Here is an 89,566-nt window from a genome sequence, read left to right on the forward strand (position 1 = left end):
GGCGGCGTGGAGCTGCACCCGCGGCTGGACCGCGGGCCGATCGAGGCGGTGTTCGACAAGGGCGAGTACGCCGCCGCCTACTCCGGCTTCGAGGCCCGCTCCGACGGGACGCCGCTGGCGGAGTGGCTGCGCTCCCGCGGGGTGGACGCCGTCGACGTCGTCGGCATCGCCACCGACCACTGCGTGCGCGCGACCGCGCTGGACGCCGTCGCGGAGGGCTTCGCCACCCGGGTGCTCCTCCCCCTCACCGCCGGTGTCTCCGAGGCGACCACAGAGGCCGCGCTCGACCAGCTCCGCACCGCGGGCGTGGAGCTCGAGGGCGCCGTCCACCGCGCCGGCTGACCCCTACAGCGCGTCGAGGACCTCGTCCCTGGTGAAGCCGAGGACCTGCAGGACGGCGTCCAGGTAGGGCTGGTTCAGGGCCGCGTGCGCCTGCTCGCGGACCACGGGCTTGGCGTTGAACGCGATGCCCAGGCCGGCGGCGTTGAGCATGTCCAGGTCGTTGGCGCCGTCACCGACCGCGACGGTCTGCTCGAGCGGGATGCCGTACTGCCCGGCGAACCGGGCCAGCGCGCGGGCCTTGCCGGCGCGGTCGACGATCTCCCCGACCAGTCCCCCGGTCAGCCGGCCCTCGGCGACCTCCAGGGTGTTGGCCGCCGCGAAGTCCAGGCCCAGGCTCTCGGCCAGCGGGTCGGTGATCTGCGTGAACCCGCCGCTCACGATGCCGCAGCGGAAGCCGAGGCGCTGCAGGGTGCGGATGAGCGTGCGCGCCCCCGGGGTGAGCACCAGCGCCTCGCGGACCTCGTCGAGCACCTCGACGGGCAGCCCGGCCAGCGCCCCGACGCGGGCACGCAGCGACTCGGCGAAGTCCAGCTCCCCGTTCATCGCGGCCGCGGTGATCCGCGCGACCTCGGCGGCGCGGCCGGCGCGGGCGGCCAGCTCGTCGATCACCTCGCCGCGGACCAGCGTGGAGTCCACGTCGAGGACGATCAGCCGCTTGCTGCGCCGCGCCAGGCCGACCTGCTCGACGGCGATGTCGGTGCCGGTCTGGGCGGCCACCTCGGCCAGCACGGTCCGCAGCTCGGTGGCCTCGGCGCCGGAGACGGTGAGCTCGAAGCTAGTGACGGGGACGTCGGAGAGCCGGCGGACGGCGTCGATGTTGGCCCCCGCGCCGGCGATCGCCGCGGCCGCGCCGGCCACGGCGCCCGGGGTGACCGGCCGGCCCAGCAGGATGACGTGGTGCGGCCGGTCCCCGCCCGGGGCCGCGACGTCCGGCCCGGCCGGCTCGACGCCCACCTGCATGCCGGTCTCCTCGGCGACGCGCCCGGCCAGTCCGGCCAGCCGGGACACCAGGGCCGGCTCGTCGCCCTCGCCGTCCGGCGCCGCCACGACGACGCCCAGCACCAGCTGCCCGTGGACCACGACCTGCTCGACGTCGACGACCTCGACCGACGGCAGCCCGTCCCCGGGGGCCGCGAGGGCCGCGAACAGCCGGGCCGTCACGCCGGGGCGGTCGGGGCCGCTGACGGTGAGGACGGCGCCGGGCCGGCGGGCGGTCTTCCGGGCGAGCGTGCGGGGGGCGGGGTCCAGCGACACGCCGTCATCGTGCCGCACCGCCGTCGGCACCCCCGGCACCGGCCCGAGGGCGCCGCCGCAGCATCCGGACACGGCGACGCCCCGCCGGCCGGGGCCGACGGGGCGTCGTCGCAGGAGGGTGCGGGGAGAGCTCCCGGCTAGGTGAAGTCGGGGTCGTTCTCGCCCTGGCGCCGACCGGCCGTTCCGCCGATCTCGCTGACGCCGGCGTAGGGCTCGTGCCGCTTGCCGACGTGCGCCTCGCGGTGCAGGCGCTCGATCAGGTGCGGGTAGTGCGCCTCGAACGCCGGGCGCTCGGAGCGGATCCGCGGGATCGACAGGAAGTTGTGCCGCGGCGGCGGGGAGGACGTCGCCCACTCCAGCGAGTTCCCGTGGCCCCACGGGTCGTCGCGCAGCGCGAGCTTCCCGTACTTCCACGACTTGAACACGTTGTAGAGGAACGGGATGGTCGAGGCCCCGAGCACGAAGGACCCGATGGTCGAGAACGTGTTCAGGAAGGTGAAGCCGTCGCCGGGCTGGTAGTTCACGTACCGGCGCGGGAAGCCCTCGCCGCCGAGCCAGTGCTGCACCAGGAACGTGGCGTGGAAGCCGACGAAGGTCAGCCAGAAGTGCAGCTTGCCGATCCGCTCGTCCATCATCCGGCCGGCCATCTTGGGGAACCAGAAGTAGATGCCGGCGTAGGCGGCGAACACCACGGTGCCGAAGACGACGTAGTGGAAGTGGGCGACGACGAAGTAGCTGTCGTTGAGCTGCCAGTCCAGCGGCGGGCTGGCCAGCAGCACACCGGTGAGACCGCCCAGGAGGAAGGTGACCATGAAGCCCAGCGAGAACAGCATCGGCGTCTCGAAGGTCATCTGACCCCGCCACATGGTGCCGATCCAGTTGAAGAACTTGATGCCGGTCGGCACGGCGATCAGGTAGGTCGTGAAGGCGAAGAAGGGCAGCAGCACCGCGCCGGTGGCGTACATGTGGTGCGCCCAGACCGCCACCGAGAGGACGGCGATGAGCAGGGTCGCGCCCACCATGCCCTTGTAGCCGAACAGCGGCTTGCGGCTGAAGACCGGGATGATCTCGGTGACGATGCCGAAGAACGGCAGCGCGATGATGTAGACCTCGGGGTGGCCGAAGAACCAGAACAGGTGCTGCCACAGCATCGCCCCGCCGTTCTCGCGGGAGAAGATGAGCGAGCCGAGGTTGCGGTCGGCCAGCATGCCCATGATCGCCGCGGTCAGGATCGGGAACGCGAAGAGGACCAGCAGGCTGGTGACCAGCGTGTTCCAGGTGAAGATCGGCATCCGGAACAGGGTCATGCCGGGCGCGCGCAGGCAGACGATCGTGGCGATGAAGTTGACGCCACCGAGGATCGTGCCCAGACCGCTGACCGCGAGGCCCGAGAACCACAGGGTCGCGCCGGCGCCCGGGGAGTGGACCGCGTCGGAGAGCGGGGCGTAGGCGTACCAGCCGAAGTCAGCCGCGCCGCTGGGGGTCAGGAAGCCGGAGACCGCGATGGCCGAGCCGAGGAAGAACAGCCAGTACGACAGGGCGTTCAGCCGCGGGAAGGCGACGTCGGGCGCACCGATCTGCAGCGGCATGATCAGGTTCGCGAACGCGAAGAACAGCGGCGTCGCGAACATCAGCAGCATGATCGTGCCGTGCATCGTGACGAGCTGGTTGTACTGCTCGGGCGAGAGGTACTGCAGCCCCGGCTGCGCCAGCTCCCCACGCATCAGCATGGCCATCAGCCCGCCGATCATGAAGTAGGCGAACGAGGTGACCAGGTACATCAGGCCGATGGTCTTGTGGTCGGTGGTCCGCAGCAGGTTCGAGAGCCGCGAGCCCTTCTCGACCTCGCGAGCCGGGCTGGGCCGGCTCACGATCGGTGCTGGCGCGATCGTCACAGCGCGAGCTTAGACCGTGCCGCGGACGGACCTCGCGCCGACGCCGGGCCTCCAGGTCACGGTGCGGTCACGCCGCCCGCAGCCACGCGCCGACCTGCACCGCGACCGTCACCCGGACCGGCTCGGGCAGCCCGGCCAGGCCGGCCGCGAGGGCCTGCGGCGACAGGTGGCGCGCGTGCGGCCCCATCCCCACGAGGGTGGCCACGGCCGACCGCGGGAGGGCCAGCGTCTCCCGGTGCACGGTGCTCGTCCCCGGTTCCAGGTGCGGGGCGAGGGTGGCCGACAGCCGGGCGTCCTTGTCGGGGTCGACGCGCAGCAGGCCCAGCGGGCCGACCAGCTCGGCCAGGTGGTCCGGCGCGGGCGTGACCACCACCAGCCGGCCGCCCGGCCGCAGCACCCGCGCGGTCTCCGGGCCGTTGCGCGGCGCGAAGACGCCGAGCACCCGGTCGACGGCGGCGTCCCGGACCGGCAGCCGGGCCCAGGCGTCGGCCACGACGGCGAGCACCCGCGGCGAGACCGCGGCGGCCCGGCGCGCGGCGTAGCGGGAGGCGTCCAGGACGACACCGACGGCGCCGGGGAGCCGGTCGAGCACGGCGGCCAGGTGGTGGCCGGTGCCCCCACCGAGGTCGAGCAGGGCCGCGGGCCGGTCCCCCTCGAGCACGGCGTCGGCCAGCGCCCCGGTGACGCCGGCGAAGCCCCCCGAGCCGAGGAAGGCCACCCGGTCGGCGACCATCTGGGCGGAGTCGCCCGCGGCGGGTGCCCGGCCCGGCGGGAGCAGCGTGACGTGCCCCTGGCGGGCCCGGTCGAAGGCGTGCCCGGCGGCGCACCGCAGGCCCGTGTCGCCGTCGGCCGGCGCCAGCGGAGCGGTGCACACGGGGCAGGCGAGCAGGTCGACCGCGGCGGCGGGGAACGGCCGCCGTCCGCTCACCGGGGGACCCGGTGCAGTTCGACGTCGCGGAGGGCGCCGCCGTCGGCGACGGCGGTGAGGAAGGTGCAGTGCGGCTGGCGCCGGCGGTCGGTGGGCGAGCCGGGGTTGAGCAGCCGCAGCCCGGTGGGCGCGGTGGTGTCCCAGGGGATGTGGCTGTGCCCGAACACCAGGACGTCGGTGTCGGGGAAGCGCGCCGCGCACCGGGCCTCGCGCCCCTTGGCGTCGCCGGTCTCGTGGACGACGGCGAGCCGGACCCCCTCGACCTCGGTCCGGGCCACCTCGGGCAGCCGCTCGCGCAGCGGCCCGTGGTCGTTGTTGCCGTAGACCGCGAGCAGCCGCCGGGCCCGCCGCTCGAGCTCGTCGAGGAGCGCCACGTCGACCCAGTCGCCGGCGTGCACCACCAGGTCGGCGTCCTCGATCGCCTCCCACAGGACATGAGGTAGGTCACGCGCCCGCCTCGGGACGTGCGTGTCTGCCGTCACCACCAGCGAAATCGGCACGGGTCCATGGTCCCAGGCCGATACCTTGCCCAGCGGCCGACGACCTCGGCCTCCCCCTGAGCACCGCGAGGAAGCACTCCCATGTCCGACCCCACGTCCACGCCCGCCGCAGCGGAGACCCCGCCCGACGAGCCCTACGAGAAGCGCTGGCTGGCGCTGGGCGTCATCGCCCTCACCGTCCTGCTGGTCATCCTCGACGCCACGATCGTCAACATCGCGCTGCCCGCCGTCTCCGGTGACCTGGGGATCAGCGCCGCGAGCCAGCAGTGGATCGTCACCGCCTACACGCTGACCTTCGGCGGCTTCCTGCTGCTCGGTGGGCGCATCGCCGACTTCTGGGGCCGCAAGCGCACCTACCTCGTCGGCGCCGCCGGCTTCGCGGTCGCCTCCGCCCTGGGTGGTGTCGCCCAGAACGAGGGCATGCTCTTCGCCGCCCGGGCGCTGCAGGGCGCCTTCGGCGCGCTGCTGGCGCCCGCCTCGCTGGCCCTGATCACCGTCCTGTTCACCGACGCCCGCGAGCGGGCCAAGGCCTTCGCCGTCTACGGCGCCATCGCCGGTGGCGGCTCGGCCGTCGGCCTGCTGCTCGGCGGGGTGCTGACCGAGTACGCCGACTGGCGCTGGTGCTTCTGGGTGAACCTGCCCGTCGCCCTGGTCGCGGTGGTGCTGGCGATCCCGTTCGTCCCGGAGAGCCGGGCGCCGGGCGACACGCGGTACGACATCCCGGGCGCGGTGCTCATCACCCTGGGCCTGGCGTCGTTCGTGTACGGCTTCACGCGGGTCGCCGAGACGTCCCAGACCAACGCCGCGGAGGCCGCGGCGGCGAACGAGGCCGCGCAGGGCACCGGCGCCCCGATCGTCGTGCCCGACAGCGGGTGGACCGACGGCCTCGCCTGGCTGTTCATCGTGCTCGGCGTGGTCCTGGTCGTGGCGTTCGTGCTGTTCGAGCGGCGGGTGCGCAACCCCCTCATGCCGCTCCGGCTGGTGGCCGACCGCAACCGCGGCGGGGCGTACCTCACCGCCGGGCTGCTCGGTGCCGGCCTGCTCGGCGCGTTCTTCTTCCTGAGCCTCTACTTCCAGCAGGTGCTCGAGTACAAGCCCGTCCACGCGGGCCTGGCCTCGTTGCCGACCACGCTCGGCGTGCTGGTCGCCGCGGGCGCCGCCAGCGCGCTGGTCGTGAGGACCGGGCCCAAGCCCCTCATGGTCGCCGGCGGCCTGCTGGCCGCGGCCGGCCTGTTCCTGCTCAGCCTGGTCGACCTGGACACCGGCTTCTGGGCGCTGCCCTTCCCGGCACAGCTCCTCCTCGGCCTGGGCCTGGGCTTCACCATGGTGCCGCTGTCCAACCTGGCCCTCCTGGGTGCCGGCCAGCACGACGCCGGCGCCGCGAGCGCGCTGCTCAACGCCACCCAGCAGGTCGGGGCGTCGGTCGGCACCGCGCTGCTGGCCAGCCTCTCGGTCGGCGCCACGAGCGCGGCGCTGGCCGACCTCGTCGCCGACGGGGACCCGCAGGCGCCGATCGCGGCCCAGGTCGAGGGCTACACCACCGCCTTCACCTGGGCGTCGGTGCTGCTCCTGGCCGGCGCCGTGGTGTCCGCCGTCCTCATCAAGGCGACGAAGGAGGACCTGCCGGCCGAGGGCGCCGCGCCGGTCCACGTCGGCTGACCGGCGTCCACCCCCGCCGCAGCGCGTCCTCCCCCACCGTCCGCGGTGCGGGAGGGCGCGCTGCGACCGGGTCAGCCGGTCGTGGCCGCACCGGTCAGCGGTCGCCCGCGGCCAGGGTGCGCAGGCGGGCGTTGTAGGCCTCGAGCTCGGCGTCCTCGGTGCGGTCGGCCGCGCGGTCCTGCCGCCGGGCGCGGCGCTCCTCCGAGCGCATCCACGAGAACAGCACGACGGCGAGCACGAGCGCGGTCGGCAGCTCCCCGAAGGCCCAGGCGATGCCGCCGGCGACCCCCTGGTCCTCCAGCGGGTCGACCCCCCAGCCGGCCGGCGGCTCGGCGAAGCTGTCGACGACCAGCGAGGTCGCCATCATCACCGCGACGCCGAAGAAGGCGTGGAACGGCACGGGCGCCATCAGCTCGAGCATCCGGCCGCCGTGGCCGACCTGCCGGGGCCACGGGTCCTGGGCCAGCACCGGCCCGAAGAACAGCAGCCCGGTGACGACGAAGTGGGCGAGCATGAACTGGTGCCCGACGGGCGAGGACATCAGCGCGTCGAACACCGGCGTGAAGTAGATGCCGTAGAGGCTGGCGATGAACAGCGGCACGGTGAACAGCGGTGAGGCGACCGCCTGCGCGAGCCGGCTGTGCAGCCCGTTGAGCAGCAGCGCCCGCGGCACACCGGCCGCACCGGTGCCGCGGGGCAGGGTGCGCAGCGCCAGCGTCAGCGGCGCCGCCACCAGCAGGAGCAGCGGCGAGAGCATCGACAGCACCATGTGCTGGGTCATGTGGACGCTGAACAGCACCATGCTGTAGCCGTTGAACCAGGTGCCGGTCACGGCGAACAGCGAGAGGGTGCCGGCGACCCAGGCCGCCGTCCGCCACCACGGCCAGGCCACGCCGGTGCGGCGCAGGCGGACGACGCCGACCAGGTAGACGACCAGCCCGAGCAGGCTGAGCACCGGCAGCACCGACCAGGCGTCCAGGTGCGGCAGGAACAGCCGCCCCGGCGACGGCGGTTCGCCGGGCACCCACATGCCCGAGTGGTGCCCGTGGTCCACCGATGCCTCCTGTCGCTGCGACGTCCGGCACCCACTGTCCCACCAGCGGGGCGGGCCGCGACCGGCTAGTCGTGCACCGGCGCCTCGTGCGCGGCGTGCGTCGCGGCCTCGAGCTGGAAGGTGCAGTGGGCGACGTCGAAGCAGTCGCCGAGGCAGGCGCACAGCGCGTCGAGCACCCGGCCGCCGTGGCCGCCGTCCAGGGCCTCGTCGGTGACGACGACGTGCGCCGACAGCACCGGCAGCCCCGAGGTGATCGTCCAGGCGTGCAGGTCGTGCACCGCGAGGACGCCGTCGACCTCGAGGATGTGCGCGCGCACCTGGTCCAGGTCGACCCCGCGGGGCGCCGCCTCCAGCAGCACGTCGAGCGCCTCCCGCAGCAGCGACCACGCGCGCGGCAGGACCAGGCACCCGATGAGCAGGGACGCCACCGTGTCGGCCGGCGTCCAGCCGGTCAGGGCGATGACGACCGCGGCGACGATCACGGCCACCGAGCCCAGGGCGTCGGAGAGCACCTCCAGGTAGGCGCCGCGGACGTTCAGCGACTCCTCCCGGCCGCGGTGCAGCAGGGCGAGCCCGACCAGGTTGACGAGCAGGCCGGCGCCGGCGGCGAGCAGCATGACCGGCGCGTGCACCTCGGGCGGGTCGGAGACGCGGCGGACCGCCTCGACCACCACGTAGCCCCCGACGCCGAGCAGGAGCAGGCCGTTGGCCACGGCCGCGAGGATCTCGACGCGCTGCCAGCCGAAGGTGCGCCGGCCGCGCGGCGGCCGCTGCGCCAGCGAGACGGCGCCCAGCGCCAGCCCGATCCCGAGCGCGTCGGTGGCCATGTGCCCGGCGTCGGCCAGCAGGGCCAGCGAGCCCGACACCACGGCCCCGACGACCTCGGCACCGAGGACGGCGACGGTCAGCGCCAGCACCAGGGCCAGGCGGCGGCGCTGTCCGGCGGCGGCCGTGCCGTGGGAGTGGCCGTGGGAGTGGCCGTGCGAGTGCTCCGCACCCATCAGCGGCTCACCTCCCCGGGCCGTTCCACACCCGCGAGTGTGCCGCACCCGCGGCCCCGGTCCGGCCCCCGTGCAGGGACCCGCCGCGAGCTCGCGAGCGGTGGGGGGCACGGGGGTCCTTCATCAGATCTGGACGCCGCGCTCCCGCAGCCACGGGATCGGGTCGACCTTGGTGCCGTTCAGGCCACCCACGTGCACCTCGAAGTGCAGGTGCGGACCGGTGGACTGGCCGCGGTTGCCCAGCAGCGCGATCGTGTCGCCGGCGCGGACCACCTGCCCGGGCACGACGAGGATCTCCTCCATGTGCCCGTAGACGGTGACGTCGCCGTTCTCGTGCTGGATGTAGACGGCGTTGCCGTAGCCGCTGGCCGGGCCGGCCTCCAGGACGACGCCGTCCATCGCCGCGTACTCGGGCGTGTACATGGGCGCGGCCAGGTCGATGCCGGCGTGCATCGTGCCCCAGCGGGCCCCGAAGCCGCTGGTGAGCCGGGCGCCCTGGACGGGCAGGACGGCGTCGGGGCGCGCGGCCTCGGCGATCGCCAGGACGGTCAGCTGGTCGGCCTCGTACTGGGCGGTCGCGGCGGCGAAGCGCTCCATGTCGCGGCTGGTCCGGCTCGCGGCCAGCTCCGCGAGCTGGGCGGCCTCGACCCCCACCGGCGCGGGCGCCTGCAGGGCGGTGCCCTCGATGCCCAGGGCGCGGGCCACGCTCACCGACTCGCTGACCGGCGGCGCCGACGACGGCTCGGCCGCGGCCTCGGTCTCCCCGCCGGTGACCACGCCGAGGCCGGCGGCGGTGACCAGCGCGGCGGCCAGGTAGACGAACGGACGGCGGCGGACCAGGCCCGTGCGGCGCCGCCCGCGGCCGGCGGTGACCGGCGTCGCGCACCGCTCGGGGTCCTCGGCCCCGGCGTCGGCCCGGTCGGCGGTCCCGGGATCGGCCGGGTCGCCGGCGGCGGAGGTGGCGGCCTCGTCGGTGGCGCCGGTGATCACGAGCGGCGCGTGCACCTCGGGCGCGACCTCCTCGAGCCCGGCCAGGGCCGTGGCCTCCGCCTGCCCGGTGAGGTCGGCGAGGTCGGCGAGGTCCTCCGGCGCGGCGAGGTGGGTGTCGGCGTCGGCCGGGGCCGGACGGACGGTCCGCTCCGCCCGGGGACGACCGGCCCGCTTCCTCTCCCGTCGGGCCGCGTCCCCCGGGCGCTGCGCCGGGATGGTCGGTGGGACCTCCTCCTCCGCCGGTGCGGGGCGAGCCGGAGCCGCCTCCGCCGGGCCGTCGAGGGGGGTGCCGGAGCCCGGAGCGGGCACCGCCGCCTCGTCGAGGACGGGGTCGTGGTGGAGCTGGGACATGCACCTGACTTCCGCAGGGGACAAGGACGTGTTGCGTGTGGTCCGGGAAGAGGACGGGAGCCATGTAAACACGCCGTGACCGGTTCGTGATCTGTGAGGCGGGGTAGTACCCATTGGTTGTGTGGCGCAGGCCACTGAGCTGCACGGATGTCATTCAGCACTCCGTCGAACCGGTCTCACGCTGAGTGAGCGACGCGCCGGTTGAACGCTGAACGAGGCGCGATGAGCCTCACCACCGGGCAGAGGCCCCTGGTCGGACCCCTCCGACGACGAGTAATGAGGAGCTCCCCGCATGCGCGCAGTGACCTGGCACGGCCGAGCCGACGTCCGGGTGGACACGGTCCCCGACCCGACGATCCAGGAGCCGACCGACGTGGTCGTCGAGGTGACGTCCAGCGGCATCTGCGGCTCCGACCTCCACCTCATCGAGGTGATGGCGCCCTTCATGAGCGTCGGCGACGTCATGGGCCACGAGCCCATGGGGATCGTCCGCGAGGTCGGCCGGGACGTCACCGCGGTCAAGCCCGGTGACCGGGTCGTCGTCCCCTTCAACATCTCCTGCGGCACCTGCTGGATGTGCTCGCAGGGCCTGCAGTCGCAGTGCGAGACCACGCAGAACCGCGAGCAGGGCTTCGGCGCCTCGCTGTTCGGCTACACGAAGCTCTACGGGCAGGTGCCCGGCGGTCAGGCCGAGTACCTGCGGGTGCCGTTCGGCAACACGCTGCCGATCAAGGTGCCCGACGGCCTGCCCGACGACCGGTTCGTCTACCTCTCCGACGTCCTGCCCACCGCCTGGCAGGCGGTGCAGTACGCGGCGGTCCCGCCGGGCGGCACGCTGCTGGTGCTCGGGCTCGGGCCGATCGGCGACATGTGCACCCGGATCGCCCACCACCTGGGCATCGAGAAGGTGTACGCCTCGGACGTCGTCCCCGAGCGCATCACGCGGGCCACCCGCCGCGGCACGAACGTGATCCGCTCGACCGACCAGGCCGAGGTCGTCCAGGCGATCCGGGACGCGACCGACGGCCGCGGGGCCGACGCGGTCATCGACGCGGTCGGCATGGAGGCGCACGGCTCCCCGCTGGCGTCGATCGCGCAGAAGGCGACCGCGCTCGTGCCGGACGCCGTCATGGAGAAGGTCATGCAGGTGTTCGGCGTCGACCGGCTGGCCGCGCTCAACACCGCGATCGAGACGGTCCGCCGCGGCGGCACGATCTCACTGTCCGGCGTCTACGGCGGGGCGACCGACCCGCTGCCGCTCATGCGGATGTTCGACAAGCAGATCCAGCTGCGCATGGGCCAGGCCAACGTGTGGCGGTGGGTGCCCGACATCCTGCCGATCCTCACCGAGGGCGACCCGCTGGGCGTCGACGACTTCGCCACCCACCACGTGCCGCTCGAGCAGGCCCCGGAGGCCTACGCGAACTTCCGGGAGAAGAAGGACGGCGCGGTGAAGGTCCTGCTCACCCCCTGAGGGGACTTCCGCGCGCGAAACGCTCCCCGCACCGGGAGCGTTTCGCGCGCGGAGTGCTCAGGAGGGGACGGCGGCGTAGCGGGTGACCAGGAGGTCGACGCCGGCGTCGAGGGTGGCGCGGGTGGCCGGGGTGTCGCGGTCGACCAGCCACGTCGTCGTCGCGCCGTCGACCAGCGTGACCAGCAGCCGGGCCGGCTCGGCGACCGGCGCCCGCCACGCCGTCCCGGTCACCGCGGCGGCCCGCTCCAGCAGGGTGGCCGCCGCGACGGCGTAGGCGCGGTACTGCTCCCGGGCGACCGGACGCAGCGCGGGGTCGCGCACCGCGTGCAGGGTGAGCTCCAGCATCAGCTGCTCGGCGCCCGGGTCGGCCTCCAGGTGGGCCAGGTAGCCGCCGGCCGCGCCGCGCAGGCAGCCGGCCAGCCCGGCGGCGGCGTCCAGGGCGGCGGTCGCGGCGGCGAGCTCTCGGCCGACGACCCGGCGGACCAGCTCGGCGAGCAGCTCGTCGCGGGAGGCGAACGCGTAGTGGAAGCTCGCCAGCGACATGCCCGCCTCGGCGACCACCGCCCGGGTGGTGCCGGCGGCGAGCCCCTCGCGACCCATCACCCGCAGCGCCGCCTCGACCAGCGCCTCGCGGCGGTCCGCCACGGCCAGCCGCGGCACGTCAGGCCCGCCCGAGCACGCGGTCGAGGTGGGCGCTGCCGAGGACGCCGGCGGGGTCGAGGCGGTCGCGCAGGGCGGTGAACTCGGCGAAGCGCGGGTAGCGACCGGCGAGCGCCGCGGCGTCGAGGGAGTGCAGCTTGCCCCAGTGCGGCCGCCCGCCCACGGCGCCGGCGATCGCCTCGACGGCGTCGAAGTAGGGCCCCGGCTCGCTGCGCGCCGGCACGTGGACGGCGACGTAGGCGGTGTCGCGCCCGTACGCCGTCGACAGCGGGACGTCGTCGGCGGCGGCCACCCGCACCTCGACCGGGAACGGCACCCGCCAGTCGCTCGCGTCGACCGCGCGGCGCAGCTCCGCGAGCACCTCCGGCGCCGCCTCCCGGGGCACGGCGTACTCCATCTCGCGGAACCGGACGCGGCGGCGGGAGACGAACACCCGGTGCGCGACGTCGGTGTACGTGCGGGCCCCCAGCGCGCCGGCCGAGAACCGGGCCAGCGGGGCGACCAGCGCGGGCACCCGGCGGCCGGTGGCGACGACCGCCGCGAGCCCGGCGTTGGCCAGCACCTCGTCGTCCCAGAAGGCGCGGAGGCGGGGCAGCGGCGCCACCTCGGTCAGCGGCACGCGGGTGTTGCGCTTGGTGAGGCACCGGTCGGTGTGCGGGAACCAGTAGAACTCGACGTGGTCGGTGGACGTCATGAACTCGGCGAACCCGTCCAGCAGCTCCGGCAGCGCGGCCGGGCCCTCCTCGGCGCGCAGCGCGAAGGCCGGCACGGCCTGCAGCGTCACCGTGTCGAGGACGCCGAGCGCCCCGAGGGAGACCCGGGCGGCGGAGAAGACGTCGGGGTGCTGGTCGGCCGAGCAGCGCAGGACCGCGCCGCCGGGGGTGACCAGCGTCAGCCCGCGCAGCTGGGTGGCCAGGCCGCCGTGGGCCGCGCCGGTGCCGTGCGTCCCGGTCGACAGGGCGCCGGCGACGGTCTGCCGGTCGACGTCGCCGAGGTTGGTCAGCGCCCACCCGCGGGCGGCCAGCTCGGCGTTCAGCCGGTGCAGCGGCATCCCGGCCTGGACGGTGACCAGACCGGTCGCGTCGACGTCGAGCAGCTCCGCGTGCCGGTCGAGCGCCAGGCCGACGTCGTCGGGCCGCCCGACGGCGGTGAACGAGTGGCCGCTGCCCAGCGGGCGGACCCGCCGTCCGTCGGCGGCCGCGGTGGTCAGGGCCGCGGCGAGGGCGTCGGTCCCGGACGGGTGCAGCACGGTCACGCCGTCCGCCCGCTGGTTGCCCGCCCAGTTCCGCCACCGGCTGCTCACGGCGGCAGCGTACTGGGACACTTGACCCAGTTCGTCGCGGCGCAGCATGCTGCCGCACCGTGGACCGCCCCGACACCAGCGCCGACACCGCCCGGGCCCGGCTGGACGCGGCGACGGCCGACCTCGACCCGCCGCTGGCCGTGCTCGACCTCGACGCCCTCGACGCCAACGCCGCCGACCTGGTGCGCCGCGCGGCGGGCCGGCCGGTCCGGGTGGCGAGCAAGTCGGTGCGCTGCCGGCCGGTGCTGCGGCGGGTGCTCGCCCGGCCGGGGTTCGCCGGGGTGCTCGCGTACACGCTGGCCGAGGCGCTGTGGCTGGCCGGCGGGGACGACCCGGTGTCGCACGACGTCGTCGTCGGCTACCCGACCGCCGACCGCTCGGCCCTGCGCCGGCTGACCGCCGACCCGGCGCTGGCCGCCCGCGTGACGCTGATGGTCGACTCGGCCGACCACCTGGACCTCGTCGACGCGGTGGCCGCCCCCGCCGGGCGCCCCGAGGTGCGGGTCTGCCTCGACCTCGACGCGTCGCTGCGCGCCGCGGGCGGGCGGGTGCACGTCGGCGTCCGCCGGTCCCCGGTGCACACCCCGGAGCAGGCGGCGGCGCTCGCCCGCGCCGTCACCACGCGGCCGGGGTTCCGGCTGGTCGGGCTCATGTCCTACGAGGCGCAGGTCGCCGGGGTGCAGGACGCGCCGCCCGGGCGACCCCTGCGCGGGCTGGCCGTCCGCGGGGTGCAGGCGGTGTCCGTGCGCGAGCTCCGCGAGCGGCGCGCCGCCGCGGTCGCCGCGGTGCGCGCCGTCGCGCCGCTCGGGTTCGTCAACGGCGGGGGCACCGGCAGCCTGGAGACGACGGCGGCCGACCCCGCGGTGACCGAGGTGGCCGCCGGGTCGGGGCTGTACTCCCCCACCCTCTTCGACGGCTACCGCGCCTTCCGCGGCCGGCCTGCCGCGCTGTTCGCACTTCCGGTGACCCGCCGCCCGGCGCCGGGGACGGTCACGGTCGCCGGGGGCGGCTGGATCGCCTCGGGCCCACCCGGGCCCGACCGGCTGCCGGTCCCGGTGTACCCGCCCGGTCTGCGCACGATGGGGACCGAGGGCTCCGGCGAGGTGCAGACGCCGCTGCGCGGGGCGGCCGCCGACCGGCTGTCCGTCGGCGACCGGGTCTGGTTCCGGCACGCCAAGGCCGGGGAGCTCGCCGAGCACGTGGACGTCCTGCACACCCTCGCCGGCGGCGAGCTGACCGGCGCGTTCGCCACCTACCGCGGGGAGGGCCGCTCGTTCGGCTGACCCTCCTCCGCGGCGGGTCGTGCCACGATGGAGGGCGTGACCCGCCCGACCCCGCAGCGTGACGCCATCCGGATGCTGTTCGAGGACCTCGAGGGTTTCCACAGCGCCCAGGACGTCTACGCGAAGCTGCGCGCGTCCGGCGGCAAGGTGGGCCTCTCGACGGTCTACCGCGCGGTGCAGTCGCTGGCCGACGACGGCGAGCTCGACTCCATCCGCACCGACAGCGGCGAGGCGCTGTACCGCCGCTGCAGCAGCCAGCACCACCACCACCTGGTCTGCCGCTCGTGCGGCCGGACCGTCGAGGTGGCCGGCCCGGCCGTCGAGCGCTGGGCCGACGAGGTGGCCGGCGAGCACGGGTTCGCCGACGTCAGCCACACGCTGGAGATCTTCGGCACCTGCGCCGACTGCCGGACCGCCGCCGCGAGCTGAGGCTCAGGCCGCCCCGCCCGCCGGCCGCAGCAGCGGCGGCGGGCCGATCCCGGCGACGGCCTCCCGCAGGTCGGCGGGCACGTCGCGGCAGGGATCGGTGGTCGGCGCCGCGCCGGCGACCCACCGGGACAGCGCCGCCGCCCGCTGCGGCGCCTCGACCCCCGAGAGCCACAGCGCCGGCGAGGTCGCGCCGTCCGGGTCCCGGTGGGCCACCCCGGCCAGCGCGCCGAGGGAGCACCGGCCCAGACACCCGGCCGTGACGAGGACGGCGCCGCGGCTGCCGGCCACCGCCGCGGAGACGCCCGCCGGACCGTCGCCGCCGGCCAGCCGGTGCAGCGCCGCGCAGCGGTGCCCCTGGCACAGGACCACCAGCGGGCCGCCCGGGTCGGTCACGGCTCAGCCCCCGCTGCCGGGCCGGGACCGCCGGCCGTAGCGCTGCTCGAAGCGCTCGACCCGGCCGGCGGTGTCCAGCACCCGGCGGCTGCCGGTCCACAACGGGTGCGATGCAGCGGAGATGTCGACGACGACCAGGGGCAGGACCTCGCCGTCGATCTCGATCGTCCGGTTCGTGGGGACGGTCGACCGGGTGCGGTAGGTGGCGCCGCTCGCCGCGTCGCGGAAGACGACGGTGCGGTACTCGGGGTGGATGCCGGATCGCATCAGTTCTCCTCTCGGGTGGTGGCGTGCGAGCTCTCCTCGGCCGCCGGGGTCGAGGCCTCGCAGGGGTCGGCGTGCCAGTCGCCGAAGGGATCGGCCCACGTCGACCAGACCTCCTGACCGGCGGCCAGCTCCTCGTCGGTCAGCAGGGCCGCCTCCAGCGCCGCGGTGACGGCCATCGGCGGCCGGCGGTGGCTGAGGACGACGACGTCGACGTCGCGGTCGCCGTACAGCGGGTGCCAGCGCAGCGCGGCCGCCACCCGGCGCTCAGGGCTGACCCCGGCCCACAGCTGGTGGTCGTCGGGGTCGGCGGCCAGCCAGGGTCCGGCGTCGCCGATCCGCAACCCGCCGCCGGCCGACTCCAGCCACAGCGCCCGGTCGGGACGGGTGGCCAGCCACAGCCGCCCGCGGCTGCACACGACCCCGTCGAGCAGCACGTCGAGCGCGTCGTGCAGCCGCTCCGGGTGGAACGGCCGGTGCGCGGTCAGGTGGACCAGGGCGATCCCGGCGTCCTCCTCCAGCGGCGGCTCGCCGGCCAGCAGCGGGTCGTGCGCGCTGGGGACGCGGCCGCGCCGGGCGTCCGGCCCGACCGCGGCGAGCACCGCCTCGGGCCCGCGGACCCACCGGTCGACGTCGGCCCGCGGCACCCCGGGCACCAGGCGGTCCAGGACCGCGTCCAGCCGCGCGGCCTGCCAGCCGTCCCGCGGGCGGCCGGCCAGCACCACGGCGTCGGCGAACGCGACCTGACCGACGGCGACCTGGGCCAGGGTGCGCTCGTCGTCGGGGGTGGCGGCCAGCCCGCGGTCGGCGAGGTCGTCCTCCCCGGTGGCGTCGTCCAGCCAGGTCGCCGCGTCGACGACGGCGACGACGGCCTCGACCCGCACCGAGTCCCCGGCGGTCTCGACCGCTCCCTCGTCGAGGACCACCTCGTCCAGCGCCCAGCACAGGTGCTCCGGCTCCAGCGCCGGGTCCAGGTGGACGACGACCCGCGTGACGTCCACCCGCCGGGCCAGCGTGCGCAGCAGGGGCAGGAGGTCCAGCCGCAGCGTGCAGCTGACGCAGCCGTGGGCGAGCTCGAGCGCCTCCTGCGCGACGCGCGGCCCGCCGGGTCCGTGCTCGGTCACGGTGCGCAGCACGACGCCCGCGCCGAGGTCCCGGACGTCGTGGTGGACGACGACCGTCCCGGGCCGGGCGGTGCCGAGCGGCGCGGCCGCGGCGCCGGTCAGCGCGCGGTCGAGGCCGGTCACGAGCAGGACGGGGGTGCGCTGGTCCGTCGGCATGCCCCCACCCTAACCGGAATGGGAATCGTTCTCGCTAGGGTGGGCGGCACCTGATCCGAGGAGGACCCATGTCGACCTACTGCGAGGTGACCGGACGCCGGCCCGGCTTCGGCCGGTCGGTGAGCCACTCGCACCGGCGGACGCCGCGGCGTTTCGACCCCAATCTGCAGCACCGCCGGTTCTGGCTGCCCAGCGAGAACCGCTACGTGCGCCTGACCGTCTCGGCCAAGGGCATCAAGACCGTCGACGCCCAGGGCATCGAGGCGGTCGTCGCCCGCCTGCGGCGGACCGATCCCGCGGTGCGCCGGCGGCTCGGCGCGGGGCGGGGCGCCTGATGGCCAAGACGGCGGAGATCGCCGCCGACGCCCGCCGCCGCGTCGTGGTGGCCCGGTACGCCGAGCGGCGCGCGGCGCTGCGCGAGACCGCCCGCACCGCCGCCACCGAGGGCGAGCGGGCGGCCGCGCGCTCGGCACTGCAGCGACTGCCCCGCGACGCCAGCCCGACCCGGCTGCGCAACCGCGACGTCGTCGACGGCCGCCCGCGGGGGCACCTGCGCGACTTCGGCCTGTCGCGGGTGCGCTTCCGCGAGATGGCGCACCGCGGCGAGCTGCCCGGCATCCGGAAGTCGAGCTGGTGAGCCCGGCCCGCCGCCCGGCGAGCCGACGCCGGCGGGAGCTCGCGGAGCCGTTCGTCTGGCACGACGTCGCGGTGCTGCGCACGTTCGTGTCCGACCGCGGCGGGATCCGCTCCCGGCGGGTCACCGGCCTGTCGGTCCAGGAGCAGAGCCGGGTCTCGCGGGCGGTGAAGAGGGCGCGGGAGATGGCGCTGCTCCCGTACCCCACCGCCCGCCGCTGACGGGACACGGCGCCGCGGAGGCTCCGGAGCGCCGTCTGCTGTGGCATGGTCGGCCGCCGGAACGGGAACCGTTCCCCGAACCGGAGAGGCGACATGTCCAGCGCACCACCGACGCAGGCCCCCTCCGTCCCGGACGCAGCGCCGCGCCGCCGAGGGCCGCGCTCCGGGGACGTGCTGCTCGTCGTCCTGGCGCTCATCGCGGTCCTGCACTTCCTGCGGCCGGCGGTGTTCGACGAACCGGCGGTGCAGGCCTGGTCCACGGTGTTCGTCGCCGTGTGCCTGCAGGCGCTGCCGTTCCTGGTGTTCGGCGTCCTGCTGTCGGCCGCCATCAGCACGTTCGTGCCGGCGTCGTTCTTCGCCCGGGCGCTCCCCCGCCGGCCGGCCGCGGCCGTGCCGGTCGCCGGGCTGGCCGGGGCGGTGCTGCCCGGCTGCGAGTGCGCCTCGGTGCCCGTGGCCGGGAGCCTGGTCCGCCGCGGGGTTCCCCCGGCGGCGGCACTCGCCTTCCTGCTCTCCGCGCCGGCGATCAACCCGGTGGTCCTGGTGGCGACCGCGGTCGCCTTCCCGGGCGAGCCGGAGATGGTGCTCGCCCGCTTCGTCGCCTCCGTGCTGGTCGCCCTGCTGATGGGCTGGCTGTGGACCTCCTTCGGGCGGACGGCGTGGCTGCGGGTGCGGGAGGGGCACGTCGCCGCGCCCGGGGAGAGCCGGGCCGAGACCTTCCGCGCCGGCGTCCAGCACGACCTGCTGCACGCCGGCGGGTTCCTCGTGGTCGGCGGCCTGACCGCCGCGACCCTCAACACCGTCGTCCCGCGGGCGTGGCTCGACGCGGTCGCCGACTCCCCCGTGCTGTCGGTGCTCGTGCTGGCCGCGCTCGCCGTCGTCCTGGCGGTGTGCTCGGAGGCCGACGCGTTCGTCGCGGCCAGCCTGGTCGGCTTCTCCCCCACCGCCAAGCTGGTCTTCCTCGTCGTCGGCCCGGCGGTCGACGTCAAGCTCGTCGCGCTGCAGGCCGGCACCTTCGGCCCGCGGTTCGCCGCCCGCTTCGCCCCCGTCACCCTCGCCGTCGCCGTGCTGGTCGCGGTCGGCGTCGGCGCCGTCCTGCTCTGAGGAGGCCGCGATGGACCGCATGACGTCCCACGCCGTCCTGCTCCTGCTCGGCGGCTACGTGCTGCAGGTGGCGCTCTCCGACGCCCACCTGGCCTACGTGCAGGGCGGTTTCCGCCCGTTCCTGCTGATCGCGGCCGCAGTGCTCGTCGCGGTGAGCCTGCTCGGCCTGCTGCGGGCGTGGCGGACCCGGCGGGCGCCGGCCGCCGACGACGACCCCGACGAGGAGGCAGACCACCACGGGCACGACCACGGCCACGGCCACGGCGCGCCCCGCGTCGCCTGGCTGCTGGTCCTGCCCGCCGTGGTCCTCGCCCTGGTCGCGCCCCCGGCCCTCGGCTCCTTCACCGTGGCCCGGCAGACCACGCCGGCCGAGGTGCCCGAGGGTGCCGTGGCCGACGCGCTGGGTCCCGACGACGAGGGGCAGGACTTCCGCACCCTGCCGCTGCCCCAGTACCGGTGGCGGGCGCTGCACGACGACGTGTCGCCGCTCGAGGGCCGGCAGATCCGGCTGACCGGCTTCGTCGTCCCGCGGGAGGGCGGCGGCTGGTACGTCGCCCGGATCCGGATCTCCTGCTGCGCGGCCGACGCGGTCGGGGTCACCGTCGTCGTCGACGGGCCGCAGGGCGACCTGCCCGCCGACCAGTGGGTCGAGGTGATCGGCACCTGGGCCCCGCCGGTGACCCACCCGTCGGCGGGCTTCCCCGAGGCGGTCATCGCGCCGGTGACGGTCCGGCCGATCGACCCGCCCGCCGACACCTACGCCGGCTGAGCCGCCCCGGTCAGGAGCGGGTGGCCGCGACGGCCGCCGCCAGCGCCTCGGCGGTCGGGGCCGCGAGCTGCTCGCCGTCGACGAGGACCCGCGGCGTGCCGGTGAGACCGTCGCGGCTGGCCCGGTCGGTGGCGTCGGCGACCCAGCCGCCGAAGCGGAGGTCGCGGATGCCCTCCTCGACGTCCGGCCCGGTCGCGCCGGCCTGGGCCGCCAGCTCCACCAGCTCGTCGTCGGAGAGGCCCGGTCCGCCCTCGGCCGGCTGCCGGTCGAAGAGCAGCCCGGCGTACTCGTGGAAGGCGTCCGCGCCGGCGGCGTCGGCGACCACGGCCGCGGCGTTGGCCGCGCGGGTGGAGTAGTCGTCGTCCGACAGCCGGTCGAGGATCGCCACCGGGCGGTACCGCACCAGCACCTCGCCCTCGGCGACGAACTGGTCGAGGGTCTCGGACGCGTCCTCCTCGAACGCCCGGCAGGCGGGGCAGAGGTAGTCCTCGTAGACGTCGACGACGACCGGGGCGTCGGCCGGCCCCCGGGCGAAGCCGGTCCCGTCGGTGCCCGCGGCCGTGTTCGCCGGCGCCGTCGCGTCGCCGGTGTCGGTCCGCGCGGACTGCACCAGGACGGCGACCAGGACGGCGACCACCACGGCCGCGGCGACACCGATCCCCGTGACGAGCCGGGTCCGCGCCCGGCGCCGGAGGCGCTCGGCCTCGGCTTCGGCGGCCCGCTTCGCTGCGATGCGCTCGCGGGCGGCCTGCCGGCTCCGGGTCGGGGTGCGGTCAGGCATCGGGGCCTCCTCGGGGGGCGGCGCGGTCGGTCAGCGCCAGCCGCGTGCGTGGACGGACGGCGAGGAGCACCGAGGCGCCCAGCAGCGCGACGTCCCGGACGATCTCGGACAGGTACGCGGTGCGGTCGGCGTCCACCTCGCCACCGCCGCCGAAGCAGCCGCAGTCGATGGTCAGCCCGCGGGCCCAGGCCGAGGCGACCGCGGCGGTGAACCCGGCCAGCAGGAGCGCGGAGGCGACCGCGGCCGGCCGAACGAAGGCGCCGGTCAGCAGCAGGAGACCGACGGCGATCTCGAGCACGGGCAGGCCGAACGCGAGCACGGGGACCAGCGCCTCGGGCGCCAGCTGGTAGGCGCGGACCGCGCGCTCGGCGGCCGCCGGGTCGGGGAGCTTGAGCGCACCGGTCACCACCCACACGCCACCGACGAGGAGGCGGAGGACGGTGCCGGCCCAGGGCGGCACGCGACTCCGGCCCCGAGCGGGGCGGGGCGGGGCGACGCTCCCTGCCATGGCGGCTCCTCACGGTCGGGCGGGTCCCTGGCGGCCTCGAGCCGTGGTCCTGCCGTTCCCGTAGTCGTCCGGGGCCCCGGGCGGGTTCCCGGCGCCCGGCCCATGTGACCGGCGTCACCGCGCGGTGTGCCGTCCGAGCCGGGTCGAGGACCTCCCCCACCGGAGTGAGGTGAGGCTAACCTCAGCCGACCTGCCGAGCCCACGGACGACCGGGGTGCCGCCATGCCCGCGAGCACGCCACCGCACGACCCGACCGTCGCCGGCGGTGCCCGGTGACCGGCGCGACGGCAGCCGGGCTGCCGGTCGTCGACGTCGACCTCCCGCCGCACGAGGCGGCCGAGCTCGCCGAGGGGCTCGACCACGTCGGTGACGAGCACGCCGACACGGTGCTGCTGGTCGCCCGGGCGCTCGGCGGGCAGCCGGACGCGCGGTCGGCCGAGATCCTGGGCGTGGGGCCCGACGGTCTCCGGCTGGCCGTCGCGGGGACCGACGGCGCCCACCGGCCGGTGCACGTCCCCTTCGCCTCGCCCGCCCGCACGTCGCTGGAGGTCTACGGCGCGCTCATGGGGCTGGTGGCCGCCGCGCGCGGCGTGGTCGGAGCCGGCGAGCCGCTCACCTCGATCGAGTCCGAGCACCTCGAGGACCAGCGGATGACCACCGTGGCCGCGACGGTCGCCGCCCGCCGCCTGGTCGCGCCCGACCTGCTCGAGATCACCCTGGCCGGGCTCGCCCCGGTGCCGGTGCGGGGCGGGGACGAGTACGCCGTCCTCATGCCCGAGCCGCCGGCCGAGGTGCTCCGGACCGGCTTCACCGCCGCCGACCTGGCGGGGATCCCGCCGGAGGACGCTCCCCGTGCCGCCTACACGATGCGCGCCCGGCGGGCCGCCGCCGGCGAGGGTGACGTGTGGCTGGTGCTGCACGGCGACGAGGGCGCGGTGAGCAGCCGCCTCGCCGCCGCCGAGCCGGGCGCGCCGGTCGCGGTGTGGGGCTCCCGGCGCAGCTACGACCCGCCGTCGGGCGTCTCGACCCACCTGCTGGTGTGCGACGAGACGGCGCTGGGGGCCGTCGGCGCCGTCCTCGACGGACTGGCCGACGGCGCCCCGGGGTGGTCGTGGCCGAGACCGCCGACGCCGACGTCCGCGTGGACCTCCCCGCCCGGCCCGGCGTCGAGCTGCGCTGGGTGCACCGCTCCGGGGCGGCGCCGGGCACGACGCCCGCCCTCCTCGACGGGGTGCGCGCGGCACTGGCCGAGAGCCCGCTGCTGGCCGACCGCGACGGGTTGTTCGTCTTCGGCGCCGGGGAGGCCGCCCGCATGCGGGAGCTGCGGACCGCCCTGCGTCGCGAGACGGGCCTCGCCCGCGACCGCGTCCGGCTGACCGGCTACTGGAACGCCGCCCGCTGACGACGGGAGGCCGTCCGCCCGGTCGCCGTCCGCCGGCACGACGACGGCGGGCTCCCCCCGCTGGAACCGGGGGGAGCCCGCCGCCGGGCGGGAGCGAGGTCAGCCGGTGACGACGGCGATCTCGTTCGGGGTCACGTCCAGGTCGCCGGTGGCGAGCACCGCACCGGTGGCCAGGTCCACCGCGTGGACGGCGTTCGCGGCCGGCTCGGTCACATAGGCGACGCCGTCGTGCACCTTCACCGCGGGGTGCGGGTCCTGCCACTCCTCCGGCCCCTCCCAGGGAGCGACGACCGGGTGGGAGGCCAGTACCGCGCCGGTCGCCATGTCGAGCACGTGCAAGCTGCCGTCGGTGCCGAGCACGATCCCCTCGTCCTGCGGGCCGCGGGCCAGGTCGCGGAAGGTGTACTGCACGCCGTCGGGCAGGGGGACGACCTGCAGCCGGTCCGCCGCGGTGTCGATCAGCGTGACCGCCGACAGCAGGTAGCCCTCGGCGTCGGGGTCGGCGTTGTAGTCGCCCAGCGCCACCGGCGAGGACTCCGTGGTGAAGACGTTGCCGGTGCGGCCGTAGGCGTCCGGGGCGGTCAGCTTGGTGAACTCTCCGTCGTAGACCAGGACGCCGTCCTCGCAGCCGAACACGGCCACCTCGCCGGCCACGGTCCCCTCGCCGTGCACGCCGGGGCACTCCTCGTTGCGGGCGATCTCCTCGCCCGAGGCGTCGAGCACCCGCACGCCGGTCCGCTCCTCCTCGGTGCCGAGGGTGGACAGCAGCGTGCCGTCCTCGAGCTCGATGGCCACGCCGTGGTGGGCCTGCTCGGAGGTCCACTCCTCGGTCTCGGGGAGCCCGTCGGCGGTGAGCAGGTCGTCGGTGGCGAACGAGGTGATGTCCCCGGTGCCGTCGGCGAACAGCACGGTGCGGTCGCCGTGCACGACGACGTGGCCGGCCTCCTCGGCCGCGAAGACGTGGTCGGTCAGCTCCGGGTCGGCGGCGTAGGACGTGCCGCCGTCGGTCCACACGCCGGTGTCGAGGACCTGGAAGCCCTCGGTGGTCGTGACCATCACGTGCCGGCCGTCGCCCGCGGGGTCGACCCGGAGGAACCCGTCCATCTCGGAGTCGCCCACGACCTCGAGCGTCCCGCCGTCGAGGACCAGCACGCCGCCGTCGTAGGTGAGCGTGACCCGCGGCTGCGGCGCGGGCAGCTCGGTCGCGGACGAGGCGGCGGAGGTGTCGGCCGAGGAGGGGGACGACGACGAGCCGGCCGGGTCGGTGTCGGGGTCCGACGAGCAGGCGGCCAGGAGGAGGCCCGCGGCGCCGAGCGCCGACAGGCGGATGAGGGAGGGGCGAGCACTGGTCATGCCGCGGAGCATAACGGGAATGATTCTCATTCCAGACAGGAGGGTCACCGTAGGCCTGCCACGATGTCCTCGGTGTTGGCCCGCATCATCTGCAGGTAGGTGCCGGCTCCCCCGCCGTCGGCGGACAGCGACTCCGTGAACAGCGGGACGACGGCCACGTCCAGGCCCGCCTGCTCGGCGAGCACCTGCACCAGCCGGTCGGGCTGTGACGAGTCGGCGAAGACTGTGCGCACCCCGGCCTCGCGGACGGCGGTGGCCAGCTCGTCGAGGTCGCTGGCGCTCGGCGAGGCCAGGGTCGTGCCGCTGGGGATGACGGCACCGACGACCGTGAACCCGAACCGCTCGGCGAGGTAGCCGAACACGTGGTGGTTGGTCACCAGGTCGCGCTGCCCGGGTGGGATCTGCGCGAACTGCCCGGCCATCCACTCGTCCAGCTCGGCGACCTCGGCGCGGTAGTCCGCCGCGTCGGCGGCCAGCCGGTCCCCGTCGAGCCCGCCGACCTCCTCGCGCAGCGCGTCCTCCAGGCCGTCGAGCACCGCCAGCACCTGCGCCGGGTCGGTCCAGAAGTGCGGGTCGACGCCCTCGTCGTCCTCGGAGGTCCACTCGACCGGGTCGACGAAGTCACCGGCCTCGACGACCGGGACGCCGTCCTCCCGGGCCGCCGCGACGTGGCGGGCCACCCCCTCCTCCAGCCCCATCCCGTTGGCCACCAGCAGGTCCGCCTCACGCATGCGCGCGGCCTCCTGCGCCGAGACGTCGAACGAGTGCGGGTCGGCGCCCGGCGGCATCAGGGTCACCACCTCGGCCTGGTCGCCGACGAGCTCACCGACGACGTCGCCCAGGATGTTGGTGGTCACCACGACCAGCGGCCGGTCGTCGTCGCCGGCGCCGCACCCGGCGAGGGCGCCCGCGGCCAGCAGCGCTCCGGCGAGGGCTCCCGCGACCCGCCTCATCGCCCGGTCTCCGCGAGGTGGACCGGCGCGACCTCGGCCGGGAACACCCGGGCCAGGCGGGCGCCGTCGGCGTAGTCGACCTCCAGCAGGCGGTTGCCCGCCGGGTCGTTGACGTAGGCGCGGTCGGCGTCGACCTGCAGGTCCACCTGGTCGAGCCGGTCGGGAGGCAGCAGCGGCTCGGTGGCCGCCGCCGGCCCGCCCGGGGTGAGGACGACGACCCGCCCGGCCGCGTCGATGCCGACGACCCGGTCGGCGTCGTCGTCGGCCGCGACCGCCCGCACCCACGGGATGTCGGTGGGCAGGAGCTCCCAGCTGCGGGCCCGGGTGTCGAGGAGCCACACGCCGCGCTCACCGGCGGGGGCGGCCACGGCGGGCCGGCCCGGCCGGTTGTCGAAGGCTGCGGCCCGCTCCTCCTCGGGCACGGGCGCCGGGTACGGGATGCGCTCGAGCTCGACGCCGTCGTCGGTCTCGGTGGCCAGGACCGCGCCGTCGGCGCAGGACACCACCACGCCGACGCGGGTCGGGTGCCCACCGCGCGGCTCCGCGCAGTCGGCCTCGCCACCGCCCAGGGGCTCGCCGCCGGCGTCCAGGGCGACCACCGAGTCGGGCGTGGTGGCGACCAGCCGGTCCCCCAGCGGCACGAGGGCGCCGTCGTGCGGCGCGGCCGTGATCCTGGCGAGCTCGGTGACCTCACCCTGCCCGAGGGCTGCCCGGTCGAGCACGAGACCGGTGCCGGTGTCGGGCGAGAAGAGGGCGGTCAGCGTCTCCGAGGAGGCCGCCCGCACGCCGCCGGACCAGTCGAGGGTGCCGGTGACCCGCGGGTCGGTCCGGTAGTAGTGCACGTGGTCGCCGTGGTCGACCGTCCACGTGCCGGTGTCGACGACGGTGAGCTCGCCGTCCGGGTCCGACGCCGCGAACAGGAACCGGCCGTCGGTGGCGACCGCGGAGACGTCCCCGACGTCGCCGAGCACCGCCGACTCCCCGGTGACCAGGTCCAGGGCGTGCACCGAGCCACTGCCGTCGAGATAGGCCAGTTGCAACTGCGGCTCGGCGAGTTCCTCGGCGCCGGCGACGTAGCCGTGCTCGGAGGTGGCAGCGGCCGCAGCGTCGCTGGGCTCGCCGTCATCGGAAGCGCAGCCGGCGAGCAGGAGGACGCCGGCGAGGACCCCGGCGGGCGGTGCGGACGGGCGCCGCCCGAGGAGGCGGCGGGGAGGGCGGGACACGGGACTCCTGACGTCGGAGGGGCGGGTCAGCGGGAGACCGTGGCGCGCGCGGTGACCGACAGGGCCACCAGGGCGACGGCGCAGGAGGCGATGGAGGCGCCGCCGGCCGTGCCGGCGTGCCAGGAGACGAGCAGGCCGGCGAGCACGGCCGCGGCGCCGAAGACCGCGCCGAGCGCCATGGTCGAGGGCAGCCGGCGGGTCCACTGGCGGGCCGCGGCGGCGGGCGCGAGCAGCAGCGCGACGACCAGCAGGGTGCCCAGCGCCTGGTAGGAGACGACGACCGCGGCGCTGACGACCAGCACCATCACCGCGTGCGCCAGGCGGGGCCGCAGCCCCAGCGTGGCCGCGGTGCGCTCGTCGAAGCTGACCGCCACGAAGGCCCGGTGGAACACCGCGCACACGGCGCCGAGGACGACGAGGCCGGCCGCGAGCAGCACCAGGTCGGAGCGGCGGACCGCCAGCACGTCGCCGAAGAGGATCGCCGTGACGTCGGTGGCGAAGGACCTCGAGCGGGAGACGATGACGACGCCGAGGGCGAGCATGCCGACGAAGAGCAGGCCGATCGCGGTGTCGGACGACAGCCGCGCCCGGCGGGCCACCGCGCCGACCCCGACGCTCATGAGGCCGGCGCTGACCGCCGCGCCGGCCACCGGAGGCCAGCCGGCCAGCGTGGCCACCGCGACGCCGGGGAGCATGCCGTGGGCCAGGGCCTCTCCCAGGAACGCCATGCCCCGCACGACCACCCACGTGCCGACGACGGCGCAGGTCACCGCCGCGAGGACGCCGCCGAGGAGGGCGCGCTGCATGAAGGGGACGGCGAACGGGTCGAGGAGCCAGGACACCCGGCGAGCGTAACGGGAACGATTATCACTCTTGGTAGGGTGGTCGGGTGCCCCCCACCGCCATCGAGTTCGACGACCTCAGCGTGCGCCGCGGGGAGGTGCTGGCCCTGGACGGCGTCTGCGCGTGCCTGCCGCCCGCCGCGGTGACGGCGGTCGTCGGCGCCAACGGGGCGGGCAAGTCGACGCTGCTCGACGTCCTCGCCGGCGTCCTGCACCCGACGTCGGGCTGCGTGGACGGGCTGTGCGGCCGGACGATCGCCTACGTCCCGCAGCGCAGCGCCGTGCCCGACCACCTGCCGCTGACCGTCGGGGACACCATCGCCATGGGCCGCTGGCGCGAACGCGGCCCCTGGCGCCGGCTGCGGGCCGGCGACCGGGCGCTCGTCGCCGCCGTCGCCGGGGAGCTGGGGCTCACCGGCCTGCTGGGGTCCCCGCTGGCCACGGTCTCGGGGGGCCAGCGGCAGCGGGCCCTCCTGGCGCAGGGGCTGGTGGCCCGGGCCGACGTCCTGCTGGTCGACGAGCCGACCGCCGGGGTCGACGCCGCCACCCAGCAGGCCGTGCTGCAGGCGCTGGCGGCGGAGGCCGAGCGCGGCGCCGTCGTCGTGCACGCCACGCACGAGCCGGCGGCGGTCGACCGCGCCGACGCGGTCCTCGCGCTCAGCGCGGGACGGGTGGTGACGCCGCACCCCGGCGCCACCACCCGCCTCCCGGCCTAGCGGTCAGCCCTGGGCAGCCAGGGCGTCGGACAGGGCACGCAGCTGGGCCAGCTGCCAGTCGACGAACGACCCCTCGTCGTCCGGGACCGACTCGGTGACCTCGACGACCGGCACGCCGGCGTCCTCGGCCGCCGAGCGCAGCTGCTCGGGCACGCCGCCCTCGGTCTGCGAGTTGTAGAGCAGCACGTCGACCCGACCCGCCTCGAGCGCGGCCTGGAAGTCGGCCACGTCACCGGGCGCCGGGTCGGTCTCGTTGCTCGCGGCCTCGCGGTACCCCTCGGGCGTGACGTCGGTCAGGCCGACCGCCTCCGCCATGTACTCGAACACCGACTCCGTCGCCGCGTACGAGCGCCCCTCGGCGGCGGCCCGCAGGCCGTCGATCTCGTCGAGGTAGGGCTGGAGGGCCTCCTCCCACGCCGAGGCCCGCTCGGCGAAGTGGTCGGCGGCGTCCGGGGACAGCTCCTCGAGCTCGGCGGTCACCGCCGCGGTGGCCTGCTGCACGTACTCGGGCGAGTACCAGATGTGCGGGTTGACCCCGCCGTGGCCGTGCCCCTCCTCCTCGGCGTGCTCCTCGCCCTCCTCCTCGGCGTGCTCCTCGGTCTCGAGGCCGGCGACCTCGGCGAGGTCGAGCACGACGGGGGCCGGGTCGACGTTGGCGGCGGCGTCGGCGGCCCAGTGGTCGTAGTCGGCGCCGTTGAGCACGACGAGGTCGGCCTCCTCGAAGGCGGCGATGTCCCCCGTGGTCGGCTCGAAGTCGTGCGGGTCGACCGCGGTCGAGCTGATCACCGTGGTCACCGAGGCGCAGTCCCCGCCGAGCGCCTGGACGACGTCCCCCCACTGCCCGACGGAGACGACGACGTCCACGACCTCCCCGGGGCAGGCGTCGGCGTCGCCCTCGCTGGTGGTCACCCCGCCGCCCTCGTCCTCCCCGCAGGCGGCGAGGACGAGGGCGGTGGCCGCGGCCAGGGCGAGGGCGGCGGGACGGGTACGGCGACGCATCGAGGAACTCCAAGCGGGAACGGTAATGGTTCTCGATACCACTATGCCGTACTGGCCGGCGCGCCGTGCACCCCACCCCGCGTCAGCGGGCCCGGACCACCCGCGTCTCGTCGAAGACCGGCTCCGGCGACTCGTAGACCCGGCCGTCGGCGCCGAACACCAGGAACCGGTCGAAGGAGCGGGCGAACCACCGGTCGTGGGTCACCGCGAGCACCGTCCCGTCGAAGGCCGCGAGCGCCTCCTCCAGCGACTCGGCGGAGAGGACGTCGAGGTTGTCGGTCGGCTCGTCGAGCAGCAGCAGCGTGGCGCCCGACAGCTCGAGCATCAGCACTTGGAACCGGGCCTGCTGCCCGCCCGACAGGGTGCGGAACAGCTGGTCGCCCTGGTCGGCCAGCCCGTACCGGCGCAGCGCCGCCATCGCCCGGCCGCGGTCGACACCCGGCCGGCCGGGCTCGCCGTGCCACAGCAGGTCGACCGGCGTGCGGTCCAGCCACTCGGGGTGGGCGTGCGTCTGCGCGAACAGCCCCGGGACGACACGCGCCCCCAGCCGCCACGACCCGGTGTGCGCCACCTCCTGCCCGGCCAGCAGCCGCAGGAAGTGCGACTTGCCCGCGCCGTTGGCACCCAGCACGCCGACCCGGTCGCCGTACCAGAGCTCCACGTCGAACGGCTGCATCAGCCCGGTCAGCTCCAGCTGCTCGGCGATCACCGCGCGCACGCCGGTCCGCCCGCCGCGCAGCCGCATGGCCACCTTCTGCTCCGGCGGCCGGTCCGGCGGCGGCCCGGCCGCCTCGAACTTCGCCAGCCGGGTCTGCGCCGCGGAGTACCGGCTGGCCATGTCCGGGGAGTTGGCCGCCTGCTGCTGGAGGGTGCGCACGAGGTCGACGAGCCGCTGGTGCTCCTCCTCCCAGCGCCGGCGGACCTCGGCCAGCCGCTCGTGCCGCGCCTCCCGGGCCTCCGGGTAGCTGGCGAACCCGCCGCCGTGCACCCACGCCGTCCCGCCCTCGACGGTGACCACCCGGTCGGCCACCCGGGCCAGCAGCTCCCGGTCGTGGCTGACGAACAGCACCGTCTTGCGGGTCTCCAGCAACCGCTCCTCCAGCCAGCGCTTGCCGGGCACGTCGAGGTAGTTGTCCGGCTCGTCGAGCAGCAGCACCTCGTCGGGGCCGCGCAGCAGCGCCTCCAGCGCCAGCCGCTTCTGCTCGCCGCCGCTCAGGGTCGACAGCTCCCGGTACTTGCACCGGTCGTAGGGGACGCCGAGCGCGGCGACGGTGACCGTGTCCCACGTGACCTCGGCCTCGTAGCCGCCCGCGTCCCCCCAGGCGGCGAGCGCGTCGGCGTAGGCGAGCTGCGCGGGCTCGTCGTCGGTCTCCATCAGGGTGAGCTCCGCGGCCTCGAGCGCGTCCCACGCGGCGCGGACGGCCGGCGGCGAGAGGTCCACGAGGAAGCGCTGCACCGTCGTGTCGTCGCGCACCGAGCCGATGAACTGGCGCATCACCCCGAGCCCGCCGGCGCGGGCCACGGCACCGTCCTCCGGGGTCAGGTCGCCGGCGACGATCCGCAGCAGCGTCGTCTTCCCGGCCCCGTTCTCCCCGACGAGCGCGGCCCGGGCGCCCTCGCCCACCCGGAACGACACGTCGTGCAGCAGCACCCGCCCGTCGGACAGGGTGTGCCGGATCCCGCTGACGTCGACGTAGCCCACCCGGACAGTCTCCGGCCCCGGACAACCGGGTTTCACCCGGTGCGCAGCACCACCTTGCCGACGGCGCGGCGCTGCTCGAGGTCGGCGTGCGCGCGGGCGGCCGCGGCCAGCGGGTACTCGGTGACCAGCGGCCGCCAGGCGCCGGCGGCCACCCGCTCCAGGGCGCGGCGGGCCAGGCCGGCGATGCCGCCGGGCAGCGCGGCCATCCGCGGGCCGAGCGACCACCCGGCGGTGATCCCGAGGCGGACGACGTCGCCGGTGTCGAACCGCGTCGGGCTGCCCGCCGAGTACCCGAACAGCACCAGCCGCCCGCCCGGGCGCAACAACTCCATCGCGCACCGGCCGACCGCGCCACCCACGCCGTCGTAGACGAGCGTGACCCCGCCGGTCGCCGCCCGGACCCGCTCGTCCCACCCCGCCAGGGCGTAGTCGACGACCAGGTCGGCGCCCAGCTCCGCGAGCTGCGCCACCTTGTCCGCCCCGCCGGCGGCGGCGACCACGGTGGCGCCGGCCGCGCGGGCCGCCTGCACCAGCAGCCAGCCCATCCCGCCGGCCGCCGAGGGCACCAGGACGACGTCGCCGGCGGACGGCGGCTCCAGCTCCAGCACGCCCAGCGCCGTGCGCCCGGTGCCGACGGCGGCCACCGCGTCGGCCCAGCCGACCTGCTCCGGCAGGGCGAGCAGCTGCCCGTCGACGGCGGTGACGGCCTGCTCGGCGTAGCCGCCGGGGACCGGCCCGAGGTGGGCGACCACCCGCCGGCCCAGCCAGACCGGGTCGGCGCCGTCCCCGAGGTCGTCGACCACACCGGCGACCTCGCGCCCGGGGACCGTCGGCAGGTCGGGCAGCGGCAGCGACACCGGACCGGGGTCGCCGCGGCGCAGCGTGGTGTCGACCAGGTGGACGCCGGCGGCCTCGACGGCGATGCGGACCTGCCCCGGCGCGGGCGTCAGGTCGGGGAGCTCGTCGAGGACGAGGCGGTCGGGACCGCCGAACTCGTGCAGTCGGATGGCTCGCATGCCCCGGAGGCAACCGCTTCCAGCGCACTCGAGGTCAAGCCGGGCGGCTCTCCGACTGCAGCCGGGCGCGGGCCAGCCGCTCGACGAGCTCGGGGAGGGCGGTGGCGGGGACGCCGCTGAGGTCGCGCCGGCAGCTGCGGACGACGGTGCCGATCACCTGCGGGCGCAGCTGCGCGCGGAACTCGGCGGTGAGCCGGAGGACCGCCTGGTCGACCGCGGCGTCCTCGTCGGACGGCCTGGCCAGCGCTCGCGTCATCCGTCGTCCTCCCCCTGCCTGCTCGTCGCCGACCTCCAGTCCCCCGACCGGCGCCCGCATACGGTGCCTCGCCGTCCCGGAACGGGCCAGGGACCAAGGGCCCGACCGCAGGTCAGCCGGCGAAGTAGGCGTTGGAGCCCTCGCGTGTCGCCGCCACCGCGTCGCGCACCAGGGCCGAGAGCTCACCGGCGTCCACCCGGTCCAGCGAGGTGAAGCGGATGCAGCTCTTGCCGCAGGAGGCCTTGCCGAGCCGCTCGGCGCGGGCCTCGGCGATGTACTCGCCGTCGACCACGGCGCACACGTAGAGCGACAGGTGCCGCTTCTGGGCGGCGAGTGCGACCAGCGGCCAGGTCGTCGCCACCTTCGCCGAGCGGGGCTTGTAGGGCATCAGCCCGTAGCCCAGCACCGTGCCGCTGCCGGCGGGCACCAGCTGCCGGTCGATGCCCGGCGCTGCGGCGGTGACCAGCGCGTCGACGCGGCGCAGCTCGGCCTCGCGGTCGCCGGCGGCGGCGAACCAGTCCTCGATCTCCTGCGGTGCGCCCACCGCGCCTCCCCTCAGCCCAGGACGAGCGAGAGCGCCGTCGCGACGGCCGCCAGCAGCATCACCAGGACCACGACCGCGGCGACGATCCGCCGGCGCCGCTCGGCCTCCGGCCCGCCGGCGCCACCCATCCCCATCACGGGACCGACGCTACTTCTCCGGGCGGCGCCCCGACAGCAGCGTGTCCAGCGCGGCGCCGGCCGGGGTCTCCCGGGTCACCTGCTCCAGCCGGTCACGTCGAGCAGCGCGGCCACCGGGGCGAACCGGGGCACGCTGTGCAGGATCGCCGGCTCCTGCGGGCCGCCGACGCCCCGCTCGACGTTGTCGACGTCGTGGCCGAGCACGAGCAGCCGCCCGCCGGGCCGCAGCCAGCCCACAGCGCGCGCGAGCAGGTCCTCCAGGTCCGGCGGCGGCAGGTGGAGGTAGGCGACGAGCACGAGGTCCACCGGCCGCGCCGGGCCGGGCCAGGCGAGGACGTCGGCGGTCACCCACTCCACCCGCTCGGCGCCGGGGCGCTCCCGCCCGCGGGCCAGCCCCGTGGCGGAGAAGTCGACGGCGGTCACCCGCCAGCCCAGGCCGGCCAGCCACAGCGCGTGCCGGCCCTCCCCCGCGGCGAGGTCGACGGCGGTGCCCGGCGCGACGTCGGCGAGCAGCTCCGTAACCAGCGCGTTCGGCTCCCCCGACCACTGCTGCCGTTCGGCGTACCGGGCGTCCCAGGCGTGCGCGTCCACGGCGCCGATCCTGGCAGGGCGCTCCCGCCCTGCGCGGCCGCGCTCCCGGCGGCAGGGTGGCGGGGTGGCCGCCCGTCCGCCCGCCGTCCGGCTGGTGCCCCTCGAGCCGGAGCTGCTGCTCGCCGTCCTGCCGTGGTTCGACCACCCGGAGGTGCAGCTGCGCCTCGGGGACCGGTCCTGGCCCGAGCGCGAGATGGCCCTGCGCACCGGGACCCCGCCGTTCGAGGAGTTCCGCGGCCGGCGGGTGCTGCGCACGCACACCTTCGTGGCCGTCGACGGCGACGGCCGGCCGGTCGCGCAGATCGGCGGCGACGTCTACGACCGGTGGACGACGTGGGACCCCGTGGCCGAGCAGGTGACGGCGACCGACCCCCGCCGCAGCATGGGCGCCGCCTACGTGGTGGACCCGCAGCGGTGGGGCCGCGGCTACGGGCGGGCCACGCTGCGTGCGCTGGTCGACGCCCCCGAGACCGCGGACGTGGAGCTCTTCGTGCTCGGCATCGACCCGGACAACACCGCCAGCCTGCGGGTGGCCGCGGGCGCCGGCTTCACGCCGCTGACCACCGAGCCCGACGCCGAGGACATGGTGTACGTGCAGCTGGACCGGTCGTAGCCGCCGGCCGAGCCTGCTGGGCGTCGTCCCCGGGTGGCACCCTGCGGCCATGACGACGACGACCGCGCGCGAGCTGGCCCTGCTCCGCCTGGTCGCGCAGCGGCTGGCCGGCCCGCCGGCGGCCGACGCGGCCGCGGCCGTGCGGGAGCTGCTGTGCGTCCAGGGCCAGGACCTGCCGGGAGCGCTGACCTCGGTGGCGCTGCGGACCCGGGACCGGTCGCTCGACGGGGTGCGCGCCGCGCTCGACACGGGTGCGGTCGTCCGCTCGTGGCCGATGCGCAGCACCCTCCACCTGGTGCCGGCCGAGGACCTGCACTGGCTGCTCGAGCTGTGCGGCCCCCGCGTGCTGGCCGGCGCCGCCAAGCGGCGGGCCACCCTCGGACTCACCGAGTCCGACGCCGAGCGGGCCCGCGAGCAGGCGGCCGCGGCGCTCTCCGGCGGCCGGCGGCTGGGCCGCGCCGCGCTGCTGGAGGCGATCGGCGAGGCCGTCGACGTGAGCGGCCAGCGGGGCTACCACCTGCTCTGGTACGCGGCGCAGACCGGCACGACCTGCATGGGCCCGACCGACGGCGGCGAGCAGGCCTTCGTGCTCCTCGACGAGTGGGTGCCGGCGCCCCGCCGGCTGACCGGCGAGGAGGCCCTGGCCGAGCTGGCCCGCCGCTACCTGACCGGCCACGGGCCGGCGTCCGACGCCGACCTGGCGCGCTGGGCCGGGCTGACGCTGCGCGACGTCCGCACCGGCATCGCCGCCGTCCGGTCCGGGCTGGCCGCGGTCGAGGTCGAGGGCCGGGAGCTGCTCATGGCGCCGGACCTGCCCGACCGGCTGGCCGCCTGCCGCGCCGAGGTCGAGGACGCCGTCCTTCTGCTGCCCGGCTTCGACGAGATGGTGCTGGGCTACGCCGACCGCACCTGCGTGGTGCCGGCGGAGTTCGCCGACCGGATCGTCCCGGGCGCGAACGGCGTGTTCCGGCCGACGGTGCTGCACGGCGGCCGGGCGCTGGGCACCTGGCGGTGGACGGGCCGCGGCGCGAAGCGGGTCCTGACGCCCGAGCCGTTCACCGAGTTCCCGGAGGCCGTGGCCGCCGCCATCCCCGAGGCCGCCGCCGCCCTGCCCTGACGTGCAGCCGGCCGCACGCCGGAGTTGGGTGGACGCCATGGAGTACACCCGACTGGGCAGCACCGGCCTGCAGGTCTCGCGGATCTGCCTGGGCATGATGAGCTTCGGCGACCCGCAGCGCGGCACGCACCCGTGGAGCCTGCCGGAGGAGGACAGCCGCCGGCTGATCGAGAAGGCGCTGGCCTCGGGCGTCACCTTCCTCGACACCGCGAACGTCTACTCGGCCGGCTCCAGCGAGGAGATCACCGGCCGCGCGATCCGCGACTTCGCCGACCGGGAGGACGTCGTCCTCGCGACCAAGGTGCACGGCCGGATGCGGCCGGGCCCCAACGGCGCGGGGCTCTCCCGCAAGGCGGTCCTGGCCGAGCTCGAGGCGTCGCTGCGGCGGCTGGGCACCGACTACGTCGACCTGTACCAGATCCACCGCTGGGACCCGCACACGCCGATCGAGGAGACGCTGGAGGCGCTGGACTCCGCCGTCCGCTCGGGCAAGGTGCGCTACTTGGGCGCCTCCTCGATGTGGGCCTGGCAGTTCTCCAAGGCCCTCCACACCGCCGGGGAGCACGGCTGGCACCGCTTCGTGTCCATGCAGGACCACTACAACCTGCTCAACCGCGAGGAGGAGCGGGAGATGCACCCGCTCTGCGCCGACCAGGGCGTCGGCGTCATCCCGTGGAGCCCGCTGGCCCGCGGCCGGCTCACCCGTGACTGGGACGAGGCCACCGCCCGGTCGGAGACCGACGAGTTCGGCAAGCGGCTCTACGACGAGGCCTCCGACCGCGCGATCGTCGAGCGGGTCGCCGAGGTGGCCGCCGCCCGCGGCGTCTCCCGGGCGCAGGTGGCACTCGCGTGGGTGCTCAGCAAGCCGGTGGTCTCGGCGCCGATCGTCGGTGTGACGAAGGACGTCCACCTGGACGACGCGGTGGCCGCGGTCGACCTGCGGCTCACCGACGAGGAGATCGCGCGCCTGGAGGAGCCGTACCGCCCGCACGAGGTCGTCGGCTTCTGAGCACCGGCCCCGCCCGCGACCCCCTCCGCCGTGATCATGGCGTCGTTGCCGCCCCCGTCGGCGTGTCCGCGCGTGTCGGCGGCAACGCCCCCATGATCACGGCCGGGCAGGCGGCGCCGTGCGGGGTCAGCGGGAGAAGAGGCGGGCGAAGAAGCCCTTCTTCTCCGGCTCCCAGCCGGCCGAGGCGAGCAGGTCGAACAGCGGCTGCTTGATCCGCGAGGTCTCGAACGAGTAGCTCCAGGTGGAGCCCTCCTGGCCGTGCGAGTTCGCCCGCAGCGCGATGCCGCCGCCCCACTGCTTGCCGACGCTCTTGCCCTTGAAGAGGTCCTTCTGGCCGGAGAAGCCGATGGAGCCGTCGGAGCGCAGGCCGCCCGAGGTCTCGCTCTCGGCCTTGCGCTCGACGAAGTCGTAGGTGCCCGACGCCTCGTCGAGGGTCACGGTGATCGCGTAGTCCTTGTCGATCGTGCCGCCGGCCACCAGGTTGGAGTAGCTGACGTCGGCGATGTCCCAGGTGCCGACGACCCGGTTCCCCTCGCAGGTGTAGCGGAACGGCTGCCCGGGCGGGTTGAGCTCGGCGGCGATGCGGGCGCAGGTCTCGGCGATGCTGGGCACGGGGACACCTCGGGTGGATCGGGGGTGGGACGGCGCCGGAGTGTGGCCGACCCCGGCCCGCGGCACCAGTGCCCCCGGCGCCCCGGCTCGGCGAGATCTGCACACTCGCCGGCACCAGCGGCCGGTGGTGACGAGTGTGCAGATCTCGCGGGGGGGGGGTCACAGCCGGCCCGCGAGCTCCTCGAGGTCGTCGAGGACGAGGCCGGCGCCCAGCGGGCCCAGGCCCAGGAACCAGCGGTCGTCGTCGACGGCGTAGGCGCGGCCGGCCTGCACGGCCTGCAGCGACTGCCACAGCGGACCGGCCGACACCTGCCCGGCCGCGCCCGCCCCGTCGTCGCCGTAGCCGGACCAGAAGAGCAGGTCGCCGTCGGCCTGGTCGACCTGCTCGTGCCCGACCTCGGCGAACGTCTCGTCGACCTGCTGCACAGCGGGGCGGGCGAAGCCGACGTCGGCCAGCACCGTGCCGACGAAGGAGTTCGGGCTGTAGAGCCGCACCGTGGTGGCGTCGACGAACCGCGCGACGCTCACCTCGAGCGCCGCCGGGTCGCCGAACGCCTCCCCCACCGCGGCGGCCCGCTCCTCGTACCCGTCCAGCAGCCGCTGGGCCTCGTCCGGGCGGCCGAGCGCCTCGCCGGCCAGGAGCAGGTTCTCCTTCCACGTGGTGCCGATGTACTCGGCCATGACCGTGGGGGCGATCCCGCTCAGCTGCTCGTACAGCGCCTCGTGGCGGACGACGTTGGACAGGATGAGGTCCGGCTCGAGCGCCGCGATCGCCTCCAGGTCGGGCTCGGCGATGGTGCCGGCGTCACCGATGTCGGCCGCGTCGACGCCGGCCGCCTCGACGAAGCCCGGCAGCTCCGCGCTGACGTCGGTCCGCACCGCGCCGACGGGGGTTACCCCGAGGGCGAGGACGGCGTCCAGCTCACCGGTGTCCAGGACGACGACCCGCTCGGGCGTCCCCTCGATCTCCGCGGTGCCCATCGCGTGCTCGACCTCGCGGACGTCGGCCGGCGCGCCGCCGCCCTCCTCCGCCCCGGCGTCCCCGCCGCAGCCGGCCAGTGCCAGCGCCGTGCCCACCACCACGCCGAGCGCCGCCGCCCGCCGTCCTCGCGTCCTGCCCTGCACGTCGTCCTCCTCCCGGCGCCGCGCCGTCGCGGTACCGGGAAGCGAACTTAGGACAGCCTTTCCTCAGCTGATCACGCGGGGTTGGCCGGCTCCGCGCGCTCGACGACGAACACCGGGATGACCCGGTCGGTCTTCTGCTGGTACTCGGCGTAGGGCGGGTAGGCGGCGACCGCCCGCTCCCACCACTGGGCCTTCTCCTCGCCGAAGACCTCGCGGGCGACGCCGTCCCACGGCTCGGGCCCGTCCTGCACCGTCACCTGGTCGGGGTGCGCGCGCAGGTTGGCCACCCACGCCGGGTCCTCCGGCGCGCCGCCCTTGGAGCCGACCATCGCGTAGGCGCCCTCGTGCTCGACGCGCATCAGCGCCTGCTTGCGGACCTTCCCGCTCGTGGCCCCGCGCGTGCTGAAGATGCAGACCGGCAGGCCCGTGTCCAGCAGCGTGTTGGCCTCCCGGCCCCCGGTCGCCTCGTAGCGCTCGACCTGCTCGCGCACCCAGGCCTCGGGGCTCGGCTCGTACTCACCCTCCAACGGCATGGCCCGAACCTAGGCCGGTCAGGCGCCCTCGGCTCGGTGGGGCGGCCAGGCGGCGTGGTGGTCGATGGCGTGCGGCACGAAGAAGCTCAGGTTGTCGGTCACGAGCCCGTCGCTCTCCCGGATCCCGAGGCCGGCCGGCTCGCCGTCGACCACCCACGCGCCGAGCACCGGGTGGTGCGGGCCGTCCACGCCCGCGAAGTCCGGCAGTGCGGCGAACTCCTGCACCACGAACCCCTCCGTGCCGTAGCGCCCGGGCAGTTCCATGGCGACCTGCCCGTCGCGCACGATCGCGACGTTGGCGCCCTCGCGGCCCCACAGCGGCTTGCGCACGTAGGTCCGCCAGGACGCCGGCATCTCGTCGGCGAAGTAGGCCGGCAGCAGCAGCTGGGACAGCACCGGGTCGCTGCCGAACATCTGCCACAGCACCGGCAGCAGCGCCTTGGTGCTCCACAGCATCTTGTAGGCCGGCTCGACCCAGGTGGTGCCGCCCGGGCGGGCGGCGTCGGCGAGCACGGCGGGCCCGAACTCGTCCTCGACCAGCCACTCCCAGGGGTAGAGCTTGAAGACGACGTCCAGGTGGCGGCCCTGCTGGTCGTAGAACCGGCCGTCGCCGTCGTCGAGCACGATGTCCTCGACCACCAGCTCGATCGCCTCGTAGCCGGCCTGGACGACGGTGTCCATCAGGTAGGCGACGGTCATCCGGTCCTCGCCGGAGGTCTCCTCGCTGGTCCAGGCCAGGTGGACCCGCGGCCGCACGCCGGTGCGGCGCTCCCACCGCAGCAGGTTGCGCTGCCACGCGGCCACCAGCTTGTCGTGCAGCGCGTTCCACTGGTCGCTGCCCTGGCCGGTGAACAGGTGCCAGTTCCACTGGGTGACCGCGGACTCGACCAGGCCGGTCGGGGTGTCGGCGTTGAACTCGAGCAGCTTCGGCGGGCCGGTGCCGTCGTAGCGCAGGTCGAAGCGGCCGTACACGCTGGGCGGCTCGGCCTCCCAGGTGCGGCGGATCTCCGGCCGGGCGATCGGGGGGATGCCCATCCGGCCGAACAGGTCGCGCTCGACGACGTGGTCGCCGGCGGCCACGCACATCTCGAACAGCTGCGCGACCCAGCCCTCCAGCCGCTCGACCTCCGCCATGGTGAAGTCGTAGAACGGGCCCTCGCGCCAGTAGCTGCGCGCCTCGCCGCCGGGCAGGTGGGTGCGGTTGTAGACCAGCCCCTGCGCCTCGATCTCGGCCTCCCAGCCGGGCCGGACCACGCCGGCCTCGATGCGCCTCACGGAGGGCTCACCCGCCGGAGCTCCCGCCACCGCTGCCGGACCCGATCCCGCCGCTGACGCGGGTGCCGCCGGTGACCTTGCCCGACGCGGGCAGGCCGGCGTTGCGCCGGGCGGTGGTGTCGCGCGGGTCGATGCGCTGGCCGCCGCTGGGCAGCACCGTGCCGACCGGGAGGCCGCGGCCGAAGGCGCCGACGTAGAGGAAGAACAGCCCGCCGCCACCGCCCACGCGGTCGTCGTCGCAGAGGTCGTCGTCGACGATCTCGCCGTCCTCGTTCGTGCAGTAGGCGACCTGCTCGTCGCCCTCGTCGTCGTCGGTCGCGCAGCCGGCGAGGAAGCCGGTGGCCGCGGTCGCGAGCACCGTCGTCGTCAGGGCGCTCTTGACGCGGTTGGAGACCGCCACGGGACCTCCCGGCTCGTCGGACTGGGCCCCGACAGTAGCCGCGCGAGCCTGCGAGGGGACCGGGCATGCCGTTACCGTCGCCCGGTGACCGAGCCGACCGACCCGGCCCAGGACGCCGCCGGGCGCATCGCCGCCGGCTACGCGACCGGCGGACCGGCGGTGGAGCTGGGCGCCGTCGTGCTGGAGGGGCGCCCGCACCCCGGCGCGGGCGTGCGGCTGCCGCTGGCGATGCTGAACCGGCACGGGCTGATCGCCGGCGCGACCGGCACGGGCAAGACGAAGACCTTGCAGCTGGTGGCCGAGCAGCTGTCGGCGGCCGGCGTCCCCGTCGTGGTGGCCGACCTCAAGGGGGACCTCGCCGGGCTGGCCCGGCCCGGCGCCGACGGCGACCGGGTGCGCGAGCGCGCCGCCGCGACCGGGGACACCTGGACCCCGACCGGCTTCCCCGTCGAGTACCTGGCGCTGGGCGGCCTGGGCACCGGGGTGCCGGTGCGCGCGACGGTGACCGACTTCGGCCCGGTGCTGCTCAGCAAGGTGCTCGACCTCAACGCGACCCAGGAGAGCTCCCTGGGGCTGGTCTTCCACCACGCCGACGCGGTCGGCCTGCCGCTGCTCGACCTCGCCGACCTGCGCGCCGTCCTGACCTGGCTGACCAGCAAGGCGGGCAAGGCGGACCTGGAGGGGCTCGGCGGGCTCTCGAAGGCCACCGCGGGGGTCATCCTGCGCCAGCTGGTCGCCCTCGAGGACCTCGGCGGCGACGTCTTCTTCGGCGAGCCGGCCTTCGAGCCCGCCGACCTCCTCCGCACCGCCGCCGACGGCCGCGGCGTGATCAGCGCGGTCGAGCTGCCGGCGATCCAGGACCGGCCGGCGCTCTTCTCGACCTTTCTCATGTGGCTGCTCGCCGAGCTGTTCGAGGAGCTCCCGGAGGTCGGCGACCTCGACCGGCCCCGCCTGGTGTTCTTCCTCGACGAGGCGCACCTGCTGTTCACCGGCGCGAGCAAGGCCTTCCTCGAGGCGGTCACCCAGACCGTGCGGCTCATCCGCTCCAAGGGCGTCGGTGTCTTCTTCGTGACCCAGAACCCCACCGACGTCCCGCGGGCGGTGCTCGCCCAGCTGGGCAACCGGGTCCAGCACGCGCTGCGCACGTTCACCCCCGAGGACGCCGACGCGCTGGCCAAGACGGTGCGGACGTTCCCGCGCAGCGAGGACTACGACGTCGCCACCCTGCTCACCTCGCTGGGCACCGGCGAGGCCGCCGTCACCGTGCTGTCCGAGCGCGGGGCGCCCACCCCGCTGGCCTGGACGGTGCTGCGGGCGCCGCGCTCGCACATGGGGACGGTGGACCCGGCCGGGCTCGCCGCCGCGGTGGCGGCCTCCCCGCTGCTCCCCCGCTACGGCGCACCCGTCGACCGCGAGTCGGCGCGGGAGCTGCTGGCCGCCCGCCTGGCACCACCTCCCCCGCCGGCCCCTGCTCCTGTCCCTGTCCCTGCCCCTGCCCCTGAGCCGCTGCCCCCGCTGCCCAGCCCGTGGCCGGAGATGGAGCAGCCGCCGGCGCCGTCCCGGCGTCGCCGGGACTCCGGCGACGACCTGGTCGGCGAGGCGCTCGGGTCGTTCGCCCGATCGGTCGGGTCGGCCCTCGGCCGGGAGATCACCCGCGGCCTGTTCGGCACCCGGCGCCGCCGTCGTTGAGCGCGCGGCCGACGGCGTCCGGCGATAGCGTCCGCTGTCGTCCCGCATCTGGCGCTCCGGAGGCCCCGATGACCGACAAGCAGCCGTCCGAGATCGCCGAGGCCGCGGCGGAGACCGGGGCGAAGAAGGTCCACCGGACCTGGGACCGCGTCCTCGTCAGCGCCTTCCTGGCCGGCGCCTACATCTCCTTCGGCGCCATGGTGGCCATCACCGTCTCCTCCGGGCTGGACCCCGACACCTGGGGGACGCTGCCGACCCTGTGGACCGGCGCGGCGTTCACCCTCGGCCTGGTCCTCGTGCTCGTCGCCGGCTCGGACCTCGCGACCGGCAACATGATGCTGGTGCCGCTGGGCGCCATGCAGGGCCGGATCACGCTCGGGGACGTCGGGCGCAACCTGAGCCTGGTGCTGCTGGGCAACCTGCTCGGCGCGCTGTTCGTCGCCTACTTCCTCGCCGTCTCCACCGGCGTCATCGGCGACGCCGACAGCTCCGGCTCGGCCGGTCTGACCTTCGAGCGGCTCGCCCAGATCGCGGAGGGCAAGACCTCCGGCCACACGGCCTGGGAGATCTTCCTGCGCGGCGTGGGCTGCAACTGGCTGGTCTGCCTGGCGGTGTGGATGTCGCTGGCGACGCCGAGCATCGCGGGCAAGATCCTGGCGATCTTCTTCCCGATCATGGCGTTCGTCGCGATGGGGTTCGACCACGTCGTGGCCAACATGTTCTTCCTGCCGGCCGCGGTCTTCGCCGGCGTCGAGGGCGTCGGCTGGGACGACACGCTGGTGAACTGGCTGCTGGCCGGCGCCGGGAACCTCGTCGGCGCGGTCGTCTTCGTGGCGACGTCCTACTGGTACCTGTTCCTGCGCGACCAGCCCGTCCGCGCTCCCGCGCACGGCGGGGAGGCGCCCGAGCGCGCATGACCTCTGCCCGCCCGGGGCAGTGCCGGGGCCGGGCGGCACCGGGTGCGGTGCCCGGGACCGGGGAGGACGGCCACCGATGAGGTACCGCGAGAGCGGCCGCCTGGACACGTCCGGCGTGCAGGACCGCCGGGGGGCGGGCGGCGGGCGCGGCCTGGCCGTGGGCGGCGGCGGGCTGGGCCTGGTCGGCGTCCTGGTCCTGGTCCTGTTCCAGGTCCTGGGCGGTGGTGGTGGGGACGGCGGCGGTGGCGCCGCGGCCGCCCTCGGTCAGCTCGGCTCCCTCGGCGAGGGGCAGACCGCCGACAACAGCCAGCTCGAGCAGCAGTGCCAGAGCGGCGCCGACGCCAACGAGTCGGTCGACTGCGCCGTCGTCGCCGACATCGAGTCGATCCAGGACTACTGGTCCGGGGTCCTCGGCGACCGGTACGAGTCGACCGACACCGTGTTCTTCTCCGGCCAGGTCCAGACCAGCTGCGGCGGGGCGACGAGCGGCTCCGGCCCGTTCTACTGCCCGGCCGACCGCCTCGTGTACATCGACCTGTCGTTCTTCCAGACGCTGCAGGAGCAGTTCGGCGCCCAGGGCGGGCTGTTCGTCAACGCCTACGTCATCGCCCACGAGTACGGCCACCACGTGCAGAACCTGCTGGGCATCAACCAGCAGGTGACGCCGGGCGAGACCGGGCCGGAGAGCGGCACGGTGCGGCTGGAGCTGCAGGCCGACTGCTTCGCCGGGACCTGGGCCAACCACGCCGAGACCGTGCCCGACGAGTCCGGCGAGCCGCTGATCGCCGAGATCACGCAGGACGACATCGACGCCGCGCTGGACGCCGCCGGCCGGATCGGCGACGACTTCATCCAGCGCGAGCTCGGCGGCGGCAACGTCGACCAGGACGCCTTCACCCACGGCTCCTCGGAGCAGCGGCAGCGCTGGTTCACGACCGGCTACGAGACCGGCGACCCCGGCCAGTGCGACACCTTCGCCACCGACGACCTCGGCTGAGGGAGGACCCCTCGCCCCCCGCGCCTCGCGCGCTCGTCGCGGGCCCCTGCGAGGGGGCCGACGGGGCGGCGTGAGGATGGCCGCATGGCGGAGCACCTCACCCTCACCCCCGACGGCCTCGGCCCCGGCGTCGCGGTCCTCACCATCGACCGCCCGGCCAAGCGCAACGCCCTCACCGCGGGCATGTGGCGGGACCTGCCAGAGGTGCTCGCCGGGCCCGCCGCCGACCCCGCCGTCCGGGTCCTGGTCGTCACCGGCGCGGGCAGCAGCTTCTGCGCCGGCGCCGACATCTCCGACCTGCTCGGCGGGCCGGACACCGACGACCCGATGGCCGCACTGCGCCGGGACAACCTCGCCGCGCAGGCCGCGCTGCGGGAATTCCCCAAGCCCACGGTCGCCCTGGTGCGCGGGCACTGCATCGGCGGCGGGGTGGAGCTGGCCACCTGCTGCGACCTGCGCTTCGCCGACGAGACGGCCACCTTCGGGGTGACCCCCGCCAAGGTCGGCATCGTCTACACGCCGGAGTCGACCAGGACGCTGCTGGACCTCGTCGGCCCCGGGCTGACCCGCTACCTGCTGTTCAGCGGGGAGCTCGTCGACGCGCCGACCGCCCTGCGCGCCGGCCTGGTCGACCGGCTGCTGCCGGCCGACGAGCTGGAGCCGGAGGTGCGCCGCTTCACCGGCGTGCTGGCGGCCCGCTCCGCGCTGACCCAGCGGTCGACCAAGGAGGTGGTGGCCGCGCTGCTCGCCGGCGGCGACGGCCGCCCCGAGGCCGCCCGCTGGTACCGCGAGACCATCGCGGCCGGCGAGCTGGCCGAGGGCGTGGCCGCCTTCGGCGAGCGCCGCGCGCCCGCGTTCCCCTGGCGCGGCTGAGGCCCGGCCCCGTCCAGGGGCCCGCCCTGAGCTAGCGGAGGGCGGGGAGGACGGGCTCCTCCTCCTGCTCCTCGGCCTCCACCGCGGCGTTCCACTCCGGCTTCTCGGCCTGCCAGCGGTCCTCGGTGCGCCCGATCCGCCAGTAGCCCGAGACCGACAGCAGCTCGCGCGGGACGGCGAGCGTGCCGCGCAGCCACCGGCGCAGCTCGCGGACCGCGCCGGCCTCGCCGTGCACGAACGCCTGCGGGGTGCCGTCGGGCAGCGGCGCGCTCAGCACCGCCGCGACCAGCGCGGTGCCGGCGACGCCGTCCCCGCGGTGCACCCAGGTCAGCTCCGCCCCCGCGGGCAGCTCGAGCTCCTGCTCCTCGGTGGCGTCGGCGACCTCGACGAAGGCGAACGCGCGGGCACCGGCGGGCAGCCGCTCGAGCGAGGCGGCGATGGCCGGCAGCGTGGTCTCGTCGCCGACCAGCAGGTGCCAGTCCGCGTCGGCGTCGGGGGTGTAGGCCCCGCCCGGCCCGAACAGCACGACGGCGTCGCCGGGGACGGCGGCCGAGGCCCAGGGCCCGGCCAGCCCCTCGTCCCCGTGCGTGACGACGTCGAGGGTGAGCTCGCCGGCGACCTCGTCCCAGCGGCGCACGGTGTAGGTGCGGGTGGCCGGCCAGAACTCGCGCGGCTGCTCGGCCTGGACGGCGTCCGGGTCGAACGGCGCCGCGTACGGCGCCCCGCGCGGGGGCAGCACGAGCTTCACGTAGGAGTCGGTGTGGACGGGCGCGAACCCGGCCAGCCCCTCCCCGCCGAGGACGACCCGCACCAGGTGCGGGGTGACCCGCTCGGTGCGGACCACGGTGGCCTGGCGGGCGACGCGCCGGCGGCGCGGGGTGGGGTCGGCCATGACGGCGCTCCAGTCGACGTAGGTGAGGCTGACCTTACTCCGCCCGGTGTCAGCACCGAGATCACGACTGCGGTCCCCGCCGTTTCGGCTGTAGAGCGGCGGGTATCGGCTGATCCGCAGGCCGGTGGCCCCACTCAGACACGGTGGGAGTAACCGGGTCGGCGCCCACCGCGGGGTCGCCGACCGGCCTCCCACCGCCGCTCCCAGGTCGCGTTGGACGCGACCGGCTGGAGCCTGACCCGGGTCCGCACGGACGCGGCCGGCCGCGTGCTCCGACCGAGGGTCGCCGAGCGGTCGAGCAGCGCTGAACCACTGACCACCATCGCCGAGGAGGACCGATGACCCACTCCATCGACACCCCGTTCCCGCCCCCGCCGCCCACGACGGGGACGGGCGCCACCAGCCCCACCGCCGGCACCTCGACCACCGGCTCCCCGTCCACGACGGACGTCGCCAAGGACGAGGCCCGCAACGTCGGCCAGACCGCCGCGCAGGGCGCCAGCCAGGTCGCCTCGACCGCCGCCGACCAGGCCAAGGAGGTCGTGCAGGAGACCAAGGCGCAGGCCCAGGACGTGCTCGCGCAGGGCCGTGACCAGCTGCGCCAGCAGGTCGTCTCCCAGCAGCAGAAGGCCGGACAGGGCCTGGCCGGCCTCGCCGACGCGCTGCGCGGGATGGCCGAGGGCAACGCCCCGGCCCCCGGACCGGCCGCCGACCTGGTCAAGCAGGGCGCGAGCAGCCTCCAGCAGTTCGCCGACGCCCTGCAGAACCGCGAGCCGGCCGACCTGCTCGACGAGGTCCGTCGCTTCGCCCGCCGCAAGCCGGGCACCTTCCTGCTCGGCGCGGCCCTCGCCGGGGTCGTCGCCGGCCGGCTGACCAGCGGTGTCAAGGCCGCGCACACCGACTCCGGCTCGTCCGGCGGCAGCGGCACCTACCGCACCCCGTCGAACTACGTCGACCCGGCGCCGGCCTACTCCGGCTACGAGACGACCGGCACCTACTCCGAGGCCACCACGGGCTACGGCACGCAGACCTACGGGACCGAGACCTACGGCACGACCGGCGGCGCACCCGTCCCGCCGCCGCCGTACGGCACGGTGCCGCCGGCCGGCAGCGCCGTCCCGCCGAGCACCCCGGCGGGCTGGGACGACCCGGCCCGTCGTCCGGGCGGGGTGGTCTGAGCCATGAGCACCCCCTACTCGGGCGCCACCCCGGTCGGCAACCCGCCCGGCTACGGCCAGCCGCAGGCCAACTACGCCGTCGGCCCGGACCAGTACGGCGCGCACTCCGGCGCACCCGTCGCCGGCGACATGGGGACCCCGACCACCGCGGAGGGCCGCCCCGACGTCGAGGGCACCTCGGTCGGCCAGCTGATGGGCGAGGTCGCCAAGGACCTCTCCACCCTGATGCGCCAGGAGCTGGAGCTCGCCAAGGTCGAGGTCAAGGCCGAGGCCACCAAGGCGGGCAAGGGCGCCGGGCTCATGGGCGCCGCCGGCTTCGCCGGCTACATGGTGCTGCTCTTCCTGTCGATCGCCCTGTGGTGGGCGCTCTACCACCTGGTCGGCCACAGCTGGTCGGCGCTGATCGTCGCCGTCCTCTGGGGCATCGTCGGCGCCGTCGCCTTCGCGATGGGGAAGAAGCAGCTCCAGCGGGTCAACCCCAAGCCCGAGCGCACCGTGGACACCCTCTCGCAGGTGCCCGGCGCCCTGAAGCCCAACTGACCAGCGGCCCCCGGCCCCCACACACCTGGAGAGACCAGAGATGACCACGAGCAACGACCCGGACGTCATCCGCCGGCAGATCGAGGAGACGCGGCGCGAGCTCAGCTACGACGTCGACGCCCTCAACGAGAAGGTCAACCCCGCACGGGTCATGGACCGGCGGGTCACCGCGGCCAAGGGCCGCCTCACCCGAGCCAAGGAGAAGGTGATGGGCAGCGCGCACGACACCACCTCGACGGCCCAGTACCACGCCCAGAACGCGATGGGCTCGGTGCAGGGCGCGGCGTCCAACGCCGCGGGCTCCGTGCAGGGCGCGGCGTCCAGCGCCGCGGAGTCCGTGCAGGGCGCCGCGCAGCAGGCGGCGCACGCCGTCCAGCAGGCGCCGGACACGATCGTCCGCCAGACCCAGGGCAACCCCCTGGCCGCCGGGCTGATCGCCTTCGGCGTCGGCTGGCTCGTCTCCAGCCTGCTGCCCGCCACGCAGAAGGAGCAGCAGCTGGCCCAGCAGGCCGAGACCGCGCTGCGCGAGAACAAGGACGCGCTGCTGGCGCCGGCCAAGCAGGCGGCGCAGGAGATCGGCGAGGAGCTCAAGCCGGTCGCCCAGCACGCCGTCGAGGAGGTCAAGTCGACCGCCACCGACGCCGCGCAGACGGTCAAGCAGGAGGGCCAGTCGGCCGCGCAGGACGTCCAGGGCCAGGCCCAGGAGTCCCGCCAGACCGTGCAGAGCCAGGCCTCCGGCTCGTAACCACCCCCTCGACAGCGCGCCCCGCCGGGTCCCCGGCGGGGCGCGCTGTCGTCTGCGGACGTCACCTGGACGGGTGAGGACGGCGGCCCGGCGCTGCAGCCCCGCGGCCGGGACGCCGACGTCGACGGTGGAGCACCACCGACCGACGGGAGCACCACCGTGGAGCAGACGGCACCCCGCGTGCTCGTCGCCGACGACGAGGACGACATCCGGGGCCTGGTCCGGCTCGCGGTCCGGCGGGCCGGGTGCACCGTGGTCGCCGAGGTGGCCGACGGCGCCGCGGCCCTCGCCGCCGCCCGCGACGAGGTGCCCGACCTGGCGGTGCTCGACGTCTCCATGCCCGGGGCCACGGGCCTCGAGGTGTGCGCCGCGCTGCGCGCCGAGCCCGCCACCGCCGGCGTCCGCGTGCTGCTGCTGTCGGCCGGCGCCTCCGCCGAGGACGTCGCCCGCGGTCTGGACGCCGGGGCCGACAGCTACCTCGCCAAGCCGTTCGCCGTCGCCGGCCTCGTGGAGCGCGTCCGCGAGCTGACCGCCGGGGGAACGGCGTGACGGCCGTCGAGGACGCCGTCGACGAGGTCGCCCTGCTGCGGGCCGAGGTCGCCCGGCTGACCGACGAGCGGGACCGGCTGCGCGCCCGGATGCAGCACCGCGACGTCGAGCTCGAGGTCGCCACCCGGATGCTCGCCGCCCGCGCCCAGACCATGACCAGCGTCATCGACGCGGTCACCGAGCAGTCGATCATCGGCACCGACGTCGACGGGGTCGTCCGCGTCTGGAACCCCGGCGCGGAGAAGCTGCTCGGGGTGCCGCGGGCCGACGTCGTCCGCCGCCGCCGGATCACCGACTTCCACCTGCCCGAGGAGCTGGCCGAGGCCGGCGGCGGGCTGACCGCCCTGGTGCGGGTGGCGCAGGCCGAGGGCCGCGACGTCCGCGACTGGACCTACGTGACCGCCACGGGCGAGGAGCGCACGGTCTCCGTGGCGGTGACCCCGCGCACCGACGACTCCGGCGGGCACGCCGGCTGGAACTTCGTCGGCACCGACATGACGGAGGCCCGCGCGAGCGAGCGGCTCAAGGACCAGTTCGTCAGCCTGATCAGCCACGAGCTGCGCACGCCGCTCAGCTCCATCCTCGGCTACCTCGAGCTGGTGCTCGACGACCCCGACCAGCCCCTCACCGACGAGCAGCGCTCCTACCTGGGCACCGTCGAGCGCAACGCCCAGCGCCTGCTGCGGCTCGTCGGCGACCTGCTGTTCACCGCGCAGGTCGAGGCCGGCCGGTTCACCCTCCAGCCCGAGGACGTCGACCTGGCCGGCGTGCTGTCGGCCGCCGAGGAGACCGCCCGCGTCGCCGCGGCCGCCGGGGACGTGCGCCTGGTGCTCGACCTGCCCGGGGACCCGGTCGTCGTCCGCGGGGACGCCGTCCGGCTGGGCCAGGCGTGCGACAACCTCGTCTCCAACGCCGTGAAGTTCACCCCGGCCGGCGGCCGGGTGACCCTGGCGCTGCGCGCCGGCTGGCGGACGGCGGACGGCGCGTTCAGCGAGGACGAGCGCCCGGGGGCGGCGCCCGTCGCACGGGTCGCGGTGTCCGACACCGGCTACGGCATCCCCGCCGCCGAGCTCGACCAGCTGGCCACCCGGTTCTTCCGCGCCTCCACCGCACGGCGGCACGCGGTCAAGGGCGTCGGGCTCGGCCTGTCCATCACCCGGGCCATCACGACCGCGCACGACGGCACGCTCGACGTCGCCAGCACCGAGGGCCGCGGCACCACCTTCACGCTGACCCTCCCCCGCTGAGGGAGGCCCCGGTCCAGGCCTCGTCCCGAGGCCCGTGCCGAGCCTGCGAGGCACGAGGACGAGGTCCTCGCTCGCTCGCACGCTCGCGGCGAGCCGCCGGACGGGGCCGACCGTGGTGACCTCCGCGGGAGCGTTGCGCTGATCTTGCGGAACGCGGGCGGGTCGGCTGCGGTTCGCCGCCCAGAGTTCTCCCTGCCAGCCGGGACACCCCGCCCCGGCCCACCCCGCAGGAGAGACCACCATGAGCAAGGCCACCTCGAAGTCCCGCACCGCCCGCAAGGTCGTCGGCTCGCTCGGCGTCCTCGGCGCCGCGGCCGCCGTCGCCGGCCTGGGCACCTTCGGCACGTTCACCGACTCGACGACGCCGATCTCGACCGAGGTCGCCTCGGGCACCGTGGACATCAACCTGGCCAACCCCGGTCACGCCATCCCGGTCACCACGAGCGGCTTCCTGCCCGGCGACTCGATGACCCGCGCGGTCACCCTGGCCAACAGCGGCACCTCCGCGCTCTCCTCGGTCACGCTCGGCACGACGGCCACCGTCTCCAGCATCCTGGACACCAACACCACCAACGGCCTGCAGCTGAACGTCAAGTCCTGCAGCCAGGCCTGGACCCAGGGCGGCACCGCCACCGCGCCGACCTTCGCCTGCGGCGGCACGGTCACCGACCTCGGCACCACCCCGGTCGTCTCCAACCGCACCCTGGCCGGCCTGAACAGCCTCAACCCCGGCGGCGTCGACCACCTGACCTTCACGATCAGCCTGCCGACCGCCGCGGACAACGCCTTCGCCGGCAAGTCGTCGACCCTCAGCCTGGTCTTCACGGGCACCCAGCGCGCCGCCACGGCCCGCTGACCCGCCCTCCACCCGCCGACCTTCGACGAATTCGACGACGAGACCGCCGGAGACCAGCCATGACCGCCGTCCTCCCCGCCCTCCGGGCGGACCAGGCACCACCCGCGGGTCCGGTGTCCCCGGCCCGCCGCCGGCGCCGTCCGGTCCGCGCCCTGCTCCGCTTCACCGGGCGCTGGTCGCTGCGGATGCTGGTGAGCACCGCCGTCCTGGCCTTCCTCGGCCTGGCCGTCGGCCCGCACGTCCTCGACTACCGCACGATGACGATGCTCACCGGCAGCATGGCGCCGAGCATCGAGCCCGGGGACGTCGTGGTCAGCACCCCGCTCGACGTCGAGGACGTCACCGAGGGGATGGTGATCACCTACCACATCCCGGTCGACGACCACCGCGTCGTCACCCACCGCGTCATCGACGTCCAGCACTCGGCCGACGGCACCGTGTCGGTCCGCACGCAGGGCGACGCCAACGACGCACCCGACCCCTGGACCGCCGTGCTCTCCGGCGACACCGCCTACCAGGTCCAGGCCGTCGTCCCCGAGATCGGCCACCTGGTCACCGCCCTGCGCAACCCGACGCTCAGCACGCTGTTCGTGCAGCTGGTGCCGGTGGCGCTGGGGGTCTGGATGCTCCTGGGCATCTGGCGGCCCACCCGCGGCGACGACTCCGACGACACGACCCCGGAGGTGCTGCGGTGAAGGCCCACCTCGAGGCCAGGACCGCCCGCGCCCTGACGCTGCCCGGCCTGCTCGTCGCGCTGGTGCTCACCAGCACCCTGCCGGCCTGGGCCGGCGCGGCCTCCGACCGGCCGACCGGCTCGTCGACCGTCTGCGCGGTCGACGCGGCCGCCGGCGAGCCCTCGGGAGGCCCCCGGTGCTGACCGCCCTGGTGGTCGGCGCCGACGCCGCCGGCCGCGACCGCCTGGCCGCCCTCCTCGGCTCCGCCGGCTGGCTCGTGCGGGAGACCGGCGACGTCCGCGAGGCCCTCCGGCTGGCCCGCACCACCGAGCTCGACCTGGTCGTGGCCGACCTCGACCTGCCCGGCGGCGACGGCCCGGCGCTGCTGCGCCGGCTGCGGCTGACCGGGTGCCGCGCCCACCTCGTGGGCACCACGCACGACGCCACCGCCGGGGTGCGCGAGGCCGGGAGCGCCGCGGGGGCGCTCGCCGTCCTGCCCGCTCCGGTGGACCCGGGACTGCTGCTGCGGTTCGTGCTCGGCCGGCTCGCCGACGCGCCATCCGCGGAGGGCGGGACGACCCGGGACGGCGACGCCGTGGATGCCGAGCTGGACGCCCGGCTGCAGGACCTCTACGCCGGCGCGCTGCCGGAGCGGCTGTCGGCGATCGACGCCGGTGCCCGGGCCGGGGACGCGCCCGCGCTCGCCTCGGCGTCGACCACGCTCGCCGGGACCAGCGCCCAGCTGGGCCACCCGGAGGTCGCCGAGCTGTGCCGCGCGATCGCCGCGGACGCGCGCCGCGGGGTCCTGGCGCACGACCTCGTCGACCGCCTGCTCCACCTCGCCACCGGGTAGCGGGTCTTGCGGTGATCTTGCGGAACGCGGGCGGGTGACCTGCGGTTCCGGGCCCAGAGTCGTCCCTGTCAGCCGGGACACCCCGCCCCGGCCCACCCCGCAGGAGAGACCACCATGAGCAAGGCCCCCCGCAAGGCCCGCACCGTCCGCAAGGTCGTCGGCTCGCTCGGCGTGCTCGGCGCCACCGCCGCCGTCGCCGGCCTCGGCACCTTCGGCACCTTCACCGACTCCACGACGCCGGTCACGACGCAGGTCGCCTCGGGCACCGTGGACATCAACCTGTCGACCACCGGCTACGCCATCCCGGCCACCACGTCCGGCTTCGTCCCGGGCGACTCGATGACCCGCGCGGTGACCCTGACCAACACCGCCGCCTCGAGCCCGCTCTCCTCGGTCACGCTCACCACCACCGCGACCGTCTCCAGCATCCTGGACACCAACACCACCAACGGCCTGCAGCTGAACGTGCGGTCCTGCTCGGTCCCGTGGACCCAGGGCGGCACCTCCACCGCGCCGACCTACGCCTGCGGCGGCACGCTCACCGACCTCGGCACCACCCCGGTCGTCTCCAACCGCACCCTCGCCGGCCTCAACAGCCTGCAGCCCGGTGGCACCGACCACCTGACCTTCACGATCTCGCTGCCCACCGGCGCCAACGACGCGTTCCAGGGCAAGTCGTCGACCCTCAGCCTCGTCTTCACCGGCACCCAGCGCGCCGCCGCCGCCCGCTGATCCGACGCGACGTCCCGCCGAGACCCCGGAGACCCCGCCATGACCGCCGTCCTCCCCGCCCGCGCCCCCGAGGCAGCCGCCGAGCTGCCCCCGGTCGCGGTGGCCCCCACCGCCGTCCGTCCCGGCCTGCTCCGCACCGCCGCCCGGTTCGCCGGCCGCTGGTCCCTGCGGGGCCTGGTGGCCACCGCGGTCGTCGCGCTGCTCGGCCTGGCGATCGGCCCGCACGTCCTCGACTACCGGACGATGACGATGCTGACCGGGAGCATGGCGCCGGGCATCGAGCCGGGGGACGTCGTGGTTTCCACCCCGATCGACGTCGCCGACGTCGAGGTCGGGATGGTCATCAGCTACCACATCCCGATCGACGACCACCGCGTCGTCACCCACCGCGTCATCGACGTCCAGCGCTCGGCCGACGGCACCGTCACGGTGCAGACCCAGGGCGACGCCAACGACTCGCCCGACCCGTGGACGGCCGTCCTCAGCGGCGACACCGCCTACGAGATGGTGGCCGTGGTCCCCGAGGTGGGGAACGCCATCGCCGCCCTGCGCGACCCGCTCGTCAACAAGGTCCTCGTCTACGGCGCCCCGGCCCTGCTGGCCGGCTGGATGCTCCTGGCCATCTGGCGGCCGGTCCGCGACGAGGACACCGCCGACGCCGACGCTGACGCCGGATCCGGCGGCGACGAGCCGTCCCGCGCCTGAGCCCACTTCTTGCGGATCCCTTGCGGCAGACGCGAGGGGATCCCGCGGTCCGGCCAGCAGAGTCGTCCCTGTCGCCGGCACCCCCCGCCGACCACCTGAGCACCAGAGAGGAGACCGAGCCATGACCCGCACCCGCCGTTGCGTGCTCCTGCTCGTCCTCACCGTCGCCGTCGTCCTCGGCGCCTCGCTGCCGGCCAACGCCCTGTTCAGCGACACCGCCGCGCCGACGGTCAGGCCCGCGATCAGCACCCTCACGGTGCAGGGCCCCACGCAGGTCCGGGTCGACACCTCCTGCATCACGACCACGACGGTCATCAGGCGCGTCTACGACAGCGCGACGCACGCCCAGCTGAGCTACCAGGAGACCCGCACCACGTCCACCGCGTCCAGCAACGTCGAGGGCGACACCACGACGCGCACGGACAACAGCCCGGTGGCCGGCCAGTACACGGTCACGCGGGAGATCAAGGACACCCGCCTCCACGCGACGGCCCGCTGGAAGGCGAGCAGCACCCCCCGGGTGACCGGCTACACGATGACGGCGTTCCTCAACAACGGCTACGCGGTCCCGATCGGCACCGCGGCCGCGACGGCCACGCAGTACTCGGAGAGCTACGACGCCGAGGTCATCGACCTGGGAGCGCGCCTGTCGATGGTCACGCTGACGAGCTACGGCTGGACGGCGCCGGGGAACATGAGCAACGTGGTCACCTGCTGAGGCGTACACGCACGGAGGGCCCGGACCTGGTCAGGTCCGGGCCCTCCGTGCGTGCGGGGTCTCAGGCGACGAGGCGGTAGCCCACACCGCGCACGGTCTTGATCTCGGGCGTGCTCAGCCCGGCGGCCTGGAGCTTGCGGCGCAGGTTGGACATGTGCGCCTCGACCAGGCGGACGCTGCCCTCCCAGTCGGTCTGCCAGACCTCGCGCAGCAGCGTCTCCCGCTGCAGCACCCGCCCCGGCCGCGAGGCCAGCGCCGCGAGCAGGTCGAACTCGGTGCGGGTCAGGTCGACGACGGCGCCGTCGACCCGGACCTCGCGGCTGTCCTCGTCCACCTCGAGCTCGGCCAGCCGGCGGACGGTGTCCTCGACCGGCGCAGCCGCCGGGGCGGCCGGCGCGACCCGGGGACGCCGCAGCATCACCTGCACGCGGGCGACCAGCTCCCGCGGGGAGAACGGCTTGGACATGTACCCGTCGGCGCCGACGGCGAGGCCGATCAGGAGGTCGACCTCCTCGGCGCGCGCGGTCAGCATGAGCACGTAGCACTCGGACTCGGCGCGGATCTGCCGGCACACCTCGGTGCCGTCGGCGTCGGGGAGGCCGAGGTCGAGGACGACGACGTCGGGGGCCGACCGGCGGACCTCGGCGAGCGCCTCGGCACCGGTACCGACCGCGCGCACGTCCATCCCGGCCCGGCTCAGCACGGTGACGACGAGCTCGCGGATCTCCTCGGTGTCCTCGACGACCAGCACGGACTGCTCGGCCACGACCTGTTCCTCCCGTCGGACGTGAGCGGTGGCGCGGGCTGCGTCACCTGACCGGGTGATCGGTGCGGTCGGGTCGCGGCTTGACCCGCCGACCGCCGGCCTCCCCCCGGCGGGTGAGCGGCACCGGCGGGGCCCGCGTCACCCGGCCGAGCGGGACGTGCCCCCGCTCGGCTCAAGGAGAGGGACCGGCGCGTCGATCCCATCCCTGCCCACGGAAGGGCGCCGCCGGGGTGCGAGGCCCCGCCCACCAGGAGGACCGCCATGATCGGTCTCACGCGTCGCACGGGTGAGCCGTGCCGGATCGACCCCACGGCGATCCAGCGGGTCGAGACGACCCCGGACACCGTGGTGTTCCTCGTCGACGGCACCCACGTCTCGGTGGCCGAGACCGTCGAGCAGGTCCTGCTGCGCGTCCGCGAGGCCCGGGCCGGGGACATCGTCGCCTGCTACGGGCTCGACCGCGGCGAGACCGGCGACCCGCACGCCGTCCAGGACATGCTGGCCGAGATCGCGGAGACCCGCGGCTGTCCGGTGGCCGGCCACTCCTTCTGAGCGCCGCGGGCACTCCGTTTGACACGTGACATCGACCGGTGTCACATGGAGGCATGGAGGGGACCACGGACGCCGTCCTCGCGATGGACGGGCTCAGCCTCGTCGCGACCGCCGGCTTCTTCGTGCCCGCGGCCGTCCTGGTCGCCGTCGTCGTCGGCGCCGTGGTGCGCGACCGCCGGCTGACCGCCCGCGAGAACGCCCGGCTCGACGGCTCGCACGAGCGCATCGACCCCGACCGCGGCTAGCCCCCGTCCCGCCCCTCGATCCCCTCGATCCCCTCGAGGACCTCGGTGAGCGCGCCCTGGACCCGCGCGGCCATCTCGGTGCGGAAGCTGGCCAGCAGCGCCTGGGCGGCGGCCGGCTGCAGCCGGTCGACCATCGCCCGGACACGGTCGAGCTCCTCCCCCGGCTGCACCCCGTCCAGCAGCGCGCGCCAGCCGGTCTCCAGGAACATCGACACGTAGATGTCGGCGACGGCCCGGACGTGCTCGACCACCCGCGACTGCGCGGCGATCAGGACCGACGGCGGGACACCGAGCTCGACCACCTGCAGGCCCGCGGTGAGCAGCGACGGGTCGAGGACCCGCAGCATCCCGTCGTCCTGCCGCTCCACCAGGCCCAGCTCGACCAGCTCGTCGACCACCACGGCGTCCGGGGCCACCCCGGCCCGCGCGGCCAGCGCCTCGGGCGAGACCACCTCGGACTCCGGCGGCAGCCACGGCGACAGCAGCGCCCGGTGCAGCGCGAGGGTGGCCGAGCTCGCCGCCTCGGGCGCGTGCGCGAGGGTCCGCTCGATCATCGTCAGCGGGTAACCCTCGGCCAGCATCTCGCGCACCAGCAGGAGCCGGGCCACGTGCTGGCGGCCGTAGTAGCCGGTCCGCCCGACCAGCCGCGGCGGGGGCAGCAACCCCCGGGCCGCGTAGGCGCGGACGTTGCGGACCGTCATCCCGACGCGCGCGGCGAGCTCGTCGACCGTGAACTCCCGGTCGACCTCCTCCTCGGGCACGCCCGGCGCACCGACGGACAGCTCCCCCACCTCCTCGCGTCGGGTCCACGGTAACGCCGGACCCACATGTATCACTTGCCGATGTCACATGGGCGGTGTTCCATACCAACGTGTCGACGACGACGTCCACCGTTCTCGCCGCCGCCGAGACCCGCCCCGCCGGGGGCGCCGCCCTCGGGGAGGTGGCCCTGGCCACCGGGATCGGCGCGCTGCTCACCGTCGTGCTGCTCGGGCTGGTGTACCTGCACCGAACCCGGCGCACGACCGTCCTCAGCCGCGTCGGCGGCCGCCTCGGGCGGGCGACCGGCGTGCCGGACTGGGTGGCGCTGCCCACGGTCCTGACGACGCTGTCCCTGCTCGTCGCCCTGCTGGGCATGCTGTGGGACATCGCGCTGCACATCGGGGTCGGCCGCGACGAGGGCCCGCTGGCCAACCCGGCGCACTACCTCATCCTCTTCGGCCTCTTCGGCGTCTTCGCCGGCGGCGTGCTGGCCTGCGCCATGCCGCTGGACGAGAGACCCGGTCCGGCCGCCGTGCGCTTCGTCCGCGGCTGGGACGTGCCCGTCGGCGGCGTCCTGCTCGGCGCGGCCGGCTTCTACGCCCTGCTGGGCTTCCCGCTCGACGACGTCTGGCACCGCCTGTTCGGCCAGGACGTCACGCTCTGGGGCCCCACCCACCTGATGCTCATCGGCGGCGCCGGCCTGTCGATCGTCGGGCTGCTCGTGCTGGAGATGGAGGGCCACGGCGGCGCCTCCACCGACGACGGCGAGCGCAAGGTCGGCCGGGTCGGCCGGTTCCTGCGGCAGGGCTCGGCGATGGGCGGCCTCCTGCTGGGCCTGTCGGTGTTCCAGGGCGAGTACGACTTCGACGTCCCGCAGTTCCGCCTCGTGCTCGAGCCGTTCATGATCGCCGGCGCCGCCGGGCTCGCGCTGGTCGCGGCCCGCATGTGGATGGGCAGGGGCGGCGCGCTGATGGCCGCGGCGTTCTTCCTCCTGATCCGCGGGGCCATCGCCGTCGTCGTCGGGCCGGTGTTCGGCGAGATCACGCCGACCTACCCGCTCTACCTCGGCTCGGCCGTCATCGTCGAGCTGCTGGCGCTGGCCTGGCCGCTGGCCCGGCGGCCGCTGCTGTTCGGCGGCGTGGCCGGCGCGCTGATCGGCACGGCCGGCACCGCGACGGAGTGGGGCTGGACCCGGTTCACCCAGACCCTGTCGTGGAACGGCGACGTGCTGGTCGAGGGCACGCTGATGGCCGTGCTCGCCGGCGTGGCCGGCGGCCTGCTCGGCACGCTGCTCGCCCTCGGCCTGCGCCGCCGCCTGCCCCGGCCGGCGGTCGCCCGCACCGTCGTCGTCGCGTCGGTCCTCGCACTGGCCGCCGGCGTGGCCAACGGCCTGGTCGCGACGGTGCCCGAGGACGTCGAGGCCACCTTCACCGTCACCGACGTCACCACCGAGCCGCGGACGGCGGACATCGAGGTGCAGCTGAGCCCGGCCGGCGTTGTCGACGACCCGGCGTGGGTGCAGATCACCTCCTGGCAGGGCGACGGCCTGGTCGTCGAGGACCTCGAGCGCACCGGCGAGGGCACCTACCGGACCACCGAGCCGGTGCCGCTGCACGGCACGTGGAAGACGCTGCTGCGCGTCCACGACGGCCGGCATCTCTACGCGGTGCCGATCTACCTGCCCGAGGACCCGGCCATCCCGGCCGAGGGGATCGCGGCCGAGGACGGCGTGACCCGCGGCGCGATCCCCGAGATCGACGTCCTGCAGCGGGAGCTGAAGGAGTCCGGGGGCGGGCTGTGGCTGGTGGCCAACCTGGTCGTGCTCGCCTGCACCCTGGCGCTGATCGCCGGCATCTCGTGGGGCGTGGGCCGCTACTCCCGGCGCGGCAGCGCCGGCGACCCGTTCCCGGACACGCCGGTCGAGGGCCCGGTGCCCAGCGGCGCCGGTCGCCGGTGAACGCCCGGGTCCCGGCGGGCGTCGCCGCCACCGCCGTCGCCGCGCTGCTGCTCACCGGGTGCGCGGGCACCTCGCCGGAGGAGGCCGCCGGCTCGTCCGCGCCGAGCAGCGCCGCGTCGTCGGCCGCCGACGGGCCGACCGGCCAGTCCCCCGCGGCGGCGCCGTCGGTCGCCGGCACGCAGCTGGCCGTCGAGGTCACCGGCGGGCAGGCCTCCGGCGACACCGGCCGGGTGCCCGTCGGCCTCGGCGAGCAGGTGTCCCTGACGGTCACCGGCGACGCCGCCGACGAGCTGCACCTGCACGGCTACGACCTGACCGCGCAGCTGGTGCCCGGTGAGCCCGCGGTGCTGACCTTCGTGGCCGACATCGCCGGGGTGTTCGAGGTGGAACTGCACGACGCCGGGACGGTGCTGCTGAGCCTCCAGGTGGGCTGACGCCACCCGTGGGGAGCTCCACCGGGCAGGTGCTGGCGCACGGCGTCGGGTCGCGCACCGACCTGCCGCTGCCGCTCGGCCTGGCCCTGTACGGCGCCGGGGCGGCCGTCCTCGTCAGCTTCGTCGTCCTGCTGCTGCTCTGGCGCAGCCCGCGGCTGGGCGACGAGCGGTCGGGCCGGCCGCTGCCGTCGTGGGCCCAGCGGGCCGCCGACTCCCCCGCCGTCCGGCGTGCCCTGCAGGCGGTCGCGCTCGCCGTCGCCGTCCTGGTCCTGGCGGCGGCCCTGCTGGGCCCCGAGGAGACACGGCGCAACCTCGCCCCCTGGGCGCTGTACGTGACCTTCTGGGTGGGGCTCGTGCCGGCGAGCCTGCTGCTCGGGCCGGTGTGGCGGGTGGTGAACCCGCTGCGGCTGCTCTCCCGGCTGCTGCGCCCGCTGGTCGGCGCGCCGCGCGGAGCCGGCCGGCTGCCGGCGCTGGGCCTGTGGCCGGGCGCGGTGTCGCTGCTGGCGTTCGTGTGGCTGGAGCTGGTGCCGGCCGGGCGCTCCGACCCCGACGTCGTCGCGGCGTGGCTGGTCGCCTACGCGGCCGTGCACGTCGGGGCGTCGCTGTGGTTCGGGGAGGAGTGGTTCGCCGCCGGGGACGGCTTCGAGGTCTACTCGACCCTGCTCGGCCGGCTGTCGGGGCTCGCCCGCCGGGACGACGGCCGGGTGGTGCTGCGGTCGCCGCTGACCAACGCCATGACGACGCCGCCGCGACCGGGGCTGGCCGCGGTGGTCCTGGTGCTGCTCGGCTCGACCGCCTTCGACGGTCTCACCCGCACGGTCTGGTGGCAGGACGGGCCGGGCGCCGGGAACGACGTCGGCTCCGGGACCCTCGGCCTGCTCGCCGCGATCGCCCTGGTCTCGGCGCTCTACGTGGCCGGCACCCGGCTGTCGGGGCGGCTGAGCCGGCTCGCCCTGGGCCCGCAGCCGCGGCTGTTCGCCGCCACGGTGGTGCCGATCGCGCTCGGCTACACCGTGGCGCACTACTTCAGCCTGTTCGTCCTCGACGGGCAGACGACCTGGATCGTGGCGAGCAACCCGTTCGGCGCGGCCGGCGTGGACCTGTTCGGCACCTACGCCAACGTCGTCGACCTGCGTGCGGTCTCCGCCGACCTGATCGCCTGCGTGCAGGTCGGCGCGGTGCTGGTCGGCCACGTGGTGGGCGTGCTGCTCGCCCACGAGCAGGCGCTGCGGCTGGCGCCGCGCGCACCGGCGTCGGACCAGCTCCCGCTGGTCGTCGTCATGGTGCTGTTCACCGTCGGCGGGCTGGGCCTGCTGTTCGGCTTCTGAGCCGGCCGGACGGCGGCCGGCCGGACGGCGGCGGGATGGAGTCGGTCATCGACGGCGGCTCGACGACGTGGTCGTCGACGCTCACGAGCACCAGGTCGTCGAGGCGCATGGCAGCTCTCCTGTCGGCGGGGGCACGGCCTGGCGCGGGTGTGGCAGGGGTCACACTGTGCGGACGACGACCGGGTGCCCGCCGGCGACGGGCCTCAGATGCCGACGCCGAGCTCGGCCTCGAGGGTGCGGCGGCGCCGGAGGTCGGCGGCCCGCGCGCGAGCCAGCTCCAGCAGGTCCGCCGAGAGCCGGGCGGTCTCCTCCTCGGCCTCGGCGCGCAGCGCGGCCAGGTGCGCCTCGACCGCGTCGACCGCGCGGGCGGCCCAGCCGCGGACGGTCGCGGCGTCGACGTCGGGAGCGAAGTTCTCCGGCAGCCGGAGGACCGGACCGGCGCCGGCCCGGTGGCTCCAGTCCCCCACCGGCGGGTCGACCTGCGGGGGCCGACTCGCCCGGGTGGCGAAGAACCGGCCGTCGCCGTCGAAGGGGACGTTGACGGTCACGGTGAGCCGGGCCGCCGTCCCGGCGGTGAAGGCCGCCTCCGCTCGGCGCAGCCGCGGGAGGTCCGGCGCGGAGCCGCGCAGGGCGCCGTCGACGCAGCGGACCGGGTCGTCCAGCTCGGCTCCTAGGGACCACTGCAGCACCTGGGCCGTCAGGGCCGTGCGGCGCCGGGAGGTCTCGTCGGCGAACCGGCCGACCGTGAACAGCTGCGGCATCCCGCCATCCTGGCCGAGCGGCGGCGCGGCGGGCGGCGGCTACTCCCGGACGACCCAGACCTCGGCCGGCCCCTCGGGGGTCTCCCGGACCTGGACGGGCTCGAAGCGCTGGTAGACGCCGTACCAGTGCGGGCCGTCGTAGACGAGCACCGACGACTTGAGCTGCTCGGCCGCCACGTCGTCGACCTCGCCGTGGCGGGGACCACCCCAGTGGAAGACCAACGGCATGCGACGACCGTAGACCCGCCGTCCAGACGGTCGGCGACCACCTCGGCAACGACACAGGGCGCCCTCCGGAGGAGAACGCCCTGTGTCGAACGGGTGGACCTGGAGGGTCAGCTTTCGAACCCTGGCTACGCCTTCACGCGCCTACTGGACGCATGGCGGACCCTCCCCCGTCAGGCCGCTCCGACCGCTCCCGCGAGACCACCCCGTCAGCGACAGCAGGCCGAGGACCGGCTAGGGGCGAACGGCGTCGCCCAGCTGTGCGCCGACTACCAAGCCGGGAGGTCGACGAAGTGGCTGCAACGGACTTACAAGTTGAGCCAAGGCGCCGTGCTGCGACTGCTCGACGTCAATGGCGTCCAGCGCCGGAAGCGCGGTCTGACCGACGACCAAGTCGAGGAGGCCATCCAGCTGTACGCCGACGGCTGGTCGCTGACCCGGATCGGCGATCACTTCGGCAAGGACCACACGGTTGTTCGAAGCGCCCTGCTCCGACGTGCCATCCCACTGCGAGGCATCACCAAGCCGCATGGCTGAACCCGGGGCGCCTAGTGCGATGCTACAAAGCTCTCGGCCAGAGTCCGGAGTCGAAGGGCGCCTGCATGATCACCGACCGCTTACCGCATTATCAGGAACAGATCGCTGGTGGCGGCGTCCTGAAGGTGGCGGCTAACACGTGGGGAATCCACTACTATTGGCCCGGGCCGGATCTCCGCTACAACGGCACGCTGCTCTGGATCTCCGGCCACGAGATCCATGACTACATCCACGCCTGGTATGAGAACTTCGCCTGCTACGAATCACTCGTTCAAAGCATCCCCAGCGGTGGAGATTTCACCCAGCCAGGACTGGCGGGGATGACTATCCGGATCGGCAGGCTTGCATCGGGCGTCTGCTTGCGGAGCTACCACCATCCGGTAAGCAACCGTACCCACCTCGAGGAGGTGGTATCGGCTTATCGCACCAGCATTGACCGCGCGGAGCAACTGCAGAAGGTGCTCGCCAACTTAAGCTAGGCGCGCCCCTCCGAAGCGGGCGCCCCAGTCGGCCGCCGATGCACACCGCGCTTGCTCAGTATATTGCGCACTGCCCGAATGCGACCGATCGGTCAGTTCGGCGATCTGACGGAGTGAGCGGCCTGCCTCATACTCGGTCAGCACAAAGGCCTCTACCCGTGCCTGCACCGCAGGGTTAGGTCGAGACAGGTTCGTGCCCGCGAACTCCGGTAGCGGAACCAGCTGCGGCCGGGGCGGGTATGGCACGAAACCTCCGGTGAACTAAGCGGCGTGATTAAGCTCCGTCGCAGCAGAGACTAGAGCGGCTTACCCGATGCCGACAGCATCCCAAGCCTTGTCGGCCAAGAGATGAACCTGCCCCCGTGTCCAGGAGCGGCCGCCGCGGAAAAGATAGTGCAGTCCGTGTACCTCCACCCAGTCATTCCAGTCGCCGCCCTCCTGCGTCTCGCCCCATAGGAATGACAGAACCTTTCGGAAGTCTTCGAGGTAGCTGTCGCTGCCGAAGAGCATATTCGGCACGTTGTAGACCAGACACTCGACGAGATAGGACGGTAGCTCTTCGGACAACTCACCTGTCTCGACTAAGTAGGTCTGCATCTTCTTGAGACATCTGACCATCCGCTTGTAGCGCCGACCCGTGCTGTTGTTCTTAGCTATGCCCTCAACGACCTGAATCTTCGGGAAGTTGTTCACCCATCCGCCATCACTTGGATAGACGCGGGAGCCGACATGCATGATCGGCCTGCCTGATGCGTCGAAGCCGTCGTAGCGGCGGTACTCCCAGCTGGGCACAACATCGGCCGGTAAGGTCGTCTTGTTCTCGCGTATCCGCAGCGCAATACGTCCAGGTTCAACCGCTGATGCGCCATACGCCCTGACCAGCGCGGCCTTGATGTCTCGTTTGAAGTCCTCGCGGGTGTACGGATCGTCGCTGTCGACCACGCCGACCTCTGATTGGTCATGGCCCTTGAGAGCGAAGGACAGATCCGAATAGAAGTAGCCGGTGTACTCGACAGCAATGTCGACATCAAAGTTGAGGCGGACGTTCGTATTGTTCGCGTAGGAGCCCTTGGCGTAAACAACGTACTTGCCAGCGAGTGGCGCATAGGCATCTAGCGCATCTTTGATCTGCTGTTCCGTGCGATCCCGCTTGCCATCTTCGGTGTCACTCGGCGGCTGGGCCGCACGGCGCAGCCAAGCTTCCCAATCCATCAGATATCCCCCGTCGCCCTATGGCTCGTATGTTCATGGCACTGCGCAAAGCTGCCGTAGTCGGCACTGCGGTCAACCAGCTCTAGGAGCATATCGCCAGCCGTGAAACGATCCGTGAAGTACACACCACGGAGCTGCTTCGGTGCATCTCCAGCCGTCTCCAGCTCGCACGCGCCGACATGTCGCGGACTGCGGCCGATGTGCTCCCGACTCGGAACATTGTCATAAGTGAAGCTTAGGATGCTGCGGCGACTTTCTTGGCGCGGAATGAACACCGCTGCCCGCGAGTGCGAAACGCTTTCCTTCGTGAACTGAGCAATTGAGATCGTCCAGAACGTCTGCTCGACAACCACGTAGGCCTGAATTGGCCCCCAGTTGCCGTCCTTGGGGATGTGACTGCGCTTGTCAGGCTTCAGCGCAACCGACCACAATCCATCGAGTCGCGGTCGCGTATGGAGTCGGATAATGCCCGGCCAGCGCCAAACCCACTTGTCGAAGGCCACCACACCTAGGACTGCAAGTGTCGGCAGGTAGGACAGAGCAGATTTGACGGACCCGTCGAGTTCCACGCCGACGAGATAAAGCGTGATTGCATAGGCGACACTGACGCCGATTGCCGCGAAACGGACCGCCTTTTGCGGAGCAGTCACTCCCAAGCCTCAAACACTAAGTTCATAACGCCATTATGGCGGAAGGGTCATTGAACGGCAATTCGTCTTGAATATGGCCGGGCTTAGAAACCGACATCCGACAGCATCCAGACTCTGCGTAGCGGCAACTTCTCCTTGATGTCGTCGGGCAGACGGTCGTAGTTGCGCAAGACTGCGGCCACGACGTCGGTCGCCTCCCAGACCCGCACCTTGAGGTGCTGGTTTTTGAGGGCGTCGCGCGCCGGCTTCTTGAGGCCTCCCCAGGCGACCAATAGGCCCTGGTCGGCGCCATAGGTAGTCATAACGCCGTGCAACTGGGTCACCACCGGCGCACCGACCGAGTCGTCACCGGACTTGACCTGGGCCAAGATGCGCGGCGGATCAAGGCCGAGCGGGCCGCGGCCCGCGGTGATGTCGATGCCACCGTCAGGGCCGGGTGGCGACTGCGAACAGAGCAGGCCTTCGGCGGTCAGTACGGCCGTGACAAGCGTTGCCAAGCCATGGCCGGCGAACTCCTCGGCGATGCGCGAGGTGATCTGGTCGCGCGCCACCTCTTCAATGTCAGCCGTCAGCTCCGGCTCATCGACGACCGAGACGGCACCGGCATCAGCCGACACCTGACTGGACGCGTTGGGAGTGGCGGCGAGACCAAGACTGCCGGGGTCACTGCCGGTCGCCAGCAGGTTTTCAAGACGGGCGATGGCATTGTTCTTGCTGGGCGCGAAGATGCTCATGGCACTGCCCAGGGTGAATAGCAGATCCTGCTTGACCGCGGTGCGCGGCAGGTCGATTCGCTTCCAGTCGACCTTGACGACGTGGCGCCGGTCGGGGTCCGGTTCGTCCGCCAGGTAGGTATAGCCGGCCGTCACCCGTCCCAGGGCAATCTTGTTCGTGGTCTTCAGCGGCATGACCAGCAGATCACCCGGCTCGATCCGGCTGCGCAGTGCAAAGACCTGCCCGGTGTAGTTGGTCAGGCGGCCTGCCGACGCCCCCGGGAAAGCCGCTGCCACGGCGGCGGCCACCTCTTCCTTGGAGGCGTAGGGCGTGAGATCGCCAAACTCCTTCCACCCTCCGCCGGAGACACCGGTCTCGAGCGCCCACTGATCACGCTCGCCGTACTTGCCGGAGCGGATGACCCACGCCTTAGCCATTAGGCCGCGCCTCCAGCGGCGCGCAGGTCGGGCTCAGGGTCCGATGAGGCGAAGACCTCTGCTTGCTGCAGCACCAGTTCAATTGCCCGTTCCTCCTGGTCCGGTGGGTAGTCATACTTGGCCAGGAGACGCCGCACCTTGGACCGCATTGCAGCTCGTACCGACTCCTTCAGTGACCAGTCGATCGTGGCACTCGCCCTCACTGCCCAGACGAGATCGACCGCGATTTTCTTCAGAACCTCGTCGCCCATCTGTAGGACCGTGGCGTCGTTCTGAGCAATGGCGTCGTAAAAGGCCGCCTCGGCGACGGACAACCCGAGCTGTTCGTGATGGCGGTTCTGGTCGCGCATCTCCTTGGCGAGCTTGACCAACTCGGCAATGATCTCCGCCGTCGTCAGCGCCCGGTTGGTGTAGCGGTTGATGGCCTCGTCGAGCTGCTCCGAGAACCGCCGGGCCTGCACGACGTTGCTGCGCTGCACCGTCCGGATTTGATCGTTGATGAGGCGCCGGAGCAGCCCCATCTGCAGGTTGGGCTTGTCTTTGCTGGCCAGGCTGTCCAAGAACTCATTGGACAAGATGGACAACTCGGGTGCGTCGACGCCGGCCAACTTGTAGATGTCGACCACCTCGTCAGCGGCTACTGCCTCGTTGACTAGCTGGCCGATCGCCGTGTCTAGCTCCACGCCGCCCGTGCCAGCGCTGCCGGAATCAGGGCTCTGCAGTTTGACAATGGCGGCTCGAACGTCGGCGAAAAGGCGGACGTCATTGCGGACGGTGGCCGCTTCGTCGCGCGCGCCACAGAGCGCGAACGCCTTGGTCAACGCCAGGACCTGATCGAGGAAGCGCTTGGTGCGGTCCGGGTCGGCCATGACGAAGTCAAGGACCAGGGCGTGCTGCGCCAGTCGCTGCGCGGCGGGCAACTGCGGCGACGAATCGAAGGTGCATCCGTGTACGAGCGCCCGCACGATGTCGTGCTTCTCCAGCATGACGGCGACCATCTCCTCGATGGGCACGCCGGCCTGGTCGCGGTCCGTTGGTGAGTACTCGGCGAGGGCTGAGCGCAGGTTGGTGGCGACGCCGATGTAGTCGACGATTAGGCCACCGGGCTTGTCGCGGAATGTGCGGTTGACACGGGCGATGGCCTGCATCAGCCCGGCGCCCTGCATCGGCTTGTCGACGTACATCGTGTGCAGTGAGGGGGCGTCGAAGCCGGTCAGCCACATATCGCGGACGATGACCAGTTCCAGCGGATCGTTCGGGTCCTTGGCCCGGCTCTTCAGTTGCTTGCGGACGTCCTTCGGATAAATGTGAGACTGGAAAGCCGCTGGGTCAGCCGCCGAACCGGTCATGACGACCTTGATCTTGCCCGCCGCCGGATCGTCGCTGTGCCAGTCCGGCCGCAGGGCGACGATCTTGTCGTACAGGTCGACGGCGATGCGCCGCGACATGGTGACGATCATGGCCTTGCCGAACAGCTCGGCTCGGCGCCGCTCCCAGTGCTGGACAATGTCGGCGGCAATCAGGTCGAGCCGTTCGCTGGCGCCGACGACGGCCTCCAGCCGGGCCCACCTCGACTTTGCCTTGGAGGCCTCCTGCTCCTCGGCGCCTTCGGTGATCTCGTCGGCCAGCTCGTCGAGCGTCCCCAGGTCAGCCGCGTTGAGCGACACCTTGGCCAGCCGTGATTCGTAGAAGATTCGTACCGTGGCGCCGTCTTCGACGGCCCGCGTCAGGTCGTAGACGTCGATGTAGTCGCCGAAGACCGCTCGCGTCGACTTGTCGCCGGACTCGATCGGCGTGCCGGTAAAGCCGAGATAGGTGGCGTTCGGCAGGGCGTCGCGTAGGTGCTTGGCCAGGCCGGCCTTCAGCGTGCCGTCGGGGGCCAGCGACTCGCCGAAGCCATACTGCGAGCGGTGCGCCTCGTCGGCCACCACGACAACGTTGCGGCGGTCGGTCAGCACCGGGTTCTGGTCGCCACCGACCTCCGGCGCGAACTTTTGGAGCGTCGTAAAGATGATGCCGCCGGAGGCGCGCCGCAGCAGGCGGCGCAGGTCGCTCCGGGTCTCAGCCTGGACGGGATGCTCCGGCAAGACGCGGGCTGGCGCGAAGACTTCGCCGAACAGCTGGTCGTCGAGATCGTTGCGGTCGGTGATGAAGACCAGAGTCGGATTGCCCATGGCGGCCGATCGCATCATCTTGGCGGCGTACAGCAGCATCTCGATCGACTTGCCCGAGCCCTGGGTGTGCCAGACGACGCCGCCGCGCCGGTCGCCAGCGGGCCCCGCCGCTTCGATCGTCGAAGCGACGGCCGCATTGACCGCCCAGAACTGGTGGTACTTGGCGACCCGCTTGATCAGGCCGTCCGGCTCGTCGGAGAAGACGATGAAGGAGCGGACGATGTCGAGGAAGCGGCGCGGCTCAAAGACCCCTTTGACCAGGACCTCGAGCGCCGGCTTGTCCGTCACCAGCTCGCGGCCGTCGATAGTCTTCCACGGCGCGTAGTGCTCCCAGCCGGCCGTAAATGAGCCCATCGAAGCGGACATCCCGTCGGAGATGACCGTCACCGCGTTGGCCGCGAAGATTGCCGGAATGTCCGTCCGGTAGGTCTGAATCTGGTTCCAGGCGCCGCGCAGGGTCGCGTTCTCAGCCCCGGCGTTCTTCAACTCCAGCAAACCCAGCGGCAAGCCGTTGACGAAGACGACGACGTCCGGCCGCCGGTTCTTATTGTTCTCAATAACGGTGAACTGGTTGACCACCAGCCAGTCGTTGGCGGTCGGCCGGTCCCAGTCAATCAGCCAGATCAGCGAGGTGCGGACGCCACCGTCGGCTGTGCGGTGTTCGACGGGTACCCCTTGGGTGAGCAGCCGGTGGACGCGCTCGTTTTCGGCGAGTGGATTCTGCGACTCGGCTCGTCGCAGCACCCGGACGGCATCCCGGACGACCGCCGCGGGCAGGTCGGGGTTGATGCGACCGGCGGCGTCCAGCAGGCGGTCGACGAGGATCACGTCGTCGTACCCGGTCCGCTCCGGAAGGTCGCCGTCAGGGGCCAGCACTGGACCGCGGACGGTTTGGTAGCCGAGCTCGCGGAAGTAATCGAGCGCAGCCAGCTCAACGACATCCTCGGTGATGCCGCCGATGTTCATAAGACGGCTTCCTCGAGCGGACCGTCGGTCGGCAGCTCGGCTTCGTCCTCAGCGACGGGGGCCCGCAACGGCGGCTCGCCGGCCAGCTCGGCGGGCGTCATGTCGTCGCAGAGCTGGATCCAGACCGCACCGTTCGGCGAGCGGATCATCTGGAAGTCCGGCGACATCCAGCCGAAGGTTTCAAGCCGTTCCTCGTGCAGGATCCCGAGCTTCAGGCCCTCGTGCTGCAGCTCATCGAGTGAGTAGCAGTGCCGCTGGCCAAGCCGGGTGTTGCAGTTGGCGTGTCCCCAGGCCACGGAGTCAGCGACATGCTGCAGGCTGCCGTAGACCAGCGGCGTCAGGTGGAAGAGGTTGACGTCGGTCGACCGGGTGGCGCCCTCGACCTGGATGGCGGCGTTGACCAGCCCGGAGCCCTCCTCGAAGTTGACGAGCTCGTGCAGCTGCTCGTACCGGATGATGCGCAGGCAGAGTGGGCAGGCGGTCAGGCCGTGGCGCAGCACGCCGCGCAGCTCGTAACCGCTCATATCGAGCAGGCCCGCCTGCTTCAGGATGGCCTCGAGGTGACGCGCCTGGGTGGCCACGTACGGACTGCCGTAGGTGTGGACGGTCAGCCAGGCCAGGACGCACTGGCAGAGATAGTTCGTCTCGGCGGGCGCGTACTCCGGCGCGAAGATGCCCTGAGGCGGACCTTCGGAGCGCGCCGGACGTCCCGGCCCGAGGGCGGCCATGCGGAGCACGTAGTGACCCGTGTCCTCCACGCCCACGCCGCGCCTGGTTACCGGCGCGCCGTTCTTGGTCAGCCCGCGCACCTGCCAGTTCGGGAGCGGCGGCAGGCTCTCGAACGAGCTGTGGGTCCGGTACAGGACGAATGCGTCCTCGCCGACAACCGGTGCGCCGAAGACTTGGAACTCGGGCCGGACAACGCCCGGCGCCGCGAAGTACTGCTCGGGGAACAGGCGGATGACGTATCCCCCGGCGGCGTAGTCGGACAGGTTGGATGACTCGAGCCGCTCGTAGGGAATGATCACCCGGCTGCTCCTGAGCACGTGGTTCTGGTAGGCACCCTTGGCGCCACCACGCGGCGTGGCGTAGCCAGCCTTGTCCAGCTTGTTCTTGTCCTTATCGGCCAGGAAGTCCCAGGCCTCGCCTGGGAGCTGCTCGTGGCCACCGCTATGACCGCGCAGGCGGCGGCAGTTGTCGATCAGGCACAGCTCGACCGGACTCATCCAACGAGCTCCCGGTCCAGGCGCACTGCCTGCGGGGCCAGCTGCCCGGACACGATGAACGGCAGCATCTCGTCGCGCAGCGCGCGCAGCTTCCGGCCCTTCTGCTGGACCGCGGACAGCTCTTCCGGCGACGTCACGAGCTGCTCCAGCGACGACTCCATGGCGAGGACGACCTGGAAGGCGTCGAGCACCGCCACGATGCGGTCCTGAACCTCAAGAGGCGGCACGGCCAGCTCGAACTCGAACAGGTCGGCAACGTACAGCTCGGGATAGGTCGAGCCGTTGGCGACGGCGTCGAGGTACGGCTTGTTGGCCCGGAACCAGGCCGCCAAGTAGGCCGGCCGTAGTCCCTTGCCGCAGGTGAAGTTCAGGAAGCCCTGGTTGGTTGCCATCGGCACGGCGTTGACCACCACGGCGCCGACGGGCGCGCGCTTGGTCAGCATGACGGTGCCGGCGGGCATGAGCTTGGCGGCCGACGTCTTCAGCCCAGTCTGCGAGATGCAGCGCTCCGTTCGTGACACGTAGATGGAGCCGTCGAGGTCAGTGACCTCCTTGGGTGTCAGCCACGGCACGTCGCCGTCCCAGTTGTCGGCGTTACGGGTTGACGGCGTCGCGCCAGTCTCCGCCCGAAGCACGAACTCACCCGACCGGTCGGGGACCAGTGTGGTTCGCGTCCATTCCTTCGGACAGTCCAAGTAAGGCTCAGCCACCGATAACCTCCCGCAGCGTGTCGACCGCCTGGCGCGACAGCTTTTCCACCTGAGCAATCTGCTGTTCGACATCCGCCAAATCGGCCAGCAATCGCTCAGTATCCCGCTCGGTTGCCTGGGGACGGTGAGCAAAGCCGACGTAGCGACCAGGCACCAGGGAGTAGCGATGGTCTCGAATATCGTCAAGGCTGGCGTTCCGACAGAACCCCGCTTGATCCTGGTATGAGCCATCCTGGGCGCGCCAGGCGCGATAAGCACCAGCAATCTGCTCAATGTCTTCCGCGCTGAAATCGCGGTGCGTCCGGTCAATCATATGACCCAAGCGGCGGGCATCGATAAATAGCGTCCGGCCGCGACGGTCGCCATAGCGGTTGCCATTATGACCCGACGTCCGTGCGCCCTTGTTGCGAGTTAGGAACCAGAGCGAGACCGCAATCTGTGTGGAGTAAAACAGCTGGGCTGGCAGGTAGACGACGCAGTCGACAAGGTCGTCTTCGATGATCGCTCGGCGGATGTCGCCTTCACCGGACTGATTTGAGGACAATGCGCCGTTAGCGAGTACAAAGCCAGCGCTACCGTTCGGCGACAAGTGGTGCAGGAAGTGTTGCACCCAAGCGAAGTTGGCGTTGCCCTTGGACGGCAGCCCGTACTTCCACCGACGGTCCTCGGCGAGTTGTGGCTGACCCCAATCGCTCATATTGAATGGCGGGTTGGCGATGATGAAGTCAGCCCGCAGGTCAGGATGCTTGTCACGGAAGAAGCTGTCCCCAGCCTCATCGCCGAGGTTGGCGTCGATGCCGCGGATAGCGAGGTTCATCTTGGCCAGTCGCCAGGTGGCTGCGACGTACTCCTGGCCGAAGATTGAAATGTCATCACGCCGACCGCCATGGGCTGCGATGAACTCGGTGGACTGCACGAACATCCCGCCCGAGCCGCAGCAGGGGTCGTAGACCCGGCCCCCATAGGGCTCGAGCATCTCGACGAGGAGTCGGACCACCGACCGCGGCGTGTAAAACTCGCCGGCGCCGCGTCCTTCGCTGGCGGCGAAGCCGCCCAAGAAGTACTCGTACACCCTGCCGAGGACGTCGTCGGCGCCGTGGTCGACCGCGGTGAAGCCAATCGTCCCGACGAGGTCCACGAGCTCGCCGAGTAAGCGCTTGTCCAGGTCGGCGCGGCCATACGTCTTCGGAAGGACGCCCTTCAGCGACGGGTTCTCCTTCTCGATGAGGTCCATCGCTGAGTCCACGAGCTGCCCGATCGCAGCGCTCTTGGCGTTGTCCTGGAGGTAGCCCCAGCGCGCCTCGTCCGGCACCCAGAAAACGTTGTTGCTGGTGTACTCGTCCCGGGAATCCAGGATTTTCGCCCTTCGCTCCTCGGAAGGGATGTAGTCATCCGAGGCGCGGTCCGTCAATGCTGCCTCAAGTTGCCGCCGGCGAGCATCGAAGGCGTCAGAAACGTACTTCAAGAAGACCAGGCCAAGCACCACGTGCTTGTACTCCGCCGCTTCCAGGTTTCCCCGAAGCTTGTCTGCGGCGTCCCAGAGCGTCGCTTCCAGCGACTTCGCCGACTTTGCGCCCTGCATACGGATCGGCGCCGCCATTAGGCCGATCCCTTTCGAATGGTGGTTATGTCAGTAATGTGCCGCATGTTTGTGCTCCCATTATACAACCATTGCCGTCGTCCGCTGCAGCCTAAGCTGGCACTCCGACAGAACGGCGCGTGACGCTCCTGGGCGCTGCATGCGCGTCGGGGCCCAGCGTTGCAGGCTGGCCACCTCCGTCCCAGCAGTCACATTTGACCAGACGGCGCCGACGTCTCTAGCAGTCCGGCAGTGCCGCCAGCGCGTCCGCCTCGATGTCTCCGTAGGTCAGACTGGCGAAGTGCGTCACACCGGCCTGCTCGATGATCTGGATCCAGACGTCGGACTGCCGCGGGTGCTGGTGACCACCGACGTCGACTTGCCGGTGTCCGGCTGCACCGCCTGGCACAACGGCCGCTGGCTGATCGTCCTCAACGGCGCCGAGCCGCTGGTCCGCCAGCGCTTCTCACTGGCCCATGAGTTCAAGCACGCCATCGACCACCGCTTCCGCGCCGAGCTGTACGTCGACCGCCCGGGGCTCAGTGCCGCCGCCCAGGCTGAGCAGGCCGCCGACTACTTCGCCGCCTGCCTGCTGATGCCCAAGCGCTGGCTGTACGCCGCCTGGGCTGACGGCTACCAGCGGGTCAGCGAGCTGTGCCGGCTGTTCGGCGTCTCGCCGCAGGCCATGAGTCGGCGGCTGGCGCACCTTGGCCTGGGGATAGCGCCGAGCGACGACCGGAACGGAGGCCGACAATCACCGACCTACGCCCGCCTGAAGCGGCCTTGGATGAGGAGTCCGGCGTGAGCCTGCAGCCCGTGCCCAGCGTCGCCCAGGAGACCGCGCCGGCCACCGCGGTGGTCTACCTGCGCGTCAGTACCAAAGACCAGGCCGAGCGCGGCGGTGAGGCCGAAGGCTTCTCCATCCCGGCCCAGCGCCAAGCCTGCTACCGCAAGGCCGAGGCTCTCGGCGCCGAGGTGGTGGCCGAGTTCGTCGATGCCGGCGAGTCCGCCCGCTCAGCCGATCGGCCGGAGCTGCAGCGACTGCTGGCCCACCTGCAGACCGCCCCGGTCAGCTAGGTCATCGTTCACAAGGTCGACCGGCTGGCCCGGTCGCGGGCCGACGACGTCACGATCAACCTGGCCATCCAGCAGGCTGGCGCCCGGCTTGTCTCCGTCACCGAGAACATCGACGAGACGCCGAGCGGCATGCTGCTGCACGGCATCATGAGCTCGATCGCCGAGTTCTACTCGCGCAACCTAGGCGCCGAGGTCGCTAAGGGCCTGAGCCAGAAGGCAGCCAGCGGCGGTACCACCGGCCGGGCGCCGGTCGGCTACCGCAATGTCATCTCCTTCGGCAACGGCCGCGAGCTGCGCAGCGTCGAACTCGACCCCGAGCGGGCGCCGCTGATGCGCTGGGCCTTCGAGGCTTACGCCAGCGGCGACTGGACGCTGCGCTCCCTGCTGGCCGAACTGACGGCCCGCGGCTTGACCACCCGTCCGATGAAGACCCGGCCCGGTCAAGCCCTGGTCCTCAGCCACTTCACCCGCCTGCTGCGCCACCCCTACTACAAGGGCGTGGTCCGCTACCGCGGCGTCGAGTACCCCGGCCGGCACGAGCCGCTGGTGGCGGCTGAGGTCTGGCAGGCCGTCCAAGACCGGCTGGACGCCCAAGGCTACGCCGGCGAGAAACAGCGCCTGCATCACCACTACCTCAAGGGCAGCGTCTTCTGCGGCCGCTGTGGTGAGGGGCTGCTGGTCGACCACAAGACCAACCGCCACGGCACCAAGTACGAGTACTTCATCTGCGCCGGCCGGCACGAGCGGCGCACCGCCTGCACCCAGCGGGCCCTGCCGATTGACGTCGTCGAGGACCTCGTCGAGCAGGAGTACCGCGCCATCCGCCTCAGCCCGGCGCTGGCGGCCGAGCTGCAGCGACAACTACAGGAGGCCTTCACCGCCGTCAACGAGAACCTGGTGGCCGAACGGGACCGGCAGCAGCAGCGCCACCGCAAGCTGGAGGACGAACGCGGCAAGCTGCTGCAAGCCTTCTACGCCGGAGCCCTGCCGCTCGATCTCCTGAAGCGGGAGCAGGACCGCATCAGCCGCGAACTGGCCAGCGCCGCCGCCTACTTCCAGGACGCCGACGATCGGCTGCAGCGGGTGCTCGGCACACTGGATGACGCCCTGGCGCTAGCCCAGGACTGTTACCGGGCCTACTGCCTGGCCGGCCCCAAGCTGCGGCGCCAGTTCAACCAGGTGTTCTTCCGTCAGCTGCTGGTGACGGACGACGAGACGCTGACCGGTGAGCTGGCCGCGCCCTTCCAGCTGCTGCTAGCGCCCGAGCTACGGCAAGCCACCACGGACCGGGCGAGCACCTTGACTGACCTGCAGGCACTGTCCACGGGCTGGTCGACGACGTCTGCACGTCCTCGATCGGCCCCTAAACGGAACGAACCCCTGACCGCTTTCGCGGTCAGGGGTTCGAGTACTACCTATCTGGTGGAGCTGAGGGGACTCGAACCCCTGACCCCCACACTGCCAGTGTGGTGCGCTACCAGCTGCGCCACAGCCCCGTTCCGGCCCCGGTCACGTGCCCCTGAGCCGTCCGCAACTGTACATCCCCCGTCAGGAGGCACCGCGGAGGGGGTGTGGCACGCCGCCGGTCAGGACTGCTTCAGCTGGGCGATCCGCAGGTGGTTGCCGAAGGGGTCGCGCAGGCCGAAGTCGATGCCGTAGGGCTGGTCGACCGGGTCCTCGGTGATCTCCACGCCCCTGGCCTTGAGCTCGGCGTGGGTCGCGTAGGCGTCGTCGCAGGCGAGGAACAGGTGACCGCCGGCCACGCCCTTGCTGACCGCCTGCCGTACCTCGGCCGCCGTCTCCTCGCTCATCGACGGCGGACCGGGCTTCTCCAGCAGGACCTGGCGGTCCGGCTGGCCCGGCGGGACGACGGTCAGCCACCGCATCGGGCCGAACTGCATGTCGCTGTGGACGCGGAAGCCGAGCTTGCCGACGTAGAAGTCGAGGGCGGCGTCCTGGTCGGGGACGTAGATCTGGCTGATGGTGATCCCGGTCAACATGCCGACGACGCTAGGGCGGCTCAGCCCCGGGGTGCTTCTCCGAAACTGCTCGGTCGCAGCCACGCCATCGCGAAGCAGGAGGGTGCCGGCGGGAGCGGCCCGCGGCTGCGGTGGGCGCTCGGCGACTCCCCCACCACCTCCCGGAACACCCGGCTGAACGTCCCGAGGCTGCTGAAGCCGACCGCCATGCAGATGTCGGTCACGCTCCGGTCGGTCGTCCGCAGCAGGAACATGGCCCGCTCCACCCGCCGCCGCTGCAGGTAGCGGTGCGGGGTCTCCCCGAAGGTCGCCCGGAAGGTGCGGATGAAGTGGGCCTCGGAGACGTGCGCGATCGCGGCCAGGGTCGGGACGTCGAGCGGCTCGGCGTACGCGCGGTCCATCGCGTCCCGGGCGCGCAGCATCCGCCGGTTGGTGTCCTCGACCGCGCTGGCCACGGCCGCCATAACAGCAGAGGCGGGTCAGCCGACCTCGACGCCCCGCTCGGCCAGCCAGTCGACGGGGTCGACCCGCTCGCCGTTCATCCCGCCCTGGTGCACCTCGAAGTGCAGGTGCGGCCCGGTGGACTGCCCCCGGTTGCCCAGCAGCGCGATCGTGGTGCCGGCGTCCACGTAGTCGCCGACCTCGACGAGGATCTCGTCCATGTGGCCGTAGACGGTGACGTCGCCGTTCTCGTGGAGGATGTAGACGGCCAGCCCGAACCCGCTCGCGGCGCCGGCGCGCAGCACCACGCCGTCGGCGGCGGCGTACTCCGGCGTGTGCATCGGGGCGGCCAGGTCGATGCCGTAGTGGAAGGTGCCCCAGCGCGAGCCGAACCCACTGGTGAAGCGCGCCCCGGAGACCGGCAGCACCGTCTTGGGCCGGGCGGCCTCCGCCGCGGCCGCCGCGGCGGCCGCCTCGGCCTCGGCCCGCGCGGCGCGCGCGGCGGTGACCTCCTGCAGCCGCTCCTGGGCCTCGGCCTCGGTGATGGAGGCCATGGGCATGACCTCGGTCTCGTCGACGATGCCCAGCTCCTGCTGGGCGGACAGCACGCTCGTGGCCTCCGCGGCCGCCTCCGGCGGGCTCTGCAGGCCGAGGACCGCGGCGCCGACCCCGCCGGCCACCAGCGCCCCGAGCAGGGCCGACGGCCGCCGCGCCGGCACCCCGCGCCGCCGGCGGGCGGCGGGTGCGCGGTGCGATCCGGTGGCCGGACCGCTCGCGGGGGCGCTCGCGCGGGAGGTGCTGCGCATGTACCTGCCTGCTCCGTGGGGGAAGAGCCCGGGTGGGCCGGATCGCTGGCTCCGGCATCCAAACACTCCGTGACCGGCTCGTGACCCCCTACTCGGCGTGTTCATCACGACACGCCGCGTGTGACATCCCACACGCCCCAGGCGTTGCGGTCCGGTCACGGCGCGCGCGGAACGGAACCGCTCCGACCGCTCGGGAGTTTGACTCTCCGCGGGGATGGGCATGGACGCCTTCCCGGCGTGGAGCCAACGCGCCGGTCCGACCGCGGGGTCGGGCCGACGCCCCTCGGGCGGTCGAGGAACAAGTCCTCGCCCCCCGGGTGGACAGCGGCTCCGCCGTGAACCGATGATCAGCACTCCCGCTGATCCCGTCGTGCGCTCCCCGCGCCCGACACCCGCCTGCGGGACCCACCGGCCCGGTGGACCCACCTGGAGGTCATCGCACCGACGAGAGTGAAGGAACGGATGCCGCATGACGACGCCGGAGCGCTCCCCCGGCCCGCCGGCCCTCGCCGGCGCTGCCACCTGCCCCACCGCCCCGGCAGTCGCCCCGGTCCGCCCTCTCTCGGACGCGACCCTGGTGCTCCACGGTGAGCACCTGACCGTCCCCACCTACGACCGCGCCAAGCTGACGCCGTCCGTCGTCCACCTCAGCGTCGGCGGCTTCCACCGGGCCCACCAGCTCACCTACTTCGACGAGCTGGCCCAGCTCGGCATCTCCACGGGCTGGGGCGTCGTGGGCGTGGGCCTGCGGCACCGCCACATGCAGGAGGCGCTGGCGCCGCAGGACCACCTGTACACGGTGGTCGAGCGCAGCCCCGACGGGGAGCGGGCCCGCGTGGTCGGGGTGATGGTCGACTACCTCTTCGCCCCCGACGCCCCCGACGCGGTGCTCGACCGGCTGACCGACCCCCGCACGCGGATGGTCACCATGACCATCACCACGGCCGGCTACCCGCTCGACCCGCACACCGGCGAGTTCGACGACTCCGCCGCAGACCTGCAGCGCGACCTGGCCGACCCCACCCGGCCGTGCACCACGTTCGGCTACCTCGTGGAGGCGCTCGACCGCCGCCGCCGGGCCGGCACGGCGCCGTTCACGGTCGTCTCCTGCGACAACATGCACCGCAACGGCGACGCGACCCGCGCCGCCGTGGTCGGCCTGGCCCGCCGGCGCGACGAGGTGCTGGCCCGCTGGATCGCCGACCGGGTGGGCTTCCCCAGCAGCATGGTCGACCGGATCACCCCGCAGACGACCCCCGAGGAGCGCGCGGCGGTGGCCAGCCGCTACGGCGTCGACGACCGCTGGCCGGTCATCACCGAGCCGTTCTCCCAGTGGTTCATCGAGGACGACTTCCGCAACGGCCGCCCGCCGCTGGACCGGGTCGGGGTCCGTTTCGTCCCCGACGTGGCGCCCTACGAGCTGATGAAGACCCGGCTGCTGAACGCCAGCCACTCGGCGCTGGGCTACCTGGGCACGCTGGCCGGGTACGCGCAGATCGACGACCTCATGGGCGACGACGTCTTCGCCGCCTACGCGGCGCGGCTCATGGACGTCGAGGTGACCCCGCTGCTGCCCCGGCCCGAGGGCGTCGACCTCGACGAGTACAAGGCCGTGCTGCTCCAGCGCTTCGCCAACCCGGCCATCGGCGACCGGCTGCACCGCCTGTGCCGGCGCGGCTCGACGAAGATGGCCCACCACCTGCTGCCCTCGGTGCGCGAGTCGCTGGCCCGCGGGGTCCGGCCGCCGCTGCTGACCCTGGCGGTGGCCGGCTGGATCCGCTGGCTGCAGCTGCACGACGCGGTGGAGGACGAGCGCGGCGCCGAGCTCGTCGCGCTGGCGCGGGCCGGCGGAACCGATCCCCGGCCGCTGCTCGCCGTGCGGCCGGTCTTCGGGGAGCTCGCCGACGAGCCCGCCTTCGTGGCCGACCTGGCCGCCGCGCTGGCCGACCTGGTCTCCGACGGCGTCCGGCCGGCCGTGGCCGCGGCCGTCCGCCGGTCCCGAGCGGTGCCCCGGTGAGCGCCCCCTCCGCCACGCCGGCCCTGCCCGCCGACGTGGTCTCCGGTCTGCGCGCGCTGCTGTGCGACGCCGACGGCAACCTGTTCCCCAGCGAGGAACCGGCCTTCGTCGCCTCCGCCGAGGTGACCAACCGCTTCCTCGCCGAGGTCGGCTCCCCCCAGCGGTTCACCGCCGAGGAGCTCCGGCTGGCCACCACCGGCATGAACTTCCGGACGACCTCGCGGCGGCTGGCCGCCGAGGCGGGCCGGCCCGACACCGACATCGAGCCGTGGGTCGCCGAGGAGAAGCGGGCCGTCACCGCGTACCTCGGGGAGGTGCTGCGGCCGCACGAGGAGACGACCGCGGCCGTCGCCGAGCTGGCCCGCCACCTGACGCCGGCCGTGGTCAGCTCGAGCGCGCTCACCCGGCTCGACGCCTGCTTCCGCGCGACCGGGCTGGCGGGGCTGCTGCCGCCCGAGGTGCGCTTCAGCGCCGAGGACTCGCTGCCGGTCCCCACCAGCAAGCCCGACCCGGCCGTCTACCTGCACGCCTGCGAGCAGCTGGGCGTCGACCCCGCCACCGCCCTGGCCGTCGAGGACTCGCAGGCCGGCGCGCTGTCGGCCGTCCGCGCCGGCTGCCCCACGGTGGGCAACCTGCTGTTCGTGCCGCCCGCCGAGCGGGCGGAGCGGGACGCCGTCCTGCGCGAGGCGGGCGTGCTGGCCGTGGTCGCCTCCTGGCGGGAGCTCGCCGACCTGCTGCTGCCGGTGCTCACCCGCCGCGACGGCACCGAACCGACGGGAGGAACCCGGTGAACATCGTCTACGTCGCCTTCCGCGGCCACTTCTCCGACAGCCCGCGCGCGCTCTACGAGGAGCTCGTGCGCCGCGGGGTCGACGCCACCCACACGTGGCTGTCCGCCCCGCACACCGAGGCCACCTTCCCGGCCGACGTGGCCACGGTCCCCTTCGGCAGCCCGGAGTGCATCGCGGCGCTCGAGGGGGCCGACGTCGTGATCTCCAACGACCACATCCCGCTGGACTGGGAGAAGCGGCCCGGCACCACCTACCTGCAGACCTGGCACGGGACCCCGCTCAAGCGGATCCACAACGACGTCCTGTGGGCGCCGGAGGGGCGGCTGGCCTACCTGGAGCAGGACATCGCGCGCTGGGACCTGCTGCTGTCGCCCAACCCGGCCAGCACGCCGCGGTTCCGCCGCGCGTTCGGCTTCGAGGGGCCGGTGCACGAGACCGGCTACCCGCGCAACGACCTGCTCAACAGCCCCGACCGGGACGCGGTGCGCGCGCAGGTGCGCGCCGACCTCGGGATCACCGACGAGCAGACCGTCGTCCTCTACACCCCCACGTGGCGCGACGACCTGGTGTTCAAGAAGACCGGCCCGCAGGACTTCGAGTTCGCCATCGACCTCGACGACTTCTCCGCGCGGCTGGGCTCGGACCACGTGCTGCTGCTGCGGCTGCACAACATGGTGATGGACCGGCTGGAGGTGGTGGAGGGCTCCGCCGTCCGCGACGTCTGCAGCCACCCCGACATCCGCGACCTCTACCTGGCCGCCGACGTGATGGTCACCGACTACTCGTCGACGATGTTCGACTTCGCCATCACCGGCAAGCCGCTGCTGTACCTCACCTACGACCTGGAGTACTTCCAGAACGAGCTGCGCGGCTTCTACTTCGACCTCGCCGAGGTGGCCCCGACGCCGCTGCTGCGCACCAGCGAGGAGCTGGTCGCGGCGCTGGCCGACCTCGACACCGTCGTCGCCGACAGCGCAGAGCGCTACGCACGCTTCCGCGAGACCTTCTGCTCCCTGGAGGACGGCCACGCCACCGAGCGCGTCCTCGACCTGCTCTTCCCGGCGGGCACCGTGCCCGCCGGTTCCGCGAACACCCGAGGAGGGGACGACAGTGCGCATCGCTGACCGCGCTCTCGACGCCGGACCGGCCGCCGGTCTGCTGGAACTCGCCCGCTCCGCCAGCACACGCCGGCCGGCGACCGTCCCGGTCCAGGTCGTGATCCTGGCCGCCGGCATGGGCACCCGCCTGGGGCGCCCGCACCCCAAGCCGCTGACGCCGCTGCACGACGGCCGCAGCATCCTGCAGCGCCAGCTCGACACGCTCCGCGCGGTCTTCGGGCCGGCGGTCGACGTGACGGTCGTCGTGGGCTTCAAGGCCAAGCGGGTCATGCGCGCCGCGCCCGACGTCCGCTTCGTCTACAACCCCGACTACGCCAAGACCAACACCTCGCAGAGCCTGCTGCGCGCCCTGCGCGCCACGCGGGACGGCGGCGTGCTGTGGCTCAACGGCGACGTCGTGTTCGACCCGGCCGTGCTCGAAGCGGCGCTGCCGTCGGTGCTGGCCGACGAGAGCTTCGTCTGCGTCGACACCTCCACCGTCGCCGACGAGGAGGTCAAGTACACCCTCGACGGCGAGGGCTGCATCGCCGAGCTGTCCAAGACGGTGGTCGGCGGCCTGGGCGAGGCCGTGGGCATCAACTACGTCTCCGGCGCCGACAAGCCGGTGCTGGTCGAGCACCTGGCCGCCTGCGCGGCGCAGGACTACTTCGAGCGCGGCATCGAGACCGCGATCGGGGCCGACGGCCTGCGGGTCCGGCCGGTCGACATCAGCCGGTTCTCCGCCGTCGAGGTCGACTTCGAGACCGACCTGCAGCGCGCCAACGAGCTGTTCTCCAACCGGGCGCTGCTGCACCCGGTACCCGAGACCGCGTAGTCCCGCGGGCGGCGGGCCTCAGCCCGCGGGCTGGGGCTCCGCCGCGCGGGCGGCGGACTCCCGGAACCGGCGCACCGCGGCGACGCCACCGGGCACGAGCCCGGCACCCAGGCCGAGCAGCAGCGCGACCACGACCCGGGCGAACGCGTCCGGGCCGGCCGAGAGCACGTTCGCGCTCCACATGACGTCGACGTCGGGCAGGCCCTGCACCAGCAGCAGCCAGCCGAGGACGGCGGCGCACAACCCCGCCATCCGCCCGCGGCCGCGCCACGCGGCCCGGGCGCCGAGGACGGCGACGAGCAGCGCGGCGAGCGCCGGCAGCAGCGCCGAGGCGATCGCCCCCGCGTGCGAGCTGATGCTGGCCGGCGGTTCCGGGGTGGCCAGCGCGTGCGCCAGCGCCCCGGCCCCGCCCACCAGCATCGCCACGCCCAGCGGGCGGGCGTCGCGGGCCAGCAGCCCGGCCGCCAGCGCGGCGGCGGCGACGGCCAGGTGCGCCGGCCACACCACCCACGGCGAGGGCGGGGGCTCCCAGGTGAGCTCCCCCGCCACCTCGATGTCGGTCCCGCCGTGGGTCATGGGCACGACCCACCGGGAGACGACGTGCGCGCGGTCAGGGTCGGCAGCGACCGTCGGGGGCAGCTGCCCCTCGCTCATCCAGTGCGTGCGGTGGTCGTGCCAGACGTACTCGGACCCGGTCGAGACCTGCACCCACTCGGGCTCGGCGCCGACGTCGGCGGTCTCGGGGACGTCGGCGCGGCCGAACCGGTCGAGGTTGAGGTAGGTCGCCGGGCTGCGGCTGTTGCGCCAGACGCCGTCCGGGCCGATCCGCAGGTAGGGCTCGCCGCTGTAGCCGGGGACCTCGACGTCGGTGCCGGTGGTGTTGACGACCTCGAACTCGTCGCCGAACTGCAGCACCCGGACGGTCACGCCGGGCACCTGGGGGCTGACCGAGGTGATGCGCCCGTCGAAGTCGCTGCCGGCGACGTCGCCGCCGACGTGGGCGACCGCCGGGCCGGCCAGCGCCAGCACGGCGACGATGCCCGCCAGGATCACCAGGAGGCGGGCCGGCGTCCTGCGCACCGCTATCCCTCCACGACCTTCTCGAGGTCCGAGGCGATGTCCGCGGCGGTGTTGCCGCCGTCGAAGGCCACGTGCGCCTGGTCGTCGGAGCCGTACAGCAGCAGGATCGTCGAGTGCTGGCGGCCCTGGTCCTCGGCCAGCGGCACGCCCGCCGCCAGCTGGGCGCGGTCGATGGCGCCCTGCTCCCCGGTCAGGCCGGTGAAGTCGACCGGCAGGTCGGCGTCGAAGCGGCCGAGGTACTCCCCCAGCACCGGGCCGACGTCGGTGGCCGGGTCGGTGGTGACGAAGACCACCTGCACCTGCTCGGCCACCGCCGGGTCCAGCCGGCGCAGCGCGAGCGCGACGTCGGCCATGGTCGTCGGGCAGATGTCGGGGCAGTTCGTGTAGCCGAAGAACAGCAGCGTCGGGCGCCCCGCCGTCCGCTCGGCGAAGTCGTAGGCCGCGCCGGAGGTGTCGGTGAGGGTGAACGACGGCCGCTGGTAGGGGTCGGGCAGGTCGAGGCCGGCGTACTCGTCGTCGGGGCCCTCGACGGTGACCCCGCCGGAGTGGTCGTGGCCCGAGGAGGGAGCGGCCGCCTCGTCGTCCGTGTCCGCGGCCGAGCAGCCGCCCAGCAGCAGGCCGGCGGCCAGCGCGAGGGCGGGCAGCCGGCGGAGCGATGCGGTCACGAGGACACGGTACGTCGGCCGGCGCGGTACCCGAGGACGACACCGGCGAGGCCGGTGAACAGCGCCAGGAGGGCCAGGAAGAGGGCCAGGCCGGTGGCGTCGTCGCCCTCGGCGGCCGCGGTGTCGTGCCCGTGGGCGCCGTCCCCGGACGACGCGGGCGTGGCCCCGGCCGCGGTGAGCGCCAGGACGGGCGCCGGGCGCTCGGGCTCCTCCTGGCCCTCGACGGTGGGCTCGATCCAGGCGCTCTCCGTCCCGTCGCTGTAGGTCTGCACCGCCGGCAGCACGAGGGAGCCGGTGTCGGGCAGCGGGCCGGCGGAGACGGCGAACTCCTGGAACTGGCCCGGTGCGATGCCGGCGCCGGCGTCGGCCCGCCACTCGAGCTGGGAGACGTAGGAGGTGACGGGGGTGCCCTCGACATCGACCGGGTCGGGCAGCTGCGAGCGGGTGGCGGTCACGGTCCAGCCGGGCACCGGCCGGGTGCTCACCGAGACCAGCGGCGTCTCCGTCGGCAGCTGCACGCGCAGGGAGACCGTGCTGGCGGTGGCGCTCTCGTTCGGCACCCGGAAGGTGAGCGTGCCGAACCCGCCGGGTGCGGCGTCGTCGGACGACACGGTGACGTGCGCCGACGCGCCGCCCGCGACGGCGACCGAGGCCGCCAGGGCGGTCAGGACGGCCAGCACGACGACGCAGGCGCGCGCGAGCGGGCGGGGCGGGGACATGCTGCTCCTCGGAGGCCGGGCGGGCCCGCTCAGCGGACCGGGAACTCGGTGCTGGCGGTGGTGGCGGTGAACTCGTCGAGCCGCACCGAGACGGCGAGGGTCCACGTGCCGGCCGAGGGGACGACGGTGCCGTCGCCGACGTAGTGGCCCGGGCCGGCCGGCTCCAGCTCGACGGTCAGCGGGCCGATCTCCTGGGCGGGCTCGGTGAGCGTGACCCGGATGTCCTCGGGCTGGGTGAGCTGCCCGGACTCGTCGAACAGGTACACGTGCAGGGTGTTGGCGCCGGGCGCGGCGGGGTCCAGGGAGATCTGCACCGACCCGGACTCGCCGGCCGACGACTGCAGCGGCACGGTCACGTCGACCGGCTCGGACGCCGTGGCCCGGGCCGGCGGCGTGCCGACCAGCACCGCCGAGAGCGCCAGCACCACGGCGGCCAGGCCCAGCTCGACCAGCACCGAGCGCCGCAGCGCGCCCCGCTCGGCGGCCGCGCCGACGGCGAGCCCCTCCTCGCGGGCGGCGGCCGCCCGGACGACCTCCGGCGCGGGCGCCTCGCCGGCGGCGAACGCGTGGGCGGTCACCCGCCCGCGGCGCGGCGCGCGGCGGGGGCGCACGCCCAGGCGCTGCTGCACCCAGACGCGGGAGACCCCGGCCGCCGCGAGCACCAGGAGCACCAGGGCCAGCTTGGCCAGCAGCAGCCGCCCGTAGCCGGTGGAGAACAGGGCGTCGGGCGAGCCGACCTCCCGCACCGACTGCACGACGCCCGAGACGACGAGGACGGCGACCGAGGCCGCGGCGACCCGGGAGAACCGGGGCAGCGCCTCGGCCATCTGGGCGGCGGGGACGCCTTCCCGCAGCAGGGCGGCGAGCAGCGCGACCAGGCCGCCGAGCCACAGCGCCATCGCGGCCACGTGGGCCGTGGCGGCGAGCACGGCGATCGCCGGGTACGGGCCGGCCACCGGGTGGCCGACCGCGGCGGTGGTGAGGACGAGGCCGGTCGCCAGGACGCCGCCGAGCACCAGCGCCCGGGGCACCGGCACCTCCCCGCGCCGCAGCCACGGCAGCAGCAGGAGCGCGAGCCCCGCGGTGAGGGCGAGCCGGACGAGGAGCGCCACGCCGAGCTCGGACTGCGCCGTGGCCGACAGCAGCGAGGGGTCGGCGACCGAGCCGAGGCCGCTCGCCGCCGCGTACGGGCCCTGCACCAGGAAGGTCAGCACCGCGCCGACGGCGACGGCGGCCAGGCCCACGGCGGTGAGGCGGCGCAGCAGCGCCGAGCCCCAGCCGCCCGGCCAGCACAGCGCGGCCATCGCCGGCACGCCGACCGCCAGGGCCAGCCCGGCGAAGCCGGTCCAGCGGCCGGTGGGCAGGGCGACGGCGACCGCGGGGTCGGTGTCGTCGCCCGAGCCGGCCACGGAGGCGTCGACCAGCGCGCCGTCGCCGACCACGAAGGAGAACGAGCCGGAGATCGGGTGCGAGTCGGCGGAGATCACCCGGTAGGTGACCAGGTAGCCGTCGTCGCCCAGCCCGTCGCGCAGCCCCACGCGGACGGTGCTGCCGTCGACCCGGGCGTCCCCGGTGTCCACGCGCTCGCCGCCGGAGTCCAGGACGCGCAGGTAGCCCGCGCCGAGGGAGACCCCCTCGGTGAACTCCAGCGAGACCTGCTCGGGGACGGCGGACAGCCGCGCACCCTCACCCGGGTCGGTCGACACCAGGCTGGCGTGCGCCGACGCCGGGGGCGCGGTCCCGACCCCCGCGGTCAGGAGGGCGGCGAGCAGCAGGAGCAGGAGCGCCGCCGACCGGCCCGGGGACCACCGGGCTGCACGGCTCACGCCACCACTCTCTCACGCGCGAGCGCGTGAGAGCGCCGTCGGCCGCGCCACGCGACGACGCTCACGAGGACGACACCGGCGACCAGCAGGACGTGCGCCGCCGCGCGCTCCGCGTGCACGTGCCCCGCGCCCAGGTCGCCGACGGTCAGCACCGTGAGCAGGACGACGAAGGTGCCCAGGAACGGCAGCGCGCCGGCGGCCAGCCGCGGGCCGGCGGCGACGGCGACGAAGGCGGCGCCAGCGGCCAGGTTCCAGGCACCGGTCTCGTGGGCCATGTGCACCGGTGCGCTCATCGCGGCCGTCCCGGTCACCAGCGCGGGCCAGGCCAGCAGCGCCTGCGCGGCGCCGACCGCCAGCAGCGCCAGCCGCAGCCCCGCCGTCACCAGCCCGGCCCGGGCGGCCGCCGCGGCGCCGGGCAGCTGCCGCGGCAGGGCGGAGAGCACCGCCGCCGTGAGGTCGGGCACCGGCGGGGCGGGCGCGAGCCGCGCGCGGCGGGTCACGACGGCGGCCGAGTCGGCCCACGCCGCGCAGGCCGGGCACCCGGCCAGGTGCGCGTCGAGCTCCTCGACCGGCATCCCCGGCGACTCGCCGTCGAGCCGCGCGGAGGCCGCCTCACGGAATCCGGGACACTGCATGGGGAGATAGTCGTCGGCCGGGCCCCCGGGGTTCCCCCCTAGGACGGGGATGTCCCCCGGGCCGGCGCCCCGGGAGGATCGGGCACGTGGAGGACCTGGAGCGCTACGCGGAGGCGGCCGCCGGGGGCGACGCCCTCGCCGCGGCGGCCCTCGTGCGGGCGACCCAGTCCGACGTGTGGCGGCTGTGCGCCGCGCTGGTCGACCGGGGCAGCGCCGACGACCTCACCCAGGAGACCTACCTGCGGGCCTTCGGTGCGCTGCACCGCTTCGAGGGCCGCTCCACGCTGCGGACGTGGCTGCTGTCGATCGCCCGCCGGGCGTGCGCCGACGCCCTGCGCTCCCGGCGCCGCCGGCGGCTGACGCTGGTGTCCGACGACGCGGTGCTCGAGGCGCTGGAGGGCCCGGCGGCCGGGACCGCCGACCGCGTGGGCGAGGGCGCCGTCGTCGGCGACCTGCTGGCCCGGCTGGCCCCCGAGCGCCGGGAGGCGTTCGTGCTCACCCAGCTCCTGGGGCTGCCCTACGCCGAGGCCGCGGAGGTGGCGGGCTGCCCCGTGGGCACGATCCGGTCCCGGGTCGCCCGGGCGCGTGAGGACCTCGTCACAGCACTCACCGACGCGGGGGACGACGCGGCCTCGATGTGACCGCGGGGTGAACGGCGGGTGAACCGGGCACCTATGCTGCCCGACGGCCGTGCGCCCGCTCCCGGACCGGGGTCGGACGTCCGGGACCCCACTGCCGACCGGAGCGACACGTGCCCTTCAGCCTCACGCCCAAGGACTCGACCTTCTTCCCGTTGTTCACCGCCTCGGCGGAGAACCTGGTGGCCGCGACCGACGTCCTGAGCGAGTTCATCCACGACCACGCCCGCCGCGACGAGCTCGCCGCCCGGCTGCGGGAGCTGGAGCACGTGGGTGACCAGTCCACGCACGCGATCTTCCGGCAGCTCAACTCGAGCTTCGTGACGCCGTTCGACCGCGAGGACATCTACAACCTGGCCAGCGACCTCGACGACGTCATGGACTTCGTCGAGGCCGCCGCGGACCTGGTCGTCCTCACCGGCCTGGGCACCCTGCCGGCCGAGATGCACCAGCAGACCGCCCTGCTGCAGCGCGCCGCCCAGACCACCGCCGAGGCCATGCCGCGGCTGCGGACGATGAAGGACCTCTCCGAGTACTGGATCGAGGTCAACCGGATCGAGAACGAGGCCGACAAGCTCTACCGCCGGCTGCTCTCCCGGCTCTACAGCGGCGAGTTCGACGCGCTGGAGATCCTCAAGCTCAAGGAGGTGGCCGACCAGCTGGAGGAGGCCGCCGACGCCTTCGAGCACGTGGCGAACGTGGTCGAGACCATCACGGTCAAGGAGTCCTAGGCCGCGATGGACCTCTGCTGATGGACGCCGCCTTCATCGCCCTGGTCGTCATCGTCCTGGTCGCCCTGGCCTTCGACTACACCAACGGGTTCCACGACGCGGCGAACGCGATCGCCGTCGCGGTCTCCACCAAGGCGCTCACCCCGAGGGTGGCGCTGGCGCTGGCCGCGGTGATGAACCTGGTCGGCGCGCTGCTGTCGACCGAGGTGGCCAAGACCGTCGGCGACGGGATCATCGACCCGCCCGTCGGCAACGAGGGGCTGCAGGTCGTCTTCGCCGCCCTCATCGGCGCGATCGTCTGGAACATGATCACGTGGTGGTTCGGGCTGCCGTCCTCCTCCTCGCACGCGCTGATCGGCGGCCTGGTCGGCGCGGCCCTGGCGGCCGCGCACAGCGTCCAGTGGATGGGCGTGTTCGAGAAGGTCGTCATCCCGATGGTCGTCTCGCCGCTGGTCGGCTTCGGCCTGGGCTACCTGTTCATGCTCGCGATCCTGTGGGCCTTCCGGAACGCCAACGTGACCCGCGCCAACCGCGGCTTCCGGTACGCGCAGATCGCCAGCTCGGCGACGATGGCGCTGGGCCACGGCCTCCAGGACGCGCAGAAGACGATGGGCGTCATCACCCTGGCGCTGTTCACCGCCGGTGAGATCGACGACTTCACCGTGCCGCTGTGGGTCGTGCTCGCCGCCGCCCTCGCGATCAGCGCGGGCACCTACGCCGGCGGCTTCCGGATCATGCGGACCATGGGGCGGCGGATCATCCAGCTCACCCCGGCCGGCGGCTTCTCGGCCCAGACGGTCGCCTCGGGCGTGATGGTGACGACGGCGACGGTGTTCGCCGTCCCCGTCTCCACCACCCACATCACGACGACCTCGATCATGGGCGTGGGGTCGACCCGGCGGCTGTCGGCGGTGCGCTGGGGCGTGGCCGGCAACATCGTCGCCGCGTGGGTGGTCACGCTCCCCGCGGCCGGGGCCGTCGCGGCGCTCGCGTACTTCGCCACCAACGCCGTCGTGGGCTGAGCCCGGCCGTGCCCGGCGGGGAGGCCGTGTCCGCGCCCGTCGCGCTCGGCACCGCCCGGGGCCGCTGGCTGCTCGCGGCCACGGTGCTGGCGTCGGGCATGGCCCTCCTGGACGCCTCGGCGGTGAACGTGGCCCTCCCGGCGATCGGCGCGGAGCTGGACGCCTCCCTGTCGGGCCTGCAGTGGACGGTCACCGGCTACACGCTGGCGCTGGCCGCCCTGGTGCTGCTCGGCGGCTCGCTCGGCGACCGGTACGGCCGGCGCCGGGTGTTCCTGGTCGGGGTGGCGTGGTTCGCGGTCGCGTCGCTGCTGTGCGGGCTGGCGCAGAGCACCGGGCAGCTCGTGGCGGCGCGGGTGGTGCAGGGCGTCGGCGCGGCGCTGCTGACCCCCGGCAGCCTGGCCCTGGTCCAGGCCTCGGTGCGGCCGGGCGACCGGGCCCGCGCCATCGGGCTGTGGTCGGGCCTCGGCGGCGTCGCCGGGCTGGTCGGGCCCTTCCTGGGCGGGGCGCTGGTCGACGCGGTCAGCTGGCGGCTGGTGTTCCTGCTCAACGTGCCCGTGGCCGTCGTCGTCCTGGCCGTCGCGGGCCGCCACGTGCCCGAGAGCCGGGCCGCGGGGCCGGCCGGTCGCTTCGACGTCCCGGGCGCGCTGCTCGGCGCCGCCGCGCTCGGCGGCGTCACGTACGCGCTGATCGCCGCCGGGGAGCGCCCCGGGGACGCCGACGTGTGGGCCGCCGCGGCCGCGGGCCTGCTCGCCGGGGCCGGGTTCGTCGTGCGGGAGCGCCGCACCGCCGATCCGCTGCTGCCGCCGCGGCTGTTCGCCGACCGGCAGTTCACCGGCGCCAACCTCGCCACGCTCGCCGTCTACGCGGCGCTCGGCGGGGTGCTGCTGTTCCTCGTCCTCCAGCTGCAGACCGCCCTGGGGTACGGCGCGACCGCGGCGGGCGCCGCGATGCTCCCCTCGATCGCCGTCATCACGCTGCTCTCCGCCCGCGCCGGGGCGCTGGCGGCCCGGATCGGTCCCCGCCGCCCGATGACGGCCGGGCCGCTGGTGGCCGCCGCCGGGACGGCGTGGCTGGCCACGGTCGACGGCGAGCAGCCCTACGTCGTCGACGTGCTGCCCGGCTCGCTCCTGCTCGGGCTCGGCATGGCCGCGACGGTGGCGCCGCTGACGGCCACCGTGCTGGCGGCGGCGCCCGACGCGCTGACCGGCGCGGCGTCCGGGGTGAACAACGCCGTGGCGCGCGCGGCGCAGCTGCTGGCCGTCGCCGCGTTGCCGGTGGCGGTCGGGCTGTCCGGCGCGGACTACGCCGACCCGGTGACCCTCGCCACTCCGTACCGGACGGCGGTGCTGGTCTGCGCCGCGCTGTACGCGGTGGGGGGCCTGCTCGCCTGGGCCACCGTGCGCGACGACGTCCTGCGGCCGTGAGGCGGACCGGTCCCACTGGGTGGACGCACCCACGACCTTTGTCGACCGACCTGGTAGACATAGGCCTCGTGGCGGCGACGGCGGTGCTCCTCGTGGGGCGGATCCACGTCGACCTGCTGCGCGTCTGCGCCGCACGCTGTCCGGGCAGCTGACTCCCGCGCCCCGAGCGCCTCCCCCGTTCCTCCCCGCACCACCGCGCGCCTGCCGCGCGCCCGCGGGCCACCCCCTCGGAGTCCTGCCCCCGTGAAGACCCTGGTCCTGCTCGCGCTCGCGGGCCTCGGCGCACAGCTCGTCGACGGCAGTCTCGGCATGGCCTACGGCGTCACCTCCTCGACGCTGCTGCTGGCCATCGGCACCAACCCCGCCGCCGCCTCGGCCACGGTGCACCTGGCCGAGATCGGCACCACGCTGA

The 89,566-nt window shown here is 74.1% G+C and carries 97 protein-coding genes, 1 tRNA gene and 2 pseudogenes (1 of these 100 running past the window's edge); 49 read left to right on the forward strand and 51 right to left on the reverse strand.

Translation table 11 applies throughout. From position 1 onward, the window contains the following. Positions 1-342: the 3' portion of a nicotinamidase gene (locus ACI8AX_RS10070; protein WP_456549666.1), read on the forward strand. The gene continues 234 nt to the left of window position 1, outside the view; only the last 342 of its 576 coding nucleotides appear in the window; its start codon lies beyond the left edge, outside the window; its stop codon occupies positions 340-342. Between the two features lie 3 nt (positions 343-345). Here the strand turns inward: ACI8AX_RS10070 and serB are convergent, their stop codons facing one another. The 4 genes from serB to ACI8AX_RS10090 form a co-directional block, all read right to left on the reverse strand. Continuing rightward, a complete protein-coding gene (gene serB, locus ACI8AX_RS10075) occupies positions 346-1,596 on the reverse strand; it encodes a phosphoserine phosphatase SerB (RefSeq protein ID WP_456549667.1) in 1,251 nt (416 codons plus the stop codon). Positions 1,597-1,733: 137 nt separating this feature from the next. Further along, complete coding sequence (ctaD, locus tag ACI8AX_RS10080) at positions 1,734-3,491, reverse strand: aa3-type cytochrome oxidase subunit I (RefSeq protein ID WP_456549668.1); 1,758 nt, start codon at positions 3,489-3,491, stop codon at positions 1,734-1,736. 67 nt (positions 3,492-3,558) lie between these two features. Continuing rightward, positions 3,559-4,419, reverse strand: coding sequence for a putative RNA methyltransferase (locus ACI8AX_RS10085; protein WP_456549669.1), 861 nt, complete (start codon positions 4,417-4,419; stop codon positions 3,559-3,561). Next, positions 4,416-4,919 carry a metallophosphoesterase family protein gene (locus ACI8AX_RS10090; RefSeq protein WP_456549670.1) on the reverse strand — a complete coding sequence of 168 codons (504 nt, stop codon included), beginning with the start codon at positions 4,917-4,919 and terminating at the stop codon, positions 4,416-4,418. Before ACI8AX_RS10090 ends, ACI8AX_RS10085 begins: the two co-directional genes overlap by 4 nt. 81 nt (positions 4,920-5,000) lie before the next feature. On the opposite strand from ACI8AX_RS10090, the gene ACI8AX_RS10095 reads away from it, so the two are divergent. Beyond that, entirely contained in the window at positions 5,001-6,578 is a 1,578-nt protein-coding gene (locus ACI8AX_RS10095) for an MFS transporter (protein ID WP_456549671.1), read from the forward strand. 94 nt (positions 6,579-6,672) lie between these two features. On the opposite strand, the gene ACI8AX_RS10100 is transcribed toward ACI8AX_RS10095, so the two are convergent. From ACI8AX_RS10100 to ACI8AX_RS10110, 3 genes are all read right to left on the reverse strand, one after another. Continuing rightward, on the reverse strand, positions 6,673-7,632 hold the full coding sequence (locus ACI8AX_RS10100) for a cytochrome c oxidase assembly protein (protein WP_456549672.1): 960 nt from the start codon (positions 7,630-7,632) through the stop codon (positions 6,673-6,675). 65 nt (positions 7,633-7,697) lie between these two features. Beyond that, positions 7,698-8,633 carry a cation diffusion facilitator family transporter gene (locus ACI8AX_RS10105; protein WP_456549673.1) on the reverse strand — a complete coding sequence of 312 codons (936 nt, stop codon included), beginning with the start codon at positions 8,631-8,633 and terminating at the stop codon, positions 7,698-7,700. A 123-nt stretch (positions 8,634-8,756) separates the two neighbouring features. Further along, positions 8,757-9,974 (reverse strand): peptidoglycan DD-metalloendopeptidase family protein, encoded by a 1,218-nt coding sequence (locus tag ACI8AX_RS10110; protein ID WP_456549674.1) that lies wholly within the window; start codon positions 9,972-9,974, stop codon positions 8,757-8,759. Positions 9,975-10,266: 292 nt separating this feature from the next. Between ACI8AX_RS10110 and ACI8AX_RS10115 the strand changes: the two genes are divergently transcribed. Then, positions 10,267-11,448 carry an alcohol dehydrogenase catalytic domain-containing protein gene (locus ACI8AX_RS10115; protein WP_456549675.1) on the forward strand — a complete coding sequence of 394 codons (1,182 nt, stop codon included), beginning with the start codon at positions 10,267-10,269 and terminating at the stop codon, positions 11,446-11,448. 57 nt (positions 11,449-11,505) lie between these two features. On the opposite strand, the gene ACI8AX_RS10120 is transcribed toward ACI8AX_RS10115, so the two are convergent. Together ACI8AX_RS10120 and ACI8AX_RS10125 are read right to left on the reverse strand one after the other, a co-directional pair. Further along, a complete protein-coding gene (locus tag ACI8AX_RS10120; protein ID WP_456549676.1) occupies positions 11,506-12,093 on the reverse strand; it encodes a TetR/AcrR family transcriptional regulator in 588 nt (195 codons plus the stop codon). Positions 12,094-12,109: 16 nt separating this feature from the next. Continuing rightward, positions 12,110-13,411, reverse strand: coding sequence for a D-arabinono-1,4-lactone oxidase (locus tag ACI8AX_RS10125; RefSeq protein WP_456549677.1), 1,302 nt, complete (start codon positions 13,409-13,411; stop codon positions 12,110-12,112). Positions 13,412-13,470: 59 nt separating this feature from the next. Between ACI8AX_RS10125 and ACI8AX_RS10130 the strand changes: the two genes are divergently transcribed. Further along, positions 13,471-14,694, forward strand: coding sequence for an amino acid deaminase/aldolase (locus tag ACI8AX_RS10130; protein ID WP_456549678.1), 1,224 nt, complete (start codon positions 13,471-13,473; stop codon positions 14,692-14,694). A 27-nt stretch (positions 14,695-14,721) separates the two neighbouring features. Then, positions 14,722-15,123 (forward strand): Fur family transcriptional regulator, encoded by a 402-nt coding sequence (locus ACI8AX_RS10135; protein ID WP_456549679.1) that lies wholly within the window; start codon positions 14,722-14,724, stop codon positions 15,121-15,123. A gap of 3 nt (positions 15,124-15,126) precedes the next feature. Here ACI8AX_RS10135 and ACI8AX_RS10140 read toward each other — a convergent pair whose 3' ends face one another. Genes ACI8AX_RS10140 through mrf form a run of 3 tightly spaced genes read right to left on the reverse strand, consistent with a single transcriptional unit; the run spans position 15,127 to position 17,060 of the window. Beyond that, positions 15,127-15,516 carry a hypothetical protein gene (locus tag ACI8AX_RS10140; RefSeq protein WP_456549680.1) on the reverse strand — a complete coding sequence of 130 codons (390 nt, stop codon included), beginning with the start codon at positions 15,514-15,516 and terminating at the stop codon, positions 15,127-15,129. 3 nt (positions 15,517-15,519) lie between these two features. Next, entirely contained in the window at positions 15,520-15,783 is a 264-nt protein-coding gene (locus tag ACI8AX_RS10145; protein WP_456549681.1) for a type B 50S ribosomal protein L31, read from the reverse strand. Continuing rightward, positions 15,783-17,060 carry a ribosome hibernation factor-recruiting GTPase MRF gene (gene mrf / locus ACI8AX_RS10150; RefSeq protein WP_456549682.1) on the reverse strand — a complete coding sequence of 426 codons (1,278 nt, stop codon included), beginning with the start codon at positions 17,058-17,060 and terminating at the stop codon, positions 15,783-15,785. Before mrf ends, ACI8AX_RS10145 begins: the two co-directional genes overlap by 1 nt. A gap of 68 nt (positions 17,061-17,128) precedes the next feature. Here mrf and rpmB point away from each other — a divergent pair, with 68 nt between their 5' ends. From rpmB to ACI8AX_RS10175, 5 genes are all read left to right on the forward strand, one after another. Continuing rightward, positions 17,129-17,395 (forward strand): 50S ribosomal protein L28, encoded by a 267-nt coding sequence (gene rpmB, locus ACI8AX_RS10155; RefSeq protein WP_456549683.1) that lies wholly within the window; start codon positions 17,129-17,131, stop codon positions 17,393-17,395. Further along, a complete protein-coding gene (gene rpsN / locus ACI8AX_RS10160) occupies positions 17,395-17,697 on the forward strand; it encodes a 30S ribosomal protein S14 (protein ID WP_456549684.1) in 303 nt (100 codons plus the stop codon). The genes rpmB and rpsN overlap by 1 nt, the downstream gene beginning before the upstream one ends. Next, positions 17,694-17,915, forward strand: a complete 222-nt coding sequence (rpsR, locus tag ACI8AX_RS10165; RefSeq protein ID WP_456549685.1) for a 30S ribosomal protein S18 — start codon at positions 17,694-17,696, stop codon at positions 17,913-17,915. The genes rpsN and rpsR overlap by 4 nt, the downstream gene beginning before the upstream one ends. A gap of 171 nt (positions 17,916-18,086) precedes the next feature. Continuing rightward, positions 18,087-19,016 (forward strand): permease, encoded by a 930-nt coding sequence (locus tag ACI8AX_RS10170; protein ID WP_456549686.1) that lies wholly within the window; start codon positions 18,087-18,089, stop codon positions 19,014-19,016. Between the two features lie 10 nt (positions 19,017-19,026). Next, complete coding sequence (locus ACI8AX_RS10175; protein ID WP_456549687.1) at positions 19,027-19,785, forward strand: TIGR03943 family putative permease subunit; 759 nt, start codon at positions 19,027-19,029, stop codon at positions 19,783-19,785. Positions 19,786-19,795: 10 nt separating this feature from the next. On the opposite strand, the gene ACI8AX_RS10180 is transcribed toward ACI8AX_RS10175, so the two are convergent. Beyond that, positions 19,796-20,566 carry a DsbA family protein gene (locus ACI8AX_RS10180; RefSeq protein ID WP_456549688.1) on the reverse strand — a complete coding sequence of 257 codons (771 nt, stop codon included), beginning with the start codon at positions 20,564-20,566 and terminating at the stop codon, positions 19,796-19,798. After that, positions 20,559-21,026 carry a MauE/DoxX family redox-associated membrane protein gene (locus tag ACI8AX_RS10185; protein WP_456549689.1) on the reverse strand — a complete coding sequence of 156 codons (468 nt, stop codon included), beginning with the start codon at positions 21,024-21,026 and terminating at the stop codon, positions 20,559-20,561. The genes ACI8AX_RS10180 and ACI8AX_RS10185 overlap by 8 nt, the downstream gene beginning before the upstream one ends. Before the next feature lie 320 nt (positions 21,027-21,346). On the opposite strand from ACI8AX_RS10185, the pseudogene ACI8AX_RS10190 reads away from it, so the two are divergent. Beyond that, positions 21,347-22,054 (forward strand): annotated as a pseudogene (locus ACI8AX_RS10190) (DUF2470 domain-containing protein); the annotation flags it as partial. Positions 22,055-22,215: 161 nt separating this feature from the next. After that, positions 22,216-22,476: an SIP domain-containing protein gene (locus tag ACI8AX_RS10195; RefSeq protein WP_456549690.1), complete on the forward strand. Its 261-nt coding sequence runs from the start codon at positions 22,216-22,218 to the stop codon at positions 22,474-22,476. 99 nt (positions 22,477-22,575) lie between these two features. On the opposite strand, the gene aztD is transcribed toward ACI8AX_RS10195, so the two are convergent. From aztD to aztB, 4 genes are read right to left on the reverse strand one after another with little or no spacing between them, the layout of a single operon-like run. Beyond that, positions 22,576-23,829 carry a zinc metallochaperone AztD gene (aztD, locus tag ACI8AX_RS10200; protein ID WP_456549691.1) on the reverse strand — a complete coding sequence of 418 codons (1,254 nt, stop codon included), beginning with the start codon at positions 23,827-23,829 and terminating at the stop codon, positions 22,576-22,578. Positions 23,830-23,873: 44 nt separating this feature from the next. Further along, entirely contained in the window at positions 23,874-24,782 is a 909-nt protein-coding gene (gene aztC / locus ACI8AX_RS10205; RefSeq protein WP_456549692.1) for a zinc ABC transporter substrate-binding protein AztC, read from the reverse strand. Next, positions 24,779-26,005 (reverse strand): hypothetical protein, encoded by a 1,227-nt coding sequence (locus tag ACI8AX_RS10210; RefSeq protein WP_456549693.1) that lies wholly within the window; start codon positions 26,003-26,005, stop codon positions 24,779-24,781. Before ACI8AX_RS10210 ends, aztC begins: the two co-directional genes overlap by 4 nt. Before the next feature lie 26 nt (positions 26,006-26,031). Then, entirely contained in the window at positions 26,032-26,847 is an 816-nt protein-coding gene (gene aztB, locus ACI8AX_RS10215) for a zinc ABC transporter permease AztB (protein ID WP_456549694.1), read from the reverse strand. Between the two features lie 47 nt (positions 26,848-26,894). Here aztB and aztA point away from each other — a divergent pair, with 47 nt between their 5' ends. Next, positions 26,895-27,563 carry a zinc ABC transporter ATP-binding protein AztA gene (gene aztA / locus ACI8AX_RS10220; RefSeq protein WP_456549695.1) on the forward strand — a complete coding sequence of 223 codons (669 nt, stop codon included), beginning with the start codon at positions 26,895-26,897 and terminating at the stop codon, positions 27,561-27,563. A gap of 3 nt (positions 27,564-27,566) precedes the next feature. Here the strand turns inward: aztA and ACI8AX_RS10225 are convergent, their stop codons facing one another. The 7 genes from ACI8AX_RS10225 to ACI8AX_RS10255 form a co-directional block, all read right to left on the reverse strand. Beyond that, positions 27,567-28,562, reverse strand: a complete 996-nt coding sequence (locus tag ACI8AX_RS10225) for a metal ABC transporter solute-binding protein, Zn/Mn family (protein WP_456549696.1) — start codon at positions 28,560-28,562, stop codon at positions 27,567-27,569. An 82-nt stretch (positions 28,563-28,644) separates the two neighbouring features. After that, the gene (locus tag ACI8AX_RS10230) at positions 28,645-30,264 is read right to left on the reverse strand and encodes an ABC-F family ATP-binding cassette domain-containing protein (protein ID WP_456549697.1); all 1,620 of its coding nucleotides are present in this window, start codon (positions 30,262-30,264) and stop codon (positions 28,645-28,647) included. 32 nt (positions 30,265-30,296) lie between these two features. After that, on the reverse strand, positions 30,297-31,280 hold the full coding sequence (locus ACI8AX_RS10235) for a zinc-binding dehydrogenase (protein ID WP_456549698.1): 984 nt from the start codon (positions 31,278-31,280) through the stop codon (positions 30,297-30,299). A gap of 34 nt (positions 31,281-31,314) precedes the next feature. Next, positions 31,315-31,536 carry a three-helix bundle dimerization domain-containing protein gene (locus tag ACI8AX_RS10240; protein ID WP_456549699.1) on the reverse strand — a complete coding sequence of 74 codons (222 nt, stop codon included), beginning with the start codon at positions 31,534-31,536 and terminating at the stop codon, positions 31,315-31,317. A gap of 112 nt (positions 31,537-31,648) precedes the next feature. Continuing rightward, positions 31,649-32,080, reverse strand: coding sequence for a DUF1801 domain-containing protein (locus tag ACI8AX_RS10245; RefSeq protein ID WP_456549700.1), 432 nt, complete (start codon positions 32,078-32,080; stop codon positions 31,649-31,651). An 11-nt stretch (positions 32,081-32,091) separates the two neighbouring features. Next, positions 32,092-32,217 (reverse strand): hypothetical protein, encoded by a 126-nt coding sequence (locus tag ACI8AX_RS10250; protein ID WP_456549701.1) that lies wholly within the window; start codon positions 32,215-32,217, stop codon positions 32,092-32,094. 75 nt (positions 32,218-32,292) lie between these two features. Continuing rightward, a complete protein-coding gene (locus tag ACI8AX_RS10255) occupies positions 32,293-32,808 on the reverse strand; it encodes a class I SAM-dependent methyltransferase (RefSeq protein ID WP_456549702.1) in 516 nt (171 codons plus the stop codon). 64 nt (positions 32,809-32,872) lie between these two features. Between ACI8AX_RS10255 and ACI8AX_RS10260 the strand changes: the two genes are divergently transcribed. The 3 genes from ACI8AX_RS10260 to ACI8AX_RS10270 are packed head-to-tail and all read left to right on the forward strand — an operon-like array spanning position 32,873 to position 35,547. After that, positions 32,873-33,421 carry a GNAT family N-acetyltransferase gene (locus ACI8AX_RS10260; protein WP_456549703.1) on the forward strand — a complete coding sequence of 183 codons (549 nt, stop codon included), beginning with the start codon at positions 32,873-32,875 and terminating at the stop codon, positions 33,419-33,421. Positions 33,422-33,470: 49 nt separating this feature from the next. Further along, the gene (locus tag ACI8AX_RS10265; protein WP_456549704.1) at positions 33,471-34,538 is read left to right on the forward strand and encodes a winged helix DNA-binding domain-containing protein; all 1,068 of its coding nucleotides are present in this window, start codon (positions 33,471-33,473) and stop codon (positions 34,536-34,538) included. Between the two features lie 37 nt (positions 34,539-34,575). Then, entirely contained in the window at positions 34,576-35,547 is a 972-nt protein-coding gene (locus ACI8AX_RS10270) for an aldo/keto reductase (protein WP_456549705.1), read from the forward strand. Between the two features lie 126 nt (positions 35,548-35,673). On the opposite strand, the gene ACI8AX_RS10275 is transcribed toward ACI8AX_RS10270, so the two are convergent. The 5 genes from ACI8AX_RS10275 to ACI8AX_RS10295 form a co-directional block, all read right to left on the reverse strand. Then, positions 35,674-36,159 carry a hypothetical protein gene (locus tag ACI8AX_RS10275; protein WP_456549706.1) on the reverse strand — a complete coding sequence of 162 codons (486 nt, stop codon included), beginning with the start codon at positions 36,157-36,159 and terminating at the stop codon, positions 35,674-35,676. Positions 36,160-36,318: 159 nt separating this feature from the next. Continuing rightward, the gene (locus ACI8AX_RS10280) at positions 36,319-37,284 is read right to left on the reverse strand and encodes an ABC transporter substrate-binding protein (RefSeq protein ID WP_456549707.1); all 966 of its coding nucleotides are present in this window, start codon (positions 37,282-37,284) and stop codon (positions 36,319-36,321) included. A gap of 71 nt (positions 37,285-37,355) precedes the next feature. Then, positions 37,356-37,817 (reverse strand): nitroreductase family deazaflavin-dependent oxidoreductase, encoded by a 462-nt coding sequence (locus tag ACI8AX_RS10285; RefSeq protein ID WP_456549708.1) that lies wholly within the window; start codon positions 37,815-37,817, stop codon positions 37,356-37,358. A gap of 18 nt (positions 37,818-37,835) precedes the next feature. Then, positions 37,836-39,092: a glutathionylspermidine synthase family protein gene (locus ACI8AX_RS10290; RefSeq protein ID WP_456549709.1), complete on the reverse strand. Its 1,257-nt coding sequence runs from the start codon at positions 39,090-39,092 to the stop codon at positions 37,836-37,838. Between the two features lie 7 nt (positions 39,093-39,099). Next, positions 39,100-39,492, reverse strand: coding sequence for a hypothetical protein (locus ACI8AX_RS10295; RefSeq protein WP_456549710.1), 393 nt, complete (start codon positions 39,490-39,492; stop codon positions 39,100-39,102). A gap of 84 nt (positions 39,493-39,576) precedes the next feature. Here ACI8AX_RS10295 and ACI8AX_RS10300 point away from each other — a divergent pair, with 84 nt between their 5' ends. The 4 genes from ACI8AX_RS10300 to ACI8AX_RS10315 all read left to right on the forward strand — a co-directional run bounded on the left by ACI8AX_RS10300 (position 39,577) and on the right by ACI8AX_RS10315 (position 43,968). Further along, positions 39,577-41,181 (forward strand): helicase HerA-like domain-containing protein, encoded by a 1,605-nt coding sequence (locus ACI8AX_RS10300; protein WP_456549711.1) that lies wholly within the window; start codon positions 39,577-39,579, stop codon positions 41,179-41,181. Between the two features lie 68 nt (positions 41,182-41,249). Next, positions 41,250-42,098: a formate/nitrite transporter family protein gene (locus tag ACI8AX_RS10305; RefSeq protein ID WP_456549712.1), complete on the forward strand. Its 849-nt coding sequence runs from the start codon at positions 41,250-41,252 to the stop codon at positions 42,096-42,098. 76 nt (positions 42,099-42,174) lie between these two features. Further along, positions 42,175-43,095: a KPN_02809 family neutral zinc metallopeptidase gene (gene ypfJ, locus ACI8AX_RS10310; RefSeq protein WP_456549713.1), complete on the forward strand. Its 921-nt coding sequence runs from the start codon at positions 42,175-42,177 to the stop codon at positions 43,093-43,095. Positions 43,096-43,179: 84 nt separating this feature from the next. Beyond that, positions 43,180-43,968, forward strand: coding sequence for an enoyl-CoA hydratase/isomerase family protein (locus ACI8AX_RS10315; RefSeq protein ID WP_456549714.1), 789 nt, complete (start codon positions 43,180-43,182; stop codon positions 43,966-43,968). A 31-nt stretch (positions 43,969-43,999) separates the two neighbouring features. Here the strand turns inward: ACI8AX_RS10315 and ACI8AX_RS10320 are convergent, their stop codons facing one another. Then, the gene (locus ACI8AX_RS10320; protein ID WP_456549715.1) at positions 44,000-44,860 is read right to left on the reverse strand and encodes a siderophore-interacting protein; all 861 of its coding nucleotides are present in this window, start codon (positions 44,858-44,860) and stop codon (positions 44,000-44,002) included. A 338-nt stretch (positions 44,861-45,198) separates the two neighbouring features. On the opposite strand from ACI8AX_RS10320, the gene ACI8AX_RS10325 reads away from it, so the two are divergent. From ACI8AX_RS10325 to ACI8AX_RS10380, 12 genes are all read left to right on the forward strand, one after another. Next, positions 45,199-46,038, forward strand: a complete 840-nt coding sequence (locus ACI8AX_RS10325; RefSeq protein WP_456549716.1) for a hypothetical protein — start codon at positions 45,199-45,201, stop codon at positions 46,036-46,038. Positions 46,039-46,041: 3 nt separating this feature from the next. Then, a complete protein-coding gene (locus ACI8AX_RS10330; RefSeq protein ID WP_456549717.1) occupies positions 46,042-46,578 on the forward strand; it encodes a phage holin family protein in 537 nt (178 codons plus the stop codon). Between the two features lie 40 nt (positions 46,579-46,618). Further along, complete coding sequence (locus tag ACI8AX_RS10335; protein ID WP_456549718.1) at positions 46,619-47,323, forward strand: DUF3618 domain-containing protein; 705 nt, start codon at positions 46,619-46,621, stop codon at positions 47,321-47,323. Between the two features lie 159 nt (positions 47,324-47,482). Beyond that, entirely contained in the window at positions 47,483-47,872 is a 390-nt protein-coding gene (locus tag ACI8AX_RS10340) for a response regulator transcription factor (RefSeq protein ID WP_456549719.1), read from the forward strand. Next, positions 47,869-49,119, forward strand: coding sequence for a sensor histidine kinase (locus ACI8AX_RS10345; protein ID WP_456549720.1), 1,251 nt, complete (start codon positions 47,869-47,871; stop codon positions 49,117-49,119). Before ACI8AX_RS10340 ends, ACI8AX_RS10345 begins: the two co-directional genes overlap by 4 nt. 241 nt (positions 49,120-49,360) lie before the next feature. Next, the gene (locus tag ACI8AX_RS10350; RefSeq protein ID WP_456549721.1) at positions 49,361-49,975 is read left to right on the forward strand and encodes a TasA family protein; all 615 of its coding nucleotides are present in this window, start codon (positions 49,361-49,363) and stop codon (positions 49,973-49,975) included. Positions 49,976-50,034: 59 nt separating this feature from the next. After that, a complete protein-coding gene (locus ACI8AX_RS10355; RefSeq protein ID WP_456549722.1) occupies positions 50,035-50,670 on the forward strand; it encodes a signal peptidase I in 636 nt (211 codons plus the stop codon). Beyond that, positions 50,667-50,852: a hypothetical protein gene (locus tag ACI8AX_RS10360; RefSeq protein ID WP_456549723.1), complete on the forward strand. Its 186-nt coding sequence runs from the start codon at positions 50,667-50,669 to the stop codon at positions 50,850-50,852. Before ACI8AX_RS10355 ends, ACI8AX_RS10360 begins: the two co-directional genes overlap by 4 nt. After that, entirely contained in the window at positions 50,846-51,502 is a 657-nt protein-coding gene (locus tag ACI8AX_RS10365; RefSeq protein ID WP_456549724.1) for a response regulator, read from the forward strand. The genes ACI8AX_RS10360 and ACI8AX_RS10365 overlap by 7 nt, the downstream gene beginning before the upstream one ends. Positions 51,503-51,616: 114 nt before the next feature. After that, positions 51,617-52,234 (forward strand): TasA family protein, encoded by a 618-nt coding sequence (locus tag ACI8AX_RS10370; RefSeq protein ID WP_456549725.1) that lies wholly within the window; start codon positions 51,617-51,619, stop codon positions 52,232-52,234. A 39-nt stretch (positions 52,235-52,273) separates the two neighbouring features. After that, a complete protein-coding gene (locus ACI8AX_RS10375; RefSeq protein WP_456549726.1) occupies positions 52,274-52,939 on the forward strand; it encodes a signal peptidase I in 666 nt (221 codons plus the stop codon). Positions 52,940-53,060: 121 nt separating this feature from the next. Continuing rightward, positions 53,061-53,657, forward strand: a complete 597-nt coding sequence (locus tag ACI8AX_RS10380; protein WP_456549727.1) for a hypothetical protein — start codon at positions 53,061-53,063, stop codon at positions 53,655-53,657. A gap of 61 nt (positions 53,658-53,718) precedes the next feature. On the opposite strand, the gene ACI8AX_RS10385 is transcribed toward ACI8AX_RS10380, so the two are convergent. Continuing rightward, positions 53,719-54,423: a response regulator transcription factor gene (locus ACI8AX_RS10385; protein ID WP_456549728.1), complete on the reverse strand. Its 705-nt coding sequence runs from the start codon at positions 54,421-54,423 to the stop codon at positions 53,719-53,721. A gap of 261 nt (positions 54,424-54,684) precedes the next feature. Here ACI8AX_RS10385 and ACI8AX_RS10390 point away from each other — a divergent pair, with 261 nt between their 5' ends. Together ACI8AX_RS10390 and ACI8AX_RS10395 are read left to right on the forward strand one after the other, a co-directional pair. Continuing rightward, positions 54,685-54,975 (forward strand): flagellar FlbD family protein, encoded by a 291-nt coding sequence (locus ACI8AX_RS10390; protein WP_456549729.1) that lies wholly within the window; start codon positions 54,685-54,687, stop codon positions 54,973-54,975. A gap of 53 nt (positions 54,976-55,028) precedes the next feature. Next, entirely contained in the window at positions 55,029-55,220 is a 192-nt protein-coding gene (locus ACI8AX_RS10395) for a hypothetical protein (RefSeq protein ID WP_456549730.1), read from the forward strand. On the opposite strand, the gene ACI8AX_RS10400 is transcribed toward ACI8AX_RS10395, so the two are convergent. Then, positions 55,217-56,011, reverse strand: coding sequence for a MerR family transcriptional regulator (locus ACI8AX_RS10400; RefSeq protein ID WP_456549731.1), 795 nt, complete (start codon positions 56,009-56,011; stop codon positions 55,217-55,219). The genes ACI8AX_RS10395 and ACI8AX_RS10400 overlap by 4 nt on opposite strands. Positions 56,012-56,091: 80 nt before the next feature. On the opposite strand from ACI8AX_RS10400, the gene ACI8AX_RS10405 reads away from it, so the two are divergent. From ACI8AX_RS10405 to ACI8AX_RS10415, 3 genes are read left to right on the forward strand one after another with little or no spacing between them, the layout of a single operon-like run. After that, positions 56,092-57,939 carry a hypothetical protein gene (locus ACI8AX_RS10405; protein ID WP_456549732.1) on the forward strand — a complete coding sequence of 616 codons (1,848 nt, stop codon included), beginning with the start codon at positions 56,092-56,094 and terminating at the stop codon, positions 57,937-57,939. After that, on the forward strand, positions 57,936-58,373 hold the full coding sequence (locus tag ACI8AX_RS10410) for a hypothetical protein (protein WP_456549733.1): 438 nt from the start codon (positions 57,936-57,938) through the stop codon (positions 58,371-58,373). Before ACI8AX_RS10405 ends, ACI8AX_RS10410 begins: the two co-directional genes overlap by 4 nt. Before the next feature lie 8 nt (positions 58,374-58,381). Then, positions 58,382-59,701 carry a hypothetical protein gene (locus ACI8AX_RS10415; RefSeq protein WP_456549734.1) on the forward strand — a complete coding sequence of 440 codons (1,320 nt, stop codon included), beginning with the start codon at positions 58,382-58,384 and terminating at the stop codon, positions 59,699-59,701. Between the two features lie 203 nt (positions 59,702-59,904). Here the strand turns inward: ACI8AX_RS10415 and ACI8AX_RS10420 are convergent, their stop codons facing one another. After that, entirely contained in the window at positions 59,905-60,462 is a 558-nt protein-coding gene (locus ACI8AX_RS10420; protein WP_456549735.1) for a hypothetical protein, read from the reverse strand. A 39-nt stretch (positions 60,463-60,501) separates the two neighbouring features. Beyond that, positions 60,502-60,690 carry a hypothetical protein gene (locus tag ACI8AX_RS10425; RefSeq protein ID WP_456549736.1) on the reverse strand — a complete coding sequence of 63 codons (189 nt, stop codon included), beginning with the start codon at positions 60,688-60,690 and terminating at the stop codon, positions 60,502-60,504. Positions 60,691-61,017: 327 nt separating this feature from the next. Between ACI8AX_RS10425 and ACI8AX_RS10430 the strand changes: the two genes are divergently transcribed. Further along, positions 61,018-61,224: a hypothetical protein gene (locus ACI8AX_RS10430; RefSeq protein ID WP_456549737.1), complete on the forward strand. Its 207-nt coding sequence runs from the start codon at positions 61,018-61,020 to the stop codon at positions 61,222-61,224. A gap of 65 nt (positions 61,225-61,289) precedes the next feature. Next, positions 61,290-61,703 (forward strand): hypothetical protein, encoded by a 414-nt coding sequence (locus ACI8AX_RS10435; protein ID WP_456549738.1) that lies wholly within the window; start codon positions 61,290-61,292, stop codon positions 61,701-61,703. Positions 61,704-62,009: 306 nt separating this feature from the next. Here ACI8AX_RS10435 and ACI8AX_RS10440 read toward each other — a convergent pair whose 3' ends face one another. The 7 genes from ACI8AX_RS10440 to ACI8AX_RS10470 all read right to left on the reverse strand — a co-directional run bounded on the left by ACI8AX_RS10440 (position 62,010) and on the right by ACI8AX_RS10470 (position 71,392). Next, positions 62,010-62,915 (reverse strand): nucleotidyltransferase domain-containing protein, encoded by a 906-nt coding sequence (locus ACI8AX_RS10440; protein WP_456549739.1) that lies wholly within the window; start codon positions 62,913-62,915, stop codon positions 62,010-62,012. Then, positions 62,915-63,565 carry a Cap15 family cyclic dinucleotide receptor domain-containing protein gene (locus ACI8AX_RS10445; RefSeq protein ID WP_456549740.1) on the reverse strand — a complete coding sequence of 217 codons (651 nt, stop codon included), beginning with the start codon at positions 63,563-63,565 and terminating at the stop codon, positions 62,915-62,917. The genes ACI8AX_RS10440 and ACI8AX_RS10445 overlap by 1 nt, the downstream gene beginning before the upstream one ends. Before the next feature lie 83 nt (positions 63,566-63,648). Next, positions 63,649-64,716: a restriction endonuclease gene (locus tag ACI8AX_RS10450; RefSeq protein WP_456549741.1), complete on the reverse strand. Its 1,068-nt coding sequence runs from the start codon at positions 64,714-64,716 to the stop codon at positions 63,649-63,651. Continuing rightward, complete coding sequence (locus ACI8AX_RS10455; protein ID WP_456549742.1) at positions 64,716-67,856, reverse strand: type I restriction endonuclease subunit R; 3,141 nt, start codon at positions 67,854-67,856, stop codon at positions 64,716-64,718. Before ACI8AX_RS10455 ends, ACI8AX_RS10450 begins: the two co-directional genes overlap by 1 nt. After that, positions 67,853-69,082, reverse strand: a complete 1,230-nt coding sequence (locus ACI8AX_RS10460; protein WP_456549743.1) for a hypothetical protein — start codon at positions 69,080-69,082, stop codon at positions 67,853-67,855. The genes ACI8AX_RS10455 and ACI8AX_RS10460 overlap by 4 nt, the downstream gene beginning before the upstream one ends. Beyond that, positions 69,079-69,792 (reverse strand): restriction endonuclease subunit S, encoded by a 714-nt coding sequence (locus tag ACI8AX_RS10465; RefSeq protein ID WP_456549744.1) that lies wholly within the window; start codon positions 69,790-69,792, stop codon positions 69,079-69,081. Before ACI8AX_RS10465 ends, ACI8AX_RS10460 begins: the two co-directional genes overlap by 4 nt. Then, on the reverse strand, positions 69,785-71,392 hold the full coding sequence (locus ACI8AX_RS10470) for an N-6 DNA methylase (RefSeq protein ID WP_456549745.1): 1,608 nt from the start codon (positions 71,390-71,392) through the stop codon (positions 69,785-69,787). The genes ACI8AX_RS10465 and ACI8AX_RS10470 overlap by 8 nt, the downstream gene beginning before the upstream one ends. Before the next feature lie 280 nt (positions 71,393-71,672). Here ACI8AX_RS10470 and ACI8AX_RS10475 point away from each other — a divergent pair, with 280 nt between their 5' ends. Next, positions 71,673-72,176: an ImmA/IrrE family metallo-endopeptidase gene (locus ACI8AX_RS10475; protein ID WP_456549746.1), complete on the forward strand. Its 504-nt coding sequence runs from the start codon at positions 71,673-71,675 to the stop codon at positions 72,174-72,176. Between the two features lie 50 nt (positions 72,177-72,226). Further along, positions 72,227-73,204: pseudogene (locus tag ACI8AX_RS10480) on the forward strand (recombinase family protein); the annotation flags it as partial. A gap of 664 nt (positions 73,205-73,868) precedes the next feature. On the opposite strand, the gene ACI8AX_RS10485 reads toward ACI8AX_RS10480, so the two are convergent. The 4 genes from ACI8AX_RS10485 to ACI8AX_RS10500 form a co-directional block, all read right to left on the reverse strand. After that, positions 73,869-73,944 (reverse strand) — tRNA-Ala (locus ACI8AX_RS10485). A gap of 90 nt (positions 73,945-74,034) precedes the next feature. Continuing rightward, positions 74,035-74,448, reverse strand: a complete 414-nt coding sequence (locus ACI8AX_RS10490) for a VOC family protein (RefSeq protein ID WP_456549747.1) — start codon at positions 74,446-74,448, stop codon at positions 74,035-74,037. Between the two features lie 20 nt (positions 74,449-74,468). Continuing rightward, positions 74,469-74,882 (reverse strand): helix-turn-helix domain-containing protein, encoded by a 414-nt coding sequence (locus tag ACI8AX_RS10495; RefSeq protein WP_456549748.1) that lies wholly within the window; start codon positions 74,880-74,882, stop codon positions 74,469-74,471. Between the two features lie 24 nt (positions 74,883-74,906). Then, the gene (locus ACI8AX_RS10500) at positions 74,907-75,674 is read right to left on the reverse strand and encodes a M23 family metallopeptidase (RefSeq protein ID WP_456549749.1); all 768 of its coding nucleotides are present in this window, start codon (positions 75,672-75,674) and stop codon (positions 74,907-74,909) included. Between the two features lie 469 nt (positions 75,675-76,143). Here ACI8AX_RS10500 and ACI8AX_RS10505 point away from each other — a divergent pair, with 469 nt between their 5' ends. The 4 genes from ACI8AX_RS10505 to ACI8AX_RS10520 are packed head-to-tail and all read left to right on the forward strand — an operon-like array spanning position 76,144 to position 80,414. Continuing rightward, positions 76,144-77,691, forward strand: a complete 1,548-nt coding sequence (locus ACI8AX_RS10505) for a mannitol dehydrogenase family protein (RefSeq protein WP_456549750.1) — start codon at positions 76,144-76,146, stop codon at positions 77,689-77,691. Next, a complete protein-coding gene (locus ACI8AX_RS10510) occupies positions 77,688-78,482 on the forward strand; it encodes an HAD family hydrolase (RefSeq protein WP_456549751.1) in 795 nt (264 codons plus the stop codon). The genes ACI8AX_RS10505 and ACI8AX_RS10510 overlap by 4 nt, the downstream gene beginning before the upstream one ends. Continuing rightward, positions 78,479-79,606 (forward strand): CDP-glycerol glycerophosphotransferase family protein, encoded by a 1,128-nt coding sequence (locus ACI8AX_RS10515; protein WP_456549752.1) that lies wholly within the window; start codon positions 78,479-78,481, stop codon positions 79,604-79,606. Before ACI8AX_RS10510 ends, ACI8AX_RS10515 begins: the two co-directional genes overlap by 4 nt. Next, positions 79,593-80,414, forward strand: coding sequence for a phosphocholine cytidylyltransferase family protein (locus tag ACI8AX_RS10520; RefSeq protein WP_456549753.1), 822 nt, complete (start codon positions 79,593-79,595; stop codon positions 80,412-80,414). The genes ACI8AX_RS10515 and ACI8AX_RS10520 overlap by 14 nt, the downstream gene beginning before the upstream one ends. An 18-nt stretch (positions 80,415-80,432) precedes the next feature. Here ACI8AX_RS10520 and ACI8AX_RS10525 read toward each other — a convergent pair whose 3' ends face one another. The 5 genes from ACI8AX_RS10525 to ACI8AX_RS10545 are packed head-to-tail and all read right to left on the reverse strand — an operon-like array spanning position 80,433 to position 85,339. Beyond that, complete coding sequence (locus ACI8AX_RS10525) at positions 80,433-81,494, reverse strand: hypothetical protein (protein WP_456549754.1); 1,062 nt, start codon at positions 81,492-81,494, stop codon at positions 80,433-80,435. A gap of 2 nt (positions 81,495-81,496) precedes the next feature. Beyond that, positions 81,497-82,159, reverse strand: a complete 663-nt coding sequence (locus ACI8AX_RS10530; RefSeq protein ID WP_456549755.1) for an SCO family protein — start codon at positions 82,157-82,159, stop codon at positions 81,497-81,499. Then, the gene (locus ACI8AX_RS10535) at positions 82,156-82,878 is read right to left on the reverse strand and encodes a YcnI family copper-binding membrane protein (protein ID WP_456549756.1); all 723 of its coding nucleotides are present in this window, start codon (positions 82,876-82,878) and stop codon (positions 82,156-82,158) included. Before ACI8AX_RS10535 ends, ACI8AX_RS10530 begins: the two co-directional genes overlap by 4 nt. A 29-nt stretch (positions 82,879-82,907) precedes the next feature. Then, positions 82,908-84,704: a copper resistance CopC/CopD family protein gene (locus ACI8AX_RS10540; protein WP_456549757.1), complete on the reverse strand. Its 1,797-nt coding sequence runs from the start codon at positions 84,702-84,704 to the stop codon at positions 82,908-82,910. Further along, positions 84,701-85,339: a zf-HC2 domain-containing protein gene (locus tag ACI8AX_RS10545; protein WP_456549758.1), complete on the reverse strand. Its 639-nt coding sequence runs from the start codon at positions 85,337-85,339 to the stop codon at positions 84,701-84,703. The genes ACI8AX_RS10540 and ACI8AX_RS10545 overlap by 4 nt, the downstream gene beginning before the upstream one ends. 86 nt (positions 85,340-85,425) lie before the next feature. On the opposite strand from ACI8AX_RS10545, the gene ACI8AX_RS10550 reads away from it, so the two are divergent. The 4 genes from ACI8AX_RS10550 to ACI8AX_RS10565 all read left to right on the forward strand — a co-directional run bounded on the left by ACI8AX_RS10550 (position 85,426) and on the right by ACI8AX_RS10565 (position 89,154). After that, positions 85,426-85,980, forward strand: a complete 555-nt coding sequence (locus ACI8AX_RS10550) for a sigma-70 family RNA polymerase sigma factor (RefSeq protein ID WP_456549759.1) — start codon at positions 85,426-85,428, stop codon at positions 85,978-85,980. Positions 85,981-86,090: 110 nt separating this feature from the next. Next, complete coding sequence (locus ACI8AX_RS10555) at positions 86,091-86,708, forward strand: DUF47 domain-containing protein (protein ID WP_456549760.1); 618 nt, start codon at positions 86,091-86,093, stop codon at positions 86,706-86,708. A gap of 20 nt (positions 86,709-86,728) precedes the next feature. Continuing rightward, on the forward strand, positions 86,729-87,730 hold the full coding sequence (locus ACI8AX_RS10560) for an anion permease (RefSeq protein ID WP_456549761.1): 1,002 nt from the start codon (positions 86,729-86,731) through the stop codon (positions 87,728-87,730). Positions 87,731-87,756: 26 nt separating this feature from the next. Further along, positions 87,757-89,154, forward strand: a complete 1,398-nt coding sequence (locus ACI8AX_RS10565) for an MFS transporter (protein ID WP_456549762.1) — start codon at positions 87,757-87,759, stop codon at positions 89,152-89,154. Positions 89,155-89,566: the final 412 nt, after the last annotated feature.

It is taken from the genome of Blastococcus sp. SYSU D00813 (assembly GCF_054050735.1).

Coding starts and splice junctions, on each gene's coding strand:
- ACI8AX_RS10320 (WP_456549715.1), bottom strand. CDS start 44,860: ATGGCCGACCCCACCCCGCGCCGCCGGCGCGTCGCCCGCCAGGCCACC.
- ACI8AX_RS10490 (WP_456549747.1), bottom strand. CDS start 74,448: ATGTTGACCGGGATCACCATCAGCCAGATCTACGTCCCCGACCAGGAC.
- ACI8AX_RS10235 (WP_456549698.1), bottom strand. CDS start 31,280: ATGCGAGCCATCCGACTGCACGAGTTCGGCGGTCCCGACCGCCTCGTC.
- ACI8AX_RS10225 (WP_456549696.1), bottom strand. CDS start 28,562: ATGCGTCGCCGTACCCGTCCCGCCGCCCTCGCCCTGGCCGCGGCCACC.
- ACI8AX_RS10115 (WP_456549675.1), top strand. CDS start 10,267: ATGCGCGCAGTGACCTGGCACGGCCGAGCCGACGTCCGGGTGGACACG.
- ACI8AX_RS10505 (WP_456549750.1), top strand. CDS start 76,144: ATGACGACGCCGGAGCGCTCCCCCGGCCCGCCGGCCCTCGCCGGCGCT.
- ACI8AX_RS10240 (WP_456549699.1), bottom strand. CDS start 31,536: ATGACGCGAGCGCTGGCCAGGCCGTCCGACGAGGACGCCGCGGTCGAC.
- ACI8AX_RS10370 (WP_456549725.1), top strand. CDS start 51,617: ATGAGCAAGGCCCCCCGCAAGGCCCGCACCGTCCGCAAGGTCGTCGGC.
- ACI8AX_RS10330 (WP_456549717.1), top strand. CDS start 46,042: ATGAGCACCCCCTACTCGGGCGCCACCCCGGTCGGCAACCCGCCCGGC.
- aztD (WP_456549691.1), bottom strand. CDS start 23,829: ATGACCAGTGCTCGCCCCTCCCTCATCCGCCTGTCGGCGCTCGGCGCC.
- ACI8AX_RS10265 (WP_456549704.1), top strand. CDS start 33,471: ATGACGACGACGACCGCGCGCGAGCTGGCCCTGCTCCGCCTGGTCGCG.
- ACI8AX_RS10500 (WP_456549749.1), bottom strand. CDS start 75,674: ATGCGCAGCACCTCCCGCGCGAGCGCCCCCGCGAGCGGTCCGGCCACC.
- ACI8AX_RS10270 (WP_456549705.1), top strand. CDS start 34,576: ATGGAGTACACCCGACTGGGCAGCACCGGCCTGCAGGTCTCGCGGATC.
- ACI8AX_RS10325 (WP_456549716.1), top strand. CDS start 45,199: ATGACCCACTCCATCGACACCCCGTTCCCGCCCCCGCCGCCCACGACG.
- ACI8AX_RS10390 (WP_456549729.1), top strand. CDS start 54,685: ATGATCGGTCTCACGCGTCGCACGGGTGAGCCGTGCCGGATCGACCCC.
- ACI8AX_RS10420 (WP_456549735.1), bottom strand. CDS start 60,462: ATGCCGCAGCTGTTCACGGTCGGCCGGTTCGCCGACGAGACCTCCCGG.
- ACI8AX_RS10095 (WP_456549671.1), top strand. CDS start 5,001: ATGTCCGACCCCACGTCCACGCCCGCCGCAGCGGAGACCCCGCCCGAC.
- ACI8AX_RS10335 (WP_456549718.1), top strand. CDS start 46,619: ATGACCACGAGCAACGACCCGGACGTCATCCGCCGGCAGATCGAGGAG.
- ACI8AX_RS10425 (WP_456549736.1), bottom strand. CDS start 60,690: ATGCCGTTGGTCTTCCACTGGGGTGGTCCCCGCCACGGCGAGGTCGAC.
- ACI8AX_RS10545 (WP_456549758.1), bottom strand. CDS start 85,339: ATGCAGTGTCCCGGATTCCGTGAGGCGGCCTCCGCGCGGCTCGACGGC.
- ACI8AX_RS10380 (WP_456549727.1), top strand. CDS start 53,061: ATGACCCGCACCCGCCGTTGCGTGCTCCTGCTCGTCCTCACCGTCGCC.
- ACI8AX_RS10535 (WP_456549756.1), bottom strand. CDS start 82,878: ATGTCCCCGCCCCGCCCGCTCGCGCGCGCCTGCGTCGTCGTGCTGGCC.
- ACI8AX_RS10355 (WP_456549722.1), top strand. CDS start 50,035: ATGACCGCCGTCCTCCCCGCCCTCCGGGCGGACCAGGCACCACCCGCG.
- ACI8AX_RS10110 (WP_456549674.1), bottom strand. CDS start 9,974: ATGTCCCAGCTCCACCACGACCCCGTCCTCGACGAGGCGGCGGTGCCC.
- ACI8AX_RS10105 (WP_456549673.1), bottom strand. CDS start 8,633: ATGGGTGCGGAGCACTCGCACGGCCACTCCCACGGCCACTCCCACGGC.
- ACI8AX_RS10455 (WP_456549742.1), bottom strand. CDS start 67,856: ATGAACATCGGCGGCATCACCGAGGATGTCGTTGAGCTGGCTGCGCTC.
- ACI8AX_RS10350 (WP_456549721.1), top strand. CDS start 49,361: ATGAGCAAGGCCACCTCGAAGTCCCGCACCGCCCGCAAGGTCGTCGGC.
- mrf (WP_456549682.1), bottom strand. CDS start 17,060: ATGCCGACGGACCAGCGCACCCCCGTCCTGCTCGTGACCGGCCTCGAC.
- rpsN (WP_456549684.1), top strand. CDS start 17,395: ATGGCCAAGACGGCGGAGATCGCCGCCGACGCCCGCCGCCGCGTCGTG.
- ACI8AX_RS10145 (WP_456549681.1), bottom strand. CDS start 15,783: ATGCGATCCGGCATCCACCCCGAGTACCGCACCGTCGTCTTCCGCGAC.
- ACI8AX_RS10135 (WP_456549679.1), top strand. CDS start 14,722: ATGGAGGGCGTGACCCGCCCGACCCCGCAGCGTGACGCCATCCGGATG.
- ACI8AX_RS10440 (WP_456549739.1), bottom strand. CDS start 62,915: ATGGATTGGGAAGCTTGGCTGCGCCGTGCGGCCCAGCCGCCGAGTGAC.
- rpmB (WP_456549683.1), top strand. CDS start 17,129: ATGTCGACCTACTGCGAGGTGACCGGACGCCGGCCCGGCTTCGGCCGG.
- ACI8AX_RS10470 (WP_456549745.1), bottom strand. CDS start 71,392: ATGGCGGCGCCGATCCGTATGCAGGGCGCAAAGTCGGCGAAGTCGCTG.
- aztC (WP_456549692.1), bottom strand. CDS start 24,782: ATGAGGCGGGTCGCGGGAGCCCTCGCCGGAGCGCTGCTGGCCGCGGGC.
- ACI8AX_RS10450 (WP_456549741.1), bottom strand. CDS start 64,716: ATGGCTAAGGCGTGGGTCATCCGCTCCGGCAAGTACGGCGAGCGTGAT.
- ACI8AX_RS10395 (WP_456549730.1), top strand. CDS start 55,029: ATGGAGGGGACCACGGACGCCGTCCTCGCGATGGACGGGCTCAGCCTC.
- ACI8AX_RS10305 (WP_456549712.1), top strand. CDS start 41,250: ATGACCGACAAGCAGCCGTCCGAGATCGCCGAGGCCGCGGCGGAGACC.
- ACI8AX_RS10375 (WP_456549726.1), top strand. CDS start 52,274: ATGACCGCCGTCCTCCCCGCCCGCGCCCCCGAGGCAGCCGCCGAGCTG.
- ACI8AX_RS10435 (WP_456549738.1), top strand. CDS start 61,290: ATGATCACCGACCGCTTACCGCATTATCAGGAACAGATCGCTGGTGGC.
- ACI8AX_RS10560 (WP_456549761.1), top strand. CDS start 86,729: ATGGACGCCGCCTTCATCGCCCTGGTCGTCATCGTCCTGGTCGCCCTG.
- ACI8AX_RS10285 (WP_456549708.1), bottom strand. CDS start 37,817: ATGCCGTTGGAGGGTGAGTACGAGCCGAGCCCCGAGGCCTGGGTGCGC.
- ypfJ (WP_456549713.1), top strand. CDS start 42,175: ATGAGGTACCGCGAGAGCGGCCGCCTGGACACGTCCGGCGTGCAGGAC.
- ACI8AX_RS10175 (WP_456549687.1), top strand. CDS start 19,027: ATGGACCGCATGACGTCCCACGCCGTCCTGCTCCTGCTCGGCGGCTAC.
- ACI8AX_RS10180 (WP_456549688.1), bottom strand. CDS start 20,566: ATGCCTGACCGCACCCCGACCCGGAGCCGGCAGGCCGCCCGCGAGCGC.
- ACI8AX_RS10460 (WP_456549743.1), bottom strand. CDS start 69,082: ATGAGTCCGGTCGAGCTGTGCCTGATCGACAACTGCCGCCGCCTGCGC.
- ACI8AX_RS10315 (WP_456549714.1), top strand. CDS start 43,180: ATGGCGGAGCACCTCACCCTCACCCCCGACGGCCTCGGCCCCGGCGTC.